General features: G+C 34.1%; 97 protein-coding genes, 1 tRNA gene, 2 pseudogenes and 1 CRISPR repeat array (2 of these 101 cut by a window edge). Of the genes and pseudogenes, 59 read left to right on the top strand and 41 right to left on the bottom strand.

Annotated elements, in window-relative coordinates:
- A protein-coding gene (locus tag AC0J6S_RS12045) for a bacteriorhodopsin-like (RefSeq protein WP_474954033.1) crosses the window boundary here: on the bottom strand, positions 1-611 show its 5' portion. 115 nt of this gene lie to the left of the window's left edge; only the first 611 of its 726 coding nucleotides appear in the window; the start codon lies at positions 609-611; its stop codon lies off the left edge, out of view.
- A gap of 111 nt (positions 612-722) precedes the next feature.
- Here AC0J6S_RS12045 and AC0J6S_RS12040 point away from each other — a divergent pair, with 111 nt between their 5' ends.
- Positions 723-1,619: a Brp/Blh family beta-carotene 15,15'-dioxygenase gene (locus tag AC0J6S_RS12040; RefSeq protein ID WP_474954032.1), complete on the top strand. Its 897-nt coding sequence runs from the start codon at positions 723-725 to the stop codon at positions 1,617-1,619.
- 88 nt (positions 1,620-1,707) lie between these two features.
- Here the strand turns inward: AC0J6S_RS12040 and AC0J6S_RS12035 are convergent.
- From AC0J6S_RS12035 to dnaK, 3 genes and pseudogenes are all read right to left on the bottom strand, one after another.
- Positions 1,708-2,115, bottom strand: a pseudogene (locus AC0J6S_RS12035) (Hsp70 family protein); the annotation flags it as partial.
- A gap of 28 nt (positions 2,116-2,143) precedes the next feature.
- Positions 2,144-2,743: a hypothetical protein gene (locus AC0J6S_RS12030; RefSeq protein WP_474954031.1), complete on the bottom strand. Its 600-nt coding sequence runs from the start codon at positions 2,741-2,743 to the stop codon at positions 2,144-2,146.
- Positions 2,744-2,909: 166 nt separating this feature from the next.
- Positions 2,910-4,795: pseudogene (dnaK, locus tag AC0J6S_RS12025) on the bottom strand (molecular chaperone DnaK).
- Between the two features lie 455 nt (positions 4,796-5,250).
- Between dnaK and AC0J6S_RS12020 the strand changes: the two are divergent.
- Both AC0J6S_RS12020 and AC0J6S_RS12015 read left to right on the top strand, forming a co-directional pair.
- The gene (locus AC0J6S_RS12020; protein WP_474954030.1) at positions 5,251-6,933 is read left to right on the top strand and encodes a helicase associated domain-containing protein; all 1,683 of its coding nucleotides are present in this window, start codon (positions 5,251-5,253) and stop codon (positions 6,931-6,933) included.
- A gap of 98 nt (positions 6,934-7,031) precedes the next feature.
- Positions 7,032-8,504: a serine hydrolase gene (locus AC0J6S_RS12015; protein ID WP_474954029.1), complete on the top strand. Its 1,473-nt coding sequence runs from the start codon at positions 7,032-7,034 to the stop codon at positions 8,502-8,504.
- Between the two features lie 78 nt (positions 8,505-8,582).
- On the opposite strand, the gene AC0J6S_RS12010 is transcribed toward AC0J6S_RS12015, so the two are convergent.
- Positions 8,583-8,972, bottom strand: coding sequence for a hypothetical protein (locus AC0J6S_RS12010; RefSeq protein ID WP_474954028.1), 390 nt, complete (start codon positions 8,970-8,972; stop codon positions 8,583-8,585).
- 257 nt (positions 8,973-9,229) lie between these two features.
- Between AC0J6S_RS12010 and AC0J6S_RS12005 the strand changes: the two genes are divergently transcribed.
- The 9 genes from AC0J6S_RS12005 to tamL all read left to right on the top strand — a co-directional run bounded on the left by AC0J6S_RS12005 (position 9,230) and on the right by tamL (position 22,424).
- Positions 9,230-9,667, top strand: a complete 438-nt coding sequence (locus tag AC0J6S_RS12005; RefSeq protein ID WP_474954027.1) for an acyl-CoA thioesterase — start codon at positions 9,230-9,232, stop codon at positions 9,665-9,667.
- Between the two features lie 79 nt (positions 9,668-9,746).
- On the top strand, positions 9,747-10,334 hold the full coding sequence (locus AC0J6S_RS12000) for a cytochrome b/b6 domain-containing protein (RefSeq protein ID WP_474954026.1): 588 nt from the start codon (positions 9,747-9,749) through the stop codon (positions 10,332-10,334).
- A gap of 104 nt (positions 10,335-10,438) precedes the next feature.
- Entirely contained in the window at positions 10,439-10,999 is a 561-nt protein-coding gene (locus AC0J6S_RS11995; protein WP_474954025.1) for a helix-turn-helix domain-containing protein, read from the top strand.
- Positions 11,000-11,074: 75 nt separating this feature from the next.
- A complete protein-coding gene (gene chrA, locus AC0J6S_RS11990; RefSeq protein WP_474954024.1) occupies positions 11,075-12,205 on the top strand; it encodes a chromate efflux transporter in 1,131 nt (376 codons plus the stop codon).
- A gap of 105 nt (positions 12,206-12,310) precedes the next feature.
- Positions 12,311-13,120, top strand: a complete 810-nt coding sequence (locus AC0J6S_RS11985; RefSeq protein ID WP_474954023.1) for an NIPSNAP family protein — start codon at positions 12,311-12,313, stop codon at positions 13,118-13,120.
- Positions 13,121-13,288: 168 nt separating this feature from the next.
- Complete coding sequence (locus tag AC0J6S_RS11980; protein WP_474954022.1) at positions 13,289-13,615, top strand: Na/Pi symporter; 327 nt, start codon at positions 13,289-13,291, stop codon at positions 13,613-13,615.
- Positions 13,581-14,972, top strand: a complete 1,392-nt coding sequence (locus AC0J6S_RS11975) for a Na/Pi symporter (protein WP_474954021.1) — start codon at positions 13,581-13,583, stop codon at positions 14,970-14,972. Before AC0J6S_RS11980 ends, AC0J6S_RS11975 begins: the two co-directional genes overlap by 35 nt.
- Positions 14,973-15,133: 161 nt before the next feature.
- Positions 15,134-20,137, top strand: coding sequence for a translocation/assembly module TamB domain-containing protein (locus tag AC0J6S_RS11970; RefSeq protein ID WP_474954020.1), 5,004 nt, complete (start codon positions 15,134-15,136; stop codon positions 20,135-20,137).
- Positions 20,130-22,424: a translocation and assembly module lipoprotein TamL gene (gene tamL, locus AC0J6S_RS11965; protein WP_474954019.1), complete on the top strand. Its 2,295-nt coding sequence runs from the start codon at positions 20,130-20,132 to the stop codon at positions 22,422-22,424. The genes AC0J6S_RS11970 and tamL overlap by 8 nt, the downstream gene beginning before the upstream one ends.
- A 72-nt stretch (positions 22,425-22,496) precedes the next feature.
- Here tamL and AC0J6S_RS11960 read toward each other — a convergent pair whose 3' ends face one another.
- Positions 22,497-25,004 (bottom strand): M14 family zinc carboxypeptidase, encoded by a 2,508-nt coding sequence (locus tag AC0J6S_RS11960; protein WP_474954018.1) that lies wholly within the window; start codon positions 25,002-25,004, stop codon positions 22,497-22,499.
- A 238-nt stretch (positions 25,005-25,242) separates the two neighbouring features.
- On the opposite strand from AC0J6S_RS11960, the gene AC0J6S_RS11955 reads away from it, so the two are divergent.
- From AC0J6S_RS11955 to AC0J6S_RS11940, 4 genes are all read left to right on the top strand, one after another.
- Positions 25,243-26,670: an L-serine ammonia-lyase gene (locus tag AC0J6S_RS11955; protein WP_474954017.1), complete on the top strand. Its 1,428-nt coding sequence runs from the start codon at positions 25,243-25,245 to the stop codon at positions 26,668-26,670.
- Positions 26,671-26,755: 85 nt separating this feature from the next.
- Entirely contained in the window at positions 26,756-26,926 is a 171-nt protein-coding gene (locus AC0J6S_RS11950; protein WP_474954016.1) for a hypothetical protein, read from the top strand.
- A gap of 154 nt (positions 26,927-27,080) precedes the next feature.
- Positions 27,081-27,695, top strand: coding sequence for a SatD family protein (locus AC0J6S_RS11945; protein WP_474954015.1), 615 nt, complete (start codon positions 27,081-27,083; stop codon positions 27,693-27,695).
- A 4-nt stretch (positions 27,696-27,699) separates the two neighbouring features.
- A complete protein-coding gene (locus AC0J6S_RS11940) occupies positions 27,700-28,047 on the top strand; it encodes a hypothetical protein (protein WP_113665548.1) in 348 nt (115 codons plus the stop codon).
- Between the two features lie 40 nt (positions 28,048-28,087).
- On the opposite strand, the gene AC0J6S_RS11935 is transcribed toward AC0J6S_RS11940, so the two are convergent.
- On the bottom strand, positions 28,088-28,531 hold the full coding sequence (locus tag AC0J6S_RS11935; protein WP_474954014.1) for a Cif family virulence factor: 444 nt from the start codon (positions 28,529-28,531) through the stop codon (positions 28,088-28,090).
- Between the two features lie 100 nt (positions 28,532-28,631).
- Here AC0J6S_RS11935 and panB point away from each other — a divergent pair, with 100 nt between their 5' ends.
- The 5 genes from panB to AC0J6S_RS11910 all read left to right on the top strand — a co-directional run bounded on the left by panB (position 28,632) and on the right by AC0J6S_RS11910 (position 33,193).
- Positions 28,632-29,450 carry a 3-methyl-2-oxobutanoate hydroxymethyltransferase gene (gene panB / locus AC0J6S_RS11930; RefSeq protein WP_474954013.1) on the top strand — a complete coding sequence of 273 codons (819 nt, stop codon included), beginning with the start codon at positions 28,632-28,634 and terminating at the stop codon, positions 29,448-29,450.
- Positions 29,451-29,478: 28 nt separating this feature from the next.
- Complete coding sequence (locus AC0J6S_RS11925; RefSeq protein WP_474954012.1) at positions 29,479-30,168, top strand: RluA family pseudouridine synthase; 690 nt, start codon at positions 29,479-29,481, stop codon at positions 30,166-30,168.
- A 159-nt stretch (positions 30,169-30,327) separates the two neighbouring features.
- Positions 30,328-31,656, top strand: a complete 1,329-nt coding sequence (locus AC0J6S_RS11920) for an aldehyde dehydrogenase (RefSeq protein ID WP_474954011.1) — start codon at positions 30,328-30,330, stop codon at positions 31,654-31,656.
- Positions 31,647-32,384 carry a nitroreductase family protein gene (locus tag AC0J6S_RS11915; RefSeq protein ID WP_474954010.1) on the top strand — a complete coding sequence of 246 codons (738 nt, stop codon included), beginning with the start codon at positions 31,647-31,649 and terminating at the stop codon, positions 32,382-32,384. The genes AC0J6S_RS11920 and AC0J6S_RS11915 overlap by 10 nt, the downstream gene beginning before the upstream one ends.
- Positions 32,385-32,404: 20 nt before the next feature.
- Positions 32,405-33,193 (top strand): hypothetical protein, encoded by a 789-nt coding sequence (locus AC0J6S_RS11910; protein WP_474954009.1) that lies wholly within the window; start codon positions 32,405-32,407, stop codon positions 33,191-33,193.
- Between the two features lie 578 nt (positions 33,194-33,771).
- Here the strand turns inward: AC0J6S_RS11910 and AC0J6S_RS11905 are convergent.
- The gene (locus AC0J6S_RS11905; protein WP_474954008.1) at positions 33,772-33,960 is read right to left on the bottom strand and encodes a hypothetical protein; all 189 of its coding nucleotides are present in this window, start codon (positions 33,958-33,960) and stop codon (positions 33,772-33,774) included.
- Positions 33,961-33,964: 4 nt separating this feature from the next.
- Between AC0J6S_RS11905 and AC0J6S_RS11900 the strand changes: the two genes are divergently transcribed.
- The 4 genes from AC0J6S_RS11900 to AC0J6S_RS11885 all read left to right on the top strand — a co-directional run bounded on the left by AC0J6S_RS11900 (position 33,965) and on the right by AC0J6S_RS11885 (position 41,140).
- The gene (locus AC0J6S_RS11900) at positions 33,965-37,345 is read left to right on the top strand and encodes a PAS domain S-box protein (RefSeq protein WP_474954007.1); all 3,381 of its coding nucleotides are present in this window, start codon (positions 33,965-33,967) and stop codon (positions 37,343-37,345) included.
- 85 nt (positions 37,346-37,430) lie between these two features.
- Complete coding sequence (ypfJ, locus tag AC0J6S_RS11895; protein WP_474954006.1) at positions 37,431-38,291, top strand: KPN_02809 family neutral zinc metallopeptidase; 861 nt, start codon at positions 37,431-37,433, stop codon at positions 38,289-38,291.
- A 167-nt stretch (positions 38,292-38,458) separates the two neighbouring features.
- Positions 38,459-39,748, top strand: coding sequence for a DEAD/DEAH box helicase (locus AC0J6S_RS11890; protein ID WP_474954005.1), 1,290 nt, complete (start codon positions 38,459-38,461; stop codon positions 39,746-39,748).
- A gap of 489 nt (positions 39,749-40,237) precedes the next feature.
- Complete coding sequence (locus tag AC0J6S_RS11885) at positions 40,238-41,140, top strand: hypothetical protein (protein WP_474954004.1); 903 nt, start codon at positions 40,238-40,240, stop codon at positions 41,138-41,140.
- 381 nt (positions 41,141-41,521) lie between these two features.
- Here AC0J6S_RS11885 and AC0J6S_RS11880 read toward each other — a convergent pair whose 3' ends face one another.
- The 3 genes from AC0J6S_RS11880 to AC0J6S_RS11870 all read right to left on the bottom strand — a co-directional run bounded on the left by AC0J6S_RS11880 (position 41,522) and on the right by AC0J6S_RS11870 (position 44,723).
- Positions 41,522-42,040, bottom strand: a complete 519-nt coding sequence (locus tag AC0J6S_RS11880) for a pseudouridine synthase (protein WP_474956359.1) — start codon at positions 42,038-42,040, stop codon at positions 41,522-41,524.
- A 154-nt stretch (positions 42,041-42,194) separates the two neighbouring features.
- Positions 42,195-42,893 carry a pseudouridine synthase gene (locus AC0J6S_RS11875; RefSeq protein ID WP_474954003.1) on the bottom strand — a complete coding sequence of 233 codons (699 nt, stop codon included), beginning with the start codon at positions 42,891-42,893 and terminating at the stop codon, positions 42,195-42,197.
- A gap of 294 nt (positions 42,894-43,187) precedes the next feature.
- The gene (locus tag AC0J6S_RS11870) at positions 43,188-44,723 is read right to left on the bottom strand and encodes a YifB family Mg chelatase-like AAA ATPase (protein ID WP_196854383.1); all 1,536 of its coding nucleotides are present in this window, start codon (positions 44,721-44,723) and stop codon (positions 43,188-43,190) included.
- Between the two features lie 235 nt (positions 44,724-44,958).
- Between AC0J6S_RS11870 and AC0J6S_RS11865 the strand changes: the two genes are divergently transcribed.
- The 4 genes from AC0J6S_RS11865 (at position 44,959) to AC0J6S_RS11850 (ending at position 51,358) form a co-directional block, all read left to right on the top strand.
- Entirely contained in the window at positions 44,959-47,949 is a 2,991-nt protein-coding gene (locus tag AC0J6S_RS11865; protein WP_474954002.1) for an amidohydrolase family protein, read from the top strand.
- 70 nt (positions 47,950-48,019) lie between these two features.
- Complete coding sequence (locus tag AC0J6S_RS11860) at positions 48,020-49,327, top strand: amidohydrolase family protein (RefSeq protein ID WP_474954001.1); 1,308 nt, start codon at positions 48,020-48,022, stop codon at positions 49,325-49,327.
- Positions 49,328-49,336: 9 nt separating this feature from the next.
- Positions 49,337-49,714, top strand: coding sequence for a PH domain-containing protein (locus tag AC0J6S_RS11855; RefSeq protein WP_474954000.1), 378 nt, complete (start codon positions 49,337-49,339; stop codon positions 49,712-49,714).
- A gap of 327 nt (positions 49,715-50,041) precedes the next feature.
- The gene (locus AC0J6S_RS11850) at positions 50,042-51,358 is read left to right on the top strand and encodes an ammonium transporter (RefSeq protein WP_474953999.1); all 1,317 of its coding nucleotides are present in this window, start codon (positions 50,042-50,044) and stop codon (positions 51,356-51,358) included.
- A 246-nt stretch (positions 51,359-51,604) separates the two neighbouring features.
- On the opposite strand, the gene AC0J6S_RS11845 is transcribed toward AC0J6S_RS11850, so the two are convergent.
- On the bottom strand, positions 51,605-53,452 hold the full coding sequence (locus AC0J6S_RS11845; RefSeq protein WP_474953998.1) for a CocE/NonD family hydrolase: 1,848 nt from the start codon (positions 53,450-53,452) through the stop codon (positions 51,605-51,607).
- Between the two features lie 510 nt (positions 53,453-53,962).
- Here AC0J6S_RS11845 and AC0J6S_RS11840 point away from each other — a divergent pair.
- The 5 genes from AC0J6S_RS11840 to AC0J6S_RS11820 are packed head-to-tail and all read left to right on the top strand — an operon-like array spanning position 53,963 to position 59,226.
- Complete coding sequence (locus AC0J6S_RS11840; protein ID WP_474953997.1) at positions 53,963-55,435, top strand: sodium:solute symporter family protein; 1,473 nt, start codon at positions 53,963-53,965, stop codon at positions 55,433-55,435.
- Positions 55,416-55,850 carry a GNAT family N-acetyltransferase gene (locus AC0J6S_RS11835; protein ID WP_474953996.1) on the top strand — a complete coding sequence of 145 codons (435 nt, stop codon included), beginning with the start codon at positions 55,416-55,418 and terminating at the stop codon, positions 55,848-55,850. The genes AC0J6S_RS11840 and AC0J6S_RS11835 overlap by 20 nt, the downstream gene beginning before the upstream one ends.
- A gap of 7 nt (positions 55,851-55,857) precedes the next feature.
- Positions 55,858-57,012 carry an amidohydrolase gene (locus tag AC0J6S_RS11830; protein ID WP_474953995.1) on the top strand — a complete coding sequence of 385 codons (1,155 nt, stop codon included), beginning with the start codon at positions 55,858-55,860 and terminating at the stop codon, positions 57,010-57,012.
- On the top strand, positions 57,002-58,153 hold the full coding sequence (gene alr / locus AC0J6S_RS11825; protein WP_474953994.1) for an alanine racemase: 1,152 nt from the start codon (positions 57,002-57,004) through the stop codon (positions 58,151-58,153). The genes AC0J6S_RS11830 and alr overlap by 11 nt, the downstream gene beginning before the upstream one ends.
- Positions 58,153-59,226 carry an alanine/ornithine racemase family PLP-dependent enzyme gene (locus tag AC0J6S_RS11820; RefSeq protein ID WP_474953993.1) on the top strand — a complete coding sequence of 358 codons (1,074 nt, stop codon included), beginning with the start codon at positions 58,153-58,155 and terminating at the stop codon, positions 59,224-59,226. The genes alr and AC0J6S_RS11820 overlap by 1 nt, the downstream gene beginning before the upstream one ends.
- Before the next feature lie 143 nt (positions 59,227-59,369).
- Here AC0J6S_RS11820 and AC0J6S_RS11815 read toward each other — a convergent pair whose 3' ends face one another.
- The 6 genes from AC0J6S_RS11815 to AC0J6S_RS11790 all read right to left on the bottom strand — a co-directional run bounded on the left by AC0J6S_RS11815 (position 59,370) and on the right by AC0J6S_RS11790 (position 66,004).
- Positions 59,370-61,403: a protein-disulfide reductase DsbD family protein gene (locus AC0J6S_RS11815; protein WP_474953992.1), complete on the bottom strand. Its 2,034-nt coding sequence runs from the start codon at positions 61,401-61,403 to the stop codon at positions 59,370-59,372.
- Positions 61,403-62,713: a tRNA lysidine(34) synthetase TilS gene (gene tilS, locus AC0J6S_RS11810; RefSeq protein ID WP_474953991.1), complete on the bottom strand. Its 1,311-nt coding sequence runs from the start codon at positions 62,711-62,713 to the stop codon at positions 61,403-61,405. Before tilS ends, AC0J6S_RS11815 begins: the two co-directional genes overlap by 1 nt.
- Before the next feature lie 111 nt (positions 62,714-62,824).
- Positions 62,825-63,208, bottom strand: a complete 384-nt coding sequence (locus AC0J6S_RS11805; RefSeq protein WP_474953990.1) for a hypothetical protein — start codon at positions 63,206-63,208, stop codon at positions 62,825-62,827.
- A 34-nt stretch (positions 63,209-63,242) separates the two neighbouring features.
- The gene (locus AC0J6S_RS11800; protein WP_474953989.1) at positions 63,243-63,776 is read right to left on the bottom strand and encodes a carboxymuconolactone decarboxylase family protein; all 534 of its coding nucleotides are present in this window, start codon (positions 63,774-63,776) and stop codon (positions 63,243-63,245) included.
- A 61-nt stretch (positions 63,777-63,837) separates the two neighbouring features.
- On the bottom strand, positions 63,838-64,701 hold the full coding sequence (locus AC0J6S_RS11795) for a helix-turn-helix domain-containing protein (protein ID WP_474953988.1): 864 nt from the start codon (positions 64,699-64,701) through the stop codon (positions 63,838-63,840).
- 10 nt (positions 64,702-64,711) lie between these two features.
- Positions 64,712-66,004: an anthranilate synthase component I family protein gene (locus AC0J6S_RS11790; protein ID WP_474953987.1), complete on the bottom strand. Its 1,293-nt coding sequence runs from the start codon at positions 66,002-66,004 to the stop codon at positions 64,712-64,714.
- Between the two features lie 142 nt (positions 66,005-66,146).
- On the opposite strand from AC0J6S_RS11790, the gene AC0J6S_RS11785 reads away from it, so the two are divergent.
- Together AC0J6S_RS11785 and AC0J6S_RS11780 are read left to right on the top strand one after the other, a co-directional pair.
- A complete protein-coding gene (locus AC0J6S_RS11785; RefSeq protein WP_474953986.1) occupies positions 66,147-66,551 on the top strand; it encodes a VOC family protein in 405 nt (134 codons plus the stop codon).
- Between the two features lie 36 nt (positions 66,552-66,587).
- A complete protein-coding gene (locus AC0J6S_RS11780; RefSeq protein WP_474953985.1) occupies positions 66,588-66,968 on the top strand; it encodes a DoxX family membrane protein in 381 nt (126 codons plus the stop codon).
- 79 nt (positions 66,969-67,047) lie between these two features.
- On the opposite strand, the gene lpdA is transcribed toward AC0J6S_RS11780, so the two are convergent.
- Together lpdA and AC0J6S_RS11770 are read right to left on the bottom strand one after the other, a co-directional pair.
- Complete coding sequence (gene lpdA, locus AC0J6S_RS11775; protein ID WP_474953984.1) at positions 67,048-68,451, bottom strand: dihydrolipoyl dehydrogenase; 1,404 nt, start codon at positions 68,449-68,451, stop codon at positions 67,048-67,050.
- 152 nt (positions 68,452-68,603) lie between these two features.
- Positions 68,604-69,062, bottom strand: coding sequence for an Lrp/AsnC family transcriptional regulator (locus AC0J6S_RS11770; RefSeq protein WP_474953983.1), 459 nt, complete (start codon positions 69,060-69,062; stop codon positions 68,604-68,606).
- A 278-nt stretch (positions 69,063-69,340) separates the two neighbouring features.
- On the opposite strand from AC0J6S_RS11770, the gene AC0J6S_RS11765 reads away from it, so the two are divergent.
- The 17 genes from AC0J6S_RS11765 to AC0J6S_RS11685 all read left to right on the top strand — a co-directional run bounded on the left by AC0J6S_RS11765 (position 69,341) and on the right by AC0J6S_RS11685 (position 86,983).
- A complete protein-coding gene (locus tag AC0J6S_RS11765; RefSeq protein WP_474953982.1) occupies positions 69,341-70,570 on the top strand; it encodes an aminotransferase class I/II-fold pyridoxal phosphate-dependent enzyme in 1,230 nt (409 codons plus the stop codon).
- 228 nt (positions 70,571-70,798) lie between these two features.
- A complete protein-coding gene (locus AC0J6S_RS11760) occupies positions 70,799-72,007 on the top strand; it encodes an anhydro-N-acetylmuramic acid kinase (protein WP_474953981.1) in 1,209 nt (402 codons plus the stop codon).
- A gap of 307 nt (positions 72,008-72,314) precedes the next feature.
- Entirely contained in the window at positions 72,315-73,847 is a 1,533-nt protein-coding gene (locus AC0J6S_RS11755) for a glycoside hydrolase family 10-like protein (RefSeq protein ID WP_474953980.1), read from the top strand.
- Positions 73,848-73,874: 27 nt separating this feature from the next.
- A complete protein-coding gene (locus tag AC0J6S_RS11750) occupies positions 73,875-75,143 on the top strand; it encodes an AmpG family muropeptide MFS transporter (protein WP_474953979.1) in 1,269 nt (422 codons plus the stop codon).
- 126 nt (positions 75,144-75,269) lie between these two features.
- Positions 75,270-75,683, top strand: a complete 414-nt coding sequence (locus AC0J6S_RS11745) for a glycoside hydrolase family 3 N-terminal domain-containing protein (RefSeq protein WP_474953978.1) — start codon at positions 75,270-75,272, stop codon at positions 75,681-75,683.
- On the top strand, positions 75,622-76,878 hold the full coding sequence (locus AC0J6S_RS11740) for a glycoside hydrolase family 3 N-terminal domain-containing protein (RefSeq protein WP_474953977.1): 1,257 nt from the start codon (positions 75,622-75,624) through the stop codon (positions 76,876-76,878). Before AC0J6S_RS11745 ends, AC0J6S_RS11740 begins: the two co-directional genes overlap by 62 nt.
- Before the next feature lie 140 nt (positions 76,879-77,018).
- Positions 77,019-77,657, top strand: coding sequence for a peroxiredoxin (locus AC0J6S_RS11735; RefSeq protein WP_474953976.1), 639 nt, complete (start codon positions 77,019-77,021; stop codon positions 77,655-77,657).
- Between the two features lie 87 nt (positions 77,658-77,744).
- On the top strand, positions 77,745-78,053 hold the full coding sequence (locus tag AC0J6S_RS11730; RefSeq protein WP_474953975.1) for a thioredoxin family protein: 309 nt from the start codon (positions 77,745-77,747) through the stop codon (positions 78,051-78,053).
- A gap of 113 nt (positions 78,054-78,166) precedes the next feature.
- Positions 78,167-78,424, top strand: a complete 258-nt coding sequence (locus AC0J6S_RS11725; protein WP_474953974.1) for a DUF6952 family protein — start codon at positions 78,167-78,169, stop codon at positions 78,422-78,424.
- A gap of 189 nt (positions 78,425-78,613) precedes the next feature.
- Complete coding sequence (gene tpx, locus AC0J6S_RS11720; protein WP_474953973.1) at positions 78,614-79,111, top strand: thiol peroxidase; 498 nt, start codon at positions 78,614-78,616, stop codon at positions 79,109-79,111.
- A 10-nt stretch (positions 79,112-79,121) separates the two neighbouring features.
- On the top strand, positions 79,122-79,496 hold the full coding sequence (locus AC0J6S_RS11715; protein ID WP_474953972.1) for a diacylglycerol kinase family protein: 375 nt from the start codon (positions 79,122-79,124) through the stop codon (positions 79,494-79,496).
- Positions 79,497-79,515: 19 nt separating this feature from the next.
- Positions 79,516-81,963 (top strand): DNA translocase FtsK, encoded by a 2,448-nt coding sequence (locus AC0J6S_RS11710; RefSeq protein WP_474953971.1) that lies wholly within the window; start codon positions 79,516-79,518, stop codon positions 81,961-81,963.
- Positions 81,964-81,967: 4 nt separating this feature from the next.
- On the top strand, positions 81,968-82,657 hold the full coding sequence (gene lolA1 / locus AC0J6S_RS11705) for an outer membrane lipoprotein periplasmic chaperone LolA1 (RefSeq protein WP_474956358.1): 690 nt from the start codon (positions 81,968-81,970) through the stop codon (positions 82,655-82,657).
- A gap of 8 nt (positions 82,658-82,665) precedes the next feature.
- Positions 82,666-84,105, top strand: a complete 1,440-nt coding sequence (locus AC0J6S_RS11700) for an LptF/LptG family permease (RefSeq protein WP_474953970.1) — start codon at positions 82,666-82,668, stop codon at positions 84,103-84,105.
- A gap of 8 nt (positions 84,106-84,113) precedes the next feature.
- On the top strand, positions 84,114-85,247 hold the full coding sequence (ribB, locus tag AC0J6S_RS11695; protein WP_474953969.1) for a 3,4-dihydroxy-2-butanone-4-phosphate synthase: 1,134 nt from the start codon (positions 84,114-84,116) through the stop codon (positions 85,245-85,247).
- Positions 85,248-85,413: 166 nt separating this feature from the next.
- A tRNA-Ser gene (locus AC0J6S_RS11690) sits at positions 85,414-85,498 on the top strand.
- A gap of 264 nt (positions 85,499-85,762) precedes the next feature.
- Positions 85,763-86,983, top strand: coding sequence for a site-specific integrase (locus AC0J6S_RS11685; RefSeq protein ID WP_474953968.1), 1,221 nt, complete (start codon positions 85,763-85,765; stop codon positions 86,981-86,983).
- Positions 86,984-87,136: 153 nt separating this feature from the next.
- Here the strand turns inward: AC0J6S_RS11685 and AC0J6S_RS11680 are convergent, their stop codons facing one another.
- The 20 genes from AC0J6S_RS11680 to AC0J6S_RS11585 form a co-directional block, all read right to left on the bottom strand.
- The gene (locus AC0J6S_RS11680; protein ID WP_474953967.1) at positions 87,137-87,427 is read right to left on the bottom strand and encodes a helix-turn-helix domain-containing protein; all 291 of its coding nucleotides are present in this window, start codon (positions 87,425-87,427) and stop codon (positions 87,137-87,139) included.
- A gap of 55 nt (positions 87,428-87,482) precedes the next feature.
- Positions 87,483-87,920, bottom strand: coding sequence for a hypothetical protein (locus AC0J6S_RS11675; RefSeq protein ID WP_474953966.1), 438 nt, complete (start codon positions 87,918-87,920; stop codon positions 87,483-87,485).
- 7 nt (positions 87,921-87,927) lie between these two features.
- Entirely contained in the window at positions 87,928-88,245 is a 318-nt protein-coding gene (locus tag AC0J6S_RS11670) for a hypothetical protein (protein WP_474953965.1), read from the bottom strand.
- Positions 88,246-88,368: 123 nt separating this feature from the next.
- Positions 88,369-89,055 (bottom strand): hypothetical protein, encoded by a 687-nt coding sequence (locus AC0J6S_RS11665; protein WP_474953964.1) that lies wholly within the window; start codon positions 89,053-89,055, stop codon positions 88,369-88,371.
- A 30-nt stretch (positions 89,056-89,085) separates the two neighbouring features.
- Positions 89,086-89,931, bottom strand: a complete 846-nt coding sequence (traN, locus tag AC0J6S_RS11660; protein ID WP_474953963.1) for a conjugative transposon protein TraN — start codon at positions 89,929-89,931, stop codon at positions 89,086-89,088.
- Positions 89,932-89,950: 19 nt separating this feature from the next.
- Positions 89,951-91,255: a conjugative transposon protein TraM gene (gene traM / locus AC0J6S_RS11655; protein ID WP_474953962.1), complete on the bottom strand. Its 1,305-nt coding sequence runs from the start codon at positions 91,253-91,255 to the stop codon at positions 89,951-89,953.
- Between the two features lie 4 nt (positions 91,256-91,259).
- Positions 91,260-91,757, bottom strand: a complete 498-nt coding sequence (locus AC0J6S_RS11650) for a hypothetical protein (RefSeq protein WP_474953961.1) — start codon at positions 91,755-91,757, stop codon at positions 91,260-91,262.
- Positions 91,758-91,770: 13 nt separating this feature from the next.
- Complete coding sequence (gene traK, locus AC0J6S_RS11645) at positions 91,771-92,391, bottom strand: conjugative transposon protein TraK (protein WP_474953960.1); 621 nt, start codon at positions 92,389-92,391, stop codon at positions 91,771-91,773.
- A gap of 17 nt (positions 92,392-92,408) precedes the next feature.
- Entirely contained in the window at positions 92,409-93,473 is a 1,065-nt protein-coding gene (traJ, locus tag AC0J6S_RS11640) for a conjugative transposon protein TraJ (protein ID WP_474956357.1), read from the bottom strand.
- A gap of 144 nt (positions 93,474-93,617) precedes the next feature.
- The gene (locus tag AC0J6S_RS11635) at positions 93,618-94,253 is read right to left on the bottom strand and encodes a TerB family tellurite resistance protein (RefSeq protein ID WP_113637000.1); all 636 of its coding nucleotides are present in this window, start codon (positions 94,251-94,253) and stop codon (positions 93,618-93,620) included.
- Positions 94,250-94,879, bottom strand: coding sequence for a hypothetical protein (locus tag AC0J6S_RS11630; RefSeq protein WP_474953959.1), 630 nt, complete (start codon positions 94,877-94,879; stop codon positions 94,250-94,252). Before AC0J6S_RS11630 ends, AC0J6S_RS11635 begins: the two co-directional genes overlap by 4 nt.
- 12 nt (positions 94,880-94,891) lie before the next feature.
- Positions 94,892-95,584: a conjugal transfer protein TraI gene (locus AC0J6S_RS11625; protein ID WP_474953958.1), complete on the bottom strand. Its 693-nt coding sequence runs from the start codon at positions 95,582-95,584 to the stop codon at positions 94,892-94,894.
- A 57-nt stretch (positions 95,585-95,641) separates the two neighbouring features.
- Entirely contained in the window at positions 95,642-98,107 is a 2,466-nt protein-coding gene (locus tag AC0J6S_RS11620) for a TraG family conjugative transposon ATPase (RefSeq protein ID WP_474953957.1), read from the bottom strand.
- A 38-nt stretch (positions 98,108-98,145) separates the two neighbouring features.
- On the bottom strand, positions 98,146-98,463 hold the full coding sequence (locus tag AC0J6S_RS11615; protein WP_474953956.1) for a DUF4133 domain-containing protein: 318 nt from the start codon (positions 98,461-98,463) through the stop codon (positions 98,146-98,148).
- A 48-nt stretch (positions 98,464-98,511) separates the two neighbouring features.
- Entirely contained in the window at positions 98,512-98,850 is a 339-nt protein-coding gene (locus AC0J6S_RS11610; RefSeq protein WP_474953955.1) for a DUF4134 domain-containing protein, read from the bottom strand.
- 138 nt (positions 98,851-98,988) lie between these two features.
- Positions 98,989-99,456, bottom strand: a complete 468-nt coding sequence (locus AC0J6S_RS11605; RefSeq protein WP_474953954.1) for a hypothetical protein — start codon at positions 99,454-99,456, stop codon at positions 98,989-98,991.
- Positions 99,457-99,658: 202 nt separating this feature from the next.
- Positions 99,659-100,858, bottom strand: a complete 1,200-nt coding sequence (locus tag AC0J6S_RS11600; protein WP_474953953.1) for a hypothetical protein — start codon at positions 100,856-100,858, stop codon at positions 99,659-99,661.
- Positions 100,859-100,897: 39 nt separating this feature from the next.
- Positions 100,898-101,551 carry a helix-turn-helix domain-containing protein gene (locus AC0J6S_RS11595; protein WP_474953952.1) on the bottom strand — a complete coding sequence of 218 codons (654 nt, stop codon included), beginning with the start codon at positions 101,549-101,551 and terminating at the stop codon, positions 100,898-100,900.
- A 5-nt stretch (positions 101,552-101,556) separates the two neighbouring features.
- Positions 101,557-101,784: a hypothetical protein gene (locus AC0J6S_RS11590; protein WP_474953951.1), complete on the bottom strand. Its 228-nt coding sequence runs from the start codon at positions 101,782-101,784 to the stop codon at positions 101,557-101,559.
- Between the two features lie 310 nt (positions 101,785-102,094).
- Positions 102,095-102,787, bottom strand: coding sequence for a hypothetical protein (locus AC0J6S_RS11585; protein ID WP_474953950.1), 693 nt, complete (start codon positions 102,785-102,787; stop codon positions 102,095-102,097).
- A 343-nt stretch (positions 102,788-103,130) separates the two neighbouring features.
- On the opposite strand from AC0J6S_RS11585, the gene AC0J6S_RS11580 reads away from it, so the two are divergent.
- Positions 103,131-104,810 (top strand): helix-turn-helix domain-containing protein, encoded by a 1,680-nt coding sequence (locus AC0J6S_RS11580; RefSeq protein WP_474953949.1) that lies wholly within the window; start codon positions 103,131-103,133, stop codon positions 104,808-104,810.
- A 140-nt stretch (positions 104,811-104,950) separates the two neighbouring features.
- Positions 104,951-105,127: a histone H1 gene (locus AC0J6S_RS11575; RefSeq protein ID WP_113637024.1), complete on the top strand. Its 177-nt coding sequence runs from the start codon at positions 104,951-104,953 to the stop codon at positions 105,125-105,127.
- 707 nt (positions 105,128-105,834) lie between these two features.
- Here the strand turns inward: AC0J6S_RS11575 and AC0J6S_RS11570 are convergent.
- Positions 105,835-106,341, bottom strand: a complete 507-nt coding sequence (locus tag AC0J6S_RS11570; protein WP_113637077.1) for a hypothetical protein — start codon at positions 106,339-106,341, stop codon at positions 105,835-105,837.
- Between the two features lie 549 nt (positions 106,342-106,890).
- Here AC0J6S_RS11570 and cas9 point away from each other — a divergent pair.
- The 4 genes from cas9 to cas2 are packed head-to-tail and all read left to right on the top strand — an operon-like array spanning position 106,891 to position 112,171.
- A complete protein-coding gene (gene cas9, locus AC0J6S_RS11565) occupies positions 106,891-110,931 on the top strand; it encodes a type II CRISPR RNA-guided endonuclease Cas9 (protein WP_474953948.1) in 4,041 nt (1,346 codons plus the stop codon).
- A gap of 41 nt (positions 110,932-110,972) precedes the next feature.
- Positions 110,973-111,437: a type II CRISPR-associated endonuclease Cas1 gene (gene cas1, locus AC0J6S_RS11560; RefSeq protein WP_474953947.1), complete on the top strand. Its 465-nt coding sequence runs from the start codon at positions 110,973-110,975 to the stop codon at positions 111,435-111,437.
- A complete protein-coding gene (cas1, locus tag AC0J6S_RS11555) occupies positions 111,364-111,831 on the top strand; it encodes a type II CRISPR-associated endonuclease Cas1 (RefSeq protein ID WP_474953946.1) in 468 nt (155 codons plus the stop codon). The genes cas1 (AC0J6S_RS11560) and cas1 (AC0J6S_RS11555) overlap by 74 nt, the downstream gene beginning before the upstream one ends.
- Entirely contained in the window at positions 111,824-112,171 is a 348-nt protein-coding gene (gene cas2 / locus AC0J6S_RS11550) for a CRISPR-associated endonuclease Cas2 (RefSeq protein ID WP_132066196.1), read from the top strand. Before cas1 (AC0J6S_RS11555) ends, cas2 begins: the two co-directional genes overlap by 8 nt.
- 117 nt (positions 112,172-112,288) lie before the next feature.
- Positions 112,289-115,343: a CRISPR direct-repeat array (repeat unit 46 nt; unit sequence GTTGGGAATTATAAGCTAAAATACAATTTTGAAAGCAATTCACAAC) (it continues 483 nt past the right edge of the window).

The raw sequence follows: 115,343 nt of genomic DNA, 5'->3' as shown, positions 1-115,343 counted from the left end.
TTGTACCATCCTGATGTGCCCATCATATATCCTAATGGATAGATTGACCACCCAACAAGAACAAACCAGCATAAGATTTTGTGTGCTTTTTGCACTTCGCCTCCAGCTGATGCAGCCAATTTAGCAGCTTCACCTAACCAGATTTCATATACAATTAAAAAGTAAGCTAAGCCGGAAATGAATCCCCATAAAGCTGCATTTTCTGGTGAAATTACTTCACCAATGTAACCTGTTACTAACATGATTACTGAATAAATAATCATTTTCCATAACAATGACTGTTTTGCTCCAGCTACCTTTAGTATTAGATAAAATTCTAAACACATCAACGGCACAGTTAATACCCAGTCAACGTAACGAAAGAAAGTTGGTGATTCTCCAAATGAAGCCCAATAATCTCTCATGTAGAAATAATGTACCGCTGCAATAAAGGTGATCAAACCAGATACCAATACTGAAGTACGCCACTTTTTATCAAACTGGCTTAAAGATAAAAAGAAAAATGCTGAAGCGGCCATCATTGCCATACAGCCTACAAAAAAAGTAAACCCTACGTAATCAGTCGGCAACATTTTTCCAACTAATCCTGAAATGAACATAAAATTTGTCATAAATAATTATTTTAATGGTTTTTTGTTTAGCCAAATTTACAAAAAGTTAAACAAACAAAAGTGTTTTTTGTTTAATATTTTTTAACTAATTTTAAACATTAATTAAATTTCATGAAAAATTATTCAAATATTGCAATTGTAGCAAGCTTTTTCGGGTTATGGATGGATTCTTTTCTTTCGACTGAACTTCAGATAGTATCAGGTTTCTTCTTGATTTTTACTTTTGGGATTTTGCATGGCGCAAATGATCTACTTTTAATAAAAAATATAAATTCTGTAAAACAGTCCAATTCAGGACTCAAAATACTAGGGTATTATGTAGTGGTGGTTCTAACAGGCATACTATTGTTTTATACAATTCCGCAAATTGCATTGTTACTGTTCATTATTGTAAGTGCCTATCATTTTGGAGAACAACAATGGCAAAATCTACAACGTAACTTTCCCAAATGGCTGGTAATAATATTCCAATTTATATATGGATTAGTTATTCTTCTTTTACTGTTTAATTTTCACTTGATTGAAGTGCAAAATATCATTTTAAACATTGCAAATATCAGCATTTCTGACAGTTACTTTACCACTATACTGCAGGTTTCAGGAATTATTTTTATTAGCTTAAGCGCATATTTGTATTGGAAATCAGAAAATATCAGAAAAAAACTAATTTTAGAATTCTTTTATTTGGTTCTATTTGCAATCCTATTTAAGTCTTCCAGTCTGATTTGGGGATTTGCCATTTATTTTGTTTTATGGCACAGCATTCCTTCAATAATTGACCAAATTAAATTTTTGAATGGTTCCTTTTCAATAAAATATTTTTTTGCTTATTGTAAAGCGGCAGGGATTTATTGGTTACTATCTATAGTAGGAATTACACTGATCTATTATATATGTAAAGAGGAACAATTGTTTAATGCTTTGTTTTTCTCCTTTTTGGCCGCCATAACCTTTCCACATGCGGTAGTGATTACAAACATGTTTGGCACAAAACAGACTAAAAAATAGAAACGCATAAAAAAACCGTTTACCAACGGTGAACGGTTTTCTAAATCAACAGTAAAGACGCACCGCAGTGCGTCTATACAGGGAATTATTATTTTACTTCTTCGAATTCAACGTCTTCAACATTGTCACCTTGAGTAGCTTCTCCTTGTGGTTGAGCATCTCCTTGACCTTGTTCACCTTGAGCATACATCGCTTCAGTTATTTTTTTCCAAGCAGCGTTGATTTTATCAAGAGCCATTTGAATTGCAGGAATGTCTAGAGATTGAGCCATTCTCAATTCAGTTAATGCATATTCTACAGCAACTTTGTTTTCATCAGATAATTTAGAACCTAATTCTTTCAATTGAGTTTCAGTTTGGAAGATCATTCCGTCTGCTTCGTTAAATTTTTCTGTTCTTTCTCTTAAAAGTTTATTAGAATGAGCATTAGCTTCTGCCTCTTTTTTCATTCTTACGATTTCTTCAGCTGCTAAACTCGACTCATTGCTGAAACGAATCAGGTTAAATTTTAAAAAACTAAACTTATTATTTTTTCTTAGCTGGTCCAGCAGAAGCAAATACAAACTTCTTATCCACAGGAACGTAAATCATTTTATTTTCCTTTCCTTTATTTTTCAATACCACATCTCCTGCTTTATTTACAATACATTCAAAACCTTCATTTCGAATTCGGTCTATTGTTTCAGAAACCGTTTGCTTATCATCCAAAAAATGTATTTCAGTTATTTTTGTAGTTATTTGTTCATTTGTCAGCACTTTTGTTTTAGAAGCTATGTCACAAATTACAGAAACGGTAGTCACTGCAGCCTCTGTTTTTAATTTGCTTTGCGCCGTCTTTTTTTCCTGCCAAGTTATTTTATGCAAAGTAGTTCCTTTGGTCGTAAAGGGTTCAATTTTACATTCTAATGGCAACTTATCTACCTCAAAACTTTTCAATAAAATCGTGTCTTTTTTGGCTCCTTTATTCGTGATAAACAAATAAAATTTATTCTTAATCATTTCCGCAGAAACATTGTCTGATTTTGCAAAAATGGATGAAACTGTTGATTTTTTGGCTTTATTGGTCTGACTGAAAAGAGCCGTGCAAAAAAATGCCATAACAAGAAGTAAAATTGTTTTTTTCATAATTGATTTGGATTTCAAAGAGATTGAAAAGTACAATAATATTTGATACAAAATAGGCGCATCCCTATTTAAACAAAAATAAATTCCACAAAAAAACCGTTCACCAATGGCGAACGGTTTTCTAAATCAATCGTAAAAATGCACCGCAGTGCATCTCTACGGATAATTATTTTACTTCTTCGAATTCAACGTCTTCAACATTGTCTCCTTGAGCAGCATCCCCTTGTGGTTGAGCATCTCCTTGACCTTGTTCACCTTGAGCATACATCGCTTCAGTAGCAGTTTTCCAAGCAGCGTTGATGTTGTCAAGAGCCGTTTGAATTGCAGGAATGTCTTGAGATTGGTGTGCCATTCTCAATTCAGTTAATGCATATTCTACAGCAACTTTGTTTTCATCAGATAATTTAGAACCTAATTCTTTCAATTGAGTTTCAGTTTGGAAAATCATTGAGTCAGCCTCATTAATTTTTCAGCTTTAGCTCTTAATACTTTATCAGACTCAGCGTTAGCTTCAGCATCTTGTTTCATTCTTTCGATTTCTTCAGAAGTTAACCCAGAAGAAGCTTCGATACGAATATCGTGAGATTTTCCAGTTCCTTTATCAGTTGCAGAAACTTTGATGATACCATTAGCATCAATATCAAAAGTAACTTCAATTTGTGGAACACCTCTTGGTGCTGGTGGAATACCGTCTAAGTTGAAACGACCAATAGTTTTGTTATCAGCAGCCATGGCTCTAGCTCCTTGAAGAACGTGTAGTTCAACAGTTGGTTGAGAATCAGCAGCAGTTGAGAAAACTTGAGATTTTTTAGTTGGAATAGTTGTGTTAGACTCAATTAATGTAGTCATTACTCCACCCATAGTTTCGATCCCTAAAGATAAAGGCGTAACGTCAAGTAACAATACATCTTTTACATCTCCAGAAAGAACTCCACCTTGAATAGCTGCTCCAATTGCAACAACCTCATCAGGGTTAACTCCTTTAGACGCTTTTTTACCAAAGAATTTTTCAACCTCTTCAGCAATTCTTGGCATACGAGTTGAACCACCTACCAAGATAACTTCGTCAATATCAGAAACAGTTAAACCTGCATCTTTCAAGGCTCTAGCAACTGGTGCCATAGAACGTTTAACTAATGAATCAGTTAATTTTTCAAATTGAGCTCTAGATAATTTTTTTACTAAGTGTTTTGGTCCTGAAGCAGTAGCCGTAACGTATGGCAAGTTGATTTCAGTTTCAGCAGAAGAAGACAATTCAATTTTTGCTTTCTCAGCAGCTTCTTTCAAACGTTGCAATGACATTGGATCAAGACGTAAGTCAATACCTTCTTCAGCTTTAAATTCGTCAGCTAACCAGTCAATAATTTCGTGGTCAAAATCATCTCCACCCAAGTGAGTATCCCCGTTTGTAGACAATACTTCAAAAACTCCATCTCCTAATTCAAGAACAGAAATATCAAATGTACCTCCACCTAAATCGTAAACAGCAATTTTTTGATCTTTACCTTTTTTATCTAAACCGTAAGCAAGTGCAGCTGCAGTTGGTTCGTTGATGATACGCATTACTTTAAGACCTGCAATTTCACCCGCTTCTTTCGTAGCTTGACGTTGTGCATCATTAAAGTAAGCTGGAACAGTAATAACTGCCTCAGTAACAGTTTGACCTAAATAGTCTTCAGCTGTTTTTTTCATTTTTTGAAGTGTCATAGCTGACAATTCCTGAGCAGTGTATAAACGACCATCAATATCCACACGTGGAGTATTGTTGTCCCCTTTTACTACTGTATAAGAAACTCTTTTTGCTTCAGCCGAAACTTCACCAAAACCTTGTCCCATAAAACGTTTGATAGAAGCAATAGTCTTAGTTGGATTAGTTACCGCTTGTCTTTTAGCAGGATCTCCTACTTTAATTTCTCCACCTTCAACAAAAGCGATGATAGATGGTGTTGTTCTTTTTCCTTCTGCATTAGGAATAACAACTGCTTCATTACCTTCCATTACAGAAACACAAGAGTTGGTCGTACCTAAATCAATTCCGATTATTTTACCCATTTTTAATATATTTAATTTTATTGTATACTTATTTTAATGACTCGAAGTGCATAAGTCAATCTTTGTGCCAATACAAAATGGCCTATTACATTGTCAGTTTATGTTAAAATTGGCGGAAAAAAATCTGACAAGATGACATTTCAGAGAGTTTGTCATTCTGGCGGAAGTCGGAATCTGGAGCTACTTCCCGCTCTCCGCTGTATCTTTATGTTCTTAAAGAAAGAACATAAAGGATGCCGCTGCGATCCGGGCTAGGAAATCTAATTCCTAACTTCATTTATTTCTATTCGATTACTTTACCAATTTCAATACCAATAATTCGTAATAAATGAACTACATTAGCGAAACGGTAAAATGCTATTTGTAGCGCAAAGCAACCTGATTTTGGGTTTGTATTCACTATTTTTAACACTCAAATACAAATTGAGGGCAAGTACAATTAACAACTCGACTAAATGAAAGCAACATTTTTAGGACACGGACTTGATTCAGAAAACAAATTCAATGTTGGAAAACAAATTGTAGTTTCATTGGCTGACAATAAATATAATTGTTTTAATGGTTTTGTTGCTTTTGCTGCTATATCAGGAGTACTAACAATTTTAAAAAATTTGAAATTAGCCTCAAAAAATTATTCTCAATTACGATTTTTTATAGATGTTGATAATATGGGAACTTCTAAGGAGGCACTTGAACTTTTATTAAAAGAGAATGTAGAAACCTATATCTTTCACGACAAAAGAGATTATATTACTTATCATCCTAAAATATATCTATTTGAAGGACCTATTTTCACAAGGGTTATTATTGGCTCTTCAAATCTTACAAATTCAGGAATTAAAACTAATATAGAAGCATCTGTCCAAATTGATTTTAGAACCAAAACTGATAAACAGGGCGAAAAACTACTTACTGAAATAAAAACTAATTTCTCTGAATTACTAAACTTAAAATCAAACCGACTTTCAAGACTAACACCTGAGTTAATCAAAAAACTTGTTTTAGATAATTTAATATACTCTCAAAAAGAGCTAGGAAATTCAATAAAAGAAAACAATAATAACGATGGTGAAAATCCTGATGAAAATGGAGCATTAACTGTCCATGAATTTGATATTAACTCAGGTTTTGAGCAAGATGTAACAGAATCTAAACTAAGAAATATTAATTTTACTGAACGTGAATACGAAATTTTTGATGAATTTATTGAGAGATATATTGCTCACATTAAAACTATAAATCCAAGTGGTGTTGTAAGTAATCAGACTGATGACAGAGAACTTTACAATTGGTATCGTAGAATGACTGATTATTTCAGAAATGACGAGCTACCAGAAGAAATATTTGAGCGGCTATTAGATGTTGATTTTCCATTTGGAGAAGGTAAAGAACGAAAAAGGTTAATGAATTGGAATAATAGATTTGAACAACTCAAAATTTTTAAGAAAACAGTCGACCCAACTGGTAAGTTCACCCACGTACCACAATTTAAAGACAGCAATAACAAGTATTATCAATTAGGGACTTGGTGTGCAACTCAGAAACAAAGAAGAAAAGGTAATTACCCTCCTGAATGGACAGATTATGAAGAAGAAAAAATGAATTCTATAAATTTTTTATGGGAGGCATCTAATATGGGAAGTAGACCAAAAGATGATGAAAGGATAGATAATTTAGCCAGTTTAGAAAATTATTATAGCGTATATGTAAACTATAAAACGGTACCACCCCAAACAACAAAAGTAGGTAAATGGCTTAATGATCAGATGACTTTAAAACTGAAAGGTAGCAGAGGTAAAGTTAAAAGGTTTCTATCTCCAATAAGAGAAGAAATGCTTGGAGACTTACTTTTAAGAAATGGAGTTGAATGGGAATGGGAAAAACAAAAACATAGAGAAAGCGTTGAAGAAACCATAAAAAATTGGAATGAGTTACAATTTATCGACTCTCAACCACCTAAAAAGGATATTATTGAAACAGAAAAGGAGTTGATAACATCTTATAGAGATAAAGTTTCTTCGCTTAGACACAGAAGTAAAAAATGGCACAATGAGAAGAACAAATGGAAACTTGAAATTTTAGAAAATGCAGGTTTTCCATATCCAAAATCAAATGAAACTGATAAACTGCCAGACTGAACTACGCCCAATAGCGCAGATTTGCATTCCGTGCCACAACAGTAAGACGAGAAAAAAAGCTATTAATTAATCATCAATCACTTAAACCAACAATCATCATGAAACAACGTTCCAAGCATTTTGCAATAAAAACAATCCTAATTGGTCTATTCATCCAGCTATTTACAATAACGGTTTCCTTTGGACAAACCAAAACAGAGCAAATTGATAAATTGATGAATCTATATTCAGAATACGGGCAATTTAACGGCTCCATTCTTGTCGCTGACGCAGATAAGGTAATTTATAAAAAGGGATTTGGAATGGCAAACATGGAATGGAATATTCCGAACCAGCCAGATACCAAACACCGTTTGGGTTCTGTTACCAAACAATTTACCACCATGCTAATACTTCAATTAGTTGAGCAGGGAAAATTAAAGTTGGATGTTCCTATTACAACCTATCTTCCTGATTATCCTAAAGCATTGGGCGATAAAATCACTATTCATCATTTACTGACCCACACCGCTGGAATTCCTAATTATACTTCGTTTCCTAATTTCGTGAAAGATTTAAGTATCAATCCGTACAGCCCAGAAACTTTTGTGAAAAAATTCGCTGACCTACCGCTGGAGTTTACGCCGGGTGAAAAATTTGCGTACAGCAATTCCGGTTATTTTTTATTGGGTTACATAATAGAGAAAGTTTCCGGTAAAACCTATGAGCAGTTTTTGCGAGACAATATTCTTACACCACTCAAAATGAATAATACAGGATTCGATCATCATGAAACAATTCTGAAAAACAGAGCTTCCGGTTATGAGAAAAACGGTAAAAACTACAGCAATGCCAGTTATCTTGATTTGTCTATCCCCTACGCTGCCGGTTCTTTGTATTCCACTGTAGATGATTTGTATTTATGGGATCAAGTACTTTACACCGAACAGTTACTTTCGACAAAAAATAAAGAGCTGTTATTTAATTCCTATATTCCTGCAGGACCGGGACAATATGGTTATGGATGGTTTATCAATAAGGCTTTCAATGGAGAAAAAAATGAGAGTATCATAGTTACTGAGCATGGCGGTGGAATAAATGGATTCAACACCTTGCTTTCCCGTATTCCGTCTGACAAAAATCTGGTGGTTTTGTTAAATAATACAGGCGGTACAAACTTAAACGAGATGAGTAAAGCAATTCGAAACATCTTATACAATAAACCATACAGTTTGCCTAAAAAATCATTGGCTGTTGCTTTCGTAGACGTTATTCTGGAAAAAGGAATTGCTTCCGGATTAACTTATTTTAATGAAAATAAAAATTCAAATACCTATGCTATCAACGAAAATGAAATGAATACCGCAGGATATCAATTGTTACAAACCGGAAAAGTAAAAGAAGCAATAGAAGTTTTTAAACTAAATGTAGAAGCGTTTCCAAAATCAGGAAATGCCTACGATAGTTTGGGAGAAGCCTATTTGAAAAACGGAGATAAAAAGCTTGCTATTCTAAATTATAAAAAATCAGTGGAACTGGATCCAAATAATGAAAATGGGAAAAAAGTATTGGAAGAAATTTCAAAGTCCTAAATTAGTAGACCTGTTTAAAAAAAACCGCATGGATCATGTTTGATTTCAAAAACATGACCGTGCGGATAATAATAAAAATCACGCTCTTAAATTCACCGCCTTAGTAGATTTTCCTACCGTCAAATAAACATGCGTGTTGGGATACAGGAATTCAATTTTAGTATTTTGCTTGTTTATCCGCATTTCTACCTGACCTTTCTCATTTTCTAAAGTGTAAAACGCATAATTTCTATCGGGAGCAAAAATACCGGAGTCTACAATTTTATATTTCATTTTTGTAGCCGTGAGAAAGAAAACCACAGTACGCTTTTGAGTGTCAAGGAACACAAATGAGTATTCATTTCCTGTAATATTACATTCGCCTTGTTTAAAAGGCTCTTCATCTATGCAATAACGTTGCACATTAAACACTTGTTCCTGAGCATAAATACCACCCGATAGCAATAACAGTACAATCATTTTTTTCATACATGGTTATTTTATATTATCCGGAATTGGACAATTCTTTTCTTATACAAAAGACAGGCCACATTTTTTTTTGAAGAAAAAGAAACCTCAAAATCCCCGGATACTTTTGATAGCGTATCCTTAAAAAAGGATTAAAAAGGTTTGTGAGTTCCTTTTGATTCCACATATTATTCGTAGTTTTGACCGTAACAATGCGTACTAAATTTCTGGTAAAGCAATCCAAAAGAATAGCGCAAACAATTTTAAAAACAATTACAATGACTTCATTCAGCAAAGAACTATCCTTTCGTTGGTCTGATCTTGACCCTAATTTTCATGTTCGACACAGTGCTTATTATGATTTTGGCGCACAACATCGTATCGAAATTCTGGAAAATCTTGGTTTAACCATGAAGGTGATGCAAGCGCAAGGCTTTGGTCCTATTCTATTTAGGGAAGAATGTGTGTTTAGAAAGGAAATAAAACTTTCGGATAAAATTTCCATGTACACCAAAACTTCAAAAGTAAATGCGGATGCTTCCCGCTGGTCCATTGTACATGAATTCATGAATGAAGACAATAAACTATGCGCAACCATAACAGTGGATGGCGCATGGATGGATCTTAAACTTCGAAAACTAGCATCTCCTACTCCCGCAATTGCTATGGAAGCATTAAGTATTTTTCCTAAAAGCGAGAGCTTCGTGACTACATAAAAAAAATCGGGATATTAGAATCAATTTAGCATTTTAAATCAAACGAGAATCAAAAGCGTAACGTTACTAGCATTCAAAAATGATGAAAAACAGAGAATACTCCGCCATTTATAGAGTAATACATTGGTCAATAGCCATTTGTATGACGTTATTGCTTGTCACGATTTTTCTACGTTTGACGTGGATGAATAAAAATAATGTTGCGCTAATAATTCAAGACTATTTAGCGACTACAGACCAAAAGTTGACGCAAGACCAACTCATTACACTTGCCAAAAAAATAAGAAAACCCATGTGGGACTGGCATATTTATATTGGTTATACTTTGGTAGGTTTGTATAGTATTCGGATTGCGCTTCCATTTTTTGGACAAATGAAATTCTCTAATCCGTTAAACAAAGATTTGGGTATTAAAGAAAAATTTCAATATTGGACGTATTTAATTTTTTATGTTTGCGTCGCTATTTCGTTAATCACCGGTTTAATTATTGTTTTAGGTCCAAAAAATTTAAAAGAATCCATGGAAGAAATACACGTACTTTCTATTTACTATCTATTGGCGTTTATTGTGATTCACTTATCTCGTGTTTTCTTCTCTGAATTAACAACGCAGCAAGGATTAATTTCGAGAATCGTAAGCGGACCAACAAAGACCAAAGAAAATTAGAAATAAAAAGCACTCATTTTTTTGCAAATTATCCGGTTTTCAAGAAACAAAAACAATATTTTGGATAAACTTTGGAATCCAAAAATTTAATGCAATATCCATCTATGAAAATATATGTCAAAAACATGGCTTGCGAAAGTTGTAAAATCTTTGTAAAAGAGGCTTTAGAAGAACTCGACATCGCTGCAATAAAAATAGATTTGGGCGAAATTGAAGTCAAAGAAGAACTCACTGCCGCCGAAAAAAAGAAATTAAACAGTAAAATTAAAAAAGCAGGATTAGAATTATTAGAAAAAAAACAAGGCATTCTGATTGAAAAAATCAGAAGTGTGATAATCGATTACGTATATAATTCTGATGAAAAACCAGTTACCAAGTTCTCTGTTTTACTCAGCGAAAAATTGAATCACAGTTACACCTACTTAGCCAATTTTTTCTCCGAAATAGAAGCCAGTACAATTGAACAATATGTGATTTCACTAAAAGTAGAACGTATAAAAGAACTTATCATTTTAGAGGAACACACGCTTTCAGCTATAGCTTTCAAATTGCATTACAGCAGTGTTTCTCATTTATCGAATCAGTTTAAAAAAGCAACCGGATTAACACCTTCCCATTTTAAAGCATTAAAAGAAAAAAGAAGAATAACCATTCAAAATATCTAATAAAAGAACTTCCTTTTTATAAAACCAGATGCTTTTCGTTAGTTGTATTTCCCTTAACAAAAAAGATTCAGAAAGATGAATCCAAATTCCGAAATAAAAGAGGTTGCCAAACTATTTCTTACGTTAGGACTAACTGCTTTTGGTGGTCCGGCGGCTCACATTGCGATGATGCAGGAAGAAGTCGTCCAGAAGCGAAAATGGCTTTCAGAACAGCATTTTTTAGATCTCATAGGTGCAACTAATTTAATTCCGGGACCCAACAGCACCGAAATGGCGATCCATATTGGCAATGAACGAGCTGGCTGGAAAGGTCTGATTGTTGCCAGACTCTGTTTTATTCTGCCAGCAGTTTTGATCACCGGTTTTTTTGCTTGGGGCTATAGACAATATGGACAGTTACCGGAAATTCAACCCTTTATTTATGGTATAAAACCCGCAATTATTGCCGTCATTTTGGCTGCTGTTTATCCATTGGCTAAGAAATCCCTAAAATCAATAACATTAGCCGGAATCGGAATTGCCGTCTTAATCCTCTCCTTACTCGATTTTAATGAAATCTATTTGATGTTTGGAGCTGGATTATTTGCCTTGTTCTGGTATTTCATCCGAAACCATAGAGTGAAAAATACCACTGTTTTTTTACCTTTAACGCTGATGCAGGTTTCCACCACAACCGTTTTGACAGCAACCAACATGAATTTGTTTTGGATCTTCTTGAAAATTGGCGCAATTCTCTATGGCAGCGGTTACGTACTTTTTGCTTTTCTTGATGCTGAGTTGGTAGCAACGGGACTGCTGACCCGTCAACAATTAATTGATGCAATTGCTGTGGGACAATTTACACCCGGTCCCGTTTTTTCATCGGTGACTTTTATTGGATATCAAATCAAAGGTTTTTCCGGCGCACTATTTTCTACAATTGCTATTTTTCTGCCTTCCTTTATTTTTGTTGCGCTTCTCAATCCATTGGTAAAAAAAATGAGAAACTCAAAACCCTTTTCAACATTTCTCGATGCGGTAAATATTGCTTCTGTAGCCATTATAATTTCGGTTTGTTACGCCATGGGAAAAGATACCGTTACGGATTGGCGTACGATTCTAATCGCTATAATAAGCCTTATTACTACTTTTGGTTTCAAAAAAATAAACAGCGCATTTATAGTTTTGGGCAGTTCCATTTTGGGTTACATATTGACCCTTCTTTAAACAATAAAAAGTAATTCGCTTCCCAAGTAATTACCCCATAAAGTTGTCTTTTTTTTTATACTTTTATAGATGAATAAATAAAACTACCAAACCAAAAAATCAAGAATGAAATTAACCAAATTATTTTTTGCACTGTTGATCATTTTTAGCATAACCAGTTTTAAATGGGCTCCAAAAGATTCAATTGCTGCATCTCTTACTATAAAATCAAGAGAATTTTACCAAATTAAGACCTATATTTTTAAAAACGAACAGCAAGAACAAATTACTGATGCATATCTAAAAGAAGCATATTTACCTGGATTGAAAAAACTGGGAATCGAAAATATTGGTGTTTTCAAGCCAATACCAAATGCTACGGACACCTTAAAAAAAGTTATTGTAGTAATTCCGTTTTCATCCATGAAGCAATTTATGCGATTAGAAGATAAACTGGCGAAAGACAAAACCTATTTAATTGCCAGCACCGATTATTTGAATGCTAGCTACAAACAACCGCCTTATTTGCGTATCGAATCTATTTTATTAAAAGCTTTTTCAGATCATCCTTTCTTGACGAAACCAGCACTGAACAGCGCTAGATCCAGTCGTGTTTATGAATTGAGAAGCTACGAATCAGCTACCGAAGCGATATACAAAAACAAAGTCGATATGTTTAATGCCGGTGGAGAAATAAAACTTTTTGACCGTCTTGCGTTTAATGCTGTTTTTTACGGCGAAGTTATTTCAGGAGCCAAAATGCCAAACTTAATGTACATGACCACTTTTGCAGATCAACAAAGTAGGGATGCGCACTGGAAATCCTTTGTAGATTCACCGGAATGGAAAAGATTAATAGTTATGGAAAAATACAAAAACAATATTTCGCACATAGACATTACTTTTTTATACCCAACAGATTACTCTGATTATTAGGTTTACAACAACTGATTTCGATTGTAAGCTACTAAAACTATAACCCTAAAAGTTGTAGTTTTTTTTGTTTAAAGCAATACCCCAAATGCTAATTTGCAAAGAATAGAAGTCAAAACTTCACAAAGGTAGTATTGATAAATTTAAGTATCTTTAATACCAATTTAAGCTATGGAAACACTCAATACGATACTAAAACTTGCGGCAGGTGTGGGATTATTTCTTTTCGCCATGTATTTGGTAGAAGAATCGTTGAAAAATCTCTCCGGCCGAAGTTTCAAACTATTTCTGCAACGCATTACTAAAAACAATATTGGCGCCGTTGCCGGCGGAACTATAATTACGGGCATACTTCAAAGCAGTTCGATGGTTTCGTTAATGGTTTTGGCGTTTGTAGGTGCAGGTGTTTTTACGATGAAAAATGCAATGGCCATTATACTTGGTGCTAATTTAGGAACAACAATTGCCAGCTGGCTGGTGGCCAGCTTTAGGTTTTAAAACTGATATTGAAGTGATTGCTTATCCAGCCGTTTGTTTGGGTGGTTTTTTACTTATTTTGCTTGGTAGCCGGAAAAAATTCAAATACATTTCTTATTTTCTTTTGGGATTTGGCTTAATGTTCATCGGACTTTCCTTTATGAAAACCGCCATGGAGACTCAGGTACAACACTTTGATTTCTCGCAATATGCTTCGATGCCGCTAATCGTTTTTCTTATTATTGGTTTTTTGATTACGCTGATTGTTCAATCAAGTTCCGTAACCATGGCGCTAACTTTAAGCGCATTAAATGCGGGAGCAATTGGATTTCCTATGGCAGCCGCAATCGTATTGGGCGGAGAAACTGGAACCATCATCAAAATTTTTGTAAGTGCAATTGGAGGCAACGCATCAAAAAAACGCGTCGCTTTAGGCAATTTATTGTTCAATATTTTCATCACCGCCATTGCATTTATATTGCTAAAACCTATTCTGCTGTTGATTACTGACGTTATAAAAATCAAAGATCCGCTAATAGGCTTGGTTACATTTTCAAGTCTGATTAACTTACTTGCTATTGTACTTTTTCTGCCTATTCTTGATATATTTACTCAATTTCTGGAACGTTTTTTCAAAAATACCGATGGTAATTCTGCAGCTTTTATTGGTCACGCCTCTATTGAAGAACCCGTAACGGCGCTTGATTTATTCCGAAGAGAAACAAACTATTTCATTCACAACTCGATGCTTTTCAACCTAGAATTATTCAAAATTGATAAGATTGCTCTAAAACGACAAAGCGAATACGTTGAAATCAATGAAAAAAATAATTATGAAACGAAATCCATCGAAGAAAAATATGAATTCCTGAAACAGTTACAAGGTGAAATGCAGGCTTTCTATTTGAAATTAAGGACCAAATTAAACAGTGAACAAAATTCAGAGCTTAGCCAATTAATTTCTGCTGCCCGAAGTTCCATGCATGCAGTAAAAAGCGTGAAAGATATTGGTGCAAACATTACCAATCTGAGTCGCTCTTCTAAAGATATTAAATACCAATTTTTCCTGCATCATAAAAACGAGACACAACAATTATATGTCAAATTAAATGCGTTTCTGACTAAAAAAGAACCCACAAATTTTGAAGATTTAGAAGTACTTTTTGACACTATTCAAAAAAATTACACGACAGCACTGAACACATTCTATACAGAAGTACAACTGACAACTATCGAAAGTATTGACATTACAACCGTTATTAATTTCAACAGGGAACTTTTTACTTCAAATAAAGCGATGCTAATGGCCGTTAAAGATGTTTTGTTAGACGAAAAAAATGCTCAGAATTTTAATGAAATCCCCATCTACAAAACCTAAACTTTATAAAAAAATAAAAAAATTCCGAAAAATTTTACAACTTTATTTTTATATTATATAATGTATTTTACTTTCAATTTTCGACCTTTGCAGGTAATTCCTTCTAGGATTGAAATTCAATTCTGATTTAATTGATTAATTTTAGCTAAAAAACACATCATTTGAAAAAATACTTAAAGATAAGTTTAAAAGTTTTCCTGTGGATAATAGGATCAATACTTCTGTTGTTTTTGCTATTGGTTGTAGCCATTCAAATTCCATCAGTTCAAAATTACGCTAAAGTTAAAGCGGTCACGTATCTAGAAGGAAAAATTAAAACTAAAGTTACCATTAAACGGATAGAAATTGGTCTTCCAAAAAAAGTGATTCTTGAAGGTGTTTATTTTGAAGATCAAAAAAAAGACACCCTTTTTGCAGGTGAAAAACTTTCCGTCGATATTAGTTTACTCCAATTAATGAATAACAAAGTCGAAATAAACTCTGTTCATTTAGAAGGAATTACGGCTATTTTAAATAGGGATTCAAAAGCTGTTTTTAATTTTGATTACATCATAGACGCTTTTGCATCGCCTGAAAAACAGAAAACAGATTCACCACCTATGCAATTTTCAGTAGAAAAAATCAAACTGGACCGAATCCGATTTAAATACAATGATTTTGTCACAAAAAACAATCTGTACGCCAATCTAAATCACTTTGAAACCAATATCAAAACTTTCGATTTAGACAAAATGAACTTTGAAATTCCGAAAGCAAAAATTAATGGATTAAAGTTCAGATTACAACAGGGTATCGTTCAAATTTCTAATGCAACCAAAGCCGCAGTTATAAAAAACGAGTCGGAATCCATCCTAAAATTAAAATTAGGTGAAATTGATTTAGCAAAAATTGATGTGGATTACCAAAGTGAAGAAACCAAACTAGAGACAAATTTCTATGTTAAAAAATTACTTGCCAAAATTGATAAAATTGATCTCAACAATCAATTTGCCATCGTAGAGAGTTTTGATTTAACGGGTGTTGAAGGTGCTTTGACACTTGGAAAATTAAATAAAATAATACAAAAAAAAGAAACTGCAAGCACCGAATCCAACAAGTGGGAGGTCAAGATAAAGACGACGGAGTTCAAACGTGTTAATTTCCGTTACGACAATAATAATGTTGCTGCTACCAAACAAGGAATTGATTACAACCATTTGAATCTAACCAATTTAAATTTACAAGTAGATGTCCTTAATTACAATCCCGAAAACATATCCGGAGAGGTTAATTCCCTGAGCATAAAAGACAAAAGCGGTTTGAACATTCAATCCCTAACTACTGAGTTCTTTTATGGAAAAAAGAATGCCTTTTTTAAGAAATTATATTTAAAAACTCCACAAACGGAATTGAGGGATGAAATCAGAATTGGGTATCCATCAATTACTTCATTGGCAGCAAATCCCGGCGAACTAGGCCTTATCGCCTCTTTAAAGAAAAGTAAAATTGGAATTAAAGACATTTTGCTTTTTGCCCCCACTTTGAACAAAACCAATCCTTTCATGAGCTATCCTAACGCAATATTGTTGCTAAATGGAGCTATAAAAGGAAAGCTGAACAACATTATATTTCCGTCTATGGAGATTAGCGGCATTGGAGCGACAAAATTATCGGCAAGCGGCAGCATTGTAGGATTACCGGATATGACCAAAGCTTATTTTGATTTGAATATTAAAGACTTGCAAACTGGCGCAAAGGATTTTGCTGGTTTTTTACCAAAAGGGACAATTCCAAATACGATTCAGTTGCCTTCAAAATTAAACGCTAAGGGAACATTTAAAGGAACGATTGCTAATTTCAATACCAATTTGAATTTGGTCAGCAGTTTTGGAAATGCAAAAATCAAAGCAACTTTCGACCAAAGCAGAAAGAAATACGAGAAATACGATGCTCAAACGGAACTTACTAACTTTGATTTAGGCAAATTTATCAAAAACGATTCGATTGGAAAAGTCACATTAAAAGCCAATATAAAAGGAACTGGTTTTAATCCAAAAACCGCAACGGCTTCGTTAAACGGAAGTATTTTAAAAGTATATTACAACAAATACACGTATAAAAATCTGAATGTAAAAGGAGCCATTCGAAATGGAAATTTTAATGCGACTGCTACTGCAAAAGATCCTAATCTGACTTTTGATTTAGTGAGCAGCGGAAGTTTCAGAGACAAATATCCTTCCGGGAAATTAAAACTGAATGTAGATATAGCCGATTTAGAAAAACTAAATCTGCACGCAGGACCTTTAAAAATAAGAGGTGTTGTTGATGCTGATATTCAATCGGCTAATTTAGATTACCTCAACGGAACCGTGAATGCACACAGCATAAATGTAGTCAATGCCAAGGAACAATTCGTAATTGATTCCATAAATGTTGTAGCAACAACCACTTCTGAAAAAAATACATTGGTAGTAAATTCTCCATTTTTAGACGCTGAAATTAATGGAAAATATAAGTTATCAAAAATTGCAAATGCATTATCTAATTCTATTGCGACGTATTATGATAGTAACCCAAATTCGAAAAAAATAGCGGTTGAAAATCAGCAATTTACTTTTACGATTGGTATAAAAGATAATCCAATTATATTGAAACTTATTCCTGAATTAAAAAGTCTGGAACCAATTAATATAACAGGGAAATATAATTCGGTAAACGATTCCATTGTTTTGAATGGTTCTATTCCAAAATTAGTTTACGGAGCCAACACAATTACAAATGCGACTTTGAAAGTTGACACTCAAGACAAAGCACTGCTATACAGCTTTGTAGTAGACGATATTCAAAACAACCAAATTCAATTACCACACACCAGCATTACTGGAAAAGTGGAGAAAAATCTGGTGGATTACATCTTGCAATTGAAAGATGCAAAAGATGTGGAGCGTTATTTAATTGCTGGTACATTAAAGGCTACTAATGGAAATAACGAAGTAAGCCTTGGTCCGGACAATTTATTATTGAACTATGAATCTTGGAAAATTGCACAAGACAATCTTATCCGCTTTGGCGCAAAAGGAATTTATATCGATAATTTCGAATTGAGTAAAGATGGAAGTAACATCAAAATCCAGTCCGAAACGGATAATCAGAATGCTCCAATTGCAATTGATTTTAAGGATTTTGACATCAATACGATTACCAGTTTTGTGGAGAAGAAAGATTTACAGTTAAGTGGGAAAATAAATGGAAATGCAACTGTAAAAAACTTAACTAAGACACCGCTTTTCACTTCGGATTTGAACATTGAAAATTTCACTTTCAAAAAAGATACGGTTGGGAACATCAGTATCAACGTCAATAATGCGATTGCAAATCAATATGATGCTAAAGTTGCAATTACCGGGCAAGGAAATCAGGTGAATTTAGAAGGATTCTACAAAGCGAATGAAAGCCGTTTTGATATGAATTTGGATATTGACAAATTGAATTTGAAAAGTATCCAAGGCTTTACACTTGATAACATTACTGAAAGCACAGGATTTTTAACTGGAAATTTCAAGATTACCGGAAATACTACACAGCCAAAAGTAATTGGAGAATTACAATTCAATGAGATTGGATTCAAAGCCACACAACTTAATGCCAAATTTAAGTCTTTGAATGATAAAATTACCTTTACAGAAAATGCAATCCTTTTTGACACGTTCACTATAAAAGACGAGAAAGACAATGATTTAGTGATAAACGGAGCGATTAACAGTAGTAATTTCAGCAATTTTGGATTTGATTTATCCATTGATGCAGATAATTTTCAAGCAGTCAATTCTGAAGCGAAAGACAATGATTTGTATTATGGTCAACTATTTCTGGACAACCATTTAAAAGTAAGTGGAACGATAGAAAATCCTATCGTAGAAGGAAATATCAAAATCAATAAAGACACTAAATTTACTATTGTTTTGCCGCAATCTGATCCATCAATTGCGGACAGAGAAGGAATTGTTGAGTTTATCGATCAAGATAATCCACAAATTCTAGGCACCGCTACAATTGATGAAATCAGTAGTGAAATGGAAATAAAAGGAATCAATGCCTCTGTAAATATTGAAATCGACAAAGAGGCAGAATTATCCTTAAACATTGATAAAGCAAGCGGAGATTTCTTGAAATTAAAAGGAGAAGCGCAATTGAATGGCGGAATTGATCCTTCTGGAAAAACTACGCTTACTGGAAGATATGAATTGTCTGAGGGAAGTTATGAAATGAATTTTAATAGTATTAAAAGAAAATTCGACATCAAACCAGGAAGTTATATTTTATGGACTGGAGAACCAACAAGCGCTGACATAAACATCACGGCAATTTACAAAACGGAAGCTGCGCCAATCGATTTGATTAACGATCAATTAGGAATTGTTACTGCCGAAATAAGAAATACGTACAAGCAAAAAATTCCTTTTGAAACTCGTCTGAAAATGACTGGAGAATTAATGAAACCAACTATTTCATTTGATATTGTTTTACCGGAGGGAAATAACAGTGTTTCAACAGAAATTATCAATTCGACACAAGCTAAATTGACTCAATTGCGTCAGCAACCGGATGAAATGAACAAGCAGGTTTTTGCCTTGTTATTATTGAACCGTTTTGTTGGAGAAAACCCATTTGCCAGTGAAACCGGAGGAACAAACGTTTCATCATTAGCGCGAGAAAGTGCCAGTAAAATTTTATCACAACAGCTGAATAATCTGGCAGGTGATTTAATTGAAGGCGTTGAACTTAATTTTGATTTGAATACTTCTGACGATTACACAACGGGACAACGCGAGAATAAAACCGATTTGAATGTTGGCATTTCAAAGAAATTGCTGAATGACCGATTGAAAGTTACTGTTGGAAGTAGTTTTGGAATCGAAGGGCCACAGCAAACTAATCAGGATGCCAATAATATTGCAGGTGATGTTTCGCTGGATTATCAACTCTCTAAAGATGGAAGGTATAAAATTAGAGTATATCGTGTCAATAAATATCAAGTCGCGCTTCAGGGAGAAGTGGTTGAAACTGGAGTTGCATTCGTTATTACGATGAATTACAACAAGTTCAGGGAACTATATGCTAAAAGCGAAGCAAAAAAAGCAAAGCAAAAAGCAAAAAAAGAATTAAAAAAGAAATCAGATGAATAAGAGTCCGTTATTATATTTTCTTTTTTTAGGATTGTTTATTTCCTCGTGTAGCAATACCAGATATTTGCCGGAAGGAGAATTATTGTATACCGGCGCAAAAATAAAAGTGGAAGGAAAGCAAACCTCCAAGAAAGAAAACAAAGCGCTAAAAAACCAATTACAAGAAATTGTGAGACCCAAACCCAACTCTTCAATTCTTGGGTTAAAGCCAAAACTGTACATTTATAATTTGGCCGGAACGCCAAAGAAAGAAAAAGGATGGCGATATTGGTTGAAAACTAAAGTAGGTGAACCGCCCGTTTTTTATAGCCAAGTAGATTTATCATACAACAAAAGTGTTTTACAAAATTTCTCTGAAAACAATGGTTATTTCAACACCAAAACAACGGCGGATTCTACACGAAAAGGAAAAAAAGCAAGTGCTGAATATCTGGTAAATCCGGCAAAACAATACAAAATCAAAGAAGTTAAATTCCCCACAGATTCCTCAGTAATTTCAACTACTGTGCGCAATACCAGACGAAGAAGCTTGTTAAAAAAAGACGACGGTTACAGCCTTGAGGCAATCAAAGAAGAGAGGGTTCGTATTGATGCCCGATTAAAAGAAAAAGGGTTTTTCTATTTTAACCCCGATTATCTTAAAGTGCAGGTCGATAGTACCGTTGCGGATCATCAAGTGGATTTAATTGTAAAAGTTAAAGAGGAAACTCCATCTCTGGCAGAGACACCGTATAAAATCAATAAAATCATTGTGTATCCTAATTATTCTATTGGGATGGATAGTATAAAAACCAACATGGATTCGATCCAAAAGTACAATGATTTAACGATTATTGATCCGGAGAATTTATTCAAACCACGAATTTTTGACCGAGCATTATATTTCAAAAAAGAAGATTTGTATAACAGAACTGATCATAACTTATCACTGAATCGATTGGTGAATTTAGGTACTTTTAAATTTGTAAAAAATCAATTTACACTTTCTGATACAACAGGAAATTATCTTGATGCATATTATTATTTAACGCCATTACCAAAGAAATCAATTCGACTGGAATTATTAGCCAAAACGAATTCAGCTAATTATACAGGAACCGAGCTTAATTTAAACTGGAGCAACAGAAACACTTTTAGAGGTGCTGAATTGCTTACGATATCAGCATTTGGAGGTGTTGAAGTACAAGTTTCCGGGCAAAATAATGGATTTAATGTCTATCGCTTCGGAACCGAGGCTAATTTAATTTGGCCAAGATTAGTGGCTCCTTTCAAACTTAATTCTCCAAGTGGTTTTGTACCAAAAACAAAAGCAACATTAGGATATGAGTTTCAAAATAGAACCAAGTTATACTCGTTGCAAACCTTCAAAGGATCTTTTGGTTATTTGTGGAAACAGAGCGAACAGAAAGAACATTTATTGAATATTACTGAAATTACGTATGCAAGTCCGCAAAATGTAACGCCGTTGTATCAAGAACAAATCGATACAAATCCATCACTGGAAAAAGTAATTGAAAAACAATTAATTTTTGGTCCAACCTACTCCTACACGTACACTAATACGTTGCAAAGAAGAAAGAAAAATACGTTTTACTACAAAGGAACCGTCGACTTGGCAGGAAATATTGCCGGATTAGCTACTGGAGCAAATATTGAAAAAAAGGACCCAATTAAATTTTTTAATGTTCCTTTTAGCCAATTTATAAAAATAGAAAATGATTTTAGACATTATTATAGGTTAGGTCCGGATTCTCAACTGGCAACCAGAATTATTGCAGGAGCTGGTTTTGCTTACGGTAACTCGCGCGAATTGCCTTTTATCAAGCAGTTTTTCATTGGTGGAACCAATAGTTTGCGCGCCTTTAGAGCACGTTCTATTGGGCCGGGAAGTTTTGATGGCGCATCAACAAATACTAATGCTTTCTTGCCTGACCAATCCGGTGATTTAAAATTAGAATTTAATACTGAATACCGAGCTAAAATATACGGATTGGTGAAAGGAGCTTTGTTTATTGATGCCGGAAATATCTGGTTGTTAAATGAGAATTCGGAAAAACCCGGAGCTAAATTCTCCAAAAAATTCCTAAATGAAATCGCTGTTGGTGCCGGAGCCGGATTACGTTTCGATTTCTCTTTTCTTATCTTGAGAACAGATCTTGCCTTTCCTTTAAGAAAACCATATTTACCTGATGGCGACCGTTGGGTTTTAGATAAAATTGATTTTGGAAGTGGTCCTTGGCGCAGAGAAAATTTAGTTTTTAATTTAGCGATTGGATATCCTTTTTAAGACAATACAATCTGGATAAAAAAAAGAGCACGATGATTCCGTGCTCTTTTTTTTATGATAAATAATCCCGTTTTAGTCTACCAAGAATAAGGCATTACTAAACAATAAATTTCCATTTTCCCAGAATCCTCTGAATAATGGATTGTCGACCATATAGATTACAGATCCGTCGCCTTTTGGTTCTACTGCAAAACTTACGGTGTTGTTCAGTTTCTTTCTGATTTCATTACCAACAAAACCATAGCTTTTATAGTCTTTAGGAACATAAACAACATTGGTTGCTTTCTTCAATAAAGAATAATGTCTGTCATCTGTTTTTAGACTGAAATATTTATCGCCTAAACCAAACGACATTGGATGTGTTTTATTCAGAAGATTTTCAATGATGGCACCAGGAATAGATTTAGAAATATACCTGCGCTCCGAATCTTGAAAATCTAGAAAACGCTCTTTCAATTCTTCTTCTTCAGCCTCTTTCACGGAACTTAATTTATCTTCTTCAGTTGCAAAAGGACTCAACGCATATCCTTCTTTAGCCTCAAAAAGAGTAAGCGCGCTGTTCATAGCAATCACTTTTCCGCCATTTTTAATCCATTCTCCAATTTTCTTTTGTTGTTCTTCTGAAAAATCATAATATCCATCCGCCATAATAAGCGTGTTATAATTGAATAGGTTTAATCTGTTAAAATTACTTACCTCAACCACGCTCACCGGATATCCAATAGTTTCTTCCATATAATACCAAGCAGCGCCAAACTCTGTAGAACCAACACCTTTTCCTGATAATAAGACGACTTTTGGTGCTTTAAGTAAATTGAAATTTTCTCCACCAACATCTTTAGAATTCGATGAAAATCCCGTAGCTATATAATTATAATCGGTTTTTACTTTAATCAGTTCGCTAATCGTTTTTTCAAAATCTACTACTTTTGGATTATCGGCTTTGGTAACAATCAAACCACCCGGCTCCACTATTACATCGCCAAAAACAGCTTTTTTCATAGCAGATCGAACTTTGATATTATTTTGGTGCAATAACGAAAGTACCTGAGCTGAAATTCTGTTATTCCAAGGAATATGAAATGCATATACATTTTGTAGAATTCCTTTTTCTTTTACTTCAATGGACGCTTTTGTTTTGATTGCCAAACTATTTTTCAATGCATAACCTTCAACTCCATACGCCAAAGGCAAAGCCCAAGAAGTAATATCATACGATAAACTGTCATTCAACTTTTGATTTGGTTCAAAAAGTACCTGCGCAAAAACAGCTTTTTGTTGGTCCACTTTTACAATTAAATCATTCGGTTCTATCGTAAAACCTTTCTCTGTTTTGGTATTATAATTAAATCCAGATGCTTTTTGACTGGCATCAGCATAACTGAATTCTACATTGTTTTTTTTCAACAAATCCGCCATTTGAACCAACTTCGGATTGTTTTTCATCACGTACATTTTATAATTTCCCTTCACTATTTTTCGGGAATTATTCATAAAACCTCTGAATCCTTTCAGCAAAACATCCGATTGTGCCGCTGCTGATTCTACCACAGTAAGGACTGCTGTTGCGTGATGTGTCAATCTGTCTTTTATCGTAAGGGTGATTCCATTACTCATTGTAACAGCTCTCCCTGCTCCTATTCCGCCTTGTTCCATCGTCATTCCTACCGCGCCATTGTATGTAGGATAGGTATCGCCATAACTTGGATAAAACAAATCAAAACGTTCCCCAGTATTGTACATCCAGTTTTGAGCATCAAATTTTTTAGAAATATTTTTACCTAAAGTGTAGTGAAAATCTTTCTGGTATTTCTCAATGTATTCATGCAAAGGCTCCGCTGATGGTGGAAAAAAATACGGTGAATCGTATCCCATTTCGTGTACATCAGTATGAACTTGTGGCATCCATTGGTTGTATAACGCTATACGGTGCTGAGTTTCCTGCTGCGTTTGCCACGCCCAATCTCTATTTAAATCAAAAATATAATGGTTGTATCTGCCGCCTGGCCATACTTCCATGTGCTCTCTATCTGATAAATCCGGATGCGTTTTTTTACCTGAAATTTCTCGCAACCAATTCCCGTATCTGGAATATCCATCCGGATTAATACAAGGATCAAGGATAACTATTGTATTCTCTAACCACTTTTTAGTTTCAGCATTCGATGGATTTACTAACTCGTACGCTACTGTCATGGCGCTTTCGGTGCCGGCAAATTCATTTCCGTGAACATTAAAACTCAACCATACAATTAACTTATCGCCAATCATTTGCGATTTATTTTGGGATAAACCTACGGCTGCTAAATTGTTATTCCGTATTTGTTCCAAATTAGCTAAATTCTCCGGACTGGAAATAAAATACACATTTAAGTCTCTTTGTTCCGGAGTCACTCCATATTTTTGGTGTTTGATTAAATTCGACTTTTCCGCGAGATGCTTGAAATAATTTTCAACCTGATGGTAATAGGTTATTTGTTTTCCGTAATTGGGTAAAAACTGGGAAGGACTTTGCACTTGTGAATGAACACTGAGCACCAAAGTCAGCATTAAATAAAAAGAAAAAACAGTCTTTTTCATATTGTTTTGGGTTAGTTATGCTTCAAAAATAGCCATTTACGAAGTATTGTACAAGCTAAACTTGGGATTAATGAAATATTGATTTTACCAAACCTCAAGTTTTTATTAATTCATTTTTTGTTGAAGAATACTAACAATACAGCACCTTTCGTTATTAAAAAAACAATAATATTCCAATTTGAATTAGTATCCTTGCTACATTCTATTATATTTGTATCCAACAAAATTGACACTATAGATGGAAGAATGTATCTCCGTTTTTGATATGCTAAAAATTGGTGTTGGACCTTCAAGTTCACACACTCTTGGGCCTTGGAGAGCTGCCGAACGCTTTCTTGGTGAATTAAGAAACGAAAAATTACTTCCTGCTGTAAATCGGGTAAAAATAGATTTATACGGTTCACTTTCCTTAACAGGAAAAGGTCACGCAACGGATTTGGCCGTAATGCTGGGTTTGAGTGGACAAGATCCAGAATATATTCCTGTGGAAAATATTGATGCAATTATCAAATCCATTGAATCCAAAAACGAAATCAATTTAGGAAACGAAAAACCAATTCCTTTTTATTTCCTACAAGATATTGTTTTCAATAAAAACTTCCTTCCTTTTCATGCCAATGGAATGACTTTTACGGCCTACCTGACGGATGACAGCGAATATGTTTCGACCTTTTATTCTATTGGTGGCGGATTTGTAGTCAAAGAAGAACGCATCAACGCCAAAAAGAAAATTCAGATAAAATGTGCTTTTCCTTATCCAATTGAGAAAGCAGCTGAACTGTTAGATTTTTGCAAAAAAGAAAATAAATCCATATCAGAAATCGTTTATGAAAACGAAAAATCGATGCGTACCGAAGCTGTTATCGATCATGAATTGATGCGTATTTGGAAGACAATGCTCGAATGCATGTACATAGGTTGCCATTCTGAAGGGATTCTTCCAGGCGGATTAAACGTGCGTCGTCGTGCTTTTGATATGCACCAAAACCTCATCGGTTTAGCCAATTATGATTCGCCACAAACCTGGCTTGAAGAAATTAGAAAAACGGAAGTTAAATTTCGCCAAATCCTGAAATGGGTTTCTTGTTTTGCCCTTGCGGTAAATGAGGTAAATGCTGCTTTAGGACGTGTAGTTACGGCTCCAACAAATGGAAGTGCAGGTGTGATTCCCGCTGTTTTGATGTATTATTTAGTGATTGAAAACCACAATGCCGGAGAAAAAGAAATCAAACAATTTCTGATGGTTGCCGGAGAAATAGGCAGTATTTTCAAGAAAGGCTCTACCATTTCCGCAGCAATGGGTGGTTGTCAAGCTGAAATAGGCGTTTCATCCTCGATGGCAGCCGCTGCTTTATGCGAATTGATGGGCGGAACTCCCGAACAGGTTTTAATGGCTGCCGAAATCGCAATGGAACATCACTTGGGATTGACTTGTGATCCTATTGGTGGTTTGGTTCAGATTCCGTGTATTGAACGAAATACGATGGGTGCCATAAAAGCCATAAATGCCGCTGAACTAGCCTTGGAAACAGACCCGAAAAATGCAAAAGTCCCTTTGGATAAAGTCGTAGACACAATGTGGCAAACGGCCAAAGACATGAATAATAAATACAAAGAAACTTCAGAGGGCGGATTAGCCATTGCCGTGAATATGGCGGATTGTTAAATTTCATAACACAAATTTAAAATACATACACTCTAAAATCCAACTATTATTAGTAGATTTAATCTTTATTCTTAAATCAAAAATAATGGAAATCAATTGGATAGTAGTTAGTATTGTAATTATTTGTGTGGTAATTTTGATTGTATTTCTTATTAGAAAAAATCAAAAAGATAAAAAAAAGTACACCAATTTTTTGAACAATGATTTTAAAAAAGCTGATGAAAAAGAATCAGATTTGAATGATGACACGTATTAACTTGTCTTGTTAAATTCTCATGTAATTTTATAAATTGATTTTATCTTTCCTTAAATGCTGCTTTTAATTTCACTAAAAATGAAATTATGTGAATTATTTCACTATTTTTGAAATAAAATACATAATTTCATTTTTTATGAAACACTTTATCCTAATGGCAGATATTATTAATAGTGGAAAAAAGGAGCAAAAACCACTGATGGAAGATTTTAAAAATCTAATAGAAGAGGTAAATGAAATCTATAAAACAGATATATCATCACCATTAACTATTACTTTAGGTGATGAATTTCAAGGTGTCATAAAAAACTTAGCCGCATCGATACAAATTATTCTTACTTTAGAAGAAAATTGTATTCACAAAAAATTAAATTTTAAATTACGGTATGTTTTGAATCAAGGCGAAATAGAAACGCCCGTCAATGAAAAGATTGCCTATGAAATGTTGGGAAGCGGTTTAACAGAAGCAAGATTAAAACTGAATGATTCAAAATATAAAAAATTTAGATTTAACATTTCAATAGATAATCTCTTACAGCAAAGTATTTTTAATGATGCTTTCATAATTTTTGAAAATGTTATAGACAAATGGTCTTTAGAAAAGGACTATGAATTAGTATCAAATTTTATACAATTAAAAGACTATAAAATCGTTTCTGAAAAAATGAATAAAACCCGTTCTTTAATATGGAAAAGAGAAAAAACATTACAGATGGAAACTTATAATGCTACAAAAAATATAATTCATACAATTACCTCAATAAAATAAAAGCATGGCTATATTTCAATTTATGGTTTTCATTCTTTCTACAGAAATACTTCTGGGTATATTTTATTATGTTATCACGCCAAAAACAATTCGAAAAAATAAAGTTATAGACTATAAATCTCTTCTTAAAGGAATCGTTGAAAGAATCTTTTTATTAGTTTCGCTGATCAATGATTACCCGCATGCATTAGCTTTATTTGGTGCGTTAAAATTGGCAACAAGATTAAAAAGGGACGATGAACAAGATAAAGTAAAGCAATCTCTGTACAACGATTTTTATTTGGTGGGGAATTTCATTTCTGTTATGATAGCCATTTTCTATGTTTTTCTCTATGATAAATACATTGGATAAAACAATCAAGTAAACGTCTTTAAAAAATTACTGACCAAAACTACTTTCTTCTGGTATCAATAATATGAACGATTTTCCATTCTGAAGTTTCGGGAGTATCTTTCCTAAACAGCGTAACCGCATTCACGCCTTTATGAATTAATTTACCATCCACATAAAACTCGTACGGCGTCCAAACGTGCGCCATACTTCCATCGATTTGGATGGAGTAATTCAGTATTTTTTCCTGAAATTTGACTTCGGGAGGAATAGAAGCTATCGATTTAAAAAATGCTTGTAATTTTTCATTCGTTAATCTAGTGCCTTTAGCATTTTCACTAATGGATTGTAACATCATTGTTTCGTCACAAATCGTCTTTAATCTCAGCGTATCTTTGGCATGAAAAGCCTCAAAAAAAGTTTCAATTACGTTTTGAATTTCTTGATTTTGAGCCTCAGCATTCACCGTTATAAGCAATACTATCATTACTACTATTTTACGCATAATTACTTTTTTATTTAATTGGTATTTCAATAACATTACTGTTACATTTTTGAGTTAAAAATATACATTTTGTTACCTTTACAATCTTAAAATAACAAATATGTCTGTCGCAAAAAAAGATTATAAAAGGATTACTACAAAATCATTGATTGAAATGAAAGCCAACGGAGAGAAAATTTCCATGCTTACCGCATACGATTATACCATGGCAAAAATCGTTGATAGTGCCGGAATTGATGTAATCCTTGTTGGTGATTCTGCTTCGAATGTGATGGCTGGTCATGAAACAACATTGCCAATTACATTGGACCAAATGATTTATCACGCTTCCTCTGTAGTGAGAGCAATAGAAAGAGCATTGGTTGTTGTGGATTTGCCTTTTGGAAGTTACCAATCAGATCCTAAAGAAGCGTTGCGCTCTGCTATCCGAATCATGAAAGAAAGCGGTGGACATGCCGTAAAACTGGAAGGCGGAAAAGAAATTAAAGATTCAATTAAGAAAATATTAAACGCAGGAATTCCAGTAATGGGACATTTGGGTTTAACCCCACAATCTATTTATAAATTCGGGACATATACCGTTCGTGCCAAAGAAGAAGAGGAAGCGCATAAACTTATAGAAGACGCTAAATTGTTGGAAAGACTGGGTTGTTTCGCCTTGGTTTTGGAAAAAATTCCTGCTCATTTAGCCGAAAAAGTAGCTCAAAGTATTACTATTCCAGTAATTGGTATTGGTGCTGGTGGCGGAGTTGACGGGCAAGTTTTAGTGATTCACGACATGTTAGGAATGAATAATGAATTTAGTCCACGTTTCTTGAGAAGATACATGAATTTATACGACGAAATGACAACAGCCATCGGTCAATATGTTGCCGATGTAAAATCCAGTGATTTTCCTAATTCTAGCGAACAATATTAAGCACCTAAACCCGAAAGGGGAATTGAAAATGAAAATAGTTTCCAATAAAAATAACCTGCAAATTCTTCACGAAGACAATCACCTTATTGTGGTTAATAAGCGCGTAGGCGATATTGTGCAAGGTGATAAAACTGGTGATAAACCACTGTCTGATGTGGTGAAAGAATACATCAAAGATAAGTATAACAAACCCGGAGAAGTGTTTTTGGGCGTCGTACACCGTTTAGACCGACCTACAACCGGAATCGTAGTTTTTGCCCGAACCAGTAAAGCATTGACCAGAATAAATGAGTTGTTCAGTAACCGTGAAACTCAAAAAACGTATTGGTGTATTGTAAAAAATAAACCTGCAAATTCCGAGGATAAATTGGTTCACTATATTAAAAGAAACGAAAAAAACAACACTTCAAAAGCGCATTTAAAAGAAGTTCCTGACAGTAAACTTGCCAGTTTAGATTATAAAATCATCCAGGAACTCAACAATTATTTTGCTCTGGAAATCAATCTTCATACCGGCAGACACCATCAAATCAGGGCACAGCTTTCGGCGATTGGATCACCGATAAAAGGCGATTTGAAATATGGGTTTGACCGAAGCAATCCCGATGGAGGAATTCATTTGCACGCTCGAAAATTAGTTTTTGTACATCCTGTTACCAAAGAAAATATAGAAATCATCGCACCAACACCAGATGATGTGATTTGGAATGCAGTCTAATATTTTGCAGTTTACGGATCCAAAAACGGTAACAAAAAAGATAACTTACAGACTTATACCATAGAAAACAGGAATATAAACTCCTGTTTTTTTTATTTTAGCTTCTAAAGAAAGTTGCTGTAAGTTAATAATTATGTAATTTTAATTTAAAATCATCTTATGAATTACAAAACCGATATAAAATCACGAAAAGAATCTCTTAAAAAATTATTGCACGTCATCACAAAACATGAAGATGCAATTATTAAGGCTTTGTACGATGATTTTAAAAAACCAGCTTTTGAAGCCGTTTTAACAGAAACTAATTATGTGATTAGTGACTTGAAAGAAACCATAAAGAATATCGATTCTTGGGCTAAGCCAAAAAAGGTTTTCCCTTCATTTTTAAATTTCCCTTCTTCTGATTATGTATACAGTGAACCTTATGGCAATGTTTTAATCCTTTCGCCTTGGAATTATCCGTTTCAATTGGCATTATGTCCACTTGTCGCCGCTGTTGCTGCTGGGAATAAAGTGACTTTAAAACCATCTGAACTAACCCCAAATACGTCAAATATTATAGTTAAAATAATCACTGAAACTTTTCCGGTAAAGGATGTTGTTGTCATTACTGGAGACGCTACTATTGCAGCAAATTTGTTAAGCAAACGCTGGGATTATATTTTTTTTACGGGAAGTGTCGCTGTTGGAAAAATTGTAGCAAAGGCTGCAGCCGAAAACCTAACCCCAGTAACACTGGAACTGGGTGGAAAAAGCCCTTGTATTGTTGATGAAACAGCAAATTTAGAATTAAGTGCCCGACGCATTGTTTGGGGAAAAATTATCAATGCGGGGCAAACTTGTGTGGCTCCTGATTATATTTTGGTTCACCATAAAATGAAAGATACTTTGGTTAAATTCCTTATACAGGAAATCGAAAAAGCACTTGGAACAAATCCTGAAGAATCTCCGGATTTTGCCAGAATCATCAATTTGAAAAACTGGCAACGTCAATTGAGTTTATTGGAAAATCAGAAAATACTTTTTGGAGGACAATCCAACAGAGATTCGTTATACCTCGCTCCTACTTTACTTGACGAACCAAAAATGGATAGTCTAGTTATGACCGAAGAAATTTTTGGACCGATACTCCCGATACTTTCCTACGAAACTAAATCAGATATTGATGCAATAATTTCGAGCTTCGAAAAACCATTATCCTTCTATTTATTTTCCCAAAACAAATCTTTTATCGATGAAGTCATCCACAAATACTCGTTTGGTGGTGGTTGTATTAATGACACCGTAATTCATCTGGTAAACAATCGCCTGCCTTTTGGAGGTGTTGGAAATTCCGGAATGGGAGCGTATCATGGAAAATTAAGTTTTGATATTTTTTCACACAAAAAATCGATTGTAAAAAGAGGAACATGGCTTGATTTACCGTTGCGTTATGCACCGTATAAAGAAAAATTAAAAACTATTCAAAAAGTATTAAAATGGTTGTAACCAATGAAAAAACAGTAAGCGAGGCCATAAAATACCGCCGCTCTGTTCGGGTTTTTAAAGATGAAGCTATTGATACGGAAAAAGTAAAAGAATGCATTCAATTAGCGACGCTGGCGCCCACAAGCAGTAACATGCAACTTTGGGAATTTTATCACGTGATATCGCCTGAAATAATTCAAAAAATAGCCAAAGCAAGTTTTGACCAAAATGCAGCTAAAACAGCACAGCAATTGGTAATTGTAGTGGCGAGGAAGGATTTATGGCGCAAGAGAGTGCAATCGAATATAAATTATTTGAAAAATCAATACGGCAATAAACCCGAAGCAGCGTATTCCAAAAGAGAGAAATTTGCATTGAATTATTATCAGAAAATTATTCCGACACTGTATTTTGATTTTTTAGGAATTATTGGAATGCTAAAATTCCTTGTATTTCAAGTTATTGGAATATTCAAACCCATTTACAGACAGGCTCGACAAAGCGATATGCGAATTGTAGCCCACAAAAGTGCGGGACTTGCCGCACAGAATTTTATGATCAGCATGGCAGCCATAAATTACGATACGTGTCCAATGGAAGGTTTTGATTCGCTGAGAATTAAAAAAATATTACATTTGCCCGCTTCCGCAGAAATAAATATGATTCTAGGCTGTGGAATTAGAGACGAAAATGGCATTTATGGAGAACGATTCCGAATCCCTTTTGAAGAAACCTATTTTAAAATATAACTAATCAATTTTTAAACCAAATGAATAAAACTACACAAAACCGAATTTCAGAAATAAAACAAGATGGCTACAATTTAGATTTTGGCAATGTTTTCAACCACGCCTTTGAGAATTACAAGAAAATTGCGCTGTATGGCGGTTTAATCATTTTTGTCTTTTTTGTTTTGCTTTCTATTTTAGCATTTGGAATACTGGTTGCAATTTTTGGGGCTCCCGCAATTGTTGATTTTTTAAAACCAGAAAATTTAAGACTGGAAGAAATTCCCTTACCTACGCTGCTACTGATTACAGGAATTTCAGCACTAACTTCAAGTTTATTTAGTCCATTTACTGCGGGCTTACTAAAAATGGCGTATTGCGCAGAAAGAGATGAAGAATTTCATGTCTCTACTATGTTTGAGTTTTTTAAAGCTCCCTATTTCAAGGAACTTTTTATTGCAACATTTTTGGTATCTATGACTAGTTCTATCATAACAACATTAATTAATTTTGCGCAAATACCCGCTTTAGGTGCTATTGTAAATGTAACTGTCTCGTTATTTTCGATGTTAATGATTCCGCTAATCATTTTCGGGAATTTGAAAGCGGTAGAAGCAATAGAAACTAGCATTCTACTGGTTTATAAACAACCATTAATATTGCTGGGATTAATCGTTGTTGGAACGATTGGTGTGCTGGTAGGTTTTATAGGATGTTGTATTGGGATATTTTTCACGTTACCATTTATGTACTCCTTAGACTATGCTATTTACAGTGAAATAATCGGTTTTGAAAATCAAAGCGAAATTGAATTTCAAGAAAAAATATAAAAATTAAGAATTACTTTTTTGAATAAAAACCAAACAGAAATTTAAATCTGTTTTGGTTTTTATTTGATTTTTTTTGCTACATTGAACACCAAAAGTTAGAGCCCAAAATCTACTCTTTAGAAACCTCATAAAAAAATTACTATGTTGTGGTACTGTGGACTGCTGACTATTCTCAACTCAAAATTTATTTTATTTTGGGCTTATAATTTTTTACCAATGAGTAATTTTTTATTGGTTGCAATACCCATTTTATTTGTGTTCATAATCTATGAAGTATATAAAATAAAATCAACTTTAAAGAGTAAGCTATTAGAAAATGGTAGGGACACCGTTTTAAAAAATAAAGAATACCAACTGTATCTTCTTTTTCTAGGTATCATAATTCCATCAATTGAAATCATCTTTGAGATTTTTAAAATTAGACCTAAAAGTTTAATGTTAGCTAACTGTACTATTGGTTTATTTCTGCTAATTCTCTACATGCTAAGCACTAAATATGCCATTATTTTTAAACATATTAAAGAAATATTCATCAGTTTATTTCTTTTCTACTTTGTTTTTATTTCTAGAAATCTGATTTATTCTCCAACAGATACAATTCCTATTGTAGGTTTTATAGTTTGCTTTTTCTTTTCATACAACATTTTAAAACCTACAAAACTATATTGGTTTTTCGTAACCGCAGTCTTTACATTCTTTTTGGTTATTTTTTTATTAGAATTGGTCCCTATAGAAACTAGCATTGCGCTTGCCACCTTTTCAACCATAATATTGATTATCAACTATATTCATTATATTTCGTTACTGAATCTTGAAATTGAAATGCGTTTCAACAATCAAATTATTAATAAAGGAAATTCGCTTATTCTGGCCACTAACAAAAAAGGGGAAATTGTATTTTGCAGTGAAAATGTAAAAACAATTTTAGGTTATTCTGTGGAGGAAGTTATGGGATTAGGGTATTGGAAAGTCACTGAAGACAGCGAATTTTTTGGTGAAGAATACCATAAAACATTTAAAGACGATCATATATTTATTCGAAAACTGAAATGTAAAAATGGTGAATTCAAACACATCCAATGGAACGATAAGAAATTTTCGAATGATTTGATAATTGGAATTGGACAGGATGTAACCAATGAAATTCAAATTCAAAATCAGTATAAATATCTAATTCAAAATGCAATCGATCTTATTTATGAAGTCGATACTATTGGAAATTTTATATTTGTGAATGACTTTACAATTAAATTGCTGGGTTATGAAAATGAGGAATTAATAAATCGACATTACTCTGATTTTATTCGGAAAGATTATGTTAGCAGTATCAGAGATTTTTATCAAAATTTGTTGGAAAATGAAAATTACTTTCCAAGTATTGAATTTCCTTTACTAAAAGAGAACGGAGAAGAATTATGGGTTTCACAGAAAGTGATTATTCGTAGAAATGATTTTGGAAAAATAGTTGCTTATTCCGGGATTGCTCGAGATATAACTAAGTTTAAAAATATAGAAATTGAAAATAAAGCAAGGCAGGAAAAAATAGAAAAATACAACGAAACGATTAAACGATTATCAACAACTAACTTTAGCAACTACAAAAATCTAGATGTTAGTGTAATGCAAATCCTAGAATCCGCTGCTAGAGTTACCAGATGCAATCGTGTAAGTTATTGGAAATATGCCAATGACATCTTAACATGTGAAAACCAATATGAATTAGAAGCTAATTCTTTCAGTAGAGGCGTTGTTCTTAAAAAAGAAAATTACCCAATTTATTTTGAACTGATAAAAAGCAGAAAACAAATTTGTGCTCCTGACGTATTCAGCAAATATGGACTGTCAGAATTCACTGAAAATTATTTTTTAGAGTATGATATAAAGTCAATACTTGATATTCCATTTTTTATTAATGGGGAACTCATTGGCGTGTTGTGTCTTGAGGCTACCAAATCAAAAATAAATTGGGATAATGAAGACATTAATTTTGCAAGATCAATCTCTGATATTATCTCGCTGACCATGATTTCACAAAGTCGCTATGAAACTGAAAAGAAATTAGAATATAAAAGCGAACTTTTGTCTGCTATGGCGCTTTGTACGGAGAAATTTTTGAACAGTAATGACTTCAACGATATTTTCTCGGATGTCCTTATTATTATGGGACAAGCGACCAAATCACATCGTGCATATTACTATGAAAACGATGCAAATACGGGATTAATCAGTCAAAAATACCGATGGATTATCAACAATATTAAATTGACAGAGAACAATATTAAACTTCAAAACTTACCGCATGATTTTTTTGAAGAGCTACTAACACCGCTTTTGAATAACAAAATCTATAAAGCAATAATTCCGAAAATTGAAAATCTATCGCTTCGAAACAAATTAATTAATGTAGATGTAATTTCAATTATCTTATTTCCAATTTTCGTTAAAAATAAATTTCACGGATTTTTAGGGTTTGACGACACACAAAACGAAAGAGCCTGGTCTGAAGATGAGGTGAATATTTTACAAACATTAGCCAGTAATATTGCGTCATCTATTGAACGTATTACAAACGAGACCGCAATTTATGAAAGTGAAGAAAAATTTAGATTATTGGCTAATAATATTCCCGGAACGGTATATTTATCGAACTACGATGAAAATAATACTAAAATTTACATCAATGATGAAATTGAAAAACTTACTGGATACCCCAAATCAGAATTCCTAAATCACCACTTATCTTTCATAGATTTAATCCATCCCGAAGATAAAGTGAACGCTATTGCTGCTCAAAAAAATGCGATTGACCGTAAAATCCCTATCCACTTAACGTTCCGAATTATTCATAAAGACAATCGCGTGGTTTGGGTAGAAGAATTTGGCGATACCATATACAAAGATGGAAAAATTGTTTTTTTAGAAGGAATTTTTATTGACATTACCGAGAGAAAGCAAGCCGAAACCGTAGTACAAGAGAAAGAATTAGCCGAAGCTGCCAACAAAGCAAAATCAGAATTCCTGGCTAATATGAGTCATGAGATTAGAACGCCTCTAAACGGGATTATTGGTTTTACTGATTTATTGATGAAAACTAATCTTGGAGTGACACAGGAAAAATATATGACGACCATCAGCCAATCGGCACACTCCTTGCTGGACATTATTAATGATATTCTGGATTTCTCCAAAATTGAAGCCGGAAAACTGGATTTGTACATTGAAAAATATGATATCAATGAAATGCTTGCTCAAGTAATCGACTTAATTTTATACGAATCCAATCAAAAAAATTTAAAACTGGAACTCAATATTGCAGCAGATACACCAAAATATTTATGGCTGGATAGCGTTCGATTGAAACAGATTTTGATTAATTTATTGGCGAATGCCGTAAAATTTACAGAAAGAGGCGCAATAAAATTAGAGGTGTCAGTGATAGAGAAAATAGATGATTTCAAAGCTACTATTCGCTTTGCGGTTATCGATACCGGAATTGGAATATTAGAACAAAACAAAAAGAAAATATTTAAAGCATTCTCACAGGAAGACAGTTCCACAACAAGAAAATTTGGTGGTACTGGACTGGGATTAACGATTTCGAACCAATTATTAGGATTAATGAACAGTCATTTGCAATTAGACAGTACAATAGATTTAGGCAGCACTTTTTATTTTGATTTAACACTAAAGACAAGCGATGAAGCTCCGAAAACGTTCAGTTTAAACGACACTGATTTTGATTCTAATAACAAAATAGCAGTCCAAACTAATCATCAAGCTAAAAAAGTTACTGTATTAATTGTGGAGGATAACAAAGTGAATATGTTACTGCTGAAAACAATCATTAAAAATTTGCCCGTACCTACCACAATTTATGAAGCACTAAACGGTCAGTTAGCAATAGAACAATTTGAAACAATTCACCCTGATATTATTTTTATGGACATCCAAATGCCTGTCATGAATGGTTATGAAGCGACAGAAATCATTCGGAATTTAAAATCAGGACAGAACGTACCTATAATTGCAATAACTGCCGGTACGGAAAAAGAAGAAAAGGAAAAATGTCTTAATGCAGGAATGAGTGATTACATTCCAAAACCAATTATCAAAGGAATTATTGAAGAAACATTTCTGAAATGGGTACATTGACCTAAATTTGAAAAGTATAATAATACTTAAAAATAAAGTAATTTTGTAGTACAAAGGTTTATTAACAATTAAAAAATAACAGATTATGAAATGGAGTGGCAGACGTCAAAGTGATAATGTAGAAGACCGAAGAGGGATGTCCTCTGGAGGAAAAACAATTGTAGGAGGTGGAATTATTGGGATAATTATCTTGTTACTAAACACTTTTGGTGGAGAAAATGTCCAAATGCTTACGCCAATTTTAGAACAAATGAATCAAGGAAATAGCGCTCCTACTGAACAAAGAGACCTAACCGCCGCCGAAATTGAAGAAGGCAAATTCATAGAAGCTATATTAGTAGATACGGAGGATGTTTGGGGAAAAATATTTCAGGAGAATAACATGGAATATATAAGACCAAAATTAAGATTGTTTACCCAGGCTGTAGAAACAGAGTGCGGAAATGCTACATCGGCTTCAGGACCTTTTTATTGTCCGGCTGACCAAAAAGTATACATGGATTTAACATTTTTTGAGGAACTGAAAACTAAATTTGGTGCGCAAGGAGGCGATTTTGCTACAGCTTACGTAATTGCTCACGAAATTGGACACCACGTACAAACCTTGTTAGGAACTTCCGCTAAAATGAGACAGATGCAACAAGGTAAAAGCCAGGCCGAAGCCAATAAATTATCAGTTGCTTTAGAATTACAAGCTGATTTTTATGCGGGCGTTTGGACGCATTACAATCAAAAGATGAATAATTTCTTGGAAGAAGGTGATATCGACGAAGCTTTAAGTGCGGCACATGCGGTTGGTGATGATGCGATTCAAGCTAAAATTCAAGGACACATTGTTCCCGAATCCTTTACACACGGAACTTCGGCTCAACGAAAAGCTTGGTTTTTGAAAGGGTATAAATCAGGAGACATTACTCAAGGTGATACTTTTGCAGAAATAAGATAAATCAAAAAGCAATAAGAATTTAAAAATCGGGATATATTCCCGATTTTTTTTGTGCTTACATTTAAACAAATCGCGGCAATCAAAAGCACATCGGAAAATTAACTGTACCTTTGCGCCCAATTAAAAAAGTAACCTAAACAATAGTGTTTACTTTATAAACACCATTTATGTCATTTAACTCATTAGGTTTATCTGATGCTTTACTAAAAGCCATCAGCAAAAAAGGGTACACAACTCCCTCTCCAATACAACAAAAAGCAATTCCCCCAATATTAGAAGGTAAAGATGTTTTGGCATCTGCACAAACAGGAACAGGAAAAACAGCCGGTTTTACACTACCTATTTTACAAATATTATCACAAGGTCAACAATTGCGACAAAGACCTATTCGCGCCTTAATATTGACACCAACAAGAGAATTAGCCGCGCAAATATTAGCCAACATCAAGGAATACAGTGTATTTTTAGACTTAAAAAGCACCGTTATTTTTGGTGGTGTAAATCAGAATCCTCAGGTAACACAATTGCGTCAGGGTGTCGATATTTTAGTCGCCACTCCAGGTCGATTAATCGATTTGCAAAACCAAGGTTTAATATCACTTGCAAAAGTTGAAATCTTAGTTTTAGATGAAGCAGACCGTATGCTGGACATGGGTTTCGTGCGTGACATTGAGCGCATTATAAAAGTATTGCCAACAAAAAGACAAAACTTAATGTTTTCGGCAACCTTCTCAACAGACATTAAGAAATTGGCGATGGGCATTTTGCACCATCCCGTTCATGTAGAAGCAACCCCGGAAAACACAACTGTGGATGCTATTACTCAAATAATATATCCTGTTGCCAAAGAGAAAAAAACTGAATTAATAATTAAATTGATTACCGAAGGAAACTGGAAACAGATTTTGGTTTTCACCCGTACCAAACAAGGTGCTAATAAACTGACGGAAAGCATGATTAGTGCCGGAATCAAAGCAGCAGCCATTCACGGAAATAAAGGTCAGGGCGCACGAACCAAAGCCTTGGCGGGTTTCAAAGACGGAAGCCTGACCGCATTAGTCGCTACCGATATTGCTGCCAGAGGTCTGGATATTCCATTGTTACCGCATGTGGTCAATTTTGAATTGCCTAACATTCCTGAAGATTACGTTCACAGAATTGGTCGTACAGGAAGAGCTGGTGCTAATGGTGAAGCTATTTCGTTATTCAGTCCGGATGAAACGGTCTTTTTGCGTGATATCGAAAAATTAGTTGGTTTGAAATTGCCTAAAGAAAATATCAAAGGTTTCGAACCCGATCCTAACGCTTCCAAAGAACCAATTAAACAAGGGCAAGGAAGACAACAACGCGATTCAACTCCGCGTAAACCAAAAACAGACACTACAAACCGTACCAGCAACAACAGTTTCGGTCCAAGACGTCCGAGTCAAAATAATGACAGACGTTCTAACAGATAATAAATTTTATTCTTTTTTAGGAGCAGAACGATTTCGTTTTTTTAGAACGTATTTCCCGCTATACATTACAAACCTTCTTAGGGCTGAACAGCAGCTCTAAGAAGGTTTTTCATTTCAAACGTAGTTCACTGAACTCCTCTTAAAATAAAAGCTAAGTGAAGTAATCGGGGCTATTGAGAGCGTTTTTACTTTCATAATACCATTTTGCAAATTTATATTATGAATCTACAATAGCTAGATGATTTGTAAGAAAAAATGAATATATTTGAAATAAATAGTATGACCGCTGTCATACATATCTACACTAAATCGGGTGGCTTTGTATGATTTTTTGAGACATACTAAGCAAACCACGTAAAATTTAAAAATGATAGTAAAAACGACAAGAAAGGAAAATGTTTTATCAATAATACTTTTACAAAGTGTTGGATTTAAACTGTTTCCAAAAAAAATTGATAATTGCAATTCTTTTGAATATTTTCTATAAAAATGAAAAAGAAAAGTATTTTAAAATTGGGAATTTTTATTTTAGTAATTCTTTCCACTTCATCATATATTTATACCATAAAAGAAATGTCAAACAGAGGTTATTCAACTTCTGAAAATATGATTTATCGAGGAATAATCTGTTTATCAATTGGAATAATTGTATCAAAAATAAAAGGATATAAACTCATTCCTCAAAATAAGAAAACTCAAATTTTTCGTTTTTTCACAAGTGGTTTTGCTTCTTATTTTTATACAGCTTCATTTGCTTTTCTAAACGCATCAACCATTGCATTACTAGGACAATTAGACATTCCTTTTTTATTGGTTTTGGTTGCATTATTCTCTAATCACAGCGAAAATAAAAAATCTAGTTTGCAATTTTGGTTATCTATTTGGACGATAATTATAGTGAGTTATATTACTTTTTCCGGTAATTTTTATAATGAAAACTCAATGGGTTATATTTATGCATTTACAAGTATTATTTTAATAGCATTGGGTTATATTTTTATGAAAAACTCTGCTGGAAAAGAAAATATTATAGTACTAAGTAATGTATTTAGTTTGAGTAATTTAGTATTTGGTCTAGTGTTATTATATATAAATGGAGAGAACCTTCATTTTGATTTTAAAGATATATGGATATTTGTTTTGTATGCTTTGAGTCAGTTTGGAATTTATATTCTTTCAATACAACTATACAAATGGTATAATATAGAACGAGCCAGATTACCTTATGTACTTGCAACTTTTACAATATATTTTTTAGAAATTGTATTAGGAAAAAGAGAGTTTGAATTCAAACAGTTTTTATTATTACTTATAATTACAGGAATGATAGTAACTATAATTATGAACCCAAAAACAATTGAAACAAAACATAATTTTATTGATAAAACCTAAAAATACGGCAAGAGCCCCGCTTAAGCCTGTGTCCCGTTCGTGTACACTAATAAAAGTAAATCACTATAAATTTGTAATAGGCACGAGCGGGACGCTCGCGCTAGCAATCGCAGTATCGATTTTCGCAGAGGTTAAAAATCTGTAATCAAAAATCTGAAATCTATTCTTCTTTATACTGAAAACCCCGCTACGCAAAGTCTCTGACTTTGAGTTTTTAATTTAAATATTCTTAAAAATCGAAAACGATATAAAAGTCTCCTGACTTTTTCCCTAAATGTCTCAAGAATTAATCAAAAATCTGAAATCTGCTCTTCTTTATACTGAAAACTTTTGTTTCCAAAAACAACAATAATGTAAAGTATTACTTTACAAATTAGTATTCTATTCATAGGTATTCAAATCCAGATTAAGAATAGTACCTACTCTGCTAAACTCTTCATTAATCTTTGCATTCAAGATAAGTGGTTCATTTGTTATTGGATGATTAAAAATTAACTGATGCGCATGAAGCATCATTCCTTTCAGTTCAAAATGCTCCAACCATAATTTATTTTGTTTATTACAACCATGTGGTCGGCTTCCTAAAATGGGATGAAAAATATGTTTAAAATGTTTTCGTAATTGATGCATACGTCCCGTTTCAGGAATCGCTTCTACCAAACAATATCGTGACGTTGGTTTATTGTTAAATTCTAACTCAATTTCGGTAGATTGCAATCGATGAAAGTAGGTTATTGCATTTTGTATAATGCCATCATCGTTGGTTAAATCGTAATCAATCGTTAGTTCTTCGGGTGACCAACCACGTAAAATGGCTAAATATTTTTTTTCGACTTCGCGTGTGGCAAAACGATCAGCCGCTACGCAAAGTCTCTGACTTTGAGTTTTTAATTTAAATATTCTTAAAAATCGAAAACGATATAAAAGTCTCCTGACTTTTTCCCTAAATGTCTCAAGAATTAATAAAAAATCTGAAATCTGCTCTTCTTTATACTGAAAACTGTTGTTTACAAATACAACAATAATTTAAGGCAATACTTTACAAATTAGTATTCTATTCATAGGTATTCAAATCCAGATTAAGAATAGTACCTACTCTGCTAAACTCTTCATTAATCTTTGCATTCAAGATAAGTGGTTCATTTGTTATTGGATGATTAAAAATTAACTGATGCGCATGAAGCATCATTCCTTTCAGTTCAAAATGCTCCAACCATAATTTATTTTGTTTATTACAACCATGTGGTCGGCTTCCTAAAATGGGATGAAAAATATGTTTAAAATGTTTTCGTAATTGATGCATACGTCCCGTTTCAGGAATCGCTTCTACCAAACAATATCGTGACGTTGGTTTATTGTTAAATTCTAACTCAATTTCGGTAGATTGCAATCGATGAAAGTAGGTTATTGCATTTTGTATAATGCCATCATCGTTGGTTAAATCGTAATCAATCGTTAGTTCTTCGGGTGACCAACCACGTAAAATGGCTAAATATTTTTTTTCGACTTCGCGTGTGGCAAAACGATCATTCATAATTTTTAAAACATCCTTATCCAACGCAAATAACAAGACACCAGATGTTTTGCGATCTAACCGATGAATAGGATAAACGTGTTGCCCTCCTATTTGATTTCTTAATTCTTGAATCGCATAAACTTTTGCATCTCGCGCGTAAAACGATTTGTGGACTAACAATCCACTTGGTTTATTAATTGCAATAATATATTCGTCGTGGTAAAGAATTTCTAACATATGGCAAAAATAAAAGAGATTTCTATCGAATTCTCTTTTTTGACGTATTTATTTCTATACTTTTCTCTTTTCTCGCTCTAGTGCAATCCTATTCTCAATTTTGCAGCCGTAAAACATCTGAAATCAATTTTAACCCAAACCCAATAGCGCGATTTATAATCCGTGTCCATTCCAATTAAAGCGTAATTGTCCTTCTCATTCCTGCAAGGTCTATTTTTGACCTTGTAGGTATTCTAAATATTTCAAATATACCTACAAGGTTTTGAAAACCTTGCAGGATAATACAGTTAGCCACTACCCCAACCAACCATCACGATCCAAACTTCTATACTGAATCGCTTCGGCAATATGACTGGAAACCACTATTGGAGCGGCATCAAGATCAGCGATTGTTCTGGCTACTTTAAGAATTCGGTCATACGCACGCGCCGAGAGATTCAATCTTTCCATCGCAGTTTTCAATAATTGCTTGGAAACATCGTCCAAGGCACAATATTCCCGAATGTGTTTGGTATTCATTTGTGCATTATAATGGATGTTTTCCATTTGCTCAAAGCGTTCGGTTTGAATTTCTCTTGCAGCAGTTACTCTTTTCCGAATATCAACACTGCTTTCTGCTTTTTGATCATCCGATAATTTTTCGAAAGGAACTGGAGTCACTTCGATGTGAATGTCAATTCTATCCAATAAAGGTCCCGAAATCTTACTCAAATACCGCTGCATTTCGTGTGGTGAAGAAGTTTGTGGCGAATCTGGATCGTTAAAAAAACCACTTGGACTTGGATTCATACTCGCCACCAGCATAAACGAGGACGGATAGGTAACCGTAAATTTAGCTCTGGAAATTGTCACTTCTCGATCTTCCAGCGGTTGACGCATCACTTCGAGAACGTCTCTCTTAAATTCCGGCAACTCATCCAGAAATAAAACACCGTTGTGCGCCATAGAAATTTCACCAGGTTGTGGATAACTTCCTCCTCCGACTAATGCGACATTTGAAATGGTATGATGCGGACTGCGAAACGGACGTTGATTCATCAAACCGACTTCCTTCAATTTTCCGGCAACGCTGTGAATTTTGGTGGTTTCTAGTGCTTCACGCAACGTCATCGGCGGCAAAATACTCGGTAAACGTTTGGCAAGCATGGTCTTACCTGCTCCCGGCGGTCCAATCAAGATAATATTGTGCCCTCCGGCGGCGGCAATTTCCATGCAACGCTTGATACTCTCCTGTCCTTTCACATCCGAGAAATCGAATTCGGGAAAATCTAATGTTTTATAAAATTCAGCTCGCGTGTCTATTGTTGTTGGTTCTAGCGTTCCTTTTCCTTCCAGAAAATCGATTACTTCCTGTACATTTTCAATTCCATAAACATCCAATCCGGCAACAATTGCAGCTTCTTTCACATTTTGTTTTGGAAGAAAAAAACCTTTAAAACCTTCTTCTTTGGCTTTAATGGCAATGGGTAGAGCACCTCGTATCGGCTGAAGGCTGCCATCAAGGGAAAGTTCTCCCATAATGATATATTTATCAACATCTTCTGCATTGATTTGTCCGGAAGCTACCAAAATTCCAATCGTTAAAGTCAGATCATACGCAGAACCTTCTTTGCGCAAATCAGCAGGAGCCATATTGATGGTAATTTTTTTTCCTGGCATGGCATACCCATTATTTTTAAGTGCTGCTGCAATCCGATAACTGCTTTCTTTAATGGCGTTATCCGGCAAGCCAACTAAATGATAACCAATCCCTTTATCAATATTAACTTCCACAGTTATCGTTGTGGCTTCGACTCCAAAAACTGCACTTCCAAAAACTTTAACTAGCATCTGATTTTATTTGATTCTAAAATTAGAGAAAACTTTTCTTATTATTATTATAAATCCTACACAAATTCCAATAAAATAGTGAATAACTAAAATTTCATCAAAATAAACTTCAAATACTACGTATTACAGTCCATTATGGTACATTTTTCGCAAAAACCTAAATGTTAAAATTTAAAAAATTGAAGGTATACTATAAGCATTTTTCTACTTTTAGAAAATAATTAGAAACCACACTATGAAAAAAATCTTACTCCTACTCTTTTTTAGTTTTTTACTGCCAAAAACCTACGCACAGGAATACTTTCCGAATAACGAAAGTGTTCAAAACAAAACCAGCAATTTTACTGCATTTACCAATGCAAAAATCTATGTAACACCAACACAAGTTGTTGAAAAAGGTATATTACTGATTCAAAACGGAAAAGTAATTGGTGTTGGTACTAATATTTCAATTCCTAAAAATTGCACGACAATCAACTTAGAGGGAAGATCCATATATCCTTCTTTTATTGACATTTACACCAGTTTTGGAATCGAAAAACCAAAAGGAATTACCGAAAGAAACCCTTTATACGATACGAAAAGATCCGGTTTTTATTGGAATGAAAGCATTCGTTCCGAAGTGAATGCCTACGAAGCATTTAAATACGACCAAACTAAAGCGGAAGAATTATTGAAAGCCGGATTTGGTGTTGTGGGAACTCACATCCCAGATGGAATTGCCCGCGGATCAGGAACTTTAATCGCTTTGAATAATTTTGAAAAAAAGAGTCAATTGCTATCCGATAAAGTGACCAATCATTTTGCATTTACTAAAAGTGTAACTACAAACCAATCGTATCCAAGTTCATTAATGGGAATGATGGCATTATTACGCCAAATGTATTATGATTTAGACTGGTACAAAAAAGGAAATTCAGCTACCAAAGATTTATCATTAGAAGCCATGGCAAATAATGAAAAGTTAGTGCAAATATTTGCTTCTGAAGACAAATTAAACAGTTTAAGAGCGTCCAAAATTGCGAAAGAATTTGGTTTAAATTATGTTTTAAAAGGAAACGGAAATGAATTTGAACGCATTGAGGAAATCAAAAAAACGAATTCGAATTTTATTATTCCAATCAATTTCCCCGAGGCGTATGATGTTTCCGACCCGAACCAAGCGAACCAAATGGAATTGAAAGATTTGCGTTTTTGGAACCAAGCGCCGACCAACCTTAAAGTTTTATCGGATAATGGAATTGTTTTCGCATTGACGACAGACAAATTAAAGAAGATGGAGGATTTTAGACCCAATCTTTTGAGAGCCATAAAATATGGTTTTGATAAAACAAAAGCGTTAGAAGCATTGACTACCATTCCTGCTGCTCTTTTAGGAAAAAGCAATGAAATGGGAACTTTGAAAACAGGAAGTTTAGCCAATTTTGTGATTACATCCGGAGAAATTTTTGAAGAAAAAACAGTGTTGTACGAAAACTGGGTTCAAGGAAACAAATTTGTTGTCAACGATATTGCAACGAAGGACATCCGTGGAAATTATGATTTAACTATTAACGCTGAAAAATATAAATGGAAAATTGATGGGGAGATTACTGCACCAAAATCAGAAATCACAACAGTAGATTCTAAAAAAATCAAGTCAAAACTGACGATGACAAATAATTGGATTTCGACCGTAATAAAACCTAATGATTCTACTAAAACGAGCTTCACTAGATTAATTGGATACATCGAAGACACACAAAATCTATCTGGAAAAGCAGTTTTATTCAATGGTACTGAAGTGAAATGGTCAGCAGTGAAAACGGCTCCATTTGTAAAAGCGATTGATTCTTCTAAAATTAAAAAAAACAACATGATTATCCCAACAACGTTTCCAAATGTTGCTTTTGGTAACCTGAAGAAACCTACCGCAGAAACAATACTTTTTAAAAATGCTACCGTTTGGACCAATGAAAAAGACGGTATTTTAGAAGAAACAGACGTATTGGTGAAAAACGGAAAAATAGCTTCTGTTGGGAAAAATATTGCTGATGCATCCGCAACAATTGTTGATGCTAAAGGAAAACATTTGACCAGCGGAATTATTGATGAGCACTCGCACATTGCCATTTCCAATGGTGTGAATGAAGGAGGACACAACTCTAGTGCCGAAGTAACGATACAAGATGTTGTGAATTCAGAAGACATTAATATTTATAGAGATTTGGCCGGTGGAGTAACAACATCTCAATTATTGCACGGTTCAGCCAATCCAATCGGTGGACGTTCCGCAATTGTAAAATGGAAATGGGGAGCACCTGCAGAAGAAATGTTATATAAAAACCAACCCGGATTCATCAAATTCGCTTTAGGTGAAAATGTTAAACAATCCAATTGGGGGAATGTAAGCCCTACTCGTTTTCCACAAACCAGAATGGGTGTTGAACAAGTTTTTACTGATTATTTTCAACGTGCCAAAGAATATGACTTAGCTTGGAAAGTATACAATTCTGGCAGTAAAAAAGGAAAAGGAAATGCGCCAAGAGTAGATCTAGAACTACAAACATTAGCCGAAATATTAAACAAAGAACGTTTCATATCTTGTCATTCTTATGTGCAATCTGAAATCTTGATGTTGATGAATGTTGCTGAAAAATTTGATTTCAGAGTGAATACCTATACTCACATTCTTGAAGGTTACAAAGTTGCCGATAAAATGAAAGAACACGGTGTTGGAGCCTCTACTTTCTCGGATTGGTGGGCTTATAAATTTGAAGTGAATGATGCCATTCCTTTCAATGGACCAATAATGCATACTGCCGGAATCGTAGTGGCCTATAACTCTGATGATGCTGAGATGTCTAGAAGATTGAATCAAGAAGCGGCTAAAGCAGTAAAATACGGAAATATTTCTGAAGAAGATGCATGGAAATTTGTGACTTTGAATCCTGCTAAATTATTACATATTGATGATAAAGTAGGAAGCATAAAAGTGGGCAAAGATGCGGACATTGTACTATGGAATGCCAATCCGTTATCAATTTATGCCAAAGCTGAAAAAACCTTAATTGAAGGTGTTGTGTATTACGATGCTCAAAAAGATGAAGCGCAAAGAGTAGCAATTGCTAAAGAAAGAAGTGAGCTAATAGGGCAGTTATTGCAAGAAAAAAATAAAGGCATGACCACGCAAGAACCTAAAAAAACGGAGAAGAAAGAATATCATTGCGATACTTTAGAAGAATAATCTAATGAATTTAAATTTCAAAAACCGTGCTTTTGTAATAAAGCAAAGCAATTCTAAAAAACCTATAAACATGATTAGTAAAAAAATATATCTTTTAATAGTGGCCTTTAGTATATCGATACTAACACAGGCACAACAAACGCCTGCCGCAAAGCAATCAAAATCTGTTTTAATCCTTAATGCTACAGCACACTTGGGTAACGGTGAAATAATCGAGAATAGTGCAATAGGATTTGTGGACGGAAAAATCACTTTGGTTACGGATGCCAGAGTAATCCGATTAGCTGCAGGCACATACGATGTCACAATTGACGCCAGCGGAAAACACGTGTATCCGGGATTTATTGCACCTAACTCAACATTAGGTTTAGTTGAAATTGATGCCGTAAAATCCTCGGATGACGAAGATGAAATTGGAACAATGAATCCAAATGTAAGAAGTATTGTTGCTTATACCGCTGATTCGAAAGTAATAGAAACAGTAAGACCAAACGGTATTTTAATGGCTCAAATAACACCAAGAGGCGGAGTGATTTCTGGATCTTCCTCAATTGTTCAGCTGGATGCTTGGCATTGGAAAGATGCAATTATAAAAGAAAATGACGGAATTCATGTAAATTTCCCATCCACCTTTAAAAGAAGTGGATGGTGGGCAGAACCAGGAAGTATAGAAGCAAATAAAGAATACGCGAAGCAAGTTCTAGAATTATCTGGATTTTTATCTAATGCAAAAGCGTATTTAGGCGATAGTTCGAAAGAGCGAAATTTAGTTTTAGAATCTACAAAAGGTTTGTACGACGGAAGCCAAACGCTATTTATTCATGCCAATGAAGAAAAACAAATCATCGATGCGGTGCAATTTGCCAGAGAAAACGGTATTAAAAAAATGGTGATTGTAGGCGGATATGAAGCGCATAAAACTGCTGAATTATTGCGAAAAAATAACATTGGAGTCTTGCTAAGAAGAGTTCATGACATGCCAGAAAATGATGATCATGATATTGATCTACCATACAAAGCAGCAAAATTATTAACTGAGAAAGGTGTTCTTGTAGGTTTAGAAAATAGCGGTGCCCATGAAAGAATGAATACTAGAAATTTACCATTTTTAGCAGGAACATGTGCTGCTTACGGAATGGACAAAGAAAAAGCGCTGCAACTAATTACATCTAATACTGCTAAAATATTGGGAATTGATGCACAATGTGGTACATTAGAGCAAGGAAAAGATGCTACATTATTTGTTTCTGAAGGCGATGCTTTAGATATGAGAACCAATAAATTAACTAATGCCTTTATCCAAGGGAGAATGATTAGTCTGGAAACACATCAAACAAAGCTGAATGACCGATATAAAACAAAATACAATCAAAAATAAATTAATACAATGGGACTATTTAACGCCATTTTAGGCAATGCATCTGAAGTAAATATTGAAAATGTTTCGAATGAATTTGAGCCTATCTTAATTGATGGAGAAAAAATTGAAAAAGCGTATAAGCTTATTCGTGATATGTTTATTTTCACCAATAAAAGACTGATTTTAGTCGAAAAGCAATTGGTTGGAAGTAAAGTTGATTATATGTCTATTCCCTATTCCAGCATTAAGAAATTCTCTAAAGAAAGTGCCGGAATATTAGATTTGGATGCCGAATTAAAAATTTGGTTAAACAATGATAATAATCCAATTGTGAAACAATTTGGAAAAGGTGGAAACAACATCAATGAGGTTTATAAAATATTAAGCCAACAAACATTGAAATAACCATAACATTTATAATTTAAAGGCACTAATTGCAATCCATGCAATTAGTGCCTTTTTTAGTTTAATCTCTTTTGTCATTACAAAAGACGGCGACAAATCAGAATAGAATTCTTAATTTTTCGGTCATAAGGCAGTTTTAGGCATCAAAACATAACATTCCTTTAACCTAACTTTAACAAATTACAAATTTTATCTTCAAATTATAAAATACCCACAATAAAAAGGGGGTGACATTGTTTAAATCATAAAAATAAAACATTCACTAACTTTTTTAAAGGGGGTTATTGATGATTTTTATATTTTTATCGAAATTTAAAACTAAAAACAATGAGAAAAATTATTTTAAGTGTGATATTAATCACAATCTTGGTATTAACCCTTTTTTCAAATTATTTTCTAACAGATAGCCCTGCTCCGGCAGAAGCTGTAAAATTTGACACTGGCGATACCGCTTGGATGATTGTTGCTACAGCACTTGTATTAATAATGACTCCTGGTTTAGGTTTCTTTTATGGTGGAATGGTAGGAAAAAAAAATGTTATCAGTACCATGCTTCAAAGTTTTATGGCCATGATAATTGTGACCATTTTATGGGTTGTTATCGCTTTTGGATTATCATTTGGTCCTACAATTGGAGGTGTTATAGGAAATCCTATCCCGAATTTATTTTTTCAAGGTGTAGGTACAAATACTGCATGGAGTCTTGCTCCTACAATCCCTTTTATGTTATTTGCTTTATTTCAAGCAAAATTTGCCATCATTACCCCAGCGTTAATTACTGGAGCATTTGCAGAAAGAATTCGTTTTTGGGCATACTTATTATTTATGGTTTTATTCATATTACTTGTTTATACACCTCTAGCGCACATGACTTGGCATCCAGATGGCATTTTCTTTAAAATGGGAGTACTCGATTTCGCAGGTGGAACAGTCGTGCACATGAGTGCTGGATGGGCTGCATTAGCCGGAGCTATTTTTTTAGGAAAAAGAAAAGCACAAAAACCTAATCCTGCCCGTATAACTTATGTATTATTAGGAACTGGTTTATTATGGTTTGGATGGTTTGGTTTCAATGCCGGATCTGCATTAGGTTCTAACGGATTAGCAGTTCAAGCGCTTGGGACTACTACTGTTGCAGCTGCAGCAGCGGGAATGGCTTGGGTATTTCTTGACAAAATTCTAGGTCATAAACTTTCTGCAATGGGAGCTTGTATCGGTGTGGTAGTAGGTTTAGTGGCCATCACTCCTGCCGCAGGATTTGTAAGTATTCCACACGGAATGTTCATAGGAGTTTTTGCTAGTATCGTTAGTAATTTAGTGGTTAGAAGTTTCCACAAAGGAAAAATCGATGATGCTCTAGATGTATTCGCTTGTCATGGTGTGGGCGGAATGGTTGGAATGCTTTTAACTGGAGTATTTGCTTCAAAATCAATCAACTCAGTTGTTGGTGATAATCAAGGATTAATCTTTGGAGATGCCACATTATTTATCAACCAATTAACTGCTTTAATAATTGTTTCCATATTTGCTTTTGTAGGTTCCTATTTCCTTTTCTTTATTGTAAATAAAATTACTCCACTTCGTGTAAGTGAAGAAAAAGAAGAATTAGGTTTAGATATTTCTCAACATGGTGAATTTTTGTAAATCATCTTAACATCAATTAACTCTCTGCACTTCAGAGAGCTTTTTTTGCTCTGCAGTCACTTAAAAAAGGATGATTTTATTCAGTCTGTCCAATTATCTTTAGACAAGAAATAACATCTTTAAGAAACATTTTTTGCCAGACTAGTTTTAGTCAATATCCTTTAAAAACAAAATCCCAATCTTTAAAAAAGATTGGGATTTTGTTTTTAAATATAATCGAATGCTTTAAGCAAGTAAAGAAATTATCTATTTTAAAATAGTAAACTCAATTTTTGAATCATTATAAATTCTATGTGTTTGTTTCTGAAAATCTTCGGGTTTAGCATAAAAAATATTATCAACAAACGTCTGTGGATTCAAATCAATAAAAGGAAACCACGTACTTTGAACTTGAATCTGGATTTTATGTCCTTTTTTGAATGTATGCAAAACATCTTGTAATTTAATATTTACTGCTGTTTTTTCGTTTGCTACAAATGCTTCCGGTTTTGAAAAACTGTTTCTGAAACGCCCTCTCATAACCTCACTGCGTACCATCATGTGATAATTACTCATTTTCAAATAAGGAGCAACATCTTTAGTCTCAGGCTCGTCATTTGGAAAAACGTCAACCACTTTTACAATCCAGTCTGCATCTGTTCCAGTAGTAGAAACTTGTAATTTGGCTAATATTTCTCCTGCTAATGTGGTGTCATCGCGCAATACTTCTGTTTGAAAAACAATCACATCTGGTCTTCTCGCTGCAAAACGCTGATCATCCGTCATGTATTTCCTTGGCGTAAGCCCTGCTTGTTTGATATCTTCAGAATAAGGAACCGGTTTCTTAGGATCACTGATGAATTCTTCAAAAGCAATATTTCGTTTCGCCATTTTTGTCAATTGATTTCCTTGCAAAAAGAAATCTTGTTTTTCAGTATTTTGAGGAGGCCAATTTTCATAGGTCTTCCACTCTTTTCTTCCGGTGTCAAAAACATAGGCTTCAGGTAATTTATTTTCACCTTTACCATTATTCTTTAAGAAATGACGGAAGAAATTAGCTTCTATATTTTTTTGATAATAACCTGAAATACTGTCTCCAAAATTAATATTACCAATCACTTGTTTTGCTGAATTTCTAGCCCAATCACCATGACTCCAAGGTCCCATAACGATTGTATTATAATTTTTGCTGCTTTTTTCTATTGTACTGTATGTATTCAAAGGACCATATAAATCTTCGGCATCAAACCAACCTCCAACGGTCATTACCGCTGGTTTAATATTTTTTAAATGTTGTAAAATACCACGTTTTTGCCAAAAATCATCATAACTGGAATGATCTTTCAGCTGTTGCCAAAACTCATTGTCTTTACCATAATATTTATCTAGATTCGATAATGGTCCTGCATCCAAGAAAAACTGATAATCATCATTTGATCCTGTATTCGTGAATTTATACCAAGGTTCTGTAGTACGCTTTGTTTTTTGTGGACCAAATAATGGCGTCACTTTCCAATAGCTCAATAAGTATGCTCCATTATGATGAAAATCATCAAAAAAGAAATCGGCAATACAAGCTTGAGGTGAAACCGCTTTCAAAGCCGGATGATTGCTCAACAAAGAATACGTAGCGTAAAATCCTGGATATGAAATTCCCCAAGTTCCAACATTTCCGTTGTTATTCGTCACATTTTTGACCAACCAATCTATCGTATCATACGTATCCGAAGCTTCATCGGTATCTTTTTTTCCTTTTTTATTTGGAATAAAACCACGCATATTATCGTATAATCCATCACTCATAAATCTTCCTCGAACATCCTGATATACTACGATATATCCTTCTTTCATCATGGTTTCGCTTGGAGAAATACTTCTTTTGAGCTGACCTTCTCCATATGGACCGGAATTATAAGGCGTCCTTTGCATGATAATCGGGTATTTTTTAGAAACGTCTTTGGGAGTGTAAATTGATGTAAATAATTCTGCACCATCGCGCATCTTTATATGCACTTCTTTTTTAGTGTAATTTTCCGAAACATAATTGGCTTTATTGTCTTGGGCAAACAGAACTGCACCAATAAAAAAAAGAGAAATACTAAGTAGTTTTTTCATGAATTTTTTGAATTAAAATAGTTTTTAAAGATAAAAAATCTCACTGAATATAGTATCCTTATTTCTACTTTTTTAAAATTCACATATAGACTTTGATAAGATGAAAAAATAGCTATTTACGCTCTTTATAATAGCTCATTATTCAACGCTTTCACACCAATAATTTATTCATTTATGTATTCAAATTAGCAACTATTTCTGCCAGATAATCCTTTGTCTTTGCCTTGAATTATTTACAAAAAAAAACCACAAAAGGATCGTTTTTCGTTACAAAAAGTTTATTTTACCCATTTTAAGAGCTGTTTTAAGATAATTTGCCTTATATTTGTAAAATACCAAATTATTTTTTGTGGTTTTTAAAGTCTCTTTTTGTGCACTTTTAACCCAAAATTAAGATCCCTTATTTCAGAAAAAATTCTGAAAAAATCATCTTTTTTTGCAGTTTACTGCACCTTTTGCCTTTTGGAAAAATTCCATTTACAGGCTATTAAATAATCGAAAATTAATAATATGCACATAATAGATTATACAATCTTTATTGTTTATATGTTGGCCATGTTAGGCGTTGGTGTTTACTTTTTTAACAAAAATAAAACCGCTGAAGATTTTTACGTAAGTGGCAGAAATATGAGTAGCTGGCACATTGGTTTATCAGTTGTTGCCACTGATGTTGGTGGTGGATTCTCAATAGGTTTGGGTGGACTTGGTTTTACAATGGGAATATCAGGTTCATGGATGCTGTTCACCGGACTGCTGGGCGCTTGGTTGAGTGCCGTTTTTCTTATTCCAAAAGTAAGCGCATTAGGACACAAATACAAGTTTTTTACTTTCCCGCAAATATTTGATCATTTTTATAATGCTAAAGTTGCGCTGCTGGCTGGAATTATTTCAGCAATTGGATACATCGGATTTACGAGTTCTCAGGTTTTGGCAGGAGCCAAATTAGCTTCGGCAACCATAAAAGGACTTGATTTACAAACTGCGCTAATAGTCATGGGTCTTATCGCAGTAATTTATACCGCTATTGGAGGACTAAAAGCTGTCATTTATACCGATACGATCCAATGGTTAGTCTTAATTGGAGGATTGGTTTTAATAGCAATTCCTATTGCTTACACTGCCGTGGGAGGTTATGATGCAATCAAAACTACCTTATCACCTGAATATTTATCGCTGACTAATGTCAAATGGTATCAGATTCTAAACTGGTCCATAACCATTATTCCTATTTGGTTTGTAGGAATGACTTTATACCAACGAATTTATGCCAGCAAGGGTGAAAAAGAAGCTAAAAAAGCGTGGCTGATTGCCGGTGTTTTTGAATGGCCTATAATGGCATTCATGGGAGTGATTCTGGGAATGCTGGCAAAAGTTGCTGCTACCAACGGAATGTTTGATGGTATTACTGATGCCGCAAATATGGATAGTGAAATGGGATTGCCTATTTTACTGGCCACAATACTTCCTGTTGGATTAATGGGATTGATGCTTTCCTCCTATTTTTCGGCAATACTTTCTACAGCAGACAGTTGCTTGATGGCGGCTTCAGGAAATATTGTTACTGATATAATTGCTAAGTTTTCTAAAAAAGAACTGAGTCATAAAAAGGAGCTTCGACTCTCACAAGCGGTCACTTTAGTCGTAGGTTTTCTTGCTATTTTAATTGCGTCCCAAATGCAAAATGTATTAGAACTGATGCTTTACTCCTACGCTTTCATGGTTTCAGGACTATTTGTTCCGGTAATAGGGGCTTTGTTTTGGAAAAAAAGCCATCCAATAGCAGCTTTTTGGAGCATGCTTTTTGGCGGTGCAACCACGATTCTATTGATTGTTTCGGAGAATAAACTTCCTTTAGGAATAAAACTTCCGGAACACTTAGACGCAAACCTTTACGGGATAAGTATTTCACTGATTTTATTCATTATCATATCACTTTATCATTTTAACAAAAAAGAAAGACAAAATGGACTTCAAACAAATTAATGACACTAGCGGAGAAGATGCAATATATACCAATCAAATTATCGCGCTCTTCCTGTATACCCATTTAGAACAATACGGCGACACTGTTGAAGACATTCAAAAATGTATTGATTATGTCATGAATCCTGACAAAGGTGGAAATATTGTAGTGGGAATCGAAGAACAAAAAATAGTAGGTCTCGTGATCTTGAACAACACAGGAATGAAAGATTTTATTCCCGAAAATATTTTGGTATACATTGCCGTGGACAACAGTCAACGCGGAAAAGGATTTGGAAAACAGTTGATGCAAAAAGCCATATCAATTGCCGAAGGAAATATAGCATTGCATGTGGAACCGGATAATCCTGCCAAAAAACTATATGAAAGCTTAGGTTTTACCAATAAATATCTGGAAATGCGTCTTATCAAATAATCCAAAAATGGAAAATTCAAACCAGTCTATTAATTCAATTGTGGAGTTGCGAAAAGAGCTACACCAGCATCCCGAGGTTTCCGGTAAAGAAATTGAAACGTCTAAACGCATCCTTTCTTTTCTCGAAAATTATCAACCTGATGAATTGATTACCGAAGTAGGTACAACTGGTGTCATTGCAATTTACAAAGGTAAAAAAGCCGGAAAAACAGTGTTATTTCGATGCGAATTAGATGCTTTGCCTATTGAAGAAACTAATATTTTCGAACATCGTTCCCTAAATAATGGAGTTTCACATAAATGCGGTCACGATGGTCACATGGCAATTCTCTGTGGTTTAGCTGCTGAATTGCATCAGAACAAACCGGAATCAGGAGCTGTTATTTTATTATTTCAACCCGCTGAAGAAGACGGCAGTGGTGCTCAAAAAGTATTATCGGATCCCAAATTTACTTTTATCCAACCCGATTACGTCTTTGCACTTCATAATTTGCCGGGATTTCCAAGACATCAAATTGTAGTAAAAAACAAAACTTTTACCTGCGCTGTAAACAGCATTATTATAAAATTAAAAGGCAAAACAGCTCATGCCGGTGAACCCGAAAAAGGAATAAACCCTGCCTTGGCAATAGCCGCTATTATCAATCAATTTAATGCTATTATTCAGACCGATATTACAAAAGAAAACTATTGCCTAATTACCCACATTTATACTAAAATCGGCAAAAAAGCGTATGGTGTATCAGCTGGTGCAGGAGAAATTCATTTTACAGTACGAAGTGACAGCAATTTGCAAAAGAAAAAGATTGAACTCGGTTTAGAAAATTTAGCCAAAACAATCGCAAAAGAACATCAGCTGAAGTGCAAAACCAGTTGGACCCAAAGTTTTCAGGCCAATGAGAATGACAAAAATGCTGTAACATTCATCAAAAAAGCGGCAAAGATTAATGGTTTTAAATTATTCGAAAAAGAAAAACCGTTTACTTGGGGTGAAGATTTTGGCTTGTTCACACAACACTATCCCGGAGCCATGTTTGGACTAGGATCTGGAGTAAACACTCCTGCATTGCATAATCCTGATTATGATTTTCCAGATGAAATTATTGCAACCGGAGTATCCATTTTTCATCAAATCAGCAAACAAATAACAAATGCACACTAATTCACTCATAGAGCTTAATCGCTCTGCATACCAAAACAACATCGATTTTCTAAAAAAGACTTTCGGAAAAAAAGTATTGGTTTCCTCTGTCGTAAAAGGAAATGCATATGGTCATGGGGTACAGGAGTTTGTTTCTATGGCTTTTCAATGTGGCGTAACTCATTTTTCTGTTTTTGATGTTCAAGAAGCTAAAGTTGTAAAAAATACATTAAAGGATAAAGCAACTATCATGGTTATGGGACTTGTTCAGGATGAAGACATGGAATGGGTAATCCAAAATGATATTGAATTCTTTGTTTTTGATAAAAGCCGACTGAATAAAGCTCTGAAAACGGCTAAAAAACTCGATAAAAAAGCAATTTTGCATATTGAAGTCGAAACCGGCATGAACCGAACCGGTTTTGACAAAAACGAACTGAATACTATTATTGCTATATTAAAAAAAGAAGATCAATATCTTACTTTCAAAGGGCTTTGCACGCATTATGCTGGTGCCGAAAGTATCGCTAATTATTACAGAGTGGATCAACAAATCAAGAAGTTTGAAGAAATTTATGCCATTTTTTGTAAAAATGACCTGAAGCCACAAATCAGACATTCTGCTTGTTCCGCAGCATCAATAATGTTTCCGCAAACCAGAATGGATATGGTCCGCGTCGGAATAATGCAATACGGATTGTGGTCCAGTCCCGAAGTATTTGTAACGTATCTCAATTCTAAAAAGAATAAAACCGATCCATTACAGCGCGTTATCACTTGGAAAAGTGCTATTATGAGCATAAAAAAAGTAAATATTGGTGATTTCATTGGGTATGGAACCAGTTTTATGGCTAAAAGAAAAATGAAAATCGCTGTTATCCCCATTGGCTACTGCCACGGATACAGTCGCTCATTGAGTAACCAAGGTCGTGTTCTTATTCATGGACAACGCTGTGTTGTGGTGGGTTCCGTAAACATGAACATGATGACTGTCGACATTACTGATATTGACATGCCAAAAAAAGAGGATGAAGTGATACTGATAGGTACACAAAAAGAGCTTTCCGTATCTGTAGCTTCATTCAGTGATTTCAGTAACCAACTCAATTACGAATTATTAACTCGGATTTCTAAAGCAATTCCACGTAAAATCATAGAATAATGGCTTTTATAAAATTATATCGAAAAAAATTACAGGAAAATTATCAGTTTTTAGATGAAACATTTAAATCCAGAAATATTGAATGGGGTGTAGTTTCAAAACTGCTGTGCGGAAATAAAATTTACCTCAAAGAAATCATCGCTTTAGGAGTACGTGAAATTCATGATTCCAGAGTGAGCAATTTGAAAAAAATTAAAGCACTAGATCCGGAAATTCAAACTGTCTATATAAAACCATCTGCAAAACGAAGTATTGAAAGCATTGTTAAGTATGCCGATATTAGTTTTAATACTGAAATCTATACCATACAACTACTTTCAGAAGAAGCGGTTAAGCAAAATAAGACGCACAAAATCATCATAATGATTGAAATGGGCGACCTTCGTGAAGGTGTTATGGGCGAAGAATTAATAGATTTTTATGGTACAATTCTAAAAATGCCAAATATCGAAATCTCTGGTATTGGAACCAATTTTAATTGCCTCAGTGGCGTAATGCCAACGCAGGATAAACTGATTCAATTGAGTTTATACAAACAATTAATTGAAGCCAAATTTGACATCAGTATTCCGTTCGTCTCGGGAGGAACTTCGGTTACAATACCGTTACTCCTCAAAAATGCCCGACCAATGGCTGTGAATCATTTTCGAATAGGAGAAGCGCTCTTCTTCGGGAAAGATTTGTTTACCGGAAATACCATTGAAGGAATGCACCATGATGTTTTCAAATTATATGCTGAAATCATCGAAATTACCGAAAAACCAAATACGCCAACAGGTGAATTAGGAGAGAATGTAGCCGGAAATTCGTTTTCAATGGACGATGTCACTGATCTGGGAATTACTTCGCTAAGAGCCATTTTAGATATTGGCTTGCTTGACATGCAACCACAATACATTGAATCTGATGATACCGATATTACCATTGTAGATGCCAGTTCTGATATGTTGGTTATCGATATTTCTAATTCTAAAAAGACTTATAAAATTGGAGACTTAGTCGCTTTTCAAATACGATATATGGGCGCTTTGTATCTTTTAAATTCTGATTATATCGAAAAAATAATCGAATAAAAGAATTTCCTGTCTACAGTTAAAATATAACAATTACACTTAGTAAAAAATACTAAATTCAAAAAAAATTGCACTAATTTCCAAAGATTACTTCTTAGAAATTAGTGCAATTTACGTTTGCTATTTTGTCTAAATGCTACGCTTTATTTAGCCTTTTTAAAGCGATCAATTCCTTCTCTCAACCAGCCTTTATAAGCATTTATATCTGAATTATAACTTTCCGGTTTATCAGACAACATATTTTCTTCTACATCGATAACAATGTAATACGGTTGCGCATTGGCTTTGTATCTCGTGATTTGGAAATCACTCCATTTATTCCCCACACTTACAATTTCCTTACCCGTCTCTTTAGAAACATATTGCTCACTTTTTGGCAATTCTCTCTTGTCATCAACATACAAAGAGATTAATACCACTTCATCCTGTAATATTTTTAAAATTGCAGGATCTGACCAAACATAATCTTCCATTTTTCTGCAATTCACACAAGCATATCCAGTAAAGTCAAGTAAAATGGGTTTATTTACTGATTTGGCATAAGCCAATCCTTTTTCATAATCTTCAAAAGCAACAAGGTCATGCGGCCCTAAATGTGCGCCTTCCGGCAAAATTTGAGCTGATGCATTCGAACCACCTTTTGAGTTTCCTACTCCGTACGGACTTTCGCTATAGGTCATTGGAGGTGGGAAACCAGAAATTAATTTTAATGGTGCTCCCCAAATTCCAGGAATCAAATAGATGGTAAAAGCCAAAACTATTAATCCAAAAGACAATCTCCCTACTGATATATGGCTCATCGGACTATCATGCGGAAGCGTAATTTTTCCGAATAAATAAAATGCTAATGTTCCAAAAATAGCAATCCAAATCGCCAAGAACACCTCTCTTTCCAAGAAATGTAATTGCAAAACCAAATCTGCATTCGACAAAAATTTGAAAGCCAAAGCTAATTCTAAAAATCCTAAAACTACTTTAACCGTATTCAACCAACCGCCGGATTTTGGTAATGAATTCAACCAGCCCGGGAACATCGCAAATAACATAAATGGTAAGGCTAGAGCCAATGAGAATCCAAACATTCCAACAATAGGTGCAATTCCACCTTTAGAAGCAGCTTCGACTAAAAGGGTTCCTACGATTGGTCCGGTACACGAAAAAGACACAATTGCTAATGCTAAAGCCATGAATAAAATTCCAATTATTCCGCCTCTATCGGCTTGATTATCTACTTTGTTAGCCCACGAATTAGGCAACATAATCTCAAAAGCACCCAAAAATGAAGCTGCAAATGTGACTAACAAAACAAAGAAAATAATATTAAACCAAACATTCGTAGACAACGCATTCAGTGCATCGGCACCAAAAATCCACGTCACTAAGAATCCTAAAACTACATAAATGAAGATGATTGCAATTCCGTAAATAATGGCATTTCTAATTCCTTTTGCCTTAGTTTTACTTTGTTTTGTAAAGAAACTTACCGTCATAGGAATCATCGGGAAGACACAAGGTGTGAGCAATGCGGCAAATCCAGATAAAAAAGCAATGAAGAAAATAGACCATAATCCTCTTTGTTTGCTAGGTTTAGTATCCAGAACAGGAACTTTTTCAGAAGTAACAACTTGTTCTTTATTTACTTCTGTATTTGTAACTGCAGTATCAACTTTAGCTGAGTCTATTGTAGTCAAATCTGATGCTACAGTAGGTAATTCCGCTGTTTTTGCAGTAGTAGGAATGGTAAACGTAAAACTCTTCTCTAAATTGATACATGCTTCTTTACAAACCTGATAATTCAAATTGACTTCAATTTTTGTAATCTTTGGGTTTGTAATCGTGATTTCTTGTTGAATTTGAGCTTTTTTCTCAAAGTACGTTTCGTTCACTTCAAAAACATCATTGAAAGCAGTTGTGGTTTTGCTTTCTTTGGCTTTGCCAACTAAAGTAAAGTTCCCTTTTTGATTTTTGAAAATAATTTCCAAAGGCAAAGATCCGCCGTCAGCCGTAAATTGGGAATATAAATGCCAATCTTTTTCTATGACGGCATTAAAAGTAAGAATATAATTACTCTCAGTTTTTTTTTCTATTTTGGTAGTCCATTTTGCAGGATCAAGAATTTGCGCATCTCCATTGGCAAAAGCCAAAAAAGCAATAAGTATAAATAGTAGTTTCTTCATTATTCTAATTGTATTTTAAGTATATTCTTTGTTGTATTCTCTATTCTAAAACGTTCATCCTGACGAAGTCCAACAATCCAAACTATGTCTTCATTCGAAAATAAAAGCCACGAATTTTCTTTTTCCAGCAAGGATAATTTTTCATCTTTAAAAAGCTTGCTCACTTTCTTAGATTTACCATTCATCCCAAAAGGTTGAAAACTATCGCCCTCATTCCAATGGCGTAAAACTAAAGGAAATTGCAATTTATCAGCGTCCACAAAGATAGCTGAGTTCGTTGTTAAACTAATGTCCGCTACTTTACAAAACGTAAGATTTAAGGGAATATTAACTTCTTTTTGATTTTCATCAATTGCATATTCCTCCTTTTCATTTACGAAATTTATTGGGCTTAGGATTAAAGAATCTCTGTCTTTCAATAATCTATATTCAGGCGAAAACACGTGTTTACCAGATTGGCTTTCGACCAAATCATAAATATCATCCCAAGCAGAAAATCCAAATTCTTTCAACCATTGATGCAAATACGATTTATAATTTGGTAATTTTTTTAATTTTTTTAAGTCAAAATAAATAGTATCATCCTCTTGTTTAGCCACTTGTTGATAAATCATAATCGACGCATCTTCAACCAAAACTTGCGCTTCTTGCAAAAACGTTTGCGTCTTATGAAACGATGAAAGAAAATTGGGATTCAATTCCTTTAACATAGGAACCAGATGATGACGAATTTTATTCCGAAGGTATTTATCAGAGGCATTACTGCTGTCTTCGCGCCATTGAATGTTATTTAATTTGGCATATTCTTCGATTTCTTCTTGGCTAAATGCCAAAAGCGGACGAATAACCCTATCGTTTTGCTCCGGAATTCCAGTTAAACCTTCTAATCCTGTTCCTCGACTCAAATTAATTATAAAAGTTTCCAGATTATCATCGGCATGATGTGCCGTAAGAATATAATCGAATTTTTCAGTTTCTAATAATTCATAAAACCAATTGTAACGCAAATCACGCGCGGCAACTTGCGTAGAAACTTTATAATCTTCTGCGAAAGCTTTAGTATCAAATTGAGTTATAAATACCGGAATACCATTTGCAGCAGCATATTCCTGAACAAAATTTTGGTCTTCAAAACTTTCCATTCCACGCAGTTGAAAATTACAATGTGCGATTCCTATTTCATAATCCAATTGCTGAAACAAATGCACCATTACCATACTGTCTTTCCCGCCGCTTGTGGCCAAAAGTATTTTTTTTCCACTCAAGAACTGGAAATTATGAAGAAGATGGTTTTTGAATTTTTGTAGCACTTTGTAAGTAATTTTAAGAGAGCTAAAGTAAAAAATAAAACTGAATATGACATTATAATAATTTGGTATCCTTAGCAAATGCTAAGGATACCAAATCCATAGAACTATGAGCTATTTCAAACTATTTGCAAATGCTTCTTTAATTTTCTCAGAAGATTCTGCAACCGAAATACTTGATACCATCTTTTTAGAAGAAGCATCTATAAAGGTTATTACTCCTGTTGACTTAAAGTTTGCTTGTTTTAGACCTAATTTATTTAAACTTTCAGCTGATGCACTTTTTGTTTGTTTATCTGAAAGGTCATTGATAATAAGTGTGACCTTTGTTATGTCAACACTTGGAATTACCTCCTGCCCAACTCGATTTTCATTGTTAATACAAGTACTGCACCATTTTGCTTTTGAAATAACAGCAATTATTTTAGGGCTTACTTGAGCAAAAATCGTATTCGTAACTAAGAACAAAGTGAATAACATTAATTTTAATTTTTTCATGATAATTGTTTTTTTTATGAAATTTAACTTGCTATTAAAGTACAGATGCTAAAGGAAAGTCTACAGGAAAATCAGCCAAATTATGAATATAATTACTGATTATTTTATCTCCTACCACAAAAACTACATCTATCATGTTTGCCTCCGAAAAACCCGCTTGATAAAATAATTCTTTGGATTCCTGCGCAACTTTACCCTTATTTAATACAACCGATTTTGTAAATTGGGCTAAAGCATCCAGCCTAGCATCAAAAGTAATGGCAGCCAAACGAATCTCAATAATTTCTTCATCTGTAAAACCATTCATTTTACCTATGACTGTATGGGCTGATTGGCAATAGTGGCAATTATTAAGTTGACTAGTCACCAAATTAATAACTTCTTTTTCTTTTACTTTCAAGGTACTCTTTCTACCTTGGAAAGCGAGGTAATCGCCTAAAGCTGTTTCGTTTTTTGCAAAGTAAGCATACAAGTTAGGCACGAAACCTAATCCTTTTTTAAGGTTTTCGAATATAACCTGATTCTCTGCTGAAACCTCATCTTTTGTTGGAACTAAAAATTTTTGCATAATGTTTTAATTTTATATTATTTATAACACTGCAAAGATGCTATGAAAAACATCCTAATAACTAGACACGATTTCCTGTAGGATTGTCAATTCTTCCCGACCGATTATTAATTCGGAATTCAGTAGGTGAAATTCCTTCTTTAGTCTTAAAAAAACGACTAAATGATTGAATGTCTTCGAAACCTAACTCAAAAGAGATTTCTTTAACGGATCTTTCTGTATATGATAACAAACGTCGTGATTCTAGAATTAATCTCTCTTGAATAAACTGTAATGGTGACTTTTTGTACGCTTTAGAAAATGAATTTGATAATGTTTTTGGAGACTTATTAAGCATTTCCGCGTACTGTGCAACAAAGTGTTTTGTCCTGAAATGCAGCTCTACTAAATAATTAAATTCCCTAATCAAGTCTATTGAACCCTTTTCAAAATAAACAATTTCATTTTGTTCTTTGTGAAGTCGAGTTGACAAAATCAAAAGACGTTTAAGCATCATTTGTAACATTTCTATTTGCAGTTCATCATGTGAATCCATTTCTAATTCAAACATTCTCCAAAGCACTTCAAACTTTTCTAATTCAGTATCGGGAATAGTGAAAAGAGGTAGTGAAGAAGCTCCAAAAAACAATAACCCTTTACAGCCTACTTCACTATCATTATGCAAAATACAGTAAAAAGAGCGATTAAACCTAACCAAGGAGACTGATGATATTGATTTTATTGTCAATGTATTAAAATCTGTTAAACAAACAATTTGATTTTTTAAAAAATGATAATCAATCCCGTCTATATTTATAGTAGTACCATTTGAAGTAATCCATAGTAGCGATAAGCAGCCTTCTACATCTTTTTGCGGGACACTCGTAGTTCCAGAGCTGATTTTTTCTAATAATAAATATTCTTTATTTTTCCCTTCAAATATCATATTCAACAAATTATATAGATTCTAAAACTTCTCGCATCGCTTTTGCTTTAAGCAAACATTCCTCATATTCCTTTTCAGGAAGTGATTGCGAAGTGATGGCACTTCCAACTGAAAAAGAAACGTATTTTTTTTCTTGATTGTATAAAATGCTTCGGATAACTACATTGAAATCAAAATCACCGTTTGGTGTAAAATACCCCATAGCGCCGCTATACAGTCCCCGTTTCGTTTCTTCCAACTGTTCAATGATTTTCATCACCGAAATTTTTGGTGCTCCGGTCATACTTCCCATTGGGAAAGTGGTTTTTAATACATCAACAACCGAATATTGCGCATCTAATTTTGACGTTACAGTAGAAATCATTTGATGTACTTGCAAAAAAGAATAAATTTTACATAACTCTTGTACTTCAACAGTTCCTTTTTGTGCCGTTCGAGACAGGTCATTCCGCACTAAATCCGTTATCATAATATTTTCGGATCGTTCTTTTGGGTCTAAAGCCAATTGCATTTTCGATTGCTCATCTTCAACTGGGTCTGAAAATCGTTTTGCAGTTCCTTTAATGGGTTGCGAAATAATATGTTCTCCGTCTTTTCTTAAATACCGTTCCGGTGTTGCCGAAAGTAAAAAGTGTTTATTATTTTTAAAAAAAACAGCAAATGGAGGCTGAGAAATTTCGTTAAGTTTTATAAATTTTTCTATTGGATTAATCGTCGCATTTTCAGCAAAAAACTCCATACAAAAATTGGCTTCGTAAATATCGCCTTGATGAATGTGTTCCAAAACTTTTGAAACCTTCTGAAGGTAATTATCCTTCGAAATCCGTTGTTGAATATTTACTAGTGCTTCTATTTCGATTTTTGACTTTCGAATTTCGACAATTTCTTCAAAATCTAATTCCACTTCATCGTCACACATATTGAGATATTGAATTTCAAGTTGATTCCCTTTCAATAAAAATAACTTCTTAGGTTGAAAAAAAAACAAATCTGGAAATTCTAATCCGTCATAATTTTCAGATTGTAAATGTTCAATATCATTTTTTAAATCATACGATAAATAACCAAAAAGCCAGTCCTTGGTAATTTGCTGGTATTGTTTTAAATCCTCAAAAGCATTTTGATAATCCGTTTTTATGGAAGTAAATGCATCAACCGCAAGAACGCAATCATAACTGGAATAATTTTGTGGATAATCATTACTGTCCAAATAAATGATTTCTCGAAACTGTTGAGACCAAAATAAAAGCTGTTCTTTTAACAGTTTTGGATCGGATATAGACTTGTAAATAGAAGTTCTCAAAAAGTATTGGTGTTTAAAATTCAAAATTACAACAAAAAATAAACCTTCAATAAACGATTTTACTAAAATTAGCTTATTTTTTTGTAAATTTGATAGCGCATGATCCGTTTTAGATTTTGTAAATCATTAAATCATTCCCGTTATGGCTTCAAAAATTTTCCTCAATTTAGCTGTTAAAGACCAAAAAAAATCATTTGATTTTTTTACTCACCTCGGATTTACTTTCAATCCGCAATTTACTGATGAACAGGCCACTTACATGATTATTGGAGAAAATATTTTTGTGATGCTAGTCACTGAGCAACGATTTAAAGACTTTACCAAAAAAGAAATTTGCAACGCCCATAAAAATACCGAAGTATTAATTGCAATAGATGCTGAAAGTAGAGAAAAAGTCGATGAAATGGTAAAAACCGCAGTAGATGCCGGAGGTTCAATTTATATGGAGCCGCAAGATCATGGATGGATGTATGGACATAGTTTTGCCGATTTAGACGGGCATCAGTGGGAAATTATGTATATGGATGAAAATGCAATTCCACAATAATAGTTTTCAAATATGTAACCTTTAACACAATATACTATGAAAATCGCAATTATTATTATCCGAACTTTAATTGGACTTATATTACTTTATGCGTCCGTTAGTTTTTTTCTAAAACTAGCACCAGAACCAGAAGTTACTGGGAATTTCAAAGCTTTTAATATAGGTCTAGTCGCCTCTACTTATATATTGCCATTAGCAAAATCAATAGAATTCCTTTGTGGACTATCGTTTCTTACCGGACGTTATGTAACATTAGCTAATCTCTTAATCTTACCTATAACCTTAAACATATTATTTATTAATTTTTTCTTATCCCCTCAAGGAATACCGATTGCTATTTTTCTTTTTTTAGGCAATCTATTTTTAATTTACAGCCATTGGGAAAACTATAAAGGTTTATTTGTAGCAAAAGGCTAATTAAACTAAACTAATAACAACTAAGAAACCCGCTCAATTGAACGGGTTTCTTTATTGTGTAGAAAATTTAATTAGCTAATTACACATGTAAAGCTCTATTATCAGTTGCTGCTAAAGCTGCTTCTTTTATTGCTTCCGCAAAAGTTGGATGTGCATGCGACATTCTTGAAATATCTTCAGCAGATGCTTTGAATTCCATTGCCGTAACCGCTTCAGCAATTAAATCAGCACAACGAGCACCAATCATGTGAACGCCCAATACTTCATCTGTTTTTGCATCAGCAAGAATTTTCACAAATCCGTCTAAATCTCCACCAGCTCTTGCGCGACCTAAAGCTTTGAAAGGAAAACTTCCTGATTTGAAATCTACACCAGCAGCTTTCAATTGTTCTTCTGTTTGTCCAACAGCAGCCACTTCTGGCCAAGTATAAACAACACCAGGAATCAAGTTATAATTAATATGTGGTTTTTGACCTGCTAATATTTCGGCAACCATAGCTCCTTCTTCTTCTGCTTTATGTGCTAACATTGCTCCGCGAACTACATCACCAATGGCATAGATATTAGGAATATTAGTTTGCAAATGATCATTTACTTCAACCATTCCTCTATCTGAAATTTTCACTCCTGCTTTATCAGCATTTAATCCATCAGTATAGGGACGACGTCCTACAGAAACTAATGAATAATCTCCTTCCAGCGTAATTGTTTCTCCTTTTGCATTTTCAGCTTGAACTACAACTCCTTCGCCATTTCTTTCCACTGATTTCACTTTGTGTGAAACGTAGAATTTCATGCCTTGTTTTTTCAATACTTTAGTCAATTCTTTAGACAATGAAGCGTCCATTCCAGGAATGATTCTGTCCAAATATTCTACTACAGAAACCTGTGCTCCTAATCGTAAATATACTTGACCTAATTCAATCCCAATTACTCCTCCACCAATAATTACCAAATGTTTTGGTACTTCTTTAAGTTTCAAAGCTTCGGTAGAAGTGATGATTCTTTCTTTATCGATTTTGATAAAAGGCAAAGAAGATGGTTTTGAACCTGTGGCAATAATGATGTTTTTAGCTTCGATAGTTTCCGAAGTTCCATCCGCTTTAGCAACAGCAACATGTGTCGCATCAACAAATGAACCTAATCCTTCCAGAACTGTAATTTTATTTTTGTCCATTAAAAATTTCACACCACCTGAAGTTTGATCCACAACAGCCTGTTTACGTGCGATCATTTTTTCAAGGTTTACTTTTACTTCACCAGAAACTTCAATACCGTGATCTGCAAAATGAGCAATGTCACTGTAATGATGAGAAGAAGCAAGCAATGCTTTTGAAGGAATACAACCTACATTTAAGCAAGTTCCTCCAAGAGTGGAATATTTTTCGATAATTGCTGTTTTGAAACCCAATTGTGCACAACGAATTGCTGATACATATCCGCCTGGTCCAGAACCTATAATGACTACGTCAAATGAACTCATAGTATATTTTTTTTATTGTGTTTTTATAAAATGTTGCACAAAATTAAGGAATTAAGTTTTGTTTAAAGTTTAATTGCAAAGGTTTTTTGTTACGAATTATTAGCAATTAACATTTACTTACCATTGAATACCGCTTTAAATCCACGTTTATTCTAAATATCAACAACCGTCGTGTTTTTTACTTCGCTAATCATAAATGTGCTGTGTGTACTTCCAATATGCTCCAATGTTGTGAGTTTTGTAACCAAAAATTCTCGATAGGCTTCCATGTCTTTTACAACTATTTTCAAGATATAATCATAATCTCCACTTACATGATGGCATTCAATTACTTCCTTAAGTTGTATCACTTCGTTTTCGAATTTAGCGATAAATTCTTTCGTATGCTGAATCAGTTTAAGGTGACAGAAAACCACAAAACCTTTTTCGACTTTCGAACGATTAATTAAGACGACATATTTATCGATAACACCTTCTCTTTCAAGTTTTTTAATGCGCTCGTAAACAGCAGTAACCGAAAGATTGAGTTTTAAGGAAAGTTCCTTGGTTGTTTTTTTACAGTCTTTTTGTAATAAAAAAAGCAACTTTTTATCTACTAAGTCTAATGTCATTTTTATTGAGAATTTGAATTGAAATAAAATCTATATAAATCCTATTTAGGAAGCTAATTTAGAAAATTAAATTACATTTTTTATATTTTATAGTTTCAAAATCTAATAATAAATAATAGTATTGATTATTAATCTAGAACACTGTTATTTTGAATAGATTTAATCAAGACCGAAATCCCCTAGCCCTGATAGCAGCAGCATCCTTTTACTTTTTTCTTTAAAAAGTAAAAGATAAAGCGAATAGCAGGAGTAGCTTTAAATAACAAAAAAAAACAACTATGAAAAATTTCAATCCCGCAGACAACATTCAGGATTTACAGTACTTTGGTGAATTTGGTGGTGTAAATCCATCAATTTCAGACTCCTCAACCTATACTTTTTTATCGGCGAAAACGATGTTTGATACTTTTGAAGGTAATATGGAAGGATGCTATTTGTACTCCCGTCACTCTTCACCGAGTAATTTATATTTAGACAAAGCCTTGGCAGCAATGGAAGGAACAGAAACGGCTAATGTTTCGGCTTCAGGAATGGGAGCGATTACTCCTACTCTATTACAATTATGCGGTTCGGGCGATCACATCGTTTCGAGCAGAACAATTTATGGCGGAACGTATGCTTTTTTGAAGAATTTCACACCAAGATTAGGCATCAAAACCACGTTTGTTGACATCACAAAACTTGATATTGTAGAAGCTGCAATTACTCCCGAAACAAAAGTTTTATACTGTGAAACGGTGAGTAATCCTTTATTAGAAGTGGCTAATATTGAAGGTTTGGCAAAAATTGCTGAAAAACACAATTTGAAATTGGTTGTCGATAATACTTTTTCGCCATTATCAGTTTCTCCTACAAAATTAGGTGCTGATATTGTGATTCACAGTTTAACTAAATATATCAACGGCAGCAGTGATACTGTGGGTGGAGTGACTTGTGCATCACAAGAATTTATCGACAGTTTAAAAAATGTGAACAGCGGTGCCAGTATGTTACTAGGGCCAACAATGGATAGTTTGCGTTCGGCAAGTGTGATGAAAAACTTGCGCACATTACATATCAGAATGAAACAACACAGCCATAATGCGATGTATCTTGCAGAACGTTTTGAAAAAGACGGACTGAAAACGGTGTATCCGGGTTTAAAAAGTCACCCAAGTCATGAACTATATTCAAGAATGATTAATCATGAGTATGGTTTTGGCGGAATGATGACCTTAGACGCAGGAACTTTGGAGAAAGCTAATGATTTGATGGAATTGATGCAAGCCAAAAATCTTGGGTATCTTGCTGTAAGTTTAGGATTTTATAAAACCTTATTCAGCGCTCCGGGAACTTCAACTTCAAGTGAGATTCCGATGGAAGAACAAATAGAAATGGGATTAACTGATGGTTTGATTCGGTTTTCAATAGGTTTAGATAATGACATTGAGAGAACGTATCAGATGATGAAGAAATGTATGATAGAATTGAATATACTAACATCCAAAATAATTGTAACAGAACAATAAAGGTTGGCGAATTATTATATTTAGCTGCATTAATATCACTTTATTAAACTTAAATCTTGAGGATTGTTTTACAATTCCTAAAATTTAATTTGTACTTTGCTAAAAGTATATGAAATTTGCTTTTAGCAATAACCTTCATGTATACTGGATTTTATTTGCAATCAAAGATAAATTTTCCAGTATTTACATGTTGGTTAGAAAAAAAACTATTTTGCGAAAAATATTGTCATGAATAAAAATTTAGAATTGCTGTGTAAAATTGCCAAAAAACCTTCCAGAATGATTATTGGACTCATGTCAGGTACTTCAATGGATGGTCTGGATGTTGCTCTGTGCAAGGTTTCTGGTACAGGAGAAAATACAAAAATCACGCTAACAAATTTTAAGACGATTGAATATTCAAACGAAATAAAGGGTGAGATTCAAAAAGTGTTTGCAAAACAGAATATTGATTTCCACTCTCTTGTTTTATTGAATGAATGGATTGGTATTCTTCATGCCAACATGGTATTAAATTGTTTGAAAAACTGGAATATATCAAATCATGAGGTAGATTTAATAGCTTCACATGGACAAACTGTATTACACCTTCCAAAAAAATTACATCTGCAAGAAAAATTTCCTAATGCCACTTTGCAAATTGGGGATGGGGATCACATTGCTGTAAAGACTGGAATAATAACACTTTCGGATTTCAGGCAAAAACATGTTGCAGCAGGCGGTGAAGGAGCTCCGCTGGCAGTTTATGGTGATTATTTTATTTTTGGAAAAAAAGGCGAAAATCGTATTATGTTGAACATGGGCGGTATTGCAAATTTCACGTATCTACCATCAAATATGAACCCAGAAGAAGTTTTCGTAACGGATACAGGCACTGGAAACACATTAATTGATGCCTGTATCAGACAATTTTACCCCGGAAAATCGTATGATAAAGATGCGGAAATTGCAAAACTTGGTGTTGTAAACCAATCCCTTTTAGAGGCTTTACGAGAAAATAGTTTTTTTAAAGATTCTTTCCCAAAAACTACAGGTCCAGAACTTTTTAATATGGAATATGTTAAAAGTGCTTTAGCTAAAAGTAATACCCAAAACATTTTAGTACCTGATTTATTAGCCACATTAACAAGATTTAGCGCCGTAACTATTGCTGAAGCAATCAAGTATGCTATAGAAAACACAAAATACGACATAGAAAATTTCTCTATTTATATGTCAGGTGGCGGAACTCATAATCCACTATTAGTTAATTGGTTAAAAGAACTATTGCCTTGTCATTTTTTTAAAACTGATGAATTAGGTATATCTGGTGATGCAAAAGAAGCAGTATTATTTGCTGTTTTGGCTAATGAAACAATTGCAGGCGGAGGCTCAGATTTTGGTACCCGCAAAGGAATCCCATCAGTTTCTATGGGAAAAATATCATTTCCCAATTAAAGTAGAGATACTTTTTATAATTATTCATAATCCATTATAAGCGATCTCAATTGTTTTTTTAAAAATATCTGTTGCCGTTCTACATTTGACAATCTTAAAATTTCAATGTAGCAAACTACACCATTACACTATTTATTTTAGGAGTACCTCAAGTGATATAAAACATAGCTCTAATATGTTTTTGAATGCAAATACAAAAAATTGGCAAAGAAATTGAGCTGTTAAAATAAGTCAAATTTTAAAACCATTTTAACTTGTAAATTTCACTAAAAAAACTATTTTTGAATACTTTATAAACATTACTCTGATGAAAAATTTCAAGCACACCCTTTTGCTTATTACGTTCCTTTTACTTTCTTTTTGGAATGGTAATGCACAAGCATTGGCTACAAATCCAAAAAATGAATTTAGAGCTGTTTGGATTGCTACAGTCGTAAATATTGACTGGCCGAAAATGAGTACTGATAATGTTGCCAAACAAAAAGCGGATTATATTGAAATTTTAGACGCTTATAAAAAACTAAATTATAACGCTGTAATTGTGCAAATCAGGAGCGTTGGGGATGCTTTTTATCCAACAGAATTAGCACCATGGTCCCGTTTTTTGACTGGAAAAGAAGGTCAGGCGCCAAAACCTTACTTTGATACATTAGCTTGGATGATTGCTGAAACGCATGCTAGAGGTTTTGAGTTTCACGCTTGGATGAATCCGTATAGAGCTACAATGGATTACAACACGTCGCTTTTGAGTCCTCAACATGATTTTTTCAAGCATCAAGATTGGATGATTAAATATGGTGGAAAATATTATTACAATCCAGCATTACCCGAAGTTCAGAACCATTTATTGGCAATTGTAGAGGAAGTTGTGGAAAAATATGATATCGATGCGATACATTTTGATGATTATTTTTATCCATACAGAATAAAAGGAGAGCTATTTAATGATACTGCTTCGTACATAAAATATGGAGATGGACTTAGTATTGAAGATTGGAGACGCTCGAATGTAAATAATTTTGTGCGATGTGTTTCTTTATCCATAAAAAGTATTAAACCATGGGTACAATTTGGTATTAGCCCATTTGGAGTATGGAGAAATAAATCAGTAGATCCCAGAGGTTCTGAAACTGAAGCAGGACAAACAAATTACGATGATTTATTTGCTGATCCGTTAGCGTGGATGGAAAACAAATGGATAGATTATCTTGTTCCTCAATTGTATTGGAGCATGGATCATCCAAAAGCTTCTTATTCAAAACTACTACGTTGGTGGTCTGAGAATTCAACGAATACTGCAATTTACATTGGCAACGGAACCTATAAAATCAATACGGATTCTGATAAAAGATGGAATAATCCCAAAGAAATCCCGAATCAAATTGACATCACTAGATCCTACAAGAACGTTCAGGGAAATGCGTTTTTTAGTGCTAAATCATTTTTGAATAAAAATCAAAGTGTGACTAAAATACTAACAGAAAACCAGTATAAATATCCTGCTCTTCCTGCAGTAGTACCTGGTTCTATAAAAAAAATGGCTATTGTTCCCACAGCGAATAATATTTTGATAGATCCAATTGCATCAAGATTTAATGTAACCTATCCAATGTACAGTAAAGTGCGTTATGTTATGGTTTATGGCGCCAAATTCAATTCGGAAATTAATGTAAATGATCCAAGCCAAATTATTGACAAAATAGCATTCAAAGATGATAATGATACGGTTGAAGTGGTTATTCCATCCTATAAATTAGACAAAAATACTACATGCGCCATTACATTCATTGATTTTTATGGTAATGAAAGTGACCCAACTTTAGTGAACTTTACGCTATAAAATTTTATTGATTATAATTTGCCTTACATGAAAATAGACAATAGACCTTGGTATTGGATTCCCGTTTTAAACTTTGCTTCCGGATTGCCCTATGCAATTATTATTTCGGTATCGGTGATCATGTACAAAAACCTTGGAATCAACAATGAAGACATTGGAATTTATACCAGTTTACTCTATTTGCCTTGGGTAATTAAACCGTTGTGGAGTCCGTTTATTGATCTCTATTCCACTAAAAGAAAATGGTTTTTATGCATGCAATTGCTAATTTCTGTTGCTTTTTTGATTGTGGGTTTAACGATTCCTTTAAGCAATTTTTTCGTAATCAGTTTAGCCGTTTTTTGGGTTGCCGCATTTGCATCTGCTTCAAATGATGTGGCCAGCGACGGATTTTACATGTTGGCTTTAGAAAAAGACCAGCAATCCTTTTTCTTGGGAATCCGCAGTACTTTTTACCGACTTTCGATGCTAACCGGAAATGGATTAATGGTATTTATTGCCGGTTATTTAGAACAAGAATATGGCGATAAACAAAAAGCATGGTCCTATACCATGGTAGTTGTAGGATTAATTATGACTGTCATTACGATTTACAATTATTTTTCCACACCAAAAATAGAAGCCAAAATCGTAGAAATAAAAACGGAATCGGTTACAAATAAAAGTTTTGCTGTTGTTTTCGCTACTTTTTTTCAAAAGAAACAAATAGGTTTAGTATTGGCTTTCATTTTATTATTCAGATTAGGAGAATCGCAATTGTTAAAAATGCTGACTCCTTTTTTAATTGATCCTGTGACCGCAGGCGGAATGGGCTTAACTACTCAAGATGTCGGTGTCATCTACGGCACTTTTGGCGTGATTGCACTTACTGTTGGTGGAATTTTGGGCGGAATCGTAATTTCACGAGACGGATTAGGAAAATGGATGTTGCCCATGATTTTGGCCATGCACTTACCTATAATTGGGTTCATACTACTTTCACATTTTCACCCTGGTTCCGTTTTCTATGTTTATGCAACGGTAATCGCGGAGCAATTTGGTTATGGATTTGGTTTTGCCGCTTTCATGATGTATTTAATTTATGTGGCCGATGGTGAATCAAAAACGTCTCATTACTCGATTGCAACTGGATTTATGGCATTAGGAATGATGCTTCCTGGAATGGTTAGCGGTTATATCCAGGAATATCTTGGGTATGGAAATTTCTTTATTTGGGTATTTCTAGCAACCATCCCAGGATTAATTTTGTCGCGATTTTTAATATTTCCAAAGGATTTTGGAAAGAAGACAACCTAAAATAATTATCAAGGAGTAATGCAAAAATTTAACCGCAGATTCGCAAATTATTTTAAAAAATTTATAATCTGCAAATCTGCGGTTAAAAGTATCCCAAGCTTTATTTGATGCTAGTAAACTAAAAAAATGACATTAGAACAAAAAATAGGACAATTTTTCTTTCCTGCCGTTTTTATCAATGATACCGAAGAAAATATTCAGGCCACTGAACGATTGATTAAAGAACACGATATAGGCGGATTGACTTTTTTTCATAGTCGAGCCAGCGCAGCAACGAATTATGAAAACACGAAAAAAATAGTCTTAAATGATGATAGTTTTCAGCGTTTAAAAGAACTGATTGTGCGTTATCAAAATTGTGCAACTACTCCTTTACTAATGAGTATTGATGCGGAATGGGGGTTAGCCATGCGTGTCGAAAAAACACCACAATATCCTTATGCAATAACACTTGGCGCTTTGCCTGACAGTGAAAAACTTGGTTTACGAAGTTGGGAGACAAATCGGTTTAGACTTGAAATCCGTTGGGATTCATTATAATTTAGCGCCGTTAGCGGACATCAATAACAATCCGAATAATCCTGTGATTGGGTACCGTTCTTTTGGTCAAAACAAAGAAAAAGTAAGTGATTTTGCTTTGGAATATCTAAGAGGAATGAATGATGTCGGGATTTTGGGTTGTCTCAAACATTTTCCCGGACATGGAAATACAAATGTAGATTCGCATTTAGGATTACCTGTTTTAAAAGAAACTCTCGAAGAATTATTAGCCAATGAATTAGTTCCATTTCTAAATGGAATCGAACATAATGTGGATTCGATTATGATTGGTCATTTGGCGGTTCCTGCTCTGAACGATGGAAAAAATACTTCGGCAACATTATCAAAATCCGTGATTGAAATACTTTTGCGAAAGCAACTAGGTTATGATGGATTAGTGATTTCGGATGCGTTGAACATGCACAGCGTTTCTAAATTATATAATAAAAAAGGGCAATTGGAATGGGAAGCTTTTAATGCTGGAAATGATGTGTTATGCTTTGCCGAAAATGTTCCCGAAGGAATTCAGAAAATCCTAAAAAAAGCAACTCCGGAGCGAATTGAAGCCAGTTTTCAACGCATTTGGAAATGCAAACAGAAAGCAGGAATTACAGACGGAAATCTTAGTCTGCCAAACCTTTCCAAAAGTGATTTTGATTTTGAAACTACTTCGAAATTAAATCTGAAAATTGCTCAAAACTGCATTACAAAAATCAAAGACAATCACAATACAGTGAACGTTTTTGATGCAAAAAACAGAGAAGATCTTGCTAAAATCAGTATTTACAAAAACACTGATAATGTGTTTTTTAAAAGCCTGACTCATGCTTTGCCTTCACCAGAATTTAGTTACGAAACAGGCGGTGAATCCGTTTTGAATGAATTAGAAAAAAAACTGGGTAAATTTGATACGCTAGTCATATCTTTATTTGTTCCAAAGGCAAAACCTTTGAATAATTTTGATATTGAAGAATCCGTACTTCAATTCTTAGGCAACGTATTGACCACCAAAAAATGTGTTTTGTATGTTTTTGGAAATCCGTATGCACTACAAATTATTCCAAATCTGGAACATGCATTGGGAATTATAGAAATGTATCAAGATTTTTCAGAATTTCAAAAAACCGCTGCGGAACAACTTCTGGAAAATGTGGATTGCAAAGGAACTCTGCCAGTGATGGTTAGTATTCAATAATTATTTCTCAAAAAGTTTAAAATAGCACACATAACAAATAACTATTCTTTAATAACTATTTATAATCAAACCTTATTGCTTAGAACCTATTGTATAGACTACTTTTGCACCATCAAAAAATAACTAAAAAAGTAAAAAAAATGTCATTAGTAGGTAAAAAATTTCCAAGTATTGCAGTAGACGCTATTTCTGAAATGGGTGATAATTTAAAAATCAACATTTTTGAAGAAGCGGTAAATAATAATAAAAAAGTTGTTTTGTTCTGGTATCCGAAAGATTTTACATTCGTGTGCCCAACTGAATTACATGCTTTTCAAGCTGCTTTACCAGAATTCGAAAAAAGAAATACAATTGTTGTTGGTGCTTCTTGTGATACTAACGAAGTGCATTTTGCATGGTTAAATACTCCAAAAAACAACGGTGGAATTGAAGGAGTTACCTATCCAATTCTTGCAGATACTAACAGAAACTTGTCTAATATTTTAGGAATTCTTGACATTGATTCAACTGAATATTCTGAAGAAACTGATTCTGTAATTGTTGAAGGTTCAAATGTGACTTACAGAGCTACTTACCTTATTGATGAAACTGGAAAAATTTTCCACGAAAGTGTAAACGATATGCCATTAGGTCGTAACGTAAACGAGTTTTTACGTATGGTTGATGCATACACGCACATTCAAGAAAAAGGGGAAGTTTGTCCTGCAAACTGGGAGCCTGGAAAAGAAGCAATGAGTGCTGACAGAAATAGTACTGCTGAATACTTGACTTTAAACTAAATCAATAACAATGTCAATTGCAGTACCAAATTTCAATTATAAATATTGAATATTATTGTTGCAATTGCATTTTTAAATTCAAAAAATATGTTAATCGAATTAACCGAAGATACGTTACAGGATTTAATTGCAAAAAACGAAAAAGTAGTCGTTCAATTTTCAGCATCATGGTGCGGAAATTGCCGAATTATGAAGCCAAAATTCAAAAAATTAGCTTCAGAAAACGAAACAATTACTTTTGCTCTTGTTGATGCTGAAAATTTCCCAGAATCCAGAAAATTAGCGAATGTTAGTAATTTGCCAACTTTTGCCACTTTTGTAAATGGTAAATTAGTAAACGAAACACAAACTAATAAACAAGAAGTGCTAATTGAATTAGTAAACGAAATAGTTTAATGATTTCTTAGTTTAAAGTTTAAAGCTGCCTGACTTTATAAGTAAGTTTAATGCAACAGCAGTTCAAATTCTTAAACCTTTAAAAACATTAAACTTTAAACTTAAAAAATAAAATGAAATTACCCGTAATCAAGCACTTAACGCAGTTTATAGAAGAGAATGATGAAGATTACATCATTGAAACAATCGATGTTCTGGAAGCTATGACTGAAATTCCGTCATTGAAAGATGAGGAATTAGATGTTATTGGTGAATTAATTTCTAATATGTATGGCGCTTTAGAAGTCAATAAATTGGTAAAAACCGGAACAGACAAAAAAGAAGCTTTAAACAGTTTTATGAAACGTGTTTTGGGTTCTATTGACAAATAAAAAGAATTTTTAATTTTGTATTTCAAAAACGCACTCCGCAACGAGGGCGTTTTTTTTTATGCAAAATGCAAAACATATTGAGGCCATCGAGTTTAAAAATTGAACCAAAACGCTAAACTTATCGAGACATTTGAGGGCTTATTCTTAAATAATTTTCATACTTTTGAACCTCATTTAAAAACAAACACCATGGCTTCAATAACATTAGGAGGAAATCCGATTCACACATCAGGAGAATTACCAAAAGTAGGCACTAAACTTGCTGACTTTAAATTAGTTAAAACAGATCTTTCTGTAGCTTCACTAAGTGATTTTGCAGGTAAAAAATTAGTTTTAAATATTTTTCCAAGTGTTGACACTGGGACATGTGCAGCATCTGTTCGTAAATTTAACGAAAGTGCCAGTACTTTAGAAAATACAACAGTTTTATGCGTTTCAAGAGATTTACCATTTGCACAAAAACGTTTTTGTGGTGCAGAAGGACTTGAAAATGTTGTTAACTTATCTGATTTTTCAGAGGGAAGTTTTGGTAAAGCAAACGGTTTAGAAATTACTGACGGACCGTTGGCTGGATTACATTCAAGAGTTGTTATTGTTGTTGATGAAAACGGAATCATTACACATACAGAACAAGTTGCTGAAATTGCAGATGAACCAAACTACGAAGCTGCATTAGCGGTACTTTAATCCCAATTTAATGGAATTTCAAAAAGACAATACTTTCTTTACCGGAAGGCTAAAAAGTGTCTCTTATGCATTTAAGGGCGCTTTGAAATTAATCTCGACGGAGCACAGTATTATGGTTCAATTTTCCATTGGGATTTTGATGTGCATTGCTGGATTTTATTTTGGAATTTCTAAAACAGAATGGCTTTTTCAAACCTTAGCTATTGGTTTGGTGATGAGTATTGAGGGTTTAAATACGGCTGTTGAAAAAATAGCCGATTTTATTCATCCCAATTATCATGAACGAATTGGCTTCATCAAAGATATTGCTGCTGGAGCGGTATTTTTTGCTGCTTTGACAGCAATAGTAATCGGTTTAATTATATATGTGCCTTTATTTCTTTAGGTATTATTTAAAATTAAGAATGGCAAAAACAACAAAAACAGCCCCTTTAAATAAAAAAAACGATACTAAATCAGTTGATAAAACTCCATTACAGCTAACTAAGCAGCATAAAATTGTTCTAGGTTCGCTTTTGGTTTTATTTTCCATTGCTTTATTGTTTGCCTTTGTGTCCTTTTTCATTTACGGACAACAAGATCAAAGTGCTGTTCAGGAATTGACTAATCGTTCAGAAACGGTTCAGAACTGGCTTGGAAAATTTGGTGCCTTTTTAGCTGATTTTCTCGTTTATAGAGGTTTTGGAATTGCTGCATTTATATTTGTACGTTTGTTCTTCCTTTCAGGGATTTATTTAGTACTTGGAATTCCGGCAAGGAAATTAAAAAACATATGGTTTTGGGATTTATTCGTAATTATTATTTTGTCCGTTTTATTTGGGTTCTTTGCTACTTCAGCTCCAGAATTAGGTGGGACAATTGGGTATGAATTAAATTTATTCCTACAAGATTATATTGGAAAACCAGGAACTTTGTTGATTTTATTCTTCGGATTAATAATCTACGTGATTTTTAAAATCAAACTTTCCCCTGAAAGTATTCAGTCCTTTTTTGACACTACCAAAAAAGAAATAAAAGCAGTTTCAATCACTAATCCGCTTAACAATGGCAAAAGTGGTTATAACCTAGAAGAATTTGCAGTTGTAGAAGAAGAGATTGATGACATCCATTTAAAAAAGAATGGTTCGCAATTCGAAATTAATAAAGAAGCACTGAAACCTACCATCAGCAATTCGTCTGATATTAACAGAGATCCAATTGCAAAACCGCTTGCAATGGAAGTTACGCCAATGGTAGCTCCAGAAGTTATTTCGAATGCTGATGAATCTTTTGTAATTGAAACCGCTCCTGAAGAAGATATCATCGAAGAAAACTTAGCATCAAGATTAGTCGCTGATTTTGGATTATTCGATCCAACATTGGATTTATCCAATTATAAATTCCCTACGATTGATTTACTAAAAGAATATTCCACTGGTGGAATTACTATAAACCAAGAGGAATTAGAAGAAAATAAAAACAGAATTGTAGATACGCTTCGCAATTACAAGATAGAAATTGCACAAATAAAAGCAACCGTTGGACCATCGGTTACGCTATATGAAATTGTACCGGAAGCAGGAATTCGTATTTCAAAAATCAAGAGTTTAGAAGATGATATTGCATTATCACTTTCGGCATTAGGAATTCGTATTATTGCTCCTATTCCTGGAAAAGGAACCATAGGAATCGAGGTTCCGAATAAGAATCCGACCATGGTTTCTATGAAAAGTGTTATTGGCTCTGCCAAATTTCAAGAAGCCGAAATGGAATTGCCAATTGCTCTTGGAAAAACAATTTCGAATGAAACATTTGTAGTGGATTTAGCCAAAATGCCTCACCTTTTGATGGCTGGTGCTACTGGACAAGGAAAATCTGTTGGTTTGAATGCCGTTCTGACTTCTCTTTTGTACAAAAAACATCCAGCTGAAGTTAAATTTGTTTTGGTTGATCCTAAAAAAGTCGAGTTGACACTATTTAATAAAATTGAAAGACATTATTTAGCGAAACTTCCAGATATGGATGATGCTATTATTACGGATAATGCAAAAGTTGTAAATACTTTGAATTCGCTTTGTGTGGAAATGGACAACCGTTATTCTTTGTTGAAAGATGCGATGGTGCGTAACATCAAAGAATATAACGATAAATTTAAGGCTCGAAAATTGAATCCTGAAAACGGACACCGATTTTTACCTTACATCGTTCTTGTTGTCGATGAGTTTGCCGATTTGATTATGACTGCTGGTAAAGAAGTCGAAGTTCCTATTGCAAGATTGGCACAATTAGCGCGAGCCATTGGAATTCACTTAATTATAGCGACACAAAGACCATCTGTAAATGTAATTACTGGTTTGATAAAAGCCAATTTCCCTGCGAGAATAGCTTTTAGAGTGACCTCAAAAATTGATTCCCGAACCATTTTGGATACTCAAGGAGCAGATCAATTGATAGGACGTGGTGATATGCTTTACACTAATGGAAATGATGTTGTACGAGTGCAATGTGCCTTTATCGATACGCCGGAAGTAGAAAAAATCACTGATTTTATTGGTTCACAAAAAGCGTATGCGACTGCTTATTTACTTCCTGAGTTCGTTGGGGAGGAAAGTGGCATTAATCTTGATATGGATATTTCCGACAGAGATACTTTGTTTAGAGAAGCTGCTGAAATCATTGTGAATGCACAACAAGGATCGGCTTCATTATTACAAAGAAAACTTAAATTAGGCTACAACAGAGCAGGACGATTAATAGATCAACTCGAAGCTGCTGGAATTGTAGGCCCATTTGAAGGAAGTAAAGCACGTAGTGTGAACATTCTGGACATGAGTTCTCTTGATCAATTTTTCAACAATGAACAAAACAAATAATACGATGAAATCAAAAATTCAAGATTCTAAAAAAAGTAGGGGAAATAGCATTGGTAAAAAACTATTTTTATTAACAGCAATGTTTCTGTTTACTTTTTCAGTTCAAGCACAAGATAAAAAAGCAAAAGATCTTTTAGATCAAGTTACCGCTAAAGTTAAAAGTTATAATAATATCGCTATTGATTTTAAATATTCCTTGAATAACACCAAAGAAAATATCAATCAGGACAGTAAAGGAAATGTAACGATGAAAGGCAATCAATATATTTTAAATTTCATGGGAGTCACTAAAATTTTTGATGGAAAAAAAACATATACTATCGTTCCGGAGGATGAAGAAATCACCATTTCAGCAGTTAATGAAAAAGATGATAATGCCATAACACCTTCTAAAATGTTGACTTTTTTCAACACGGGTTATAAGTATAATATGGATATTTTGCAAAATGTAAAAGGCAGAAAAATCCAATATATCAAATTAGTTCCTTTAAATGCTAAAGATCAAAGAAAAGAAGTATTATTAGGAATTGATGTTCAGACAAAACACATCTATAATTTGATAGAAGTGGGCAAAAAAGGAACAAAAACAACATTAACGGTTAATTCTTTCAAAACCAACCAACCTTTGTCAAAAAATCAATTTACATTTGCGGGAAGTAAATATCCAAATTACTACATCAACAAATTAGATTAATGCGCTAGGTGAAAATTCTTGACAAATACTTATTAAAAACCTTTTTGACTACATTTACTACAGTATTTGTAATCCTATTTTTCATATTTATACTTCAAACCGTTTGGTTATTCATATCCGAATTGGCCGGGAAAGATTTAGATCTATTAATGATTATTAAATTCCTGGCCTTTTCTATGCCCAGAATTGTACCGCTGGTATTACCACTTTCGATACTTTTATCCTCAATAATGACTTTTGGAAATTTAGCTGAAAATTATGAATTTGCAGCGATGAAATCTTCTGGAATTTCGCTTCAGCGAGCCATGAGAAGTCTAACTGTATTTATAATCTTATTGAGTATTGTTGCTTTTTTCTTTTCGAATAATGTGATTCCGTATGCCGAATACAAGTTTATCAATTTCAGAAAAAATATTGCACAAGTTAAACCGGCATTGGCTATAGCCGAAGGACAATTTAATGATGTTGGTTTTTATAATATCAAAGTCAACAAAAAAAGCGGTAAGGAAGGCAATACGCTTACTGGAATAACCATTCACAAAAAATCAAAGATTGGTGACGGAAGTAAAACAGTTATCAAAGCAAAAGACGGAGAATTAATCAGTAGTGAAGCATCCAGTATTCTACAATTAGTGCTTAATAATGGCTATTATTACGAAGATATAGTACCTAAAAAATATGAAGATCGCAGTAAAATGCCTTTCGCAAAAAGTTCCTTTAAAAAGCAAATCATTAATATTGATTTGTCAGAACTAAATAAAGTTGACGTAAATGACGAATCGGTCGCTAATACCAATACGATGCTTACCGTTAATGAACTCAATTACACTTTAGATTCATTGAATAAGAACATGAAAACGGATATCATCCTGTTTACCGAAAACAGCAATTCCAGAATTGGATTTCCCGCGAAAAAGAAAATGGTTGCTGCTAAGGCTAAGAAAAGAGAACCGCTTCCAAATGATATTTTGTCGTTGTACACGAACCAACAAAAATCAGATATTTTAAAAATCGCGAGTAGTAATGTAACCAGTATTTCCTACGCTATTGATTCTTCCAGAACTGAATTGTTCAATAAGCAAAAAAACATAAACAGACATTTACTAGCTTTTTACGATAAATTTGTAATTGTATTCGCCTGCTTTCTTATGTTTTTTATAGGAGCGCCATTGGGAGCAATTATCAGAAAAGGCGGATTAGGACTTCCTATAGTTTTTGCAGTTTTGATCTTCATCACTTTTCATTTTATAAATACTTTTGGAAAAAGGATAGCTCAGGAAAACGGAATGACTCCATTTATGGGAGCTTGGTTATCCTCATTTATCTTAACACCATTAGCTGTTTTATTGACTTACAGAGCTACAAACGATATTGGATTAATAAATATGGATGTTATTTTAGCTCCATTCCAAAAAATTATAAAAAAAATATTCCCATCACAAAATTAATACCCGAAATGGACTTAAATAAAATACAACTGAACACAATTGAAGAAGCGATAGAAGATATTCGTCAAGGAAAAATCATTATAGTTGTTGATGATGAAGATCGTGAAAATGAAGGAGACTTTTTGGCTGCGGCCGAAAAAGTAACACCCGTAATGATCAATTTCATGGCGACACACGGACGAGGATTAATATGTGCTCCTTTGACAGAAAGCCGTTGTAAAGAATTAGGATTACACGTGATGGTGACTAATAATACGGATCCAATGGAAACTGCTTTTACAGTATCGGTAGATTTAAGAGGAAACGGAGTTACAACAGGAATATCTGCAGCGGATAGAGCTAAAACAGTTTTAGCACTCGTTAATGCCGAGACAAAACCACATGATTTAGCAAGACCAGGACATATTTTCCCGTTAATTGCTAAACAAGGAGGTGTTTTAAGAAGAACTGGGCATACTGAAGCAGCAATTGATTTTGCTCGTTTAGCTGGGTTTAAATCAGCAGGAGTGATAGTTGAAATCATGAATGAAGATGGAACAATGGCGCGACTTCCACAATTGGTGGAAGTGGCTAAAAAATTCGATTTAAAGCTAGTTTCAATTGAAGCCCTAGTTGCCTATCGAATGCAACACGACAGTTTGATTGTTAAGAAAGAAGATTTTGATATTGAAACGCGTTACGGGACTTTCAGATTGAGAGCGTACCAACAAACTACCAACAAACAAATTCATATTGCGTTGACTAAAGGCAATTGGAATATTGGCGAACCGATATTAACGAGAATCAATTCTACTTTAGTTAATAATGATATTTTAGGGACATTGACAAACGATGTTAACAAAAAATTAGATGATATGTTTGAAATCATCAATCAACAAGGTAATGGTGCCGTTTTGTTTATCAATCAGGAAGCACAATCAATAGATTTACTGAATCGAATTATAGAACTGAAAGGATTACAAGCAAAAGGAGAATTTAAAGCCCCACAAATCAAGATGGACAATAAAGATTTTGGTATAGGAGCTCAAATTCTACACGATATCGACATTTCGAAAATTCGTTTATTATCCAATACTGAACAGACCAAACGTGTTGGAATGATAGGTTATGGCTTAGAAATCACCGAATATGTTAAGTATTAAAGTTTTTTTTTATTTTTTTTAAAAATATTTTTCATCTAAAGTATAGAAAATGAAACCTTTAAAAATTACCTCAGAAAATAGATGCTTTTTTTCTAAAAATAGATTTGCATAACCAAAAAAGGTTCTTATATTTGCACTCGCAATCAGATAATGGTTGTCGCTCACTGGAGAAATGGCAGAGCGGTCGAATGCGGCAGTCTTGAAAACTGTTGACTGTAACAGGTCCGGGGGTTCGAATCCCTCTTTCTCCGCGACATAAGGTTTCAAAAGAAACTTTAAAAGTCAAAAGCCTTTAAATAGTAGTATTTAAAGGCTTTTTCGTTTTTTATAATGTGTCAAAATACACATATAGAATCAAAGAACAGTGACCCTATTGGTGACCCTATTTTATTTTTAGCCATTTTCGAGAAAATAGGGTCACTAAATCGGAAGAATTCCCCGGGAATTCCCCGCCAACACTAGCAACTATCAAAGTTTTTAAATCAATTTGATTATTAATTTAAAAACAAGAAGTTATGTTAAAAGTAATTTTTTATCTCAAAGCTGGAAAAGCTAACAAAAAAGGAGAATCTCCCATTTTTGCCCGTATCTCTTACAACCAACAGTCAATCACGATGACAACCGGTAAATCAATTCTAAAAGAAAGGTGGCTGTTTACCAAAAACCTCAGAACGGTGCTTAAACTTGAAAAGGAAAAGGTATTAAAACACAGCTTGGATCTTTTCCAATTGAATATCGAAAAGAAATTTAATGAACTAGCTAAGGTAAGTTCTGATATTTCACTGGTACAGGTTAAAAATGAATTTAATGGTAAAACCACTAGTCAAACAAAAGGCGCGAGCATTGTAGAAATCATGGATAAGCACAATGCTTTCTTTGAAAAAAAAGTAATGGCTGGAGAACGATCTAAAGCTTCATTCCAAAAGTATGGACGTTCCAAGGAATTACTCGTAAACTTTATGAAGCAGCAATATGGAGTCGAGGATCTTTCTTCAAATGAGATTTCAAGTGCTTTTGTTTACAATCTTGAATCGTATCTAAAGTATGAAAGTAGTTTTAAAGGAAGAGTAGGCATCAAAAATAACTCGATGGTAAAGTACATGAGAATGTACAAAACCGCTTGTAATTACTGCATCAGAATGGGATTAATGGAGAAGAATCCATTTAATCTTTACGATGGAAAGTTAAGTATCAAAGATGCTGTATTTCTAACACAAGAAGAATTAGATCGCATAGAGAATAAGAAATTTTCAGTAGAACGCTTGGAGCGTGTTAAGGATGTTTTTCTTTTTAGTTGCTATACGGGTTATGCCCCTGTTGATGCCTGTAACCTTACGTCAAGTAATATATTCCAAGATAGCAGTGATGCGCTTTGGATTATGACAAATAGGGCTAAAACGGCTATTAGAGCTAACGTCCCTATACTACCTCCTACCCTGAAGATTATTAATAAATACAAACAGCTTCAAATTGGATTGATACCTCAGATTTCCAATCAGAAGATGAATGCTTATCTTAAGGAGATTGCTGATTTGTGCGGTATTACTAAAAATCTGACGTGGTATGTCGCCAGACATACTTTTGCAACTACAGTTACCCTCGGTAACGGAGTGCGGATAGAAAATGTTTCATCCATGATGGGTCATACTAATATTAAGCAGACACAACATTATGCAAAAGTATTAGATGTAAATGTGATGGAAGATATGACTAAGCTAAAACAAAAATACAGCTGATCTCCAAATACAAGATCCTTTAAAGTAAAATCCAACGAAATAGCAAAAGGATTCCAATTGGAATCCTTTTATTATTTCGAATGGTATTATTTATCAAATATTTTGAAACATAACATATGAATCTAAAGTAAAAAACAGATCAAAATTCCATTTTCATTGCTCGTTTTCGGATAATATTTTTTTGATTTTAATAGCTTCATACAAATATATGTCACCGAGTTTAGTATAGGGTAGAATTCCCGTTTGCCGGTATTTAATAATGGTGTTATTTGACAGTCCAAATAACTTCTTTAAATCCTCATTCCTATAGTAGTAAGTCGATTCGTTAATTTTCTCTCCTCTAATCTTACCATCAATTTTCTCTAATCGGGTGTACAAAGGATCCAACAGCTGCTTGATTGCCGCTAAATATGAAAATTTGTTTTCTTTACCTTGTTTTGTCATAAGATATTTTTTTTATGATGAAGGAGGATACAATGGAATAATAAAACCATAAAAATTAACGCTGAGTTAGCTTATGCTTTCTTTCCTGAAAAATAGAAATAATTTTCTCCAGAAATTGTAACTGTTTATCTCGATAAGTAAAGCCTTTAGATTCAGAAAATTGTTTACTGATATTCTCAATATTTATTTGCATTTTAGAATCCCCAACATACGTAAAGTTTGTTTGTACAAAATGCTGCATTTTACTCCTATTAGAATTTTCTGCTTTTGCATCAAAAAATAAAATTTTTTCATCCATAAGAATATAGAAGAACTGTGCCAAATCTCTTTTGTTGAAGTTTGAACTACATTTTTCAAATCTTAAACTGTTTTTTGCATAATCATTTTTTTTGAAGAGTAAATTCTTTTCTTTCAATAAGATCTCAATACATTCAATTTTCCCAAATAACGTTTCTACTACTTTGGGCAGCTCCTCAATTGTTAACTTTTTCATAGCTCTTTTACTTTGGAAATTTAACTTCTGAATCAAATAGAGAATGTGGAAAATAAATAGTACTCCCCTGATTTCGCTTGCGGGTAGACTTGTAAATAATATAACCATACTCGTTGAGTTCCCGCATGCATTTGTAATATGTTTTTGGCGAAGCAATCTTCGCTAAATCCATAATTTCATATCGGTACGCTTGTATTGGATTAACAAAACCCTTAACAGCTCTAAACTGCAATAGTGCGACATAAATACCAATATGCGTAATGCTAATACGGTAGTCATTCTCTATTGCTTTAAAGAAATCGGATAAGGGCTTAAGTAGTTCCATCAAAATCTACATTGAATTAGACTGTTTTCTTTTTCTCTTTTTGGCTTCCTGGGGAGCAGCAGGTCCATCGTCATCATTATTTTGACTCTGTTTTTTATTGTCTTGCTTCTGTGAGGTATTTTGTCATTCTGATTGCTTTTCCTCTTTCGTCTGGCGGTTGTCAATCCGTTTTAGATTTCCATCATATGCATTGATAGTTTTAAACTGTGGATTGGCTTCAATATAATGCTTGACTTCTTTACCGTCTTTAACGAAAGTCGCCGATTGTAAGTTTCCTTTTTTCAGGGAATCCATTAAATCTTCTTTAAATTTAGCAGTATCCAATTCCTTGATTGGATGTTTGGACAGTGCTACCTCCAGATCATAACCATAATTTTGATGATACTGATTCAGTTTGAAATTGCCCGCACTGTCAGATTCCTTAAAGTCAATTTGCAACCATGAGTTATAAACCTGTCCTTCTTTACTGGTCAGATCCTTATTCACTGCTCTTCCTTCCATAAGATTGTAGGCTTCCTTCATGGTAATATTGCTGCCCTTATTGATATAAAAAGTCTGTTCTAATGCTTCTTTAGAATTGTCTTTTTGCAAATCCACTTTATAGGAATTAAAGAAATACATATCACTCTGATCCGATTTTTTAAAATTCAATGTTGCTGTCGCACTGTCCTTGCCATATTGAGCATTGTGGGTCAAAGTGAAGCTTGGATTTTGCTGTTGCATTTTTTCCTTTAACTCACTTTCTAATCCTTCACCGAAACCGGTGTACTTTACCTGATCGCGTAGGTATTCAAAATTTTTATCGTTCATGACTTTTTAATTTAAATGATTAATAATTAGTTACAGTTTAGGCAGTACAGTAACCTGTACCAATTTTTTGTTTTTTACCTGAATTGCTAAATGTCTGCCACCATTCTTTTCCATCAGCTGTAGGACTAAATATTTCTTCTCCGGAATCGTGAATTTTGGTACCGCAAATACAAATGTATTTTCAGATTCTTCGTCAATTGTCTCATCGTTATTAAGAATATACAGTGGTGTAATTTCAATTTCCTGAGAGGCGGTTCGTTTTACTTTTTTACTATCTCGAATAAAAAATCGAAACTGGTCAACATCATACTTTATTTTAGAGTGGTTTACCACTATTATCCTATAATACATCACATCATTTTGGATAAAAATTCCATTGAGCTGTAATTTCACACCATACTTGCTCTCTTTGCCACCTTCAATCTTACTTTTGTCGTACAAGGCCAGCTTGGAATAAAGCTGTAATTCCTGTTCGTTCCCACTCCCCGCGGAAAATAAAACGTTCTGTTCGAACGGTTCAGTCGTATTCATAGAGAGATTTAAATTGGCATTTTGCTCATCATATCGTAGAAGGAAAGAATACAATTTCCCATCAGCTGTCACTACCGTTAGATTGGTTGGGATAAAGTCCATCTTAGCAGCCTTAATCTGTATTATATTTTCAAGGCCTTTGCCTTTTTGAACCAAGATATCCGCGCTACCACGATCGACACTTTTAATGGCGTAAGGGAATACAATATTGGTCGTTTTGGAATACCCAATGGACAGAGAATCGGGCGTAATCTCCGATAGACTGTTTTTACTGCTTTGCTGGGCAAAAGCACCGATGGTAATGAGTACTGCACACACCATTAGCATTACATTGATCTTTTTCATAATTACTAATTTTTAGTTTTTAATTGGATTCGTTTTGTTTTTGCTTTTCGTCTCGTAATAAAACCTGATAGCCTGCCTTCACTACTACTTTGACAAGCTTAGCTTTTTTACTGAATAGGGTTTTCGCCGCCTCAATACCAACACCAGCTGCTTGTGCTCCCCATGAATCGTCAAGAGATGGAACACCAAGAGTTTGAACAGAGCGGTCTGCTGATGCTTTAGCTTCTTCTCTATTGATTGCACCAGGCATGTAAATGCCGTGAAGTCCATCCAAATCGTAGACAGTAAGTTCAACTGGAAACAAAGCATTCTTATACCGAATACTATTAATTTTTATGATGAGCCTTTCTCCTTGTAAAGAGGCTATTCCGAACAGGAAATTATTCTTTGGAATTTCTACTCCATTAACAAAGACAGCAGTACTCAGCCTTAACTTTATTGTGGAACCATTTACTATAGTTTGTGTTTCATGAATTACCGCTGCTACTGCATTTTGAAGGGTCTCCGCAACTGCTGGTTCATCCAAAGAATAAAATGCATTTTCTTTATACCTCCCATTAGATGCGGTAGTGCCAGGTGTGTTAACTTGCAACGAAGAAATACTAGTGTCCCCTGTTGAGCTGGCAATTGAAAATACCTTTCCTCTTTGGGATTCAGAAACCTTTCTCAATTTTTGCTGAACTCTATCAGGATGTTGTATATCCAATATACTTTCCAGCATGCCACTAAGTTGTTTCAATTCAGGATCCGGTTCATTATTTTGAGTATTCATCGACTGCATCATTTCTTCCAACTTGTTAACGTCTTCGGAATGCAACGCGCTTACGCTACTTTCTGCATAATGGGCATCGTTTCGCCTTGGTGTTGGAGCAACTGGCGTATTAATAACTCTTTGAAGTGCCTCCAGCTTTTCATGTACTTTTGCTTCGTTGGGGTCTCGGTACATTAGAGCATTTAGTCCTTTTGAGCCATTTCCGGAAGGCTTACGATTATAAGATGTGCCACTAGACACTACAGAATCTTCAGGAAAAGTTCTGCTGAGATAATTGGGATCCTTGCTAATAAGCTCTTCCAGCTTTGAGGAATCAAGAGCTGCCTGATCATAGTAATGCATTTTATCTAAATCAAGCCCTTCTTTCAAATTTGCATCCGGAAGCTTGATGTTAAACCCTTTTTTTTCGGTAATTGAGGAGTTCGCAGCATCCATTTTGCCGCCTCCCAAAACCCAAAATATAATAGTGAGAAAAGGCAGTACTAGCAACGGTATGACTAAAAGTATTTTGCGCTGTCTTAACATTTTTGGTGATTTCGTTTTTGCTTCCATGATATTATTTTTTAAATTGTGAATGGTAATACTTTTCCACTATTGTCAGGCTGTCCAGTAATCCTGAGCGGTTTTGATTAATACTGTCCTTTATTTTTTTTCCCGTCGGACTGCGCCCTAAACTGTCCATATACCTGCGAAATCGGACCGTTTTTTCATATTCCCCTTTACTGACTGCTACTTTTAAATGATTCATTGCTTTAGAGATTTGAATAGCATTCGTTGTCTTTACAATTGGTGTAATCGGTATGGAACTGACTCCAGGTTCAGAAAAGCTATTAACCATCACATAAATGCTATAGGCACTAGTCCCAAGCGTAAAAACGATTAAAATTAATGTCCAACTTCCACGGGACCAATGTGCCGTCTTGCGTTCCAGCCAATGTGCACATTTGTATTGCAACCGAAGGTTAGCTTCTTCAAACTGTTGCAATAGTTTGCTTTTAATGCGATCTTTTCCTGCAGAGTCTTGCGTGATGCCATTTTTAAATTTGTATAGCATATCGGTAGTGTATTTATTTACGGTTCTCGGTGCTCAAATCTCGATTTTCAATTGTATTCCATCGCTCGACTAAAAAGCCATGCGGATTGTTGTCACTTCGGGAAACATTCCGAAGATTGCCCTCTGTTACAAGGCTACGGTGCGCAATACTGGTCGTTCTGATGATATTCTGAGTGGCATAGCACCGGAAATGATATGGATATTTATTAATATCAATAGCTACACTATCCACTTCTAGCGTCTGACTGATATTACCGGAAATAATACCGGAATAATACCCATTCTCTTTTAAATCATCGTAAATACGTTTTGCACTGTCATCTGCGAGGTATAATGCCTTCGTAATATTGGTTTTTATAACCTTATCATCGGGATCGAGAGTGAAAAATAATTTATGAAAAGTCATAACATGGTCTCTTGCCTCTACCGGGATATTGTCTTTTCTGTCTGAAGCAAACGCTTCTAATGCTTTACCATTAGCCAGTATGTAAACTTTATCCTGTATCTGCGCTACCAAAGCAAAACTTTTGTACATAGCAAAACAGCTCAGTATAATACTTCCGACAACAACCACAATTGTAAAGCTTCGAACATGCCGAAAGGCGGTATCAATATTTTTCATTTTGCTAAACATAATCCGTTTTTTAGAGGTTAGGAATTGCCTTTTAATTTATCGCCCATATAACTGTCTTTATCTTTGAAATACGGCGAGGAGCCACTAGATCCAGATAGACTTTGAGACATTCGTCCAGCAGCATTGCCCATAGCATCCACCACCATTCCCGCACCTGAAGATGCGCTGTTAACCGCAGAATTTGCCGAGTTGTTGAACATACTGGTCACTTTTTGACCCAACGCCCCTGCACCACCTGCATGAACTATATAATTAGCGACGGAGGGAACGGTGAAATACCCGATGATGCCAATAATCATAAACACCAAATAGGCCATATCTGTTTTACTAAAAAAGGTATCTCCGTATTCGCTCGCTTGTGCGATGTCCAGTTGAAGCATCTTTTCTTGAATTTTTCCTATGATACTGCCAAAAATATTCGCTACGGGAAGCCACAAATAGATATTTATATACCGCGCGAGCCAGACCGTCAGTGTGTGCTGAAAACCATCAAAAACCGATATACCAAAAACTAGCGGTCCCAAAATAGAGAGTACGACAAGCTGAAAGGTCCTAAGAGTATCAATGCAAAGTGAAGCAGCTTCAAATAGTACCATCAATACTTCACTCATCCATTCTTTTACTGAATTACGAAAATTGAATGAGGCCTTAGACATTGCAAATTTCACATCATTTCCGATTCCTTCCATAATTCCTTCCTCAGAAGGATTGGCATCATCATGGGTGTATTTATACCATTTGTCTCGATCGCCACTGCCATCTGCTCCCACATACATCTTCCAGGAATCCGTTTCTTTGATCGCCTCTTCTTTTTTTCTAAGCAGCAGTCCAATAGCCTTATTAGAGCCTTCCACCATTGATGCGGTTGCTGTAACCGTGGGTTTCATCACTCCATTAATTAAATCCAGCACCGAAGGAAAAATCATAATGCAGAACCCGATTACAAATGGACGGAACAGCGGATAAAAATCGATGGGTTCAGCACTTGCAATATGCCTCCAAACCCGAGAGGCGATGTACCATATGGCTCCAAATCCTGCGATTCCCTGCCCAACTCCGATAAGGTTGCTGCACAGAGGCATCATTTCGTCATACAATTGGTCCAGTACGCTATGTAAGCTATTCATGTCATTCGCCATTCCTTGGGCATGGCTAGTTACAGGCAACAACATCCCTGCGGCTATAGATAGTATAGCCTTGCTCCTCTTACTCATAGCAATTTGTATTTAATTATTTACTTGGTAGATGCTACGCATTGCATTGATGTCATTGCGTTCTTTAGTTCGTTGAATGCCTAGTACGGAAGTATTGTTGTTAAAATTCCGAAGAAAAGAGAGCTTGTCCTGCATGTCAGCGTATACCTTGTCAATGGCAGCAAGTCTTTCATCATCTGACATTCGCAGGGTATTGGCAGAAATGACCGAGGTCAACTCATCCAGATTTCTTATGCTCTCTTTAAATAGCTTAGAATAGACCTTTTCGAGATAAGCAATTTCCTCTGGATTGAAATTGCCACTGTTCCTGAATCGATTAAATGCAGCTTTGTATTCTTTTACTAAAAGTACTTGATAGTGGATGATTTCACCCACTCGCTTATACTTTCTAACAGTTGGACTGACCTGCATCAGCGCATCAAGAAATGTTTCATGCAGACTAAAATTTCCTTTGGACAGATCTTTAACAACATTGTAGCCTCCGTTGAGAATTTGATAGCCTTTTTTCATATCAGTCAGAATCTGTTTGAATTGAGCTAGCTTTTCGATATTCAGAATTAGCTGCTGCATTTCTTGAGATTGAGCAGCAGCTTGACTAGGAAACAATAGTCCCACCAGCATGATAAGTACAATCAGTAATCGTTTCATGGTATATGGTCTTTTAAGCCCTGCAAAGCATGGCTGGTTTTTACATCTTTAGATTTAGCGCTCCTTGAGAAACCCATCATTCTGGTTTGATTGCTAAAATCCTCACAAAAGCTTTGACTCTCCAGGATATTTTGATAGAGTGCATCAATTCTTTCTAATCTTTCATCATCTTTGAGCTCCAACTTCCCTTTTGTCAGTACTGCAGTAAGTTCATCTACTGTTCCATCACAATCTTTAAGCAGTCGATCCAAGACCCTCTTAACATAAGCCACTTCGTCACCATGAAATAAATCGTTTTGATTCACATAGCGCATGGTACGACTATAACTCTTCAGAATCTTTACTTGAAGTGCAATGATCTGAGCAACTCTGGAATAGTTTTTTATCTTTGGATTAATAGTGTTCAGAGAGTTGAAATAATCAAGATGAAGATCCAATTCCCCTCGTTTAAAATCACCTATCACGTTAAGCCCTTTCTTTGCGATGGAATATCCTTTTTGAGCATATCCGATATACACTTTAAAGGCTGCAATTTGCTTTAAGAGTTCTTCTCTTTGTTTTGCCTGTGCGCGCATGTTTACATTGAAAAGTCCTATAAGGAGTATCAAAACTGCTATCTTTTTCATGACTTTAGTTTTTTAATTGGGAATACCGTAGAATTTCTTTATGGCATTCACATCGTTATTTGATTTTGCTCTTTGAAGGCTCAATTGTATGTTTTGCCTGTTAAACCGAGAAAGATCATCATAAGTAGCATCAATTAGATCGGCTGCAGTATTGATAATTTCAAGCCGTTTAGCATCAGTCATTTGCATGGTAAAGGATTCTACGACTGAAAATATCTGATCAATATTATTCATACTTTCATTTAATATCCCTGAATATACTTTTTGCATGTATACCAATTCATCGGCCTTAAAATGGTCGTCCCGCTGAAATAGTTTCCAAGCTCTTTCATATTCAGCAACAAGCCGAACTTGCTTTTGGGTGATATCCCTTATTCGCTGATAATAAGTTATAATGGATTTGACCTTTGCGAGTTCATCATAGTATCCTTTATACAACTCTTTTTGTTTTTGCGTCCAGTTGGATATCTCATCCAGTTTCACTTTGGACAAGACATTTTCCAATTTCTTTTGGGCATTCTGCAACCAAATCGTTTTATTTTGCAAGCGCTGGATGCGAAGATCAATTGCTTTTATGACAGCAGCAACGGCATCTTTTATTAACCCAATTATAGGAACGGCTACCACTGTTGTTGCTGGTCTGGCAGGGATACTGAGCAGTAATAGACAAAGTAGACCCACCATCATGTTTTTCTTTGCGTTCATAAGTAGTAATTTTTTGTTTATCAAGTATTTAAAACTGCAACTTCTTTTTTACTGTCATTATTTTTGACGCAAATCATTCGCAAGTGCCGCAATCCCTTTTTTAATATCACCATCGAATTTCTTGGCGTAAGCCTGTACTTTCATTTTTTCTGTTTCTTCAGTTGTATACGCTAAATACTCTTCAAGGGATACTTCTGTGCGATAGACTTTAGAGAGTATGCCTCCCAACGAAATAAAAACTTCTTTGTATTTTTTATCTGGATCATTTGATTTATTAACCGATAGCACCAATGCTTTTTCCTTTTCCGTTAGACCTAGCAATTCCTGAATTTGGTCGAATTTATTCTGGTATTTACTTTGGTCCAGCAATATTTTACAATCGCTATTATTGATGATTGCCTGCTTGACCACTGGCGATGATATAATGTCCTCTACTTCCTGTGTGACCACTATAGCTTCGCCGTAAAATTTTCTAACAGTCTTAAATAAATACTTGATATATTCAGCCATACCTTCCTTAGCAATAGCTTTCCAAGCTTCTTCAATTAATATCATTTTTCGAATGCCCTTAAGCTTGCGCATTTTACTGATAAATACCTCCATGATAATTATGGTAACCACTGGGAAAAGTATCGGATGATCCTTAATGTTATCTAATTCGAACACAATAAAACGCTCTTTCATGAGCTCCAAATTTTCAGTAGCATTGAGCAAATAATCAAATTCTCCGCCTTTGTAATACGGGCGCAAAACGTAGAGAAAATTGGTTACATCAAAATCCTTTTCCTTTACCTTATCGCCTTCAAGCACCTGGACAAAATCAGTTTTTAAGAATTCGTAAAAACTATCAAAACAAGGAAACAGCGATTTATCTGCCTCCAATTTTTCATAGTATAATTGTAACGCATTGGATAATGCTACATACTCACTTCGATTGAAGGTTTCGTTGTCTTTTTTCCACAAGGCCAGCAATAAGGTTTTAATACTTTCCTTTTTCTCTGTATCCAATGTATCTCCTTCACTGATGTAAAAAGGATTAAAGCGGATTGGATTCTTTTCATCATAAGTAAAATAATACCCACCCACCATGTCACACAACCCCTTATAACTGTGCCCGACATCCACTATCACAATATGGGTTCCTTGTTCGTAATAGCTTCTCACCATATGGTTGGTGAAAAATGATTTTCCACTTCCTGAAGGACCTAATATAAACTTGTTCCGATTGGTACAGATTCCCATTTGTATGGGTTCATCACTGATGTCAACATGCACTGGCTTCCCAGTCAAACGATCGCCCAAACGTATTCCAGTAGGGCTAAGAGAGGAACGGTATCCGGTTTCCATATTCAGGAAGCACACCGCCTGTTCCGCAAACGTATCAAAAGTGTCATTCATAGGGAAATCAGCTGCATTACCGGGAATTCCTGCCCAATATATTTGAGCGGCTCCAACAGTTTCCTGCTTTGCGGCTGCGTCCATTTGAGCCAACGCTGATGACACCTTATTTTTTATAGTCTTCAGCTCTTCTTTATCCGATGCCCATGCCAAAACATTAAAGTGACCCTTAACGGGTAAGCGTTGCTGACCAATTGCTTCATTTAGAAAATCATTGGTAGCATCACGGGCAATTAAATTTTCCCTGCTGTACGCCGATAAGGACTGCAAGCGCAATCTTTTACTCTCCAGCTTTTGCAGTGTTTTTTGGGCATCCTCTATGAAAATATATTGGTTGTAAATGTGATTACAGGAAAGCAATTGTCCTAACGTAGAGGCGAATCCGATGCTGAATTTGGTCTTATCAGTGGAGTATCGATCAAAATTTATTCTGGAACCGCAAAGAGCGGGAAGATCCGCTGCATCGCCCAGCGTGTAAATTTGACAGTGTTTATCGCCCACCTGCAATCCATTACTGAATCCAATATCTTGATACACAATAGATTCTTCCTTTTCAGAAAGGGAACAGTAACGCTCTATAATTCCTATCTTTCGGCTTTGACTTCTCAGTTCATCATTTGTTAAGCGCGTTAATTTTACAAAACCGCTATCTTCCAAAATTCGTCTGAACTGACCCGTACTGTCTATAAATTCCTGACGCAGTTGTGCTTGTAATGTTTCTTCTGGAACTATTGAACTTCGAAGTAAATTGGAAAACAAGGAACTTGATTTTTTCCTGCCGCCTGGTTTTTTGGTTAATAAAATGTAGCATGAATGATCCAAAAAAGGACGCTCGTTAAAAAACCGTTCACTGCTGCGGGTTAGGAAACTGGTATCCTCATTTCTGAAATCCGCTTCAAACTTGCTGTCAATAAACCAATCTTGTTTGTGAAACACGCTAAACTTTGGAAGTAATTTTATAGCCTTGAGCCACGCTTGGTGGAATGCTTCATACTCTTGGTCTGACAACGTAAATATTTCCGGCAATTCTGCCTTGAATACTAAAGTCACATCACCTTGTTTCGATAGAATACAATCATGCTCCACATCCATAATCGGTAAAATATCATCTATCATCTTTTCCATCTTCATCGCTTTTACCTGTTTATAATTTTTGGAGATTGCTATTTTTCCATTTTGAAAATCTTACGACTGTGAATTCTTATGGCTTCAGGAACTTGTCTTTTCGCTAAAGCTTTCATCATGCCATGTTCCCCATATTTATGACTCATCTTATATACTTTTATAACTAAAATAGTTCCTGATCCACCGACCACTCCAACGCAAACCAGTGATGGCAAACCAATGATATACAGTGCTGAAAACAGGAATAGAAGAACTATAACGCCACCACCTAAATACCCGATATATTGTGCTTTAAGACCTTTAAATTCAATACTCTGATTAATACCTTTATTGATTTGATATACACTATTTGCCATGGATACTATTGTTACTTTAAATATTAAAAACTGTCACCTGTAACACATTTAAACCCCAAAGAAAGATTTGATTACCGTAGCCACCACCACTAAAAAAACGCAACTGCCAAACCAAGCCGCCGCTACTTTTCCGGTATCAGGATCACCAGCATTCCATTTTTGATAAACCTTTACAGCTCCAATCAAACCCAGTATTGCACCTACGGCATACATAAGCTCTGTACCTGCATCAAAATAGCTTCTTACCTTTTGATTGGCTTCGTTAATTCCAGCAACCCCGTCTTGCGCATGAGCCGTGACATAGCCAACAAATAATAGCAGCACAGATAAAACAAATCTTATTTTTGCTACTGTAAACTTCTTTAATTTCCTCCCGCGATTTTTCATAATACATCATTTTAAAAGTTTTGTTTTAAGTACTAAAAAGCAGAGGAATACCGCTATTACTGCACTCTTTTTCCTGTCACATTAAGCCATACCGCATAAGAGCTAACAGGGATAATTCCTCCGCAATAGAATTTTAATTTATGTATCCCATAACACATGCACTTCCTGTTGCGTTACATGAATGATCTCGAGTTTATCACATTCAGAGACTACTAATTCGCAGATTGAAGATCGAAAAGGCGAGTCCTTTACAGTCGGAAATTCATGGAGAACCAAACTCAGATAATACATAAATTCCTTTTTGGGGAGTTTTCTTTGCAATGCATCTGCAACAAGATTTTTCAATTTTTCTACCAAATCCTCTACATCTTGAAATGTTTGGTCGGTCTGAGTTTCATTGAGTGCTGAAGGAATTCCATTCGGAGCTTCCAGATAACCTACCTTTGATTGAACTTGAGGAAAACTTCGAATTGAAAACTTTTTTTTCCCCGTTATTAGATCTTTCAGTTCTGTAAAATAAAATCGAAAGCCTACAAATAAGTACCAGCTTGCTGTAAGCAGGACAATTACAAGTATATAATTGACCCATGAAATGTTTGTTAACATACGTTCTTTATTAAATGTTTAACTTCCTTGATAGTAATAAAAACATTAACCCTAGGCAATGATTTATTTTATATTTCAAAGGAACAATTTGAAAGTCGATACTACAAGTACAACTTTAATCTGTACCCTTCTGTACCCTTTAATTAAAGTAGTTAGCAATAATATTAAGTCTTGTGTGGTCTAGGATTTAGTAGTAGTATTGCTAATACGACTTTATCTTTTTTATGATTTTTTCTAAAGTCTGAATAGCAATCTCTTTGTCTCTTTCTTCTGCATTATAAGACTTGCTTCTAACAGATTGATAGGATAAATCCTTTTTAAAAGGGGTAGAAAGATATGGTACGATGGTTTTAAATATTTGGCTCATCGATCTGGCTTTCAAAATCCTGGATTCATCGGTAGCTCTCAGAATTAATCCCATTTGATCGGTCGATAATATGCACTCAATTTTATTATCTAAAGCTACCGTTGCTTCAATGTGCTTGGTTTGCACACCAATTCTCGAACTTGCGTTTAATTCGATTTCTCTCTCTAAATAGGCTACTTCATGCTTGAACCAATTATGTAAAACACTTTTAATATTTTGCTGGCTGGGCTCAAACATAATGCTCTCGTTAGAATATAACTGACGAAATTCCTTAAAAATAAAAAGTAGCTTACTCATCCTATCAGTTAAAGTAGTTTGCATATCTAAATTGCTGACAATTCTATTAATCAAACAAGTGATGTAAACTTGAGCATTAAAATTCAAACGAATAAGCAATTCATCCAAAGAGGTATAAATGTCTACACTTTTCTCAGATTCATCGAAATCATCGATACTTTTAAAGAGTTCTTTTTGATAGAGAATCTGTCTGTAGGTAATTTTATAACCTCTGTTAGATTGGATTAGTTGGTAAAGAACGGAGATGACAGACTCCATGATATTTTGATGAATTTCATTCTGCCATTTTTTTCTTTGAAGCTTGTCCAGTTTTAAATGCAATTCATTTCTGGAAACAACAAGATAAGTGACCGGTACGCGTTCGTCCAAACTCAGATAAGTAGCAAAACGGATTTCTATAAAAGATAGTAGTTCCTCTAAAGCACTGATTATAGTGTCGATGCTAGTGGATAAATTTGGAGCATTAAAAATTGTATTTTTTCGATTTTCAATAACATTATCCAGCAAAAAGATAAGTGTAGAATGATATTTTCGAACTAAAAGTCGAATTTGCCTTTTCTTCCTTAAGGAAAACACTTCATTCTTGAGTTGGATCTGAATCTTTTGAGATTCTTTGGCAATATTTTCGGACGTTAACGACAAAGTACTTTCTGATATTGAACTGCGAGTTGTATTCTTTGGATCAAAGGTTTGCAAAATCAAAGAATCTAACCATTCTAATGGGTGGGTTTTTATCATTATGCTATTGTTTTAATTTACAATTAAATGCAACGAAAACTACTGGTTCTTCAACCTTTCGATAGCATTTGTGCGATATCTAGATGGTGCAATGGATGTATGTCTTTTAAAAAAAACACAAAAAGTGGAAGAATTACTAAAAGAAAGCTCTTCAGCTATATCGGCTACTGATAACTGGGAATCTTCCAATAAATTTTTCGCCTCTGCAATAATAGATTCTGCTATTAAAATTTTTACCGGTTTTCCGGTGATCTGTTTTACAATTTTACTCAAGTATCCAGCAGTAATAAACAACGATCCGGCATAAAATTTAACGCTATGCTGCTTTTTACAGTGAATGGATAAGATGGTAAAAAATTGTATCAATATTCTTTCTTTTCTGTTGAAATTCAAGGCGGCTTGTGAAGTATATTTAGCATGAATTGAGCGCAATTCGTACAACAGTAAATTAAAACTAATGCGTTGCAATTCCGCTTCTATGCCGTCAAGTTTACCCTCCTTCCTTACAAAATAAATAAGTTTGTATATGAGTGAAAGAACTAAAAAATCTTTTTGATCCAATGTAATTTTCAGGGAAGGCCTTGCGATAAAAAAATAAAACGCATCAACTAACTCTTTCTTGAAACAATTCTGAGTGGCAAAGTCAGCGGTAAATGCTACTAGATATAACTTCAGTTTGTCTTCTGCATCCAATAAAGTTAAAACGTATTTTTTGGAATCACAATTAGATCTTGGGCTGATAAATCATGAACGGTATCTTTTAACTGAATTTTAAAAGCACCAGATTTTATTAGTAAAATGCAAAAATTATTGACAATAAAAGACTCATGGGAAGCCGTTTTTATCACATACTTTTTGATGATGCAGAGTTGCAGACCATGGTAAGGACTTTCATTTAATTCACTATTTATTAATTCATTTATCATGCTGGTGACAGTTTACATGTTCGATAGGTATAGTCGAGGTGCATTATTTTTGATTATTGAAAAAATATTCCAGTAAACCTAAAACCACAAAATAGAGATTGGTCAGTAATGTTATAAAAAATAGATAGGCCAATTTCCTTGGACTATCAACATGTTTAACGCCACCTATAAGATAACCTACCATTTCATCATAGCTAAAAAGAGCGATGATGAAATAGAGGCTAACAAGGTTTAAAAGAACCAATGTGTAGTAAAAAATGATTTTTAATTTCATTCTCGTAAATGGATTGTTTGCAATCGGATTACAGTTTTATAAAAGCTTTTTTGATAATAGGATAACAGAAATAATAGTAGCTTGATACGAATTGAATGCTGGTTGCGCTTTACGATTGGCTACAGAAATCTCCCAATCTCTATCTCTATGTTTAGAATTGGCATAAAGTGCATACCTAGAAACCGATGCTACAGAAAGAATAGTTTCTTTTTCAACCGCACTCAAAGTTTTATTTTCTAAAATCTTAGTTTCATAGGAAACAATATAGTGGTACTGCTCCACGTATTCACTATCTTGTTGCGTTAGTAAAGCTTGTACAAAATGGATCAACTCCTCTTTGGCCTCCGAACTTAAAGAGCCATTTTCAAGAATAGCTATTAATTGTTTTTCGGGTTCACTAAGCACCATCGTAACCTGTTTAGAGGTTAATGATGCTGTACTTCGACTCGTATACAGTCTAATATCGTAATTTTGGAACATAAACTTTATTTGCTCTGTCATTTCACTAGCTGAATTTGGAACTTTGTTAGTGTCCAAATAAATAGTAAGCAAATCAAAATACTCCTTACCTCTTCCCTCAAATGGATTAGCATTATTGTGCGGAATCTGCGAATTAGTATGTAATATACTTGGATTAGAATCGGAAGTTACAGAAGGATCAACTTCAGCTTCAGTGGAACAGGAAATAGCAGCGAATGATAAAATAGCGCATAATAGATAATTTTTCATGATTAATGTTTTTAAAATGGGACCGAGAATTTCTTCTCAGTTCATTTCACCCGGGTAAGCAGAACTTTTATTTAGCACTTTGCTAAACTTTTTGCTTTTGAATTCGAAGCAAATCTATTCGCTCAATAACTCCCCTGCAACACAATACCTATGGGTTTCCACGAATTCGCGTATTGATTTCATGGAAATCCACACCATATTTTTATCAAATAAACACCTATTTAACAATTGTTTATCTTATTTTTGAAATACCCGATAATAAGTGCTGATTTGTACTATTTATCATCACACTTATTATATTCATTATAGAACACAGTAATTTATCCCTAACCTACTACGTACTATGAAACAAATTTATGTATTACTTACATTACTACTTACAGCACATTGCGTTACTAGTCAAAAAAAGGTATTCAAAATACCAGATTCACTTCAAAACAAAAGCTATGTTTACTTGGAAGGCAGGAGCTACTCGCTAACAAAAGATACTGCTAAAGCATTCTTTTATATAAATATTTACATAAAGAAAGCGAAGAACGAGGAAAACTGGAAAGAATTGGTCAATGGATACCAGAATGCACTGCATCAATCTCCAAATAATATTAGGCTACAATATGCAGATAGTATGACTTATGCTGCAAAAAAAAGGAAAGATCCAGCCCTTATTGGATCAGCTTACCTTTCAAAAGGTATTGTATTTTACAGCCAGAAAAAACTAAGTAATGCACTAGATAATTACATCATTGCCAACAATTATATCGCTAAAACTAATGATGGCTACCTGATTCACAAACTGAAGTACAATATGGGTCAAGTCAAATATTACTTAGGATTTTATGATGAAGCAATTTCTTTGTTAAAAGAATGTGTCGCATATTATAAAAATGAAAACCCAAGACCTTACTTAAATTCACTACATTCTTTAGGTCTTTGTTACAATAAAATAGGAAATTATGGTTTATGCTCAGAAACCAATAAAATTGGTATTTCTGAAAGCAAAGGATTAAATGTAACCGAAATGACGCCCTATTTCATTCATTCGGAGGGCATCAATGAATATTTCAAGAAAAATTATGATGTAGCCATCAAAAAGATTGAATCGTCGCTGATAGAAATAAACCAAAAGAAAGATTATGCGAATGTGGCAGTAGGAAATTTTTACATTGGAAAGAGCTTTTGGCAACTAGAAAAATCAGATAAAGCAGTATCGTATTTCAAAAAGGTCGACAGAACTTTCCAGGATAAAGGATATATTAGACCAGACCTACTTGAAGTATATCAATTATTGATTGCCTATTACAAAACAAAGGATAATCTGAAAGTGCAATTGTTTTACATTGACCAATTACTCGCAGCGGTTAAAACCTTAAAAGAAACCAACAAGTATTTGATAGGCAAAGTTCATAAGGAATATGACACGAAAGTGATAGTGACAGAAAAAGACAAAATGAAGGCAGAGCTACTCAGTCAAAAGTATAACGACACTATTTTTATCAGCATCATTGTAGTATTTTTTTTAGGGTTACTATTCATGACGTACCGGCATTTTAAGAATCGTGCGGTATACAAGCAAAAATTTAATGAGTTGATGGTTCAAATTAAGGATGAAAACAGAAACAAAACAAAACTTAAAAATGACAAATCTGAAATACTAGATATCAATGCGGATACCGTGAACAATGTTTTGAAACAATTGGATAAATTCGAACGCGATAAGAAATTCTTAGAAAAAGACATAACACTGGTAAAATTAGCAGCTGCCTTCAATTCTAACAATAAATACCTGTCCAAAATTATCGCACATTATAAGGAAAAAGGATTTGTGGAGTATATCAATGATCTTAAAATTGATTATTTGATAACTTTGTTACAAGAAGAAAAAAAAATACGAAACTATACCAATAAAGCATTGGCTGAAGAAGCAGGATTTAGTAGTACCCAAAGATTTGCAAATGCTTTCTTGACAAAAACAGGTATGCCTACGTCCTTTTTTATTGAACAACTAAAGGAAGGAAATACGTAATTTATCTAGCATCATGTATAAAATGTACCTTTTGCCCTTAGAGAAAAATTTCGATTGTAAAGCATTAACTTTAACATGAAAACATGCCGGTATAAAAAGCAAAATTTTATTTTTACGCCCTAATTTAATACAAAACTATTATGAAAGATTTAGTTGCAAAAATCAATGCTGAATTCGAAACATTCAAAACAGAATCTGAATCACTGACTGAAAAAGGTGTGAAAGCTGCTGGAGCGAGAGCTCGTAAATCGACTTTGGAGCTGGAAAAACTATTAAAAGAGTTTAGAAAGGTTTCTATAGAAGAATCAAAAAAATAAATTCCTCTTTACGAATCAGCCCTTTGGATTTTCTAAAGGGCTTTTTTATTAGCCCCAATTTTGCCTAACCTAAATAATCCTATAAGCTCAAATCTGTTGAAATATAAAGATACCCACTCCGTTTGAAGCTATCATTCAATGGCTATTTTTTATTTCATTTTTATTTGATTTGCTTCTTTTACTCAAAGACTCCGTTTGTGGCTGCAATTAATTTTGGATGAGGAAACCCATAATAAATCCAAAAGGTAAAGTCAAAAATTTAAAGTCTTTACCCATCCAAAAACAATAGCCTAAATAAAAGTTAAAATACTTATTACCAATTGATTATCGCTTTATTAGTTATATCTTTGAGTGTGGTTTTGATTAATCACTTGAGTAAAACCATCTGAGAAGAGAAGCTTATTCAAATAGTTATTTCATACTTAACGGCATGATTTGATAAATGGTGAATCAAAATCTACAATCGGAAGCCTTTAAAGGCCTCCTTTTTTTGCTATATCCTACTCGTCAGATTTAATTGCTGAGGTACTATAGATTTTTCGAGACTACAAAATAGAATTAGATAAATAATGTACGTTCTTCGGGTCTCTGCTATTATCAAAAAAAGGTCGCCTCCCCTATTTACTTCGCAGCTGGATAACTCCTCTAAACTATTTTTTTTGCCTAAAGTCCAATGAAATTAATACGTAAGTCACAAGTACTCACTTTTACTTGTCTTCGTCAACAATTAGCTTTAAAGAATTGATGTAATCCGTATCAAATTCAATCACTCTAATTTTCTTGGGCTTGAAACTCATTTCACCGTCAAACTGTCCTTCTGTTCCTAAAAAATCGATGACAAGTTCTTCTTCATTTAGCTCTATAAGTTTACCTAAATAAACCGCTTTGTCAGACTTAGTCGCAATTTGAAAAATAGTATACTTACTGGCTAAAAAGTGGATGATGGAGGACAAATCCTGTAGCGGAATTATTTCTTCGGCACTTGTTTTTAACCCTTTCAATTTAATTACCCTTTCTGTGAATTCATGATCTTTGTCCTGAATAATGGCCTTTACATTTTTATTTTTCAAGATCGTGTAACCATCAATTATAAAATCGACCGGATTATTTTTCAGTAAAATCCAATCTTCCGTCCAATCAATTAGAAAACCACTAAAATTTTCTTTTTTGTCTTCAAATTGTATGGTAATTAATTGACGTATGTATTTTTCCATTTTATAATTTACAGTTTAAAAAAGGATTTTTTTAGGTGAAAGTTACACAAAGATACAAGGTAAAAAGCAATCAATAAAACTAAAATGAATCGAAAGTAAAAGTATTAGATTTATTCAATAATTAAAATTATTTTCAAAAAGAGTTACATGTTAGCTGCTAAAAGGAAAAAAATCAAGAAGTATTATCTATCACCGTTAGAAACATAGAAACAATAGTACGTGATACTGTCGTAGTAAATTTAGATTCATTAAATTAATAATAGTTGATAGGCAAAAGACTTTATTTGATTTTGTGCATTATCGTCTATGAAGATATTGACCGTAAAAAACTGAGTTAAATCTCAATAAAAAAAGCGACCCTTGTGGGGCCGCTTTGAATGTTTTCACAACGGAATAATCCTTATTGTGAATTGCTTCAAAATTGTAATGCAATGATACAACAAAAGTTTTGATATTCGTTTACGGTTTCCCGTAAGGATGCTAATTTTCTTATATTTATATTAGCACTTATTTTTATAAAGCAATGGACTTAAGTATAAAATACATACAATGAAAAAAATATTAGGATTGGATTTAGGAACTACATCTATTGGATGGTCTTTTATTAATGAAGCTGAAAATGATAATGAAACATCATCAATAATAAATACCGGCGTTCGCATTGTTCCTCTTACAACAGACGAAGAAGCCGATTTTAAAAAAGGCAATACGATTTCTATTAATGCCGATAGAACTTTAAAACGAGGTGCGAGAAGAGGTTTACAACGTTTCAAACAAAGAAGAGATGCATTATTGGAATCTTTTAATAAAATAAAGTTTATTTCTTCCACTTTTATTTATGCAGAAACAGGAAAAGAAACTACTTTTTCATCATATAGGTTAAGAGCTAAATCAGCAACGGAGGCCGTTACTAAAGAAGAATTTGTAAAAGTTCTTTTGACGCTGAATAAAAAGCGAGGTTATAAAAGCAGTAGAAAAGCAAAAACAGCCGAGGAGGGAGAAGCAATTGATGGAATGGCAATTGCTACCGCACTTTTCGAAAATAATCTCACTCCAGGGCAATGGGTTTATAATTCCTTGTTAAATGGCGGAAAATACATTCCTGATTTCTATCGTTCCGATTTGCAAAAAGAATTAGAAAAAATCGTGCATTTTCAGAAACAATTCCATCCTGAAAGTATAAATAGCAAATTACTTGAAGATATTCGGGGGAAATCAAGGACGCAAACTTCTCAACATTTTAATAAAATATTAAAAATAGAACTTACTGAAAATAAAGGCTCACGAGAAGAAACCAAATTGCAACATTACAAATGGAGAAACGATGCTTTAGCAAATGAACTTGATTTAAAAGTTATTGCATATATCATTACTGAAATCAACAATCAAATAAATCAGTCAAGCGGTTATCTTGGAGCTATCAGTGACCGCAGTAAAGAGCTATATTTCAACAAGGAAACTGTTGGACAATTTCAATACAAACAACTCCAAAACAACACACATTCTAAACTAAAAAACCAAGTTTTTTACCGCCAAGATTATTTAGATGAATTTGAAAAAATCTGGGAAACTCAAGCCAAATATCATCCTGAATTAAACGATAAGCTAAAATCAGAAGTTAGAGATATTACCATTTTTTATCAAAGAAAATTGAAATCTCAGAAACATTTGATTAGCCATTGTGAATTTGAAAAAGGACATAAAGCTATTCCAAAATCATCTCCTTTATTTCAAGAATTCAGAATTTGGCAAAACTTGAATAATATTGTCGTTAAAAACGAAACTACTAAAAAACCCCATTTGTTAAGTGAAGAATTAAAAAAACAAATTGCCGAAGTACTTCAGTTTAAAGATGGAATGACTGACATCCAACTGATGGATTTTTGCGAATTGAAAAAAGGCAGCCATTCCGTTAATTTCAAAAAAATAGAAGGAAACAGAACAAATACGGTACTTTACAAAGCTTTTGAAAAATTACTTGAAGTTGAAGGTTATGAAATGGATTTCTCAAAGATGAGCTCTTTTGAGATTAAAGAAGCTATTGTAAAAATATTTGAAAATTTAAATATCAATACCAATATACTCGATTTTGATCCAACCATTCAGGGAAATGAATTTGATAAACAGCCCTATTACCAATTGTGGCATTTACTCTACTCCTCGGAAGAGGATGAAACCTTGAAAAAAAGTTTAATGAGCAAATTTAATTTTAAAGAAAATCACGTTCCTTTTCTTTTAAATATAAATCTTCAAGCCGATTACGGTAGTTTGAGTGCAAAAGCCATCAAAAAAGTATTGCCTCATTTAATGGATGGACAAATTTATGACCAAGCTTGTTTCCTTTCAGGTTATAATCATTCCTCATCATTAACTAAAGAAGCTAATGACATTAGAATTCTTAAAGATACCCTAGAATTACTAAAGAAAAACAGTTTGCGAAATCCAGTGGTAGAGAAAATCCTTAATCAAATGATTAACGTGATTAATGCCATAATTGCAGACCCAACAATGGGAAAACCAGATGAAATTCGTGTGGAATTAGCTCGTGAGCTAAAAAACAACAACGAACAACGTAGTAAAATGACTAAGGCTATTAATAAAAATACAGCCGAACACGAACAAATTAGAAAATTATTACATACAGAATTTGGAATCCATCGTGTAACCAGAAACGACATTATTCGTTATAAACTTTGGAAAGAGTCAGATGGGATTTCACTTTATACTGGAAAACCTATTGAGCCATCCAAATTATTTTCTAAAGAATATGATATTGAACATATAATTCCAAAATCGCGCTTGTTTGACGATAGTTTTTCTAACAAAACAATTTGTGAACGTCAGTTGAATATTGACAAAAGCAATAAAACAGCCTATTCTTTTTTAAAAGACAAATTATCTCCTGAAGATTTTGACCAATTCGAAAAAAGAGTAAAAAGTTTATTTGGTAAAATAAGTAGAACGAAGCAGAATAAACTTTTGATGGCAGACAGCGATATTCCTGAAGGCTTTATTGACCGACAATTAAGAGAAACACAATATATAGCCAAAAAAGCCAAAGAAATCCTTTTGGAGGTTTCTAGAAATGTAACCTCAACGATTGGAAGCGTAACCGACAAATTACGTGAAGATTGGGAACTTGTTGAAGTGATGAAAGAGCTGAATTGGGACAAATATCATAAACTGGGATTAACAAAAGAGGAAGAAGGTAAAAACGGAGAACGTTTATACAAAATATTGGATTGGACTAAACGAAACGACCATCGCCATCACGCCATGGATGCCATAACGGTTGCATTTACTAAACCCGCTTATATTCAATATCTGAATAATCTGAATGCACGGGATATAAATACTAAAAAAGGAAGCTCTATTTTAGGGATCGAATCTAAATATTTAAAAAGAGACAAAAATAATAAATTGCGTTTTATAGCTCCTATGAAAAACTTTAGGGAAGAAGCTAAAAAGCAACTTGAAAGTATTTTGATTTCCTACAAAGCCAAAAACAAAGTAGTTACCAATAATAAAAACAGAACAAAAATTAAAGGTGGTTGGGCAGAACCTAAAACTCAACTCACACCTCGTGGACAATTACATAAAGAAACCGTTTACGGAAAACTGCAACAATACGCAACAAAAGAGGAAAAAGTTAGTGCCAGTTTCACAGCTGAATATATCAGTAAAGTAGCTAAAAAACAATATCGTGAAGCATTATTGGTTCGATTATTTGAAAACAGTGACGATCCGAAAAAAGCTTTCACAGGGAAAAATGCCCTGACTAAAAATCCTATTTATTTGGATCCAGAAAACACAGAAGTAGTACCTGAAAAAGTTAAAATGGTTTGGTTTGAAGATAATTATACCATTAGAAAAGATATTACTCCTGATTTAAAAATCGACAAAGTTATTGACATTGGATTAAAAACTATTCTTCAAAATCGTTTGAACGAATATAACAATGATCCTAAAAAAGCTTTTGTCAATTTAGATGAAAATCCTATTTGGCAAAACAAAGAAAAAGGAATAGCCATAAAAAGAGTAACTATTAGTGGCGTGAGTAATGCACAAGCGTTACATACTAAAAAAGATCATTTTGGAAATGAAATTTTTGACGAAAAAGGCAATCCAATTCCAGTAGATTTTGTCAGTACTGGAAACAACCATCATGTGGCAATTTACAAAGATGGGAAAGGAAATTTACAAGAAGAAGTAGTTTCTTTTTATGATGCTGTAGTTCGTCAGAACTTAGGATTATCTATTATCAATAAAAATCATGCAAACGGTTGGGAATTTATGTTTACTATGAAGCAAAATGAGTTTTTTATATTTCCGACGGATTCTTTTAATCCTCAAGAGATTGATTTAAAAAACACAAATAACTATTATTTGATTAGTCCTAATATATTTAGAGTTCAGAAAATTGCAACTAAAAATTATATGTTTAGACATCATTTAGAGACTATCATTGAAGAGAAAAACGAATTAAAAGATATAACCTATAGAAGTATTAGAAGTACCTCTCCTTTATCAGGGATTGTTAAAGTTAGAATTAATCATTTAGGTAAAATTGTTCAACTTGGAGAATATTAATTATGATAAAAAGAACCCTTTTCTTTGGCAATCCTGCTTATTTGAGCACTAAAAATGAGCAAATAGTAATCTCTTATCCTGACAAGGAACACGAAACAAAAACAGTGGCTATTGAAGATATTGGTGTTATCGTTCTGGAAAATCAACAAATCACGATTACTAATGGATTATTAGAAAAACTAATTCACAACAATGTAGCATTAATCAATTGCGACCAATATCACCTGCCTATTGGTTTGCTAATGCCCCTCAACGGACATACCGAACAAAGCGAACGGTTCAAAAACCAAATTAATGCTTCTGCTCCACTCAAAAAGAATCTGTGGCAGCAAACCATTAGTTCCAAAATTATGAACCAAGCTGGAATATTGAAAGAAAAAGGAATCCCGTGCCGAAAAATGGAGCTTTGGGCAAAAGAAGTTACTTCGGGAGATGCACTCAATCACGAATCCAGAGCGGCAGTATATTATTGGCCGAAACCTCATCAAAATAGAAAATTTTACTAGAGGACAAAAAGGAATCGCCCCTAATAATCTGTTGAATTATGGTTATGCCATTCTAAGGGCTATTACCGCACGAGCTATTGTTAGTTCTGGGATGCTGCCCACTTTAGGCATTTTTCATCGCAACAAATACAATGCGTATTGCCTTGCTGATGATATTATGGAACCGTATCGCCCGTATGTAGATTTGATTGTATGCCATATCATGGAAACTGAAGATACTTTTGAAGAATTGACCATTGACATTAAAAAACAATTATTGAGTATAGCCAGTATAGATGTTTTTATTGACGGAAAAAACAGTCCATTGATGGTGGCCATGAGCAGAACCACACATTCCTTACACGAATGTTTTGAGGGAACGGCAAGGAAAATTTTATACCCCGTTTATGTATGATGAACATTACACCCGTTTAAATCAATATAGAAGTTTGTGGATATTAGTATTTTTTGATCTTCCTACGGAAACGCGCAAAGAGCGCAAAATAGCCAGTACATTTCGTAAGAAATTATTAGACGACGGCTTTTCTATGTTTCAATTTTCGATCTATATGCGATTTTGTGCCAGCAGGGAAAATGCGGAAGTACACACTAAAAGAATAAAAAATAACTTACCCGAACACGGCAAAATTGGCGTCATGCAAATAACCGATAAACAATTTGGGATGATGGAGCTTTTTTATGGAAAAAAATTGGTAGAAACAGACAAACCTTCGCAACAATTAGAGTTGTTTTAATCTAACAGGATTAGAAAAAAGTATAACTCACTGTACAACAACATATAAACACTTCTTTTTTTTAACTTCAAAACAAACCCATAACTGCCAACATATCAAACGATTAGGTCGCGGTATGTTGGGAATTATAAGCTAAAATACAATTTTGAAAGCAATTCACAACCATGGAATTGCACTCCACATACCGTCAGAGGTTGGGAATTATAAGCTAAAATACAATTTTGAAAGCAATTCACAACAATTGAGGATGAAATTGATTATCAGCATGTGTTGGGAATTATAAGCTAAAATACAATTTTGAAAGCAATTCACAACAATAAGCGACAAACTCGGACGATGATAAATGTTGGGAATTATAAGCTAAAATACAATTTTGAAAGCAATTCACAACAGAACAGGCAAATGCTCGTGCGCTTCAAAAGTTGGGAATTATAAGCTAAAATACAATTTTGAAAGCAATTCACAACTTAACCGGAAAGACTAAAGGCGATGGGCTTGTTGGGAATTATAAGCTAAAATACAATTTTGAAAGCAATTCACAACTTCCCCAAAGCGTTAAACCAAACAAGCGAAGTTGGGAATTATAAGCTAAAATACAATTTTGAAAGCAATTCACAACATCTACAAGTTGTAATCAATTAGTAAAAAAGTTGGGAATTATAAGCTAAAATACAATTTTGAAAGCAATTCACAACAGAATTGCAAAGATACAAAACTTTACTATAGTTGGGAATTATAAGCTAAAATACAATTTTGAAAGCAATTCACAACACAAAACACTCCACTATGCCGCAACGGGACGTTGGGAATTATAAGCTAAAATACAATTTTGAAAGCAATTCACAACGCGAATCCAAAAGCCATGAGTTATTCCTGTGTTGGGAATTATAAGCTAAAATACAATTTTGAAAGCAATTCACAACGGTTTAACAGCTACGCCTTACCGATTAGAAGTTGGGAATTATAAGCTAAAATACAATTTTGAAAGCAATTCACAACTAAATCTGTTCCGGCTTCCAGAAGTGCTGTGTTGGGAATTATAAGCTAAAATACAATTTTGAAAGCAATTCACAACCCGGCGCATGAAATCCATTAAAGTGCTGTTGTTGGGAATTATAAGCTAAAATACAATTTTGAAAGCAATTCACAACTACTTTGCATTTTTACGGTCCAAAGCTTCAGTTGGGAATTATAAGCTAAAATACAATTTTGAAAGCAATTCACAACAAAGTGCTTTCAATTCCTCTTCCGTTGCCAGTTGGGAATTATAAGCTAAAATACAATTTTGAAAGCAATTCACAACTACCTTCGACATCTTCACCACCAGATACAGTTGGGAATTATAAGCTAAAATACAATTTTGAAAGCAATTCACAACTTCAGAAATGATTTCGAACACGGACCAACAGTTGGGAATTATAAGCTAAAATACAATTTTGAAAGCAATTCACAACAGAGCTGTACATCGTGACATTGATATTTGCGTTGGGAATTATAAGCTAAAATACAATTTTGAAAGCAATTCACAACTAGATATAGATTCAGAGTTAACACCTAACGGTTGGGAATTATAAGCTAAAATACAATTTTGAAAGCAATTCACAACTTTTGTTCTGATTTTAATTCCTGAATTAGGTTGGGAATTATAAGCTAAAATACAATTTTGAAAGCAATTCACAACTGGTTATTTGGATCTTTCGACTTGGGAAAGTTGGGAATTATAAGCTAAAATACAATTTTGAAAGCAATTCACAACCTTTTGGCATAAAGACGAAAAGATTCCAATGTTGGGAATTATAAGCTAAAATACAATTTTGAGAGCAATTCACAACCGTACAAAGGAACAGGAGTTGGCCCGGGCTGTTGGGAATTATAAGCTAAAATACAATTTTGAAAGCAATTCACAACTGTAGAATACTGTGTTTAAAAACTTTTTCAGTTGGGAATTATAAGCTAAAATACAATTTTGAAAGCAATTCACAACCAGAGGTGGTTTCAGAATTGCCAAAACATAGTTGGGAATTATAAGCAAAAATACAATTTTGAAAGCAATTCACAACATAACAAGCCACATTTGCCGTAGAAGTTTTGTTGGGAATTATAAGCTAAAATACAATTTTGAAAGCAATTCACAACTAAGTTTTTAGAATCCTCTAAAAGTTCTTTGTTGGGAATTATAAGCTAAAATACAATTTTGAAAGCAATTCACAACACTGTTGCTGGAGATGCTTTCACAGTTCCTGTTGGGAATTATAAGCTAAAATACAATTTTGAAAGCAATTCACAACGCAGCACTTCCTGTTCAGGAACGTAAATTGTTGGGAATTATAAGCTAAAATACAATTTTGAAAGCAATTCACAACATAATCCTAGAGTAGTTGTCAGTCATGTGGGTTGGGAATTATAAGCTAAAATACAATTTTGAAAGCAATTCACAACGCGTCATTCACTGCTGAAGTAATAATAAATGTTGGGAATTATAAGCTAAAATACAATTTTGAAAGCAATTCACAACATAGCGGTTAAAGCAGCTATCAAAAACCCAGTTGGGAATTATAAGCTAAAATACAATTTTGAAAGCAATTCACAACTAAAAGCTATTATTGTATGAAGTTCCACCGGTTGGGAATTATAAGCTAAAATACAATTTTGAAAGCAATTCACAACTAACTATGTCAGGTTACAGGTATTGCTTGTGTTGGGAATTATAAGCTAAAATACAATTTTGAAAGCAATTCACAACTCAAGCGAAACCATTTGAAAGCATGCACCGGTTGGGAATTATAAGCTAAAATACAATTTTGAAAGCAATTCACAACTCGCAGAAGCAATTCACACAGGAGCGACTCGTTGGGAATTATAAGCTAAAATACAATTTTGAAAGCAATTCACAACTGATGTGGGTAATTTGTGGTCATAATTACGGTTGGGAATTATAAGCTAAAATACAATTTTGAAAGCAATTCACAACAGTTGGACGCAATAAAATAGCGCAGCCAATGTTGGGAATTATAAGCTAAAATACAATTTTGAAAGCAATTCACAACATTATAGAAAGTAAAGAAGAAGCATATTTCGTTGGAAATTATAAGCTAAAATACAATTTTGAAAGCAATTCACAACTGTTTCCTATTCACAATGACAAAGGCGATAGTTGGGAATTATAAGCTAA

Source organism: Flavobacterium sp. TS_SC_5, assembly GCF_056156265.1.
The sequence above is the reverse complement of the archived record's forward strand: the minus strand, read 5'-3'. Positions and strand labels throughout refer to the sequence as shown.

Bases quoted from the DNA above. Each gene is read 5' to 3' on its own strand.
- AC0J6S_RS12040 (WP_474954032.1), top strand. From the start codon at position 723: ATGAAAAATTATTCAAATATTGCAATTGTAGCAAGCTTTTTCGGGTTA.
- AC0J6S_RS12030 (WP_474954031.1), bottom strand. From the start codon at position 2,743: ATGAAAAAAACAATTTTACTTCTTGTTATGGCATTTTTTTGCACGGCT.
- AC0J6S_RS12020 (WP_474954030.1), top strand. From the start codon at position 5,251: ATGAAAGCAACATTTTTAGGACACGGACTTGATTCAGAAAACAAATTC.
- AC0J6S_RS12015 (WP_474954029.1), top strand. From the start codon at position 7,032: ATGAAACAACGTTCCAAGCATTTTGCAATAAAAACAATCCTAATTGGT.
- AC0J6S_RS12010 (WP_474954028.1), bottom strand. From the start codon at position 8,972: ATGAAAAAAATGATTGTACTGTTATTGCTATCGGGTGGTATTTATGCT.
- AC0J6S_RS12005 (WP_474954027.1), top strand. From the start codon at position 9,230: ATGACTTCATTCAGCAAAGAACTATCCTTTCGTTGGTCTGATCTTGAC.
- AC0J6S_RS12000 (WP_474954026.1), top strand. From the start codon at position 9,747: ATGATGAAAAACAGAGAATACTCCGCCATTTATAGAGTAATACATTGG.
- AC0J6S_RS11995 (WP_474954025.1), top strand. From the start codon at position 10,439: ATGAAAATATATGTCAAAAACATGGCTTGCGAAAGTTGTAAAATCTTT.
- chrA (WP_474954024.1), top strand. From the start codon at position 11,075: ATGAATCCAAATTCCGAAATAAAAGAGGTTGCCAAACTATTTCTTACG.
- AC0J6S_RS11985 (WP_474954023.1), top strand. From the start codon at position 12,311: ATGAAATTAACCAAATTATTTTTTGCACTGTTGATCATTTTTAGCATA.
- AC0J6S_RS11980 (WP_474954022.1), top strand. From the start codon at position 13,289: ATGGAAACACTCAATACGATACTAAAACTTGCGGCAGGTGTGGGATTA.
- tamL (WP_474954019.1), top strand. From the start codon at position 20,130: ATGAATAAGAGTCCGTTATTATATTTTCTTTTTTTAGGATTGTTTATT.
- AC0J6S_RS11960 (WP_474954018.1), bottom strand. From the start codon at position 25,004: ATGAAAAAGACTGTTTTTTCTTTTTATTTAATGCTGACTTTGGTGCTC.
- AC0J6S_RS11955 (WP_474954017.1), top strand. From the start codon at position 25,243: ATGGAAGAATGTATCTCCGTTTTTGATATGCTAAAAATTGGTGTTGGA.
- AC0J6S_RS11950 (WP_474954016.1), top strand. From the start codon at position 26,756: ATGGAAATCAATTGGATAGTAGTTAGTATTGTAATTATTTGTGTGGTA.
- AC0J6S_RS11945 (WP_474954015.1), top strand. From the start codon at position 27,081: ATGGCAGATATTATTAATAGTGGAAAAAAGGAGCAAAAACCACTGATG.
- AC0J6S_RS11940 (WP_113665548.1), top strand. From the start codon at position 27,700: ATGGCTATATTTCAATTTATGGTTTTCATTCTTTCTACAGAAATACTT.
- AC0J6S_RS11935 (WP_474954014.1), bottom strand. From the start codon at position 28,531: ATGCGTAAAATAGTAGTAATGATAGTATTGCTTATAACGGTGAATGCT.
- panB (WP_474954013.1), top strand. From the start codon at position 28,632: ATGTCTGTCGCAAAAAAAGATTATAAAAGGATTACTACAAAATCATTG.
- AC0J6S_RS11925 (WP_474954012.1), top strand. From the start codon at position 29,479: ATGAAAATAGTTTCCAATAAAAATAACCTGCAAATTCTTCACGAAGAC.
- AC0J6S_RS11920 (WP_474954011.1), top strand. From the start codon at position 30,328: ATGAATTACAAAACCGATATAAAATCACGAAAAGAATCTCTTAAAAAA.
- AC0J6S_RS11915 (WP_474954010.1), top strand. From the start codon at position 31,647: ATGGTTGTAACCAATGAAAAAACAGTAAGCGAGGCCATAAAATACCGC.
- AC0J6S_RS11910 (WP_474954009.1), top strand. From the start codon at position 32,405: ATGAATAAAACTACACAAAACCGAATTTCAGAAATAAAACAAGATGGC.
- AC0J6S_RS11905 (WP_474954008.1), bottom strand. From the start codon at position 33,960: ATGGTTGAAAAGGTGGCAAGCGCAATGCTAGTTTCTATAGGGACCAAT.
- ypfJ (WP_474954006.1), top strand. From the start codon at position 37,431: ATGAAATGGAGTGGCAGACGTCAAAGTGATAATGTAGAAGACCGAAGA.
- AC0J6S_RS11890 (WP_474954005.1), top strand. From the start codon at position 38,459: ATGTCATTTAACTCATTAGGTTTATCTGATGCTTTACTAAAAGCCATC.
- AC0J6S_RS11885 (WP_474954004.1), top strand. From the start codon at position 40,238: ATGAAAAAGAAAAGTATTTTAAAATTGGGAATTTTTATTTTAGTAATT.
- AC0J6S_RS11875 (WP_474954003.1), bottom strand. From the start codon at position 42,893: ATGTTAGAAATTCTTTACCACGACGAATATATTATTGCAATTAATAAA.
- AC0J6S_RS11870 (WP_196854383.1), bottom strand. From the start codon at position 44,723: ATGCTAGTTAAAGTTTTTGGAAGTGCAGTTTTTGGAGTCGAAGCCACA.
- AC0J6S_RS11865 (WP_474954002.1), top strand. From the start codon at position 44,959: ATGAAAAAAATCTTACTCCTACTCTTTTTTAGTTTTTTACTGCCAAAA.
- AC0J6S_RS11860 (WP_474954001.1), top strand. From the start codon at position 48,020: ATGATTAGTAAAAAAATATATCTTTTAATAGTGGCCTTTAGTATATCG.
- AC0J6S_RS11855 (WP_474954000.1), top strand. From the start codon at position 49,337: ATGGGACTATTTAACGCCATTTTAGGCAATGCATCTGAAGTAAATATT.
- AC0J6S_RS11850 (WP_474953999.1), top strand. From the start codon at position 50,042: ATGAGAAAAATTATTTTAAGTGTGATATTAATCACAATCTTGGTATTA.
- AC0J6S_RS11845 (WP_474953998.1), bottom strand. From the start codon at position 53,452: ATGAAAAAACTACTTAGTATTTCTCTTTTTTTTATTGGTGCAGTTCTG.
- AC0J6S_RS11840 (WP_474953997.1), top strand. From the start codon at position 53,963: ATGCACATAATAGATTATACAATCTTTATTGTTTATATGTTGGCCATG.
- AC0J6S_RS11835 (WP_474953996.1), top strand. From the start codon at position 55,416: ATGGACTTCAAACAAATTAATGACACTAGCGGAGAAGATGCAATATAT.
- AC0J6S_RS11830 (WP_474953995.1), top strand. From the start codon at position 55,858: ATGGAAAATTCAAACCAGTCTATTAATTCAATTGTGGAGTTGCGAAAA.
- alr (WP_474953994.1), top strand. From the start codon at position 57,002: ATGCACACTAATTCACTCATAGAGCTTAATCGCTCTGCATACCAAAAC.
- AC0J6S_RS11820 (WP_474953993.1), top strand. From the start codon at position 58,153: ATGGCTTTTATAAAATTATATCGAAAAAAATTACAGGAAAATTATCAG.
- AC0J6S_RS11815 (WP_474953992.1), bottom strand. From the start codon at position 61,403: ATGAAGAAACTACTATTTATACTTATTGCTTTTTTGGCTTTTGCCAAT.
- AC0J6S_RS11805 (WP_474953990.1), bottom strand. From the start codon at position 63,208: ATGAAAAAATTAAAATTAATGTTATTCACTTTGTTCTTAGTTACGAAT.
- AC0J6S_RS11800 (WP_474953989.1), bottom strand. From the start codon at position 63,776: ATGCAAAAATTTTTAGTTCCAACAAAAGATGAGGTTTCAGCAGAGAAT.
- AC0J6S_RS11795 (WP_474953988.1), bottom strand. From the start codon at position 64,701: ATGATATTTGAAGGGAAAAATAAAGAATATTTATTATTAGAAAAAATC.
- AC0J6S_RS11785 (WP_474953986.1), top strand. From the start codon at position 66,147: ATGGCTTCAAAAATTTTCCTCAATTTAGCTGTTAAAGACCAAAAAAAA.
- AC0J6S_RS11780 (WP_474953985.1), top strand. From the start codon at position 66,588: ATGAAAATCGCAATTATTATTATCCGAACTTTAATTGGACTTATATTA.
- lpdA (WP_474953984.1), bottom strand. From the start codon at position 68,451: ATGAGTTCATTTGACGTAGTCATTATAGGTTCTGGACCAGGCGGATAT.
- AC0J6S_RS11770 (WP_474953983.1), bottom strand. From the start codon at position 69,062: ATGACATTAGACTTAGTAGATAAAAAGTTGCTTTTTTTATTACAAAAA.
- AC0J6S_RS11765 (WP_474953982.1), top strand. From the start codon at position 69,341: ATGAAAAATTTCAATCCCGCAGACAACATTCAGGATTTACAGTACTTT.
- AC0J6S_RS11760 (WP_474953981.1), top strand. From the start codon at position 70,799: ATGAATAAAAATTTAGAATTGCTGTGTAAAATTGCCAAAAAACCTTCC.
- AC0J6S_RS11755 (WP_474953980.1), top strand. From the start codon at position 72,315: ATGAAAAATTTCAAGCACACCCTTTTGCTTATTACGTTCCTTTTACTT.
- AC0J6S_RS11750 (WP_474953979.1), top strand. From the start codon at position 73,875: ATGAAAATAGACAATAGACCTTGGTATTGGATTCCCGTTTTAAACTTT.
- AC0J6S_RS11745 (WP_474953978.1), top strand. From the start codon at position 75,270: ATGACATTAGAACAAAAAATAGGACAATTTTTCTTTCCTGCCGTTTTT.
- AC0J6S_RS11735 (WP_474953976.1), top strand. From the start codon at position 77,019: ATGTCATTAGTAGGTAAAAAATTTCCAAGTATTGCAGTAGACGCTATT.
- AC0J6S_RS11730 (WP_474953975.1), top strand. From the start codon at position 77,745: ATGTTAATCGAATTAACCGAAGATACGTTACAGGATTTAATTGCAAAA.
- AC0J6S_RS11725 (WP_474953974.1), top strand. From the start codon at position 78,167: ATGAAATTACCCGTAATCAAGCACTTAACGCAGTTTATAGAAGAGAAT.
- tpx (WP_474953973.1), top strand. From the start codon at position 78,614: ATGGCTTCAATAACATTAGGAGGAAATCCGATTCACACATCAGGAGAA.
- AC0J6S_RS11715 (WP_474953972.1), top strand. From the start codon at position 79,122: ATGGAATTTCAAAAAGACAATACTTTCTTTACCGGAAGGCTAAAAAGT.
- AC0J6S_RS11710 (WP_474953971.1), top strand. From the start codon at position 79,516: ATGGCAAAAACAACAAAAACAGCCCCTTTAAATAAAAAAAACGATACT.
- lolA1 (WP_474956358.1), top strand. From the start codon at position 81,968: ATGAAATCAAAAATTCAAGATTCTAAAAAAAGTAGGGGAAATAGCATT.
- ribB (WP_474953969.1), top strand. From the start codon at position 84,114: ATGGACTTAAATAAAATACAACTGAACACAATTGAAGAAGCGATAGAA.
- AC0J6S_RS11685 (WP_474953968.1), top strand. From the start codon at position 85,763: ATGTTAAAAGTAATTTTTTATCTCAAAGCTGGAAAAGCTAACAAAAAA.
- AC0J6S_RS11680 (WP_474953967.1), bottom strand. From the start codon at position 87,427: ATGACAAAACAAGGTAAAGAAAACAAATTTTCATATTTAGCGGCAATC.
- AC0J6S_RS11675 (WP_474953966.1), bottom strand. From the start codon at position 87,920: ATGAAAAAGTTAACAATTGAGGAGCTGCCCAAAGTAGTAGAAACGTTA.
- AC0J6S_RS11670 (WP_474953965.1), bottom strand. From the start codon at position 88,245: ATGGAACTACTTAAGCCCTTATCCGATTTCTTTAAAGCAATAGAGAAT.
- AC0J6S_RS11665 (WP_474953964.1), bottom strand. From the start codon at position 89,055: ATGAACGATAAAAATTTTGAATACCTACGCGATCAGGTAAAGTACACC.
- traN (WP_474953963.1), bottom strand. From the start codon at position 89,931: ATGAAAAAGATCAATGTAATGCTAATGGTGTGTGCAGTACTCATTACC.
- traM (WP_474953962.1), bottom strand. From the start codon at position 91,255: ATGGAAGCAAAAACGAAATCACCAAAAATGTTAAGACAGCGCAAAATA.
- AC0J6S_RS11650 (WP_474953961.1), bottom strand. From the start codon at position 91,757: ATGCTATACAAATTTAAAAATGGCATCACGCAAGACTCTGCAGGAAAA.
- traK (WP_474953960.1), bottom strand. From the start codon at position 92,391: ATGTTTAGCAAAATGAAAAATATTGATACCGCCTTTCGGCATGTTCGA.
- traJ (WP_474956357.1), bottom strand. From the start codon at position 93,473: ATGCCTCTGTGCAGCAACCTTATCGGAGTTGGGCAGGGAATCGCAGGA.
- AC0J6S_RS11635 (WP_113637000.1), bottom strand. From the start codon at position 94,253: ATGAAACGATTACTGATTGTACTTATCATGCTGGTGGGACTATTGTTT.
- AC0J6S_RS11630 (WP_474953959.1), bottom strand. From the start codon at position 94,879: ATGAAAAAGATAGCAGTTTTGATACTCCTTATAGGACTTTTCAATGTA.
- AC0J6S_RS11625 (WP_474953958.1), bottom strand. From the start codon at position 95,584: ATGAACGCAAAGAAAAACATGATGGTGGGTCTACTTTGTCTATTACTG.
- AC0J6S_RS11620 (WP_474953957.1), bottom strand. From the start codon at position 98,107: ATGGAAAAGATGATAGATGATATTTTACCGATTATGGATGTGGAGCAT.
- AC0J6S_RS11615 (WP_474953956.1), bottom strand. From the start codon at position 98,463: ATGGCAAATAGTGTATATCAAATCAATAAAGGTATTAATCAGAGTATT.
- AC0J6S_RS11610 (WP_474953955.1), bottom strand. From the start codon at position 98,850: ATGAAAAATCGCGGGAGGAAATTAAAGAAGTTTACAGTAGCAAAAATA.
- AC0J6S_RS11605 (WP_474953954.1), bottom strand. From the start codon at position 99,456: ATGTTAACAAACATTTCATGGGTCAATTATATACTTGTAATTGTCCTG.
- AC0J6S_RS11600 (WP_474953953.1), bottom strand. From the start codon at position 100,858: ATGATAAAAACCCACCCATTAGAATGGTTAGATTCTTTGATTTTGCAA.
- AC0J6S_RS11590 (WP_474953951.1), bottom strand. From the start codon at position 101,784: ATGATAAATGAATTAATAAATAGTGAATTAAATGAAAGTCCTTACCAT.
- AC0J6S_RS11585 (WP_474953950.1), bottom strand. From the start codon at position 102,787: ATGAAAAATTATCTATTATGCGCTATTTTATCATTCGCTGCTATTTCC.
- AC0J6S_RS11580 (WP_474953949.1), top strand. From the start codon at position 103,131: ATGAAACAAATTTATGTATTACTTACATTACTACTTACAGCACATTGC.
- AC0J6S_RS11575 (WP_113637024.1), top strand. From the start codon at position 104,951: ATGAAAGATTTAGTTGCAAAAATCAATGCTGAATTCGAAACATTCAAA.
- AC0J6S_RS11570 (WP_113637077.1), bottom strand. From the start codon at position 106,341: ATGGAAAAATACATACGTCAATTAATTACCATACAATTTGAAGACAAA.
- cas9 (WP_474953948.1), top strand. From the start codon at position 106,891: ATGAAAAAAATATTAGGATTGGATTTAGGAACTACATCTATTGGATGG.
- cas1 (WP_474953946.1), top strand. From the start codon at position 111,364: ATGCACTCAATCACGAATCCAGAGCGGCAGTATATTATTGGCCGAAAC.
- cas2 (WP_132066196.1), top strand. From the start codon at position 111,824: ATGTATGATGAACATTACACCCGTTTAAATCAATATAGAAGTTTGTGG.